This is a genomic window from Paraburkholderia sp. A3BS-1L (genome assembly GCF_051125215.1).
Taxonomy (GTDB): Bacteria; Pseudomonadota; Gammaproteobacteria; order Burkholderiales; family Burkholderiaceae; genus Paraburkholderia.
The window spans coordinates 3,025,878-3,140,203 of sequence record NZ_CP120442.1 but is presented as its reverse complement, the minus strand read 5'-3'; the positions used below and the strand labels follow the sequence as shown (position 1 = coordinate 3,140,203).

The 114,326-nt window shown below is 64.6% G+C and carries 96 protein-coding genes, 6 tRNA genes, 3 rRNA genes, 2 pseudogenes and 1 riboswitch (2 of these 108 cut by a window edge); of the genes and pseudogenes, 71 read left to right on the top strand and 36 right to left on the bottom strand.

All coding sequences use genetic code 11. The features are described from left to right. From fliL to fliF, 7 genes are all read right to left on the bottom strand, one after another. Positions 1–442: the 5' portion of a flagellar basal body-associated protein FliL gene (gene fliL, locus P5W99_RS14385; protein ID WP_421025002.1), read on the bottom strand. It extends 65 nt beyond the left edge of the window; only the first 442 of its 507 coding nucleotides appear in the window; the start codon lies at positions 440–442; the stop codon falls past the left edge of the window. Positions 443–739: 297 nt separating this feature from the next. Beyond that, positions 740–2,308, bottom strand: coding sequence for a flagellar hook-length control protein FliK (locus tag P5W99_RS14380; protein WP_421025001.1), 1,569 nt, complete (start codon positions 2,306–2,308; stop codon positions 740–742). An 82-nt stretch (positions 2,309–2,390) separates the two neighbouring features. After that, positions 2,391–2,840, bottom strand: coding sequence for a flagellar export protein FliJ (gene fliJ / locus P5W99_RS14375; protein WP_421025000.1), 450 nt, complete (start codon positions 2,838–2,840; stop codon positions 2,391–2,393). Next, the gene (gene fliI, locus P5W99_RS14370; RefSeq protein ID WP_421025287.1) at positions 2,837–4,627 is read right to left on the bottom strand and encodes a flagellar protein export ATPase FliI; all 1,791 of its coding nucleotides are present in this window, start codon (positions 4,625–4,627) and stop codon (positions 2,837–2,839) included. The genes fliJ and fliI overlap by 4 nt, the downstream gene beginning before the upstream one ends. Before the next feature lie 5 nt (positions 4,628–4,632). Then, positions 4,633–5,334 (bottom strand): flagellar assembly protein FliH, encoded by a 702-nt coding sequence (fliH, locus tag P5W99_RS14365; protein WP_421024999.1) that lies wholly within the window; start codon positions 5,332–5,334, stop codon positions 4,633–4,635. Further along, positions 5,327–6,322: a flagellar motor switch protein FliG gene (gene fliG / locus P5W99_RS14360; protein WP_421024998.1), complete on the bottom strand. Its 996-nt coding sequence runs from the start codon at positions 6,320–6,322 to the stop codon at positions 5,327–5,329. The genes fliH and fliG overlap by 8 nt, the downstream gene beginning before the upstream one ends. Further along, positions 6,312–8,114: a flagellar basal-body MS-ring/collar protein FliF gene (gene fliF, locus P5W99_RS14355; RefSeq protein ID WP_421024997.1), complete on the bottom strand. Its 1,803-nt coding sequence runs from the start codon at positions 8,112–8,114 to the stop codon at positions 6,312–6,314. The genes fliG and fliF overlap by 11 nt, the downstream gene beginning before the upstream one ends. A 301-nt stretch (positions 8,115–8,415) precedes the next feature. Here fliF and fliE point away from each other — a divergent pair, with 301 nt between their 5' ends. The 5 genes and pseudogenes from fliE to P5W99_RS14330 all read left to right on the top strand — a co-directional run. Then, on the top strand, positions 8,416–8,751 hold the full coding sequence (fliE, locus tag P5W99_RS14350; RefSeq protein ID WP_035532191.1) for a flagellar hook-basal body complex protein FliE: 336 nt from the start codon (positions 8,416–8,418) through the stop codon (positions 8,749–8,751). A 172-nt stretch (positions 8,752–8,923) separates the two neighbouring features. Beyond that, positions 8,924–9,370 (top strand): flagellar export chaperone FliS, encoded by a 447-nt coding sequence (gene fliS, locus P5W99_RS14345; protein ID WP_421024996.1) that lies wholly within the window; start codon positions 8,924–8,926, stop codon positions 9,368–9,370. Next, positions 9,367–9,699 carry a flagellar protein FliT gene (locus P5W99_RS14340; protein ID WP_421024995.1) on the top strand — a complete coding sequence of 111 codons (333 nt, stop codon included), beginning with the start codon at positions 9,367–9,369 and terminating at the stop codon, positions 9,697–9,699. Before fliS ends, P5W99_RS14340 begins: the two co-directional genes overlap by 4 nt. A gap of 186 nt (positions 9,700–9,885) precedes the next feature. Next, a complete protein-coding gene (locus P5W99_RS14335) occupies positions 9,886–11,502 on the top strand; it encodes a flagellar hook-length control protein FliK (protein ID WP_421024994.1) in 1,617 nt (538 codons plus the stop codon). Further along, positions 11,499–11,786: pseudogene (locus P5W99_RS14330) on the top strand (EscU/YscU/HrcU family type III secretion system export apparatus switch protein); the annotation flags it as partial. The gene P5W99_RS14335 and the pseudogene P5W99_RS14330, both read left to right, overlap by 4 nt. Positions 11,787–11,981: 195 nt before the next feature. Here the strand turns inward: P5W99_RS14330 and P5W99_RS14325 are convergent. Then, a complete protein-coding gene (locus tag P5W99_RS14325) occupies positions 11,982–13,472 on the bottom strand; it encodes a coniferyl aldehyde dehydrogenase (RefSeq protein ID WP_421024992.1) in 1,491 nt (496 codons plus the stop codon). A 212-nt stretch (positions 13,473–13,684) separates the two neighbouring features. On the opposite strand from P5W99_RS14325, the gene P5W99_RS14320 reads away from it, so the two are divergent. Then, positions 13,685–15,322: a GMC family oxidoreductase gene (locus P5W99_RS14320; protein ID WP_421024991.1), complete on the top strand. Its 1,638-nt coding sequence runs from the start codon at positions 13,685–13,687 to the stop codon at positions 15,320–15,322. A 235-nt stretch (positions 15,323–15,557) separates the two neighbouring features. After that, positions 15,558–17,300, top strand: coding sequence for an OmpA family protein (locus P5W99_RS14315; protein ID WP_421024990.1), 1,743 nt, complete (start codon positions 15,558–15,560; stop codon positions 17,298–17,300). Positions 17,301–17,420: 120 nt separating this feature from the next. Here the strand turns inward: P5W99_RS14315 and P5W99_RS14310 are convergent, their stop codons facing one another. Beyond that, positions 17,421–18,371: a LysR family transcriptional regulator gene (locus P5W99_RS14310; protein WP_421024989.1), complete on the bottom strand. Its 951-nt coding sequence runs from the start codon at positions 18,369–18,371 to the stop codon at positions 17,421–17,423. A 141-nt stretch (positions 18,372–18,512) separates the two neighbouring features. Between P5W99_RS14310 and P5W99_RS14305 the strand changes: the two genes are divergently transcribed. From P5W99_RS14305 to P5W99_RS14245, 13 genes are all read left to right on the top strand, one after another. Then, positions 18,513–18,968, top strand: a complete 456-nt coding sequence (locus P5W99_RS14305; RefSeq protein WP_434661232.1) for a CidA/LrgA family protein — start codon at positions 18,513–18,515, stop codon at positions 18,966–18,968. A 60-nt stretch (positions 18,969–19,028) separates the two neighbouring features. Further along, positions 19,029–19,751: an LrgB family protein gene (locus P5W99_RS14300; protein ID WP_421024987.1), complete on the top strand. Its 723-nt coding sequence runs from the start codon at positions 19,029–19,031 to the stop codon at positions 19,749–19,751. A 187-nt stretch (positions 19,752–19,938) separates the two neighbouring features. Then, the gene (locus P5W99_RS14295) at positions 19,939–20,709 is read left to right on the top strand and encodes a glycosyltransferase family 2 protein (protein ID WP_421024986.1); all 771 of its coding nucleotides are present in this window, start codon (positions 19,939–19,941) and stop codon (positions 20,707–20,709) included. Between the two features lie 96 nt (positions 20,710–20,805). Next, a riboswitch (S-adenosyl-L-homocysteine riboswitch) is annotated at positions 20,806–20,914 on the top strand. Between the two features lie 33 nt (positions 20,915–20,947). Next, a complete protein-coding gene (gene ahcY / locus P5W99_RS14290; RefSeq protein WP_421024985.1) occupies positions 20,948–22,366 on the top strand; it encodes an adenosylhomocysteinase in 1,419 nt (472 codons plus the stop codon). Between the two features lie 118 nt (positions 22,367–22,484). After that, complete coding sequence (locus P5W99_RS14285; RefSeq protein WP_421024984.1) at positions 22,485–22,838, top strand: phage holin family protein; 354 nt, start codon at positions 22,485–22,487, stop codon at positions 22,836–22,838. A gap of 53 nt (positions 22,839–22,891) precedes the next feature. Further along, positions 22,892–23,722, top strand: coding sequence for a methylenetetrahydrofolate reductase [NAD(P)H] (metF, locus tag P5W99_RS14280; protein WP_421024983.1), 831 nt, complete (start codon positions 22,892–22,894; stop codon positions 23,720–23,722). Between the two features lie 223 nt (positions 23,723–23,945). Next, positions 23,946–26,156 carry a tetratricopeptide repeat protein gene (locus tag P5W99_RS14275; RefSeq protein ID WP_434661229.1) on the top strand — a complete coding sequence of 737 codons (2,211 nt, stop codon included), beginning with the start codon at positions 23,946–23,948 and terminating at the stop codon, positions 26,154–26,156. A 335-nt stretch (positions 26,157–26,491) separates the two neighbouring features. After that, a complete protein-coding gene (locus P5W99_RS14270) occupies positions 26,492–28,126 on the top strand; it encodes an ABC transporter substrate-binding protein (protein WP_421024981.1) in 1,635 nt (544 codons plus the stop codon). 128 nt (positions 28,127–28,254) lie between these two features. After that, the gene (locus tag P5W99_RS14265; protein WP_421024980.1) at positions 28,255–29,268 is read left to right on the top strand and encodes an ABC transporter permease subunit; all 1,014 of its coding nucleotides are present in this window, start codon (positions 28,255–28,257) and stop codon (positions 29,266–29,268) included. A 54-nt stretch (positions 29,269–29,322) separates the two neighbouring features. Continuing rightward, complete coding sequence (locus P5W99_RS14260; RefSeq protein ID WP_421025286.1) at positions 29,323–30,240, top strand: ABC transporter permease subunit; 918 nt, start codon at positions 29,323–29,325, stop codon at positions 30,238–30,240. 83 nt (positions 30,241–30,323) lie between these two features. Further along, the gene (locus P5W99_RS14255) at positions 30,324–31,334 is read left to right on the top strand and encodes an ABC transporter ATP-binding protein (RefSeq protein ID WP_421024979.1); all 1,011 of its coding nucleotides are present in this window, start codon (positions 30,324–30,326) and stop codon (positions 31,332–31,334) included. Further along, positions 31,331–32,356 (top strand): peptide ABC transporter ATP-binding protein, encoded by a 1,026-nt coding sequence (locus tag P5W99_RS14250; protein ID WP_421024978.1) that lies wholly within the window; start codon positions 31,331–31,333, stop codon positions 32,354–32,356. Before P5W99_RS14255 ends, P5W99_RS14250 begins: the two co-directional genes overlap by 4 nt. Then, positions 32,334–33,608, top strand: coding sequence for a TraB/GumN family protein (locus P5W99_RS14245; RefSeq protein ID WP_421024977.1), 1,275 nt, complete (start codon positions 32,334–32,336; stop codon positions 33,606–33,608). Before P5W99_RS14250 ends, P5W99_RS14245 begins: the two co-directional genes overlap by 23 nt. Here the strand turns inward: P5W99_RS14245 and P5W99_RS14240 are convergent. After that, on the bottom strand, positions 33,589–35,700 hold the full coding sequence (locus tag P5W99_RS14240; protein ID WP_421024976.1) for a tetratricopeptide repeat protein: 2,112 nt from the start codon (positions 35,698–35,700) through the stop codon (positions 33,589–33,591). The genes P5W99_RS14245 and P5W99_RS14240 overlap by 20 nt on opposite strands. 241 nt (positions 35,701–35,941) lie before the next feature. On the opposite strand from P5W99_RS14240, the gene P5W99_RS14235 reads away from it, so the two are divergent. Then, positions 35,942–36,775 carry a glycosyltransferase family 2 protein gene (locus tag P5W99_RS14235; RefSeq protein WP_421024975.1) on the top strand — a complete coding sequence of 278 codons (834 nt, stop codon included), beginning with the start codon at positions 35,942–35,944 and terminating at the stop codon, positions 36,773–36,775. Here the strand turns inward: P5W99_RS14235 and P5W99_RS14230 are convergent. The 5 genes from P5W99_RS14230 to pxpB form a co-directional block, all read right to left on the bottom strand. After that, a complete protein-coding gene (locus tag P5W99_RS14230; RefSeq protein WP_421024974.1) occupies positions 36,772–37,725 on the bottom strand; it encodes a DUF979 domain-containing protein in 954 nt (317 codons plus the stop codon). The genes P5W99_RS14235 and P5W99_RS14230 overlap by 4 nt on opposite strands. Next, a complete protein-coding gene (locus P5W99_RS14225) occupies positions 37,722–38,465 on the bottom strand; it encodes a DUF969 domain-containing protein (protein WP_421024973.1) in 744 nt (247 codons plus the stop codon). The genes P5W99_RS14230 and P5W99_RS14225 overlap by 4 nt, the downstream gene beginning before the upstream one ends. A 179-nt stretch (positions 38,466–38,644) precedes the next feature. Next, on the bottom strand, positions 38,645–39,400 hold the full coding sequence (pxpA, locus tag P5W99_RS14220) for a 5-oxoprolinase subunit PxpA (RefSeq protein WP_421024972.1): 756 nt from the start codon (positions 39,398–39,400) through the stop codon (positions 38,645–38,647). 82 nt (positions 39,401–39,482) lie between these two features. Continuing rightward, positions 39,483–40,562 (bottom strand): biotin-dependent carboxyltransferase family protein, encoded by a 1,080-nt coding sequence (locus P5W99_RS14215; protein ID WP_421024971.1) that lies wholly within the window; start codon positions 40,560–40,562, stop codon positions 39,483–39,485. Then, positions 40,559–41,251 (bottom strand): 5-oxoprolinase subunit PxpB, encoded by a 693-nt coding sequence (gene pxpB / locus P5W99_RS14210; protein WP_421024970.1) that lies wholly within the window; start codon positions 41,249–41,251, stop codon positions 40,559–40,561. Before pxpB ends, P5W99_RS14215 begins: the two co-directional genes overlap by 4 nt. A 175-nt stretch (positions 41,252–41,426) precedes the next feature. Here pxpB and P5W99_RS14205 point away from each other — a divergent pair, with 175 nt between their 5' ends. Further along, positions 41,427–41,939, top strand: a complete 513-nt coding sequence (locus P5W99_RS14205; RefSeq protein ID WP_421024969.1) for a winged helix DNA-binding protein — start codon at positions 41,427–41,429, stop codon at positions 41,937–41,939. A 60-nt stretch (positions 41,940–41,999) separates the two neighbouring features. On the opposite strand, the gene P5W99_RS14200 is transcribed toward P5W99_RS14205, so the two are convergent. Next, positions 42,000–42,614 carry a 5-formyltetrahydrofolate cyclo-ligase gene (locus P5W99_RS14200; RefSeq protein ID WP_421024968.1) on the bottom strand — a complete coding sequence of 205 codons (615 nt, stop codon included), beginning with the start codon at positions 42,612–42,614 and terminating at the stop codon, positions 42,000–42,002. Between the two features lie 20 nt (positions 42,615–42,634). Between P5W99_RS14200 and P5W99_RS14195 the strand changes: the two genes are divergently transcribed. From P5W99_RS14195 to P5W99_RS14180, 4 genes are all read left to right on the top strand, one after another. Then, positions 42,635–44,614 carry a transglycosylase SLT domain-containing protein gene (locus tag P5W99_RS14195; protein ID WP_434661224.1) on the top strand — a complete coding sequence of 660 codons (1,980 nt, stop codon included), beginning with the start codon at positions 42,635–42,637 and terminating at the stop codon, positions 44,612–44,614. Positions 44,615–44,708: 94 nt separating this feature from the next. Further along, the gene (locus P5W99_RS14190; protein WP_421024966.1) at positions 44,709–45,665 is read left to right on the top strand and encodes a complex I NDUFA9 subunit family protein; all 957 of its coding nucleotides are present in this window, start codon (positions 44,709–44,711) and stop codon (positions 45,663–45,665) included. Between the two features lie 117 nt (positions 45,666–45,782). Next, a complete protein-coding gene (locus P5W99_RS14185; protein ID WP_421024965.1) occupies positions 45,783–46,430 on the top strand; it encodes a glutathione S-transferase family protein in 648 nt (215 codons plus the stop codon). Further along, positions 46,427–47,683, top strand: a complete 1,257-nt coding sequence (locus P5W99_RS14180; RefSeq protein ID WP_421024964.1) for a multifunctional CCA addition/repair protein — start codon at positions 46,427–46,429, stop codon at positions 47,681–47,683. Before P5W99_RS14185 ends, P5W99_RS14180 begins: the two co-directional genes overlap by 4 nt. 65 nt (positions 47,684–47,748) lie before the next feature. On the opposite strand, the gene P5W99_RS14175 is transcribed toward P5W99_RS14180, so the two are convergent. Together P5W99_RS14175 and P5W99_RS14170 are read right to left on the bottom strand one after the other, a co-directional pair. Next, complete coding sequence (locus P5W99_RS14175; protein WP_035534054.1) at positions 47,749–47,943, bottom strand: DUF2905 domain-containing protein; 195 nt, start codon at positions 47,941–47,943, stop codon at positions 47,749–47,751. A 6-nt stretch (positions 47,944–47,949) separates the two neighbouring features. Beyond that, positions 47,950–49,176: a class I SAM-dependent methyltransferase gene (locus P5W99_RS14170; protein WP_421024963.1), complete on the bottom strand. Its 1,227-nt coding sequence runs from the start codon at positions 49,174–49,176 to the stop codon at positions 47,950–47,952. A 169-nt stretch (positions 49,177–49,345) separates the two neighbouring features. Here P5W99_RS14170 and P5W99_RS14165 point away from each other — a divergent pair, with 169 nt between their 5' ends. The 6 genes from P5W99_RS14165 to P5W99_RS14140 all read left to right on the top strand — a co-directional run bounded on the left by P5W99_RS14165 (position 49,346) and on the right by P5W99_RS14140 (position 56,252). Continuing rightward, positions 49,346–50,125 carry an SDR family oxidoreductase gene (locus P5W99_RS14165; RefSeq protein ID WP_421024962.1) on the top strand — a complete coding sequence of 260 codons (780 nt, stop codon included), beginning with the start codon at positions 49,346–49,348 and terminating at the stop codon, positions 50,123–50,125. Positions 50,126–50,380: 255 nt separating this feature from the next. Then, positions 50,381–50,776: a dihydroneopterin aldolase gene (locus P5W99_RS14160; protein WP_035534057.1), complete on the top strand. Its 396-nt coding sequence runs from the start codon at positions 50,381–50,383 to the stop codon at positions 50,774–50,776. A 3-nt stretch (positions 50,777–50,779) separates the two neighbouring features. Further along, positions 50,780–51,766 (top strand): tRNA 2-thiocytidine(32) synthetase TtcA, encoded by a 987-nt coding sequence (ttcA, locus tag P5W99_RS14155; RefSeq protein WP_421024961.1) that lies wholly within the window; start codon positions 50,780–50,782, stop codon positions 51,764–51,766. Positions 51,767–51,971: 205 nt separating this feature from the next. After that, entirely contained in the window at positions 51,972–53,345 is a 1,374-nt protein-coding gene (gene glmU / locus P5W99_RS14150; RefSeq protein ID WP_421024960.1) for a bifunctional UDP-N-acetylglucosamine diphosphorylase/glucosamine-1-phosphate N-acetyltransferase GlmU, read from the top strand. An 80-nt stretch (positions 53,346–53,425) separates the two neighbouring features. Next, complete coding sequence (gene glmS / locus P5W99_RS14145) at positions 53,426–55,243, top strand: glutamine--fructose-6-phosphate transaminase (isomerizing) (RefSeq protein WP_421023242.1); 1,818 nt, start codon at positions 53,426–53,428, stop codon at positions 55,241–55,243. 238 nt (positions 55,244–55,481) lie between these two features. Beyond that, positions 55,482–56,252, top strand: a complete 771-nt coding sequence (locus P5W99_RS14140) for a L,D-transpeptidase family protein (protein WP_434661220.1) — start codon at positions 55,482–55,484, stop codon at positions 56,250–56,252. A gap of 9 nt (positions 56,253–56,261) precedes the next feature. Here the strand turns inward: P5W99_RS14140 and P5W99_RS14135 are convergent, their stop codons facing one another. Then, positions 56,262–56,543, bottom strand: coding sequence for a hypothetical protein (locus P5W99_RS14135; protein WP_421024958.1), 282 nt, complete (start codon positions 56,541–56,543; stop codon positions 56,262–56,264). Positions 56,544–56,768: 225 nt separating this feature from the next. Here P5W99_RS14135 and P5W99_RS14130 point away from each other — a divergent pair, with 225 nt between their 5' ends. Then, entirely contained in the window at positions 56,769–57,551 is a 783-nt protein-coding gene (locus tag P5W99_RS14130; RefSeq protein ID WP_421024957.1) for an SIR2 family NAD-dependent protein deacylase, read from the top strand. Between the two features lie 91 nt (positions 57,552–57,642). Next, positions 57,643–58,119 carry a CinA family protein gene (locus tag P5W99_RS14125; RefSeq protein ID WP_434661217.1) on the top strand — a complete coding sequence of 159 codons (477 nt, stop codon included), beginning with the start codon at positions 57,643–57,645 and terminating at the stop codon, positions 58,117–58,119. Between the two features lie 441 nt (positions 58,120–58,560). Here P5W99_RS14125 and P5W99_RS14120 read toward each other — a convergent pair whose 3' ends face one another. Further along, the gene (locus tag P5W99_RS14120) at positions 58,561–59,478 is read right to left on the bottom strand and encodes a DMT family transporter (protein WP_421025285.1); all 918 of its coding nucleotides are present in this window, start codon (positions 59,476–59,478) and stop codon (positions 58,561–58,563) included. A 315-nt stretch (positions 59,479–59,793) separates the two neighbouring features. On the opposite strand from P5W99_RS14120, the gene P5W99_RS14115 reads away from it, so the two are divergent. Then, on the top strand, positions 59,794–60,021 hold the full coding sequence (locus P5W99_RS14115) for a hypothetical protein (RefSeq protein ID WP_421025284.1): 228 nt from the start codon (positions 59,794–59,796) through the stop codon (positions 60,019–60,021). Between the two features lie 110 nt (positions 60,022–60,131). On the opposite strand, the gene P5W99_RS14110 is transcribed toward P5W99_RS14115, so the two are convergent. Further along, positions 60,132–60,413 (bottom strand): hypothetical protein, encoded by a 282-nt coding sequence (locus P5W99_RS14110; protein ID WP_421024955.1) that lies wholly within the window; start codon positions 60,411–60,413, stop codon positions 60,132–60,134. Between the two features lie 75 nt (positions 60,414–60,488). Further along, positions 60,489–61,271 (bottom strand): Mut7-C RNAse domain-containing protein, encoded by a 783-nt coding sequence (locus P5W99_RS14105; protein ID WP_421024954.1) that lies wholly within the window; start codon positions 61,269–61,271, stop codon positions 60,489–60,491. Positions 61,272–61,386: 115 nt separating this feature from the next. Between P5W99_RS14105 and P5W99_RS14100 the strand changes: the two genes are divergently transcribed. Both P5W99_RS14100 and P5W99_RS14095 read left to right on the top strand, forming a co-directional pair. Beyond that, the gene (locus P5W99_RS14100; protein ID WP_434661215.1) at positions 61,387–62,259 is read left to right on the top strand and encodes an NAD(P)-dependent oxidoreductase; all 873 of its coding nucleotides are present in this window, start codon (positions 61,387–61,389) and stop codon (positions 62,257–62,259) included. 177 nt (positions 62,260–62,436) lie between these two features. After that, positions 62,437–62,805: a response regulator gene (locus P5W99_RS14095; protein WP_421024952.1), complete on the top strand. Its 369-nt coding sequence runs from the start codon at positions 62,437–62,439 to the stop codon at positions 62,803–62,805. A gap of 355 nt (positions 62,806–63,160) precedes the next feature. On the opposite strand, the gene argC is transcribed toward P5W99_RS14095, so the two are convergent. The 3 genes and pseudogenes from argC to P5W99_RS14080 form a co-directional block, all read right to left on the bottom strand. Continuing rightward, positions 63,161–64,108: an N-acetyl-gamma-glutamyl-phosphate reductase gene (gene argC, locus P5W99_RS14090; protein ID WP_421024951.1), complete on the bottom strand. Its 948-nt coding sequence runs from the start codon at positions 64,106–64,108 to the stop codon at positions 63,161–63,163. A gap of 157 nt (positions 64,109–64,265) precedes the next feature. After that, positions 64,266–64,847, bottom strand: a pseudogene (locus P5W99_RS14085) (flavodoxin family protein). 124 nt (positions 64,848–64,971) lie between these two features. Continuing rightward, positions 64,972–65,574, bottom strand: a complete 603-nt coding sequence (locus P5W99_RS14080; RefSeq protein WP_421024949.1) for a YbhB/YbcL family Raf kinase inhibitor-like protein — start codon at positions 65,572–65,574, stop codon at positions 64,972–64,974. A gap of 267 nt (positions 65,575–65,841) precedes the next feature. Here P5W99_RS14080 and P5W99_RS14075 point away from each other — a divergent pair, with 267 nt between their 5' ends. After that, entirely contained in the window at positions 65,842–66,540 is a 699-nt protein-coding gene (locus P5W99_RS14075; protein ID WP_421024948.1) for a response regulator, read from the top strand. Positions 66,541–66,663: 123 nt separating this feature from the next. On the opposite strand, the gene P5W99_RS14070 is transcribed toward P5W99_RS14075, so the two are convergent. Beyond that, complete coding sequence (locus P5W99_RS14070; RefSeq protein ID WP_421024947.1) at positions 66,664–67,350, bottom strand: orotate phosphoribosyltransferase; 687 nt, start codon at positions 67,348–67,350, stop codon at positions 66,664–66,666. A gap of 550 nt (positions 67,351–67,900) precedes the next feature. Between P5W99_RS14070 and P5W99_RS14065 the strand changes: the two genes are divergently transcribed. Both P5W99_RS14065 and P5W99_RS14060 read left to right on the top strand, forming a co-directional pair. Further along, complete coding sequence (locus tag P5W99_RS14065; RefSeq protein ID WP_434662603.1) at positions 67,901–69,079, top strand: MFS transporter; 1,179 nt, start codon at positions 67,901–67,903, stop codon at positions 69,077–69,079. Between the two features lie 393 nt (positions 69,080–69,472). Further along, entirely contained in the window at positions 69,473–71,755 is a 2,283-nt protein-coding gene (locus tag P5W99_RS14060) for an NADP-dependent malic enzyme (protein ID WP_421024946.1), read from the top strand. Between the two features lie 136 nt (positions 71,756–71,891). Here P5W99_RS14060 and P5W99_RS14055 read toward each other — a convergent pair whose 3' ends face one another. Further along, positions 71,892–75,491: an indolepyruvate ferredoxin oxidoreductase family protein gene (locus P5W99_RS14055; RefSeq protein WP_421024945.1), complete on the bottom strand. Its 3,600-nt coding sequence runs from the start codon at positions 75,489–75,491 to the stop codon at positions 71,892–71,894. 429 nt (positions 75,492–75,920) lie between these two features. On the opposite strand from P5W99_RS14055, the gene P5W99_RS14050 reads away from it, so the two are divergent. After that, positions 75,921–76,115, top strand: a complete 195-nt coding sequence (locus P5W99_RS14050; RefSeq protein ID WP_434661211.1) for a hypothetical protein — start codon at positions 75,921–75,923, stop codon at positions 76,113–76,115. A 144-nt stretch (positions 76,116–76,259) separates the two neighbouring features. Here the strand turns inward: P5W99_RS14050 and hppD are convergent, their stop codons facing one another. After that, positions 76,260–77,357, bottom strand: a complete 1,098-nt coding sequence (gene hppD, locus P5W99_RS14045; RefSeq protein WP_421024943.1) for a 4-hydroxyphenylpyruvate dioxygenase — start codon at positions 77,355–77,357, stop codon at positions 76,260–76,262. 143 nt (positions 77,358–77,500) lie between these two features. Here hppD and P5W99_RS14040 point away from each other — a divergent pair, with 143 nt between their 5' ends. Then, complete coding sequence (locus P5W99_RS14040; RefSeq protein WP_421024942.1) at positions 77,501–77,995, top strand: Lrp/AsnC family transcriptional regulator; 495 nt, start codon at positions 77,501–77,503, stop codon at positions 77,993–77,995. Positions 77,996–78,082: 87 nt separating this feature from the next. Here P5W99_RS14040 and P5W99_RS14035 read toward each other — a convergent pair whose 3' ends face one another. The 8 genes from P5W99_RS14035 to paaA all read right to left on the bottom strand — a co-directional run bounded on the left by P5W99_RS14035 (position 78,083) and on the right by paaA (position 84,530). Continuing rightward, the gene (locus tag P5W99_RS14035) at positions 78,083–78,748 is read right to left on the bottom strand and encodes a GNAT family N-acetyltransferase (RefSeq protein WP_421024941.1); all 666 of its coding nucleotides are present in this window, start codon (positions 78,746–78,748) and stop codon (positions 78,083–78,085) included. 251 nt (positions 78,749–78,999) lie between these two features. Beyond that, positions 79,000–79,602, bottom strand: coding sequence for a TetR/AcrR family transcriptional regulator (locus P5W99_RS14030; RefSeq protein WP_421024940.1), 603 nt, complete (start codon positions 79,600–79,602; stop codon positions 79,000–79,002). A 6-nt stretch (positions 79,603–79,608) separates the two neighbouring features. Further along, entirely contained in the window at positions 79,609–80,520 is a 912-nt protein-coding gene (locus P5W99_RS14025; RefSeq protein WP_421024939.1) for a DUF1835 domain-containing protein, read from the bottom strand. 226 nt (positions 80,521–80,746) lie between these two features. After that, a complete protein-coding gene (gene paaE, locus P5W99_RS14020) occupies positions 80,747–81,835 on the bottom strand; it encodes a 1,2-phenylacetyl-CoA epoxidase subunit PaaE (protein WP_421024938.1) in 1,089 nt (362 codons plus the stop codon). A 1-nt stretch (position 81,836) separates the two neighbouring features. Further along, positions 81,837–82,364: a 1,2-phenylacetyl-CoA epoxidase subunit PaaD gene (paaD, locus tag P5W99_RS14015; RefSeq protein ID WP_421024937.1), complete on the bottom strand. Its 528-nt coding sequence runs from the start codon at positions 82,362–82,364 to the stop codon at positions 81,837–81,839. Positions 82,365–82,400: 36 nt separating this feature from the next. Further along, complete coding sequence (gene paaC, locus P5W99_RS14010; RefSeq protein ID WP_421024936.1) at positions 82,401–83,207, bottom strand: 1,2-phenylacetyl-CoA epoxidase subunit PaaC; 807 nt, start codon at positions 83,205–83,207, stop codon at positions 82,401–82,403. 10 nt (positions 83,208–83,217) lie between these two features. Beyond that, on the bottom strand, positions 83,218–83,502 hold the full coding sequence (gene paaB, locus P5W99_RS14005; RefSeq protein ID WP_134747545.1) for a 1,2-phenylacetyl-CoA epoxidase subunit PaaB: 285 nt from the start codon (positions 83,500–83,502) through the stop codon (positions 83,218–83,220). 29 nt (positions 83,503–83,531) lie between these two features. Further along, the gene (paaA, locus tag P5W99_RS14000) at positions 83,532–84,530 is read right to left on the bottom strand and encodes a 1,2-phenylacetyl-CoA epoxidase subunit PaaA (protein WP_421024935.1); all 999 of its coding nucleotides are present in this window, start codon (positions 84,528–84,530) and stop codon (positions 83,532–83,534) included. 274 nt (positions 84,531–84,804) lie between these two features. On the opposite strand from paaA, the gene P5W99_RS13995 reads away from it, so the two are divergent. The 29 genes from P5W99_RS13995 to fusA form a co-directional block, all read left to right on the top strand. Then, a complete protein-coding gene (locus tag P5W99_RS13995; RefSeq protein ID WP_421024934.1) occupies positions 84,805–86,064 on the top strand; it encodes an SGNH/GDSL hydrolase family protein in 1,260 nt (419 codons plus the stop codon). Positions 86,065–86,517: 453 nt separating this feature from the next. Then, positions 86,518–88,050 (top strand): 16S ribosomal RNA (locus P5W99_RS13990). 65 nt (positions 88,051–88,115) lie between these two features. Further along, a tRNA-Ile gene (locus P5W99_RS13985) sits at positions 88,116–88,192 on the top strand. A gap of 49 nt (positions 88,193–88,241) precedes the next feature. Beyond that, a tRNA-Ala gene (locus P5W99_RS13980) sits at positions 88,242–88,317 on the top strand. Positions 88,318–88,609: 292 nt separating this feature from the next. Next, positions 88,610–91,489, top strand: a 23S ribosomal RNA gene (locus P5W99_RS13975). 169 nt (positions 91,490–91,658) lie between these two features. Next, positions 91,659–91,772: ribosomal RNA gene (gene rrf / locus P5W99_RS13970) — 5S ribosomal RNA — on the top strand. Together the 16S, 23S and 5S rRNA genes with 5 tRNA genes alongside form the textbook arrangement of a ribosomal RNA operon. 141 nt (positions 91,773–91,913) lie before the next feature. Continuing rightward, positions 91,914–91,999 (top strand) — tRNA-Tyr (locus tag P5W99_RS13965). Between the two features lie 51 nt (positions 92,000–92,050). Next, positions 92,051–92,124, top strand: a tRNA-Gly gene (locus P5W99_RS13960). Positions 92,125–92,156: 32 nt separating this feature from the next. Next, positions 92,157–92,231, top strand: a tRNA-Thr gene (locus P5W99_RS13955). A gap of 109 nt (positions 92,232–92,340) precedes the next feature. After that, on the top strand, positions 92,341–93,531 hold the full coding sequence (tuf, locus tag P5W99_RS13950) for an elongation factor Tu (RefSeq protein WP_129563002.1): 1,191 nt from the start codon (positions 92,341–92,343) through the stop codon (positions 93,529–93,531). Between the two features lie 70 nt (positions 93,532–93,601). Continuing rightward, positions 93,602–93,677: transfer RNA gene (locus tag P5W99_RS13945), tRNA-Trp, on the top strand. Between the two features lie 37 nt (positions 93,678–93,714). Beyond that, positions 93,715–94,095 (top strand): preprotein translocase subunit SecE, encoded by a 381-nt coding sequence (secE, locus tag P5W99_RS13940; protein ID WP_183733352.1) that lies wholly within the window; start codon positions 93,715–93,717, stop codon positions 94,093–94,095. A 1-nt stretch (position 94,096) separates the two neighbouring features. After that, positions 94,097–94,654, top strand: coding sequence for a transcription termination/antitermination protein NusG (gene nusG, locus P5W99_RS13935; protein ID WP_027821101.1), 558 nt, complete (start codon positions 94,097–94,099; stop codon positions 94,652–94,654). A gap of 189 nt (positions 94,655–94,843) precedes the next feature. Continuing rightward, positions 94,844–95,275 (top strand): 50S ribosomal protein L11, encoded by a 432-nt coding sequence (rplK, locus tag P5W99_RS13930; RefSeq protein WP_027821100.1) that lies wholly within the window; start codon positions 94,844–94,846, stop codon positions 95,273–95,275. After that, positions 95,276–95,971: a 50S ribosomal protein L1 gene (gene rplA / locus P5W99_RS13925; RefSeq protein ID WP_129563025.1), complete on the top strand. Its 696-nt coding sequence runs from the start codon at positions 95,276–95,278 to the stop codon at positions 95,969–95,971. Between the two features lie 342 nt (positions 95,972–96,313). After that, entirely contained in the window at positions 96,314–96,811 is a 498-nt protein-coding gene (rplJ, locus tag P5W99_RS13920) for a 50S ribosomal protein L10 (RefSeq protein WP_421024933.1), read from the top strand. Between the two features lie 75 nt (positions 96,812–96,886). Beyond that, a complete protein-coding gene (rplL, locus tag P5W99_RS13915) occupies positions 96,887–97,261 on the top strand; it encodes a 50S ribosomal protein L7/L12 (RefSeq protein WP_027821097.1) in 375 nt (124 codons plus the stop codon). A 363-nt stretch (positions 97,262–97,624) separates the two neighbouring features. Beyond that, positions 97,625–101,731: a DNA-directed RNA polymerase subunit beta gene (gene rpoB / locus P5W99_RS13910; protein ID WP_421024932.1), complete on the top strand. Its 4,107-nt coding sequence runs from the start codon at positions 97,625–97,627 to the stop codon at positions 101,729–101,731. Positions 101,732–101,752: 21 nt separating this feature from the next. Next, positions 101,753–106,003: a DNA-directed RNA polymerase subunit beta' gene (gene rpoC / locus P5W99_RS13905; protein ID WP_421024931.1), complete on the top strand. Its 4,251-nt coding sequence runs from the start codon at positions 101,753–101,755 to the stop codon at positions 106,001–106,003. A 241-nt stretch (positions 106,004–106,244) separates the two neighbouring features. Next, positions 106,245–106,520, top strand: coding sequence for a hypothetical protein (locus tag P5W99_RS13900; RefSeq protein ID WP_421024930.1), 276 nt, complete (start codon positions 106,245–106,247; stop codon positions 106,518–106,520). Between the two features lie 579 nt (positions 106,521–107,099). After that, a complete protein-coding gene (gene acpS / locus P5W99_RS13895; protein ID WP_434661203.1) occupies positions 107,100–107,465 on the top strand; it encodes a holo-ACP synthase in 366 nt (121 codons plus the stop codon). A 17-nt stretch (positions 107,466–107,482) separates the two neighbouring features. Beyond that, positions 107,483–108,238 carry a 3-oxoacyl-ACP reductase FabG gene (gene fabG / locus P5W99_RS13890; RefSeq protein ID WP_434661202.1) on the top strand — a complete coding sequence of 252 codons (756 nt, stop codon included), beginning with the start codon at positions 107,483–107,485 and terminating at the stop codon, positions 108,236–108,238. Between the two features lie 15 nt (positions 108,239–108,253). After that, positions 108,254–108,850: a hypothetical protein gene (locus P5W99_RS13885; RefSeq protein WP_434661200.1), complete on the top strand. Its 597-nt coding sequence runs from the start codon at positions 108,254–108,256 to the stop codon at positions 108,848–108,850. Positions 108,851–108,863: 13 nt separating this feature from the next. Then, positions 108,864–109,169, top strand: coding sequence for an acyl carrier protein (locus tag P5W99_RS13880; protein WP_434661198.1), 306 nt, complete (start codon positions 108,864–108,866; stop codon positions 109,167–109,169). A 42-nt stretch (positions 109,170–109,211) separates the two neighbouring features. Continuing rightward, complete coding sequence (locus P5W99_RS13875; RefSeq protein ID WP_421024925.1) at positions 109,212–110,039, top strand: hypothetical protein; 828 nt, start codon at positions 109,212–109,214, stop codon at positions 110,037–110,039. Positions 110,040–110,185: 146 nt separating this feature from the next. Next, positions 110,186–112,033: a DNA helicase RecQ gene (gene recQ / locus P5W99_RS13870; RefSeq protein ID WP_421024924.1), complete on the top strand. Its 1,848-nt coding sequence runs from the start codon at positions 110,186–110,188 to the stop codon at positions 112,031–112,033. A gap of 278 nt (positions 112,034–112,311) precedes the next feature. Further along, positions 112,312–112,692, top strand: coding sequence for a 30S ribosomal protein S12 (rpsL, locus tag P5W99_RS13865; protein ID WP_027797953.1), 381 nt, complete (start codon positions 112,312–112,314; stop codon positions 112,690–112,692). 185 nt (positions 112,693–112,877) lie between these two features. After that, positions 112,878–113,348 (top strand): 30S ribosomal protein S7, encoded by a 471-nt coding sequence (gene rpsG / locus P5W99_RS13860; protein WP_006053291.1) that lies wholly within the window; start codon positions 112,878–112,880, stop codon positions 113,346–113,348. A gap of 146 nt (positions 113,349–113,494) precedes the next feature. Continuing rightward, positions 113,495–114,326 carry the 5' portion of an elongation factor G gene (fusA, locus tag P5W99_RS13855; RefSeq protein WP_421024923.1) on the top strand. It continues 1,271 nt past the right edge of the window, so 832 of the gene's 2,103 nt are visible here — the first part of the coding sequence; the start codon lies at positions 113,495–113,497; the stop codon falls past the right edge of the window.

Sequence of the window (114,326 nt, the reverse complement as noted above, 5' to 3'; positions counted from 1 at the left end):
ACGGCTGGGCGATGAGCGCGGCGAGCTCGGTCGCGAGCGCGCGCTTGCCGTCGAGCGGCGCGAGATCGGCCGGGTGCTTGTTCGAGAGCGCGAGCAGCAGGCGGCTGCGGATCTCGGGCATGTGCGCGACGAGCGCGTCCTGGGTCGCCTGGCTGTCGAGCTTGAGCGTGAGGCCGATGCGCAGGTAGTGCGTCTCGCCGTCGTCGGATTGCAGGTTGACGGTCATCGGCTCGAGCGCGTAGTAGACGGGCACGGCGGGCGGCGGGGGCGCGCTCGCGGCTGCCGGGGCGCTCGCCGCGTGGCGCGACATGAAGAACCAGACGCCGCCGCCCGCCGCGCCGGCGGCAAGCACTGCGATGAGCACGATGAGAAGGATGCGCTTCAGCGGTCCGGGTTGCGCGCCCTGGGGCGCGGCTTGCTGGGTTGCGGTCGTGGTCGCCATGTCGGTCGTGAGCCTGGGTGAGTCGTGATCGTGCTGATCATGCTGTTGTCGGGGCCGGGTGGCGCTTCGTTGCCGATCGCCATGATCGCCATGGCGCGCGCGCATTCATCCCGGCAGCCTGCATTGTTCCGGCTTTTGCGCTGCGGCGATGGGAGGAATAGACGGGGGATTTGCGGCTATCTCGTGGCTTTGTTGCGCGAGCGTGGCCTGGTGGGACGAGGCGTGGGGGTGCCGAGGCGCCGACGCATCGACGCCTCTCTCTGCACCGCTTTTGCTGCTTGCGACTGCGGGAATGTCTCAGGCAAACGTGTCGATCAAGCCCACGCTGCGCTGCGTGACCGTGGCGGCGGCGCTGGTTGCGCCGTCCGCGCCGCCGGCCGCGCCGATGCCCGCCACGCCAGCCGAACCCGACGCACGCGCGCCGCGCGAGCCCGATCCGCTGCCGCCGTCCTGTTGCGCCTGCTGGTTCATCTGGCGCGAGAAGCCGTCACTCACGCTCGCGCTGCCGAGGCCGATGCCGTTCTGCTGCATCTGTTCGCGCAGCTTCGGCAGCGCGGCCTCCACGGCCTCGCGCACCTGCTGATGCTGCGACACGAAGAGCGCGTGCGCATGGTTGTCGGCGACTTGCAGCACGACCTGCAATGGCCCGAGGTCCTTGGGATTGAGCGTGAGCTCCGCCGATTGCTGGTGGGCGTTCGAGAGGAACACCACCTTCTGGTTGAGCGCGTCCTCCCAGCCCGGCGTGCCCACCTGCGGGGCCAGCGTGGCGGAAGCCGCCGCCGCTGCGGCGGGGTTGGCGCTCGCGCTCTGGGCGGCCTGCGCCGCCTGGGCCTGAGCCGCGGCGGCTGCGGCCGCCTGGGTGGCGGCGAGGGCGTCGGTCGCGCTGCTCGATACCACGGGTTGCTGCGCGGACGTTGCCTGCTGCTGCGCCGTTGCGGCCAGCGTGGCATTGGCGTTTTGCGCGGCTGCGTCCTGCGGCGCGGCGGCCACGGACTTGGCGGCGGTGTCGGCGGCGTTTTTGTCGTCGAGGCCGGCGCCCAGGGTTTTGGCCTTCGCCTGCGTGCTCATGTGCGCCGCAAAGCTGCCAGCTATCGTCGAATTGGCCGGGGTCGTGGCGGCGCCCTCGGTTGCGCCCGCAACCTGCGTGTTCAGCCTGGCCGCGCCGCCGCGCAGCGTCGCGAGCGCGGCGTGCAGCGCGTCGCTGACCGATTTCGGGTCGCTGCTGGCGGTACTCGTGCCGTCGCCCGCCGCGCCGCCCGTGATGCTTGCACCGTTCGCGTCGGTGCTCGTGCCCGCGGCTCCGGCGGCCGTCGAGGCGACGCTCGCGAGCGCGGCCTCGGCGGCCTGCGCGGTGGCATCGCCGTTGCTCAGCGCCTGCTGCGCCGTCTGCATGGCCTGTTGGGCTTGCTGCGCCTGAATCTGTGCCGCAGCGGCCTGCGAGCCGGCGGCTTCGGCCTGCTTCTGGCGCACGAGGGCGTTGTCGGCGCGGTGATCGACGCTCGGTGCGTGCGCAGCGCCGTTACCGGCCTGCTGCGCGGGCTGGGACGCTTGCGCGGATGACGTGGGCGGCGCGGATTGAGCAGACTGCGTCGTTGCGCTCGCGCCGCCGTGAGCGGTCGAAGCCGTGGACGCCGCGCCCGCCGAAGCGTGCGCCCCTTGCTGAGGCGAACTGGCCTGGACAACCGGGCGTGGCGCGCCGCCCCGCGCGTTCTGCGCGGCAATGCTTTGCTGGAGCGTTTGCGCGAAGCCCCGGCTCGCGAGGTCGGAAGCGCTCGCGGCGGCGCCATTGCCGGCGCTGCTCGGCGCGCCCGTGGCCGCATCCACGGCGGCGCCGAGCAACGAACTGACTGCGGATAGAAGCGACATGCTGCTTGCTCTCTTGAACGTGATCCGGACGCGCCGGCGTCACTAGTAAATCACCAATAAGTCACTAAACAGGTCACCAATTTCACGAATGCGCGTTGCGCATGCGCAGCGCGCGGGCGGCGTGCTCGTCGGCGTCGCGCTGTTCGCGGCGGGCGTCCTTGCGCGCCTGGACCTCCTCGTGGCGCGATTGCAGCACCTCGTACGAGCCGAGCTTCTGCTTGCTGCGCTGCCAGTCGGGCTTGGCCGCCTCCACGCGCTGCGTGGCCTGCTCGAGCAGGCGGCGCTGCTGGTCGATGGCGGTGTCGAGCGTGTCGATGAACGCCTGGAAGTTGCGCACATTGCCGGCGGCCATGCCCGCGCGCGCCGACTCGGTGAAGCGCGCGTGATACTCGTCGCGGTAATCGATCAGCGACTTCAGCTGCTTTTCGATTTCCACGCGCTCGCGCTGCACGCGCCCGAGCTTTTGCGTTGCGGTGTCGACATCGTCCTGCGCGAGCCCGATGAGTGTTTGCAGTGCGGTCTGCTTCGTCATGTCCTGGCTCCCTGGCCGTTGCCCTGTGCATTGCCTGAAGTGTTGCCAATCAGCGCGCCGAGCATCTCGACGCTTTGTTCGTAGTTCGCGGTTTCGCGAAAGCCCTGCTGAAGAAACGCCTCGATGCGCGGATACAGCGCGATGGCGCGGTCGAGCACGGCGTCGCGCCCGCTCACGTAAGCGCCCACGTTGATGAGATCGCGGTTGCGCTGGTAGCGCGAGAGCATCTGCTTGAATGCGCGCGTGCGGTTCAGATGCGGCTCGTCGATGAGCGCGGTCATCGCGCGGCTGATCGACGCCTCGATGTCGATGGCCGGATAGTGGCCCGCCTCCGCGAGCGTGCGCGAGAGCACGATGTGGCCGTCGAGAATCGCGCGCGCGGAGTCGGCGATCGGGTCCTGCTGGTCGTCGCCTTCGGTGAGCACGGTGTAGAACGCGGTGATCGAGCCGCCGCCTTCGGGGCCGTTGCCGGTGCGCTCGACGAGCGCGGGCAGCTTCGCGAACACCGAAGGCGGATAGCCCTTGGTCGCGGGCGGCTCGCCGATCGCGAGCGCGATCTCGCGCTGCGCCATCGCGTAGCGCGTGAGCGAATCCATCAGCAGCAGCACGTGCTTGCCCTGGTCGCGGAAGTATTCGGCGAGCGTGGTCGTGTACGCGGCGGCCTGCATGCGCAGGAGCGGCGAGACGTCGGCGGGCGCGGCCACCACGACCGAGCGCGCGAGGCCGTCCTCGCCGAGAATCTGCTCGATGAATTCCTTCACTTCGCGGCCGCGCTCGCCAATCAGGCCGATCACGATCACTTCCGCGCTGGTGGCGCGCGCCATGGTGCCGAGCAGCACCGACTTGCCGACGCCCGAGCCGGCAAAGAGGCCCATGCGCTGGCCGCGCCCGACCGTGAGCAGCGCGTTGATCGCGCGCACGCCCACGTCGAGCACCTTGTGGATCGGCTCGCGGTTCAGCGGGTTGATGACGGGCGCGGTGAGCGGCGCATCGGCTTCGGCATTCAATGCGCCCAGGCCGTCGAGCGGGCGGCCCGAGGCGTCGAGCACGCGCCCGAGCAGCCCCCAGCCCACCGGCAGGCGCTTGGCCCCCGACATCGGGTCGGCAATCGGCGCGCTCTCGAGCGGCCAGACGCGCGCGCCGGGCAACAGGCCCGCCACTTCCGTGGTGGGCATGAGAAAGAGCTTGTCGCCCGCGAAGCCCACCACCTCGGCCTCGGCCATCGGCAGCGAACTGCCCGGCGGCAGTTCGATCATGACTTCGGCGCCCACGGCGAGGCGCAGCCCCACGGCTTCGAGCACGAGGCCCGCCGCGCGCGTGAGGCGGCCGCAGCCGCGCAGCGGCAAGGCCAGTGCGTTGCGCGCGCGCACGCTCGCGAGATGGGCGTTCCAGGCGGCCAGGTGGAGGTTGGCCGGGTCGTAGCTGGGCGGCGGGGTGCAGGCCGCGCGCTGGTCGGCGGCTGGTTCACGCGGGCCGCTTTGGCTCGCCGATGGATTGTCGTGGCCGGCATCGGCGCCGTTCCACGCTGGGCTGGAGGCATCGGCTGCATTGTCTGCATCGGCAGCATTGGTCGCGTTGGCGATGGCTGCCTCGACGGCGTCGAGCGTCGCGGCCGCTTGAGCGGCTGCATCGGCGCCATGCTGGCTTGCTTGCGCGCCGTCGTCCACCAGCACGCCGCGCACTTGCGCCGGGTCATGCGCGCCGGGCCCGAACGATGCGAGCGCAAGCTCCTGCTCGAGCGGCGTGAGGCCGCCCGTGTGGATCGTCTGGTGCGGGCTGGGATTCATCGTGCTCACCACGGCCGCGCCTTGCCGAGCGCCAGCGCCACACGCTCCCAGCGCGTGCCGATGGCCGCATCCGCTTCGCCGCTCGCCGCCTGCGCGCGGCAGCCGCCGCGCTCGAGCGCGGCATCGGTGCGCACGGACCAGCCGCGCGCCTGCAGTTCTTCCATCAGATACGCCTCCACCACCGGCAGATCGGCGGGACTCACCACGAGTTGCGGCGAGCCCGTGAGCTGCGGCTCGTGCGCGAGCACCTCGCGCGCCGCGGCGACGAGCGCGGTCGGGTCGTGCTGCACGTGCTGGCGCACCACCTGCTGCGCGATGTCGAGCGCGAGCTCGACGAGCGTGTCGGCCACGCCCGCTTCGGCCGTTTGCAGCGCCTCGGCAAAGCGTTGCGCGAGCTGCGCCAGTTGCCGCGCCTGGACGCGCGCTTCTTCGCGCCCCTGCTCGAAGCCCTGCTTGTGGCCCTGTTCGTAGCCGGCCTGATAGCCGAGCGCCTGGCCCGCCACGTGACCCGACTTCAGGCCTTCCTGATGGGCGTTCTCGCGAATGCGCAGCAATTGCGCCTCGAAAGCGGCGGTTTCGTCGGGCGTGGGCGGCGGCGGAGGCGGGGGCGGCGGGTCGAACGACGCCATCTCCCAGCGCTGGTACGCCGAGGGCGCGCGCCGCTGCTGCCGCGTGCCCGTTTGCGTTTGCGTTGCTTCGTCAGACATACGCGTCTTCCGCCTTTCCGCCGATCACGATCTGACCGCTTTCGGCAAGGTTGCGAACGATCTGAAGGATACGCCGTTGCTGTGCTTCGACCTCCGAAACACGTACAGGGCCGCGCGCGTCGAGGTCCTCGGCGAGCAGTTCGGCGGCGCGCTGCGACATGTTCGAGAGGAACTTGGTGCGCAGCGCGGGCGGCGCGCCCTTGAGCGAGATGATGAGCGACTCCGACTCCACTTCCTTGAGCAGCAACTGGATCGCGCGGTCTTCGAGATCGAGCAGGTTCTCGAAAACAAACATCTGGTCGATGATCTTCTGGGCCAGCTCGGCGTCGTACTGGCGCACGTTTTCGATCACGCCTTCCTCGTGCTGGCTCGTCATGAAGTTGAGGATCTCGGCGGCCGTGCGGATGCCGCCCATCGGGCTGCGCTTCAGGTTGTCGCTGCCCGAGAGCAGGCCCGTGAGCACGTCGTCGAGCTCGCGCAGCGCCTGCGGCTGGATACCGTCGAGCGTCGCGATGCGCAGCAGCACGTCGTTGCGCAGGCGCTCGCTGAAGCACGAGGCGATCTCCGAGGCCTGGTCGCGGTCCAGATGCACGAGGATCGTGGCGATGATCTGCGGATGCTCGTTCTTGATGAGCTCGGCGACCGACCCCGAATCCATCCACTTGAGACCTTCGATGCCGCTCGTGTCGCCGCCTTGCAGGATGCGGTCGATCACGGCGCCGGCCTTGTCCTCGCCGAGCGCCTTGGTGAGCACGCTGCGGATGTAGTCGTTCGAGTCGAGCGAAAGCGCGCTGTGCTGCTCGGCTTCCTTCACGAACTCCTGCAGCACGGCGTCGATCTCTTCGCGCTTGACGTTCTTGAGCGCGGCCATGGCGGCGCCGATCTTCTGCACCTCGCGCGGGCCGAGGAACTTGAAGACCTGCGCGGCCTCTTCCTCGCCGATCGACATGAGCAGCAGTGCGCTCTTGGTGGCTCCTTCAGCGTTCATCGTTCACCCAGTTCTTGACCACGGTTGCGACGATCTTCGGATCCTGGCGCGCAATGCTGCGCGCGAATTCGAGGTTGCGTTCGAACTTGTGCTTGTCGTTTTCGAGCGCGAGCAGGGCGGGATCCGCTTCGGCGTCTGCCGCGCCTTCGAGCTTGTCCGCGCTGGGCAGGCCGTCGAGCAGCATCGGCTCGTCCATGCCCGCGAGCGCGGGCAGGGCGGCGGCCGGCGCGGGCGGCGGGAAGGCCCGGCGCAGCGCCGGCTTGACCATCACGAAGTAGAGGAACAGCGCCACCACGCCGATGCCAAGCCAGGTCGCGACTTGCTTCGCGAGCGCGAGCATGTCGGGCTGGCGCCACCACGGCAGGTTCGCGTTCGGATCGACTTCGGTCTGGAAGGCGGTGTTCACCACGTTCACCGAGTCGCCGCGCTTCGCGTCGTAGCCCATCGAGTCCTTCACGAGCTGCTCGACCTGAGCGAGCTTTTGCGCGTCGAGCGGCTGCAGCGTGGCGTGCCCCTTCGCGTCCACCTTCTGCTGATAGTTCACAACCACCGCCACCGAGAGCCGCTTGATGCTGCCCGGCGCCTGGCTGAAGTGGCGCACGGTCTTGTCGAGCTCGTAGTTCGTGGTGGTGTCGCGATGATCCGAGACCGGCGTGGCGCTGGGCGCGCCGTTCGCACCCGCCGCGGGTGCGGTGATGGGCGCGGAAGCGGGCTGCGGCGGCGTGTTCGAGAGCGCGCCCGGCACGCCGCCGGCGCTCGACTGCTGCGAATCGGTGGCGATGCTCTGCTGCTGGCTGCGGATCGCGGCTTGCTGCGGGCTGCCGTTGGGCGCGTAGTTTTCCGAAGTCTGCTCGAGCTTCGAGAAGTCGAGGTCGGCGCTCACCTGCGAGCGCGCATTGCCGGCGCCGAAGAGGGGCGCGAGGATCGCGTCGATGCGCGCCTGGGTGTCGTGCTCGACCTGGCGCACGTACTTGAGCTGCGAGGCGTCGAGGCCGGCGCTCGCGGCGCTCTGCGTGAGCAGGTTGCCGTCCTGGTCGGCCACGGTCACATTGCGCACCGGCAGATCGGGCACGGCCGAGGCGACCATGTGCGTGATGGCGGCCACCTGGCCTTCATCGAGCACGCGGCCGGGGTACAGGTTGACGAGCACCGAGGCCGTGGGCGCTTCGCGCTCGCGCACGAACACCGAGGGCTTCGGAATCGCCAGATGCACGCGCGCGGACTTCACGCTCTGGATCGATTGAATCGTTTGCTCGAGCTCGCCTTCGAGGGCGCGCTGGTAGTTCACCTGCTCGGCGAACTGGCTGATGCCGAACTTCTGGTTGTCCATCAGCTCGAAGCCCACCGAGCCGCTCTTGGGCAGGCCCTGCTGGGCGAGACGCAGGCGCATTTCGCCCACCTGCTCGGACGGCACGAGAATCGCGCCGCCGCCTTCCGAGAGCTTGTACGGCACGTTGGCGGCTTGCAGCGCCGTAATGATCGCGCCGCCGTCGCGGTCCGAGAGATTGCTGTAGAGCACCTTGTAGTCGGGCGCGCGCGACCACAGGATCAGGCCCGCGACCACGGCGACGAGCACCGCCACCGCCACGATGAGCGGCGCGCGCGGGTTGCCGCGCACATTGCGCAGCGAAGAAAGCGAACCGAGGCGCTGCGCCAGGCCGCCGCCCAGGTCCTCCCCGAGCCCGCCTGCCGCGCCCGCCGCGCCGGCCGCGGCCACGCCCGGAGCGGCGCCGCTGGTGGCGAGGCCCACCCGGGCATCGGGGTTGATCAACGAGTTGGCAGACGAATCCATGCGACGGGTTTCTCCGGGAGGCTGGCTGTTCCCGCTTGCGCGGCATGCGCGCGGCGGAAACTTTCACGACAGCGATTATCCGCACCCGCCGGCAAGCCGATTGCGCGAATAGAGCCGGGTTTTCCCCCTAGTTTCGAGGCTGCCGGAAATGGCGAATTGCTATGCTCCTTCCCAGATTCGGCGCGCTGTATGCCATCCGCGTACAACTCGCAGGTGAGCTGCACGTCACCTGCATGGGCGCCGGATTCGCCGGGCGGCGGCATCCGCCCTCGCACGATCCCTCTTTATTCGTGGAGCAAACATGACCGTGCCAGTCAACCCACTCACGTCGGCCCTTGCGCAGATGCAGTCCATGGCCGCCCAGGCGGCAAGCGATACTAGCGCCGCCGACGTCGGCTCGGGCGCGGCCACCGCGGGCGGCTTCGCCGCGGCGCTCAAGTCGTCCATCGACAAGATCAGCGCCGATCAGCAAAAGGCCGTGGGCGAGTCCCAGGCGTTCGAGCTCGGGGCCGGCAACGTTTCGCTCAACGACGTCATGGTCGACATGCAGAAGGCCAATGTCGGCTTCCAGTTCGGCCTGCAGGTGCGCAACAAGCTCGTTGCGGCCTACACGGACATCATGCAGATCCAGGTCTAGCGGCCAGCCAGGGGTGAGTGACTGGCCGCCGGTGTCGCGCCTGCGTACTTTCAAAGACATTAAAGCTTCTCCCGCGCCGTTCCGATAACACGGCTATACCCGGCACGCGCCACGCAAGGCAAAGGGCCGGATGCACCGTATCCATAGCCGAACGTTCGAAGGAGAAGCGCCGATGTTTTCCCCTGCACAGTCTGGAGCCAACGCTTATGCACGCGTGGGTGTCGAAACAGGGGTCATGGGCGCGAGTCCGCACAAGCTGATCGCGCTCCTGTACGAAGGCGCGCGCAAGGCGATTGCGCAAGCCCGCATGCATCTGCAAATGGGCAATGTGGGCCCGCGCGGCGAGGCGATTGGCAAGGCCATCCGGATTGTCGAAAGCGGGCTTCAGCTGGCGTTGAACGTCGAGGCGGGCGGAGAAGTCGCGCAGCGCCTGAACGCACTTTACGGTTACATGACGCGACGCCTGCTCGAAGCGAACATTCAACAGAGCGAATCCATGCTGGTCGAAGTCGACGGCCTGCTGGCGACGCTCGAGGAAGCCTGGTTGGGGATTGCGCCGGAAGTGGAGCGGATGGCGAGAGAGTCGTCCGCGCCCGTGCCCGGTTCATTGACGAGATGAATTCGAAAGCAGACTACTTTGCCCGCTACGAGGCGATTGCGGCGGTCTCGGAGCAGATGCTCCATGCCGCGCGCGGCGCAAGCTGGAACGAGCTGATCAGCCTTCAGGAGGAGTACCGGCGCCTGGTGGACGCGCTCAGGAACGCCGATTTCGGCATCCGGCTCACCGCCGCCGAGCGCACGCGCAAGTACGAACTGATCCGGCAGATCCTCGCCGATGACGCCGCGATCCGCGACCTTGCGAGCCCGTGCATGGCGCGCCTGGCGGCGCTCTTTCAGGGCACCGCGCAGCCGTCGCGGGTGTTGCAGGAGCTGTACGGCGCGCCCTAGGGCCGGGTCGCGCGAGGCCTCCGATGCCGTCGGGGCGCCTGTGCGCGGCGAACCAAAGCCGATTGGCGCGAAGCAGCACGCACGGCACAAGCACGAGCCGACACGCTCGCGCACGAATATTGACAGCGCCGCGTCGCCGCATGGGACGCGCGGCGCACAACCTGGCCCGTGCGGGCCACGCTCCGCATGAACGGAATCGATACGAGCGCTGCGGCGCTGCTCGCGAGCCGCATAGGCGCACTGGGCGCGGCGGGCTCCCAGGGCAGCGCGGGCGCCGCGCAGGCAGGCGTTTCCGCGCTCACCGGCGGCGCGGCCGCGCTGGCCGATCCGCGCAACGCCGGCTCGCCGCAGGCATCGGCGCAAACGGTGCTTTCCGCCGTCGCGCTCGCGCTTGACGCGATCATCCGCTCGGGCGGCGAGGCCACGCCCGCCGTGGTCGGGCGTGCGCCGATCTGGGCCGATCCGGCGGCTGCCGGCCAGGCGATGGCGGCAGACACTGGCTCGCTGCCGCTGCCGGGCCTCGCGAATCCCACTGCCCAGACGGGGGCCACGGACCCGGCACAAGCCCAAGTCCAGGCGCTGGAGGCCGCGCTGCTTGCCGACCTGGAGGCCTCGACGGCTGAGGCGGCGCAGGCTGGACTGCCAGGCAGCGCGCAAGACGCCGAAGGTGCTGCCGGTGCGAGTAGTGCTGCGGCTGCGAATGCAGCTGAAAGTGGCGGCATGAGCGCCGGCACGGGCGGCGCCCAAGGCGCCGCGCCGTCCTCGCCGCCGCAGGGCGCACAAGGCACGCAGGGCGCGCAAGCGGCCCAGCGCGCCGCACCCGCCATGCAATCCGGCCCGGTTGCCGCGCTGGCGGCCACGCTTGCGCAGACGGTGGCGTCGAGCGGGCTCTTCTACGAATCGCATCTCGCCCAATGGCTGCGCGGCCAGCGCACGCCCGGAGAGCTCGCCGATGAACCGCAGAACCGCCTGACCGGCGGCAGCGCGCAGTTGCCGCTCGAGTTTGCGGTCGACCGGAATCTCGCCGCCGACGACATCGCCGACGTGCTGTGGACCGATCTGCCCAGCGCCACCCAGCAAGGCGCGCGGGCGGGCAGCACGGCCAACGCCGGGGGGACAGCGGCCTCAAGCGCGCGCGGCGAAGCCAATGCCGCTGGGCTCGCCGAGGAAGGGGAGCGCGCCGGCGGCAGCACGGTAGCCGCGCTCGCCGATGCGCTGCTGCCCGCCGCCCGCACGCTCGCCGGGGCCGGCGCGGGAGTGGGCGTGCACGGCGCGTTGCTGCCGCTCGTGCGTCAACAACTCGACTTGCTCGCGACCGGGGAATTTCGCTGGACCGGCGAGGCATGGCCGGGCGTGCGGCTCGACTGGAGCATCCAGCCGGACGACGACGAGCGCCACGCCCGGCAAGATCCGCGCGCGGGGCGCGCTGCCGACGAAGACGAAACGCCATGGCGCACGCGTCTCACGCTGGCACTGCCGGCGCTGGGCACCGTCGACGCGGAGCTTGCGCTCACGGGCTCGACGCTCGCGGTGCGCGTGCAGGCGAGCCCGGGCGGCGCGCAGCGCCTCAGCGCGCACAGCGAGGCGCTGCGCGGGCGGCTCGAAGCGCTGGGGCTCGCGCTCGCGGGGCTGTCGATCCGCGAGATCGGCGGCATGAACGGCATGGGTGGCGCAGCAGGCGTGGACGGCATGTGGGCCGCCGGTGCGTATGCGCGTGCCGCTGAGGCCACGCATGCGGCATCGCCGGCGCACGCGGCCGATGCGCCGCACGCCACGGACTCGACAGATTGGGAGCTCGGATGAGCCGCACGCATCGCAGAAGCGCCGCCGCACTCGCCTACGACGACCCGGTCGCGCGTGACGGCGCGCCGCGCGTGGTCGCGAAAGGCTACGGGCTCGTGGCCGAGATGATCGTACAGCGCGCGAAGGAAGCGGGACTCTACGTGCACGAAGCGCCGGAGATGGTCTCGCTGCTGATGCAGGTGGATCTGGATTCGCAGATCCCGCCGCAGCTTTATCAGGCCGTGGCGGAACTGCTTGCGTGGCTGCATGGGCTCGAGGCGGCGGAAAGCGAGGCGCAACACGCTGCGCAAACGGAACAGGCGGCACAAGCGACCCAAGCGACCCAAGCGACCCAAGCGACCCAAGCGACCCAAGCGGCGACCCAGACGGCGTCGCGATCGCGGCTGCCGGACGCCAAGTCGCTCGCGGGCAACCCGTTGCGCCTGCCCGCGCTGCCGCGCTAGCGGTGTTTGCGGCATGCGCCCCGCCAGGACTTCAAGCTAGAACTTCAACATCGCCTTGATCAGCAACCCAAACCGCTTGCCGTAAGGCGGCGCGATTAGCCGCCGCGCGTTCAGCCGCGCCTGCGTGAACACGGGCTTCATCTGCGAGAACGTGGCGAAGCCCTCGTAGCCGTGATACGCGCCCATGCCGCTCGGGCCGACGCCGCCGAACGGCAGCCCCTCGGCCGCGATATGCATGAGCGTCTCATTCACCGACATGCCGCCCGCCACGGTCTCGCGCGTCACGCGCTCGACGGTGCGCACATCGTCGGCGTAGAGGTAGAGCGCGAGCGGCCGCGGGCGCGCATTCACGTAGTGGATCGCTGCGTCGAGCGAGTCGTAAGGCACGAGCGGCAACAGCGGCCCGAAGATCTCCTCCTGCATCAGCTGCGTGTGCTCGCCCGCGCCCGTCACGATCACGGGCGCGAAACGCCGCGTGGCGGCGTCGCGCGGACCGAGTTCATGCAGTTGCGCGCCTTCGGCGCGCGCTTCGTCGGCGAGGCGTTCGAGCCGCTCGTAGTGGCGCGCCGAGATGATCGACGTGTAGTCGCGGTTGTTCGCGAAGTCGGGGTAGAGCTCGCCAAAGCGCGTGCGTGCCCGGGCGATGAAGGCGTCCTCGCTGCCGCGCGGCAGCAGCACGTAGTCGGGCGCGATGCAGGTTTGCCCCGCGTTCAGCGTCTTGCCGAGCAGCAGGCTGTCGACGGCATAGTCGAAGCGCGCGTGCTCGCCGATCAGCACGGGCGACTTGCCGCCCAGCTCCAGCGTGACCGGCGTGAGGTTCGCGGCGGCCGCGCGCATCACTTCGTGGCCCACGCGCGTCGAGCCCGTGAACAGCAAGTGGTCGAACGGCAGCGACGTGAACGCCGCGCCCACGGCGGCGTCGCCGTTCACGACCGCCACATGGTCGCGCGCAAAGGTCTGGCTCATCAGCTCTTCGAACAGCGCCGAGGTGCGCGGCGTAAGCTCCGGCATCTTGATCATCGCGCGGTTGCCCGCCGCGAGCGCGCACACGAGCGGGCTCGCGCCGAGCAGCAGCGGATAGTTCCACGGCACGACGATGCCCGCCACCCCGAGCGGCTGCGGCACCACGCGTGCGCGGCCCGGCGCGAGCCATTTGCCGACGCTGCGGCGCTGCGGGCGCATCCAGCGCGCACCGTGCTTGAGCGCGGCGTCGATTTCCTGCTTGAGCACCATGAACTCGGCCAGCGCGACCTCGGCTTTCGAGCGCTGGCCGAAGTCCGTGTTCATCGCCTCGGCCAGCGCGTCCTGGTGGGCGAACAGCACGTCGCGCAGCGCCCGCAGGTTGCGCGCACGCTCGCTCCACGCCGGAAACGGCGCGCGCAGATACGCCGCGCGCTGCGCGGCGAGCAAGGCATGCAGCGATTCACGCGGATTGTCGCCCGCGGAACCCGGCGTGCCGCGGCTGAGCTCGCCACCGCTGTCGTTGCCGTCGTGACGCGCGAGTGCTGCGGGCAAATCCTGTTTCATGGTCGGTCCTGGTGGAAGGGCACTGCGGCCTTTCATGGTAGTCGCGCGCGTGCTGCCTGCACGCTCCGACGATTAGAGGAAAGGTTCTGACATAAAAGCTGACCCAATCCGACAACGCTTCCTACAATGCGCGAAAAAGCGAAATCGAACGAGCGTGCATCGAGCGTGCTTTCTGCGCGTTTTGCATGCCACGCCGCATCCAGGGAGGAGGCATGCAATACGACTACGTCATCGTAGGCGGCGGCTCGGGCGGCGCAGCGCTGGCCGGGCGGCTGGCGGCGCATTGTCCCGAGGCGAGCATCGCGCTCGTCGAAGCGGGGCCGCACACGGCGCGCAACCCGTTCGTCAACATGCCGATGGGCGTTGCGGCGCTGGTGCCGCGGCGCTCGAAGAACAACTACGCCTACGAGACCGTGCCCCAGCCGGGTCTGGCGGGCCGTCGCGGCTATCAGCCGCGCGGACGCGGCTTCGGCGGCTCCAGCGCCATCAACGCGATGATCTACACGCGCGGCCATCCGCTCGATTACGACGAATGGGCCCAGTTGGGCTGCGCGGGGTGGGCGTGGGACGACGTGCTGCCGTACTTCCTGCGCGCCGAGGACAATGCGCGCGGCGCGAGCGCCTGGCACGGCGCGGGCGGCCCGCTCGCGGTGTCCGATCTGCGCGAGCGCAATCCGGTGGCGGAGCGCTTCGTGCAGGCTGCGCGCGAGGCCGGCTTTCCCGCCAACGACGACTTCAACGGCGCCCAGCAGGAGGGCGTGGGCTTCTACCAGGTGACGCAGCGCGGCGGCGAGCGCTGCACGGTGGCGCGCGCCTATTTGTATGACACACAGGGCAGGCACCCGAATCTCCATCTGATCGCCGATGCCATCGCGCTGCGCGTCAGGTTCGATGGCACGCGCGCAAGCGGCGTCGAAGTGGCGCGCGGCGCACGCACCGAAACGCTCGAAGCGCGCGCCGAGGTGATTCTCGCGGCGGGCGCGTTCAATTCGCCGCAGCTGCTGATGTGTTCGGGCATCGGCCCGGGAGAGCCACTGCGCGCGCAGGGCATCGCGGTGCGCCACGACGCGCCCGAGGTGGGCCGCAACCTGATCGACCATATCGACTTCACGTTCAACAAGCGCGTGCATTCGAGCGAGACCGTGGGTTATTCGCTGCGCGGCCTCGCACGAATGGTGCCCGGGCTCGTGCGCTACTCGCGCGGGCGGCGCGGCATGTTCACGACCAACGTGGCGGAGGCGGGCGGCTTCCTGAAGAGCCGCCCGGAGCTCGAGCGGCCCGATTTGCAACTGCACTTTTGCACCGCGCTCGTCGACGACCATAGCCGCCGCCTGCACTGGGGCCACGGCTACTCGCTGCATGTGTGCGTGCTGCGCCCGGTGAGCCGCGGCACGGTCACGCTCGCGAGCGCCGATGCGCGCGTCGCGCCCGTGATCGATCCGCGCTTTTTCTCCGATGCGCGCGATCTCGATCTGCTGGTGCAAGGCGCGCGTCTCGCGCGGCGCATTCTCGACGCGCCCGCGCTCGCGCAAATGGGCGGCCGCGAGCTTTATACGCATGCGCATCAGAGCGACGCCGAACTGCGTGCGGCCATCGCGGCGCACGCCGACACGATCTATCACCCCGTCGCCACCTGCCGCATGGGCGGCGACGCGCGCTCGGTCGTCGATGCGCAGTTGCGCGTGCGCGGCGTGACGCATTTGCGCATCGCCGACGCCTCGATCATGCCGACGCTGATCGGCGGCAACACCAACGCGCCGACGGTGATGATCGGCGAGCGCGCCGCCGATTTCATCGCCGCGAGCCGGCGCGCCGACACGACAACGCACAGCCCAACCGTCATCGCCTGACTGCTGGCTTCCGGCTCTCCTGCACGTTTGCGAGCGGGTACGCGGCTCATCGGAACGAGGCGCAATGCGCCTCGTTTCGGCCTCGCCTTGACGAAGCCCCGCGCAATCGAAAGGTTTTCGTCAAAGAGTGTGCGGGGCACGGGTTCGCCCCATTTTCGAGATTTCGGACTCCCTATAATCGCCCCCGACTTGGGCGTGTCAGCTGGCGCGTCCGCGAACTGGAGAACCCGCCTCGATGAGCATCAACGTCTTTCAACTGCTGGAAACGGTTCTGAGCGACGATGTCGTGCGCACACTCGCTGGCCGCTTCGGCCTCGCGCCCGATCTCACGCGCAAGGTTGCGAGCGCCGCCGCTCCGGCCATCGTCGCCGCGATCATGCAGCGCGGCAGCACGGCCGAAGGCGCGCGCGGCCTCTTTTCCACCATCATGTCGCCGGACGTCAACGCGCAGATCGGCAAGCAACTGCCCGACCTGCTCGCGAGCACCTCGGGCGTGAGCCTGCTCGAAACCGCGGGCCGCGAGCTGATCCAGAAGGCCGCGGGCGTCAATGTCGGCGCGCTCGCCGACGCCGTGGCCGTGCAAACCGGCGCGGCGCAGTCGACGGTCTTCTCGCTGACCGGCGTGGTCGGCGCGGCGATCATGGGCATTCTGAAGCATCACTTCACGGCCTCGCAGGGCGTGGTCGGACAATTGCCCACGCTGCTCGGCCATCAACTCTCGTCGGTCAACGCGAGCCTCACCGACCGTCTCGCGCAAGCCGTGGGCCTCGGCTCGGCGGCGGCCTTCGCGGATTCGATCATCGCGCGTCTGAAAGACGTTTCGGCGCACCTGAGCCATCCGGAGCCGGTCGTGCGGCCGGTTCCGGCTGCCGTGCCGCCGCAGACGGTCGTGCACCCCGAGCCGCAGGCCAAGCCCGGCGCGCGCGGACATTCGTGGCTGTGGTGGCTGTTGGCCGCGATCGCCGTGATCATCGCGTTCTTCGCGCTGCGCTCGTGCCAGCGCGACAACGCCGAGGACACCACCCAGACCGGAGCGACCCAGGCCGCTTCGGACGTCGCGCCGGCGGCGGAAGCCGCATCGGACGCGAGCGCCGCTGTCGTGACGGGTGCGGCTTCGCAGGCATCGGATGCCGCCGCGGCCGCTGCCGGGGCAACTTCGTCGGCGAGCGAGGCCGCCCCTGCGCCCACGCAGGATTCGCACCTCTCGTTCACGGTCGACAAGGCCGGCGTGCCGACCATCACCGCGACCGTGGGCACGCAGGAAGAGAAAACCCAGCTCATCGACGCGCTCACGAAGCAGCTCGGCGAAGGCAAGTTCAACGCCAACGTGACCGTCGATGCCGCAACGAAGCCTGCCGCGTGGCTTGCGCATCTCGACGGCCTGCTGCCGCTGTTCGCGCTGCCCGGCGCCGAAGTGAAGATCGACGGCTCGCACGTCGAGCTGAGCGGCGCGGCGGCGGACGCCAAACTGGGCTGGCTCGACAAGCTCAAGGCGCTGTTCGGCACCGGCTTCGACATCGGCGTGTTCAACGTGCAGAAGGCCGTGGCCGACGCCACGCAGTCATTCCGCGACGCGGTGAAGGGGCTGTTCGGTCCGGATGCCTCGTGTGCTTCGGCCGACGTCGTGAAGGTGCTCAACCTGCAAGTGGTGAACTTCGCAACCGGCAGCACGATCATCCCGGCAACGGCTGGCGAGGATCTGCGCCAGTCGGCCAAGGTGCTCAACGCATGCGCGAAGGAAGGCAAGCCGGTCAAGCTCGAAGTGGCGGGCTATTCGGATAACGTCGGCGACAAGGCGGGCAATCTCGCGCTCTCCAAACGGCGCGCGCAGGCCGTGCGCACCTGGCTGGTCGCGCAAGGCGTGAATGCCTCGACGCTCACGGCCGAGGGTTACGGCGAGGCCCATCCCATCGACAGCAACGACACCGAGAGCGGACGTTTTCGCAACCGCCGCATCGAGTTCGTGGCACAGCAGTAGGCGGTAAGGCGTAAGCAGCACGCAGTAAGCGCAAAGCGCGTTACGCGGCGCGCAGTGCGGGGAGACCACCCATAAGAAAACGCGTAAAGAGCCATCCGGCGCGAGCCGGATGGCTCTTTTTCACGGGCGTGCCTCGTCGGCGGGTTTTTCCAGGCCGGGCGGACGCACGAAGTCGTCGAGGAACGTCGATGGCTTGCCGTATTCCTCGCGCGCAACGCCCAGCCACGCGCGCGCGGCATGCGAAAGATAGCCGTTGCGCTTCCAGCCGATGGCCATGTCCCATGCGATCTGCGGGTCGGTGACGGGCAGGCAGGTGAAGCGCGCCGCGTCGAGGCGGCGCACATAAGGCGCAGGCAGCAGCGCGATGCCCACGCCGGCGAGCACGAGCGCCGCCATCAGGTCCCAGTGGCCGCTGCGGCCCACGATTTGCGGCGTGAAGCCCGCCGTGCGGCAGGCGGCGAGCACGACATCGTTCAGCGCGAGGCTCTCGCCGTAGAACACGAACGGCTCGCGGGCGAGGTCGGCGAGCGGCACGCCCGGCGCGCCGTCCCAGCGCGAGCCGCGCGGCGCGACCAGCCACAGGAGTTCGTGCGACATCGGCAGCACGTCGATCTGGTCGGGGTCGACCGGCAGCAGCACACCCCCCAGTTCGAGCTCCCCCGAGATGAGCGCGGCCTCGATTGCGCGCGAGCCTTGTTCGAACAGCTTGAGTTCGATCTTCGGATAACGCTGGCGGAACGCGGCAATGGCGGGCGTGAACAGCGACCCGCCCATCGGCGGAATGCCGATGGTGAGTTCGCCGCGCCCGAGCGTGCCCAGATCGGCGAGTTCGGCTTGCAGGCGCGCTTGCGCGGCGAGCACGTCCTGGCCGCGCTGATAGACGATGCGTCCGGCGTCGGTGAGCACCATCTGGCGCGCGTCGCGCAGCAGCAGCGGGGTGCCGGTCTCGTCCTCCAGCGTCTTCACCATCTTGCTGATGGTGGGCTGGGTCACGTGCAATTGTTCGGCGGCGATCGTGAAGCTCTGCTGCCGCACGACTTCGATGAAATAACGAAGCGCGCGCAATTCCATGGTCTTGCCTCCTCATGTCTGCCGGTGCACGTCAGCGTATCGCATTCCATTATGGAATGTATTCAATAATGTTAAGTCATTTTATTTATGCGGTTGAGAGTCATATACTGACTTCCATTGCACTGTCACTTAGGGTTTGCCATGATCGCACCGAACACTTCTGCACGGACCGCGCCGACGGGCGGACTCGTACGTACCGGCCGGATTGCTGCGCAGGCGGCGCTGCTCTGCGGGGTCTGGGTCGCCGCCGATGCGCTCGTGCGCGCGGCGCACTTGCCCGTGCCGGGCGGGGTGGTGGGTCTGGTGCTGCTGCTCGCGCTGCTCTTTTGCGGCGGCGTGACGCCGCGCTGGGTGAAGGCGGGCGCGGACTGGCTGCTCTCGGACATGCTGCTGTTCTTCATCCCCGCCGCCGTGGCGGCGGTGCAATACGGCGGCCTCTTTCGCGCCGACGGCTGGCGCCTCGCGCTCGTGGTGATCGGCGGCACGCTGATGGTGATGGTGGCCGTGGCTTTCGCGGTGGAACAGGCCGCGCGGCTGGAGCGCCGCCTCGCGCTGCGCCGCGTGCATCACGCGCGCCAGACCCGGCACGCGGCCTGAGCGTCCGCACAGGCGTCTGCATGAGCGTCTTGATGTCCCACCAGCAAGGATGACCCCGTCATGACCCAGTTCTACACATCCCTGTTCGCCGACGATGCCTCGCGGCTGATCGCCGCCGGCTGCTTCATCGTCACGGTCGTGCTCTATTTCGCCTCGAAGGCGCTGTACGCGCGCTTTCGCACGCCGTGGCTCACGCCGGTCGTCGCGGTGCCGGCCGTGCTCGCGGCGATCGTGCTGCTGCTCCATATTCCGTATCCGGTCTACTTCCAGGACACGCGCTGGCTCATGTGGCTGCTCGGCCCGGCCACCGTGGCGTTCGCCGTGCCGATCCACGAATACCGCGCTCTGCTCAAGCGTCACTGGATCTCGCTGGCCGTGGGCGTGACGGTGGGCATCGCAGTGGGCGTGGGCGGCTCGCTCGCGCTCGCCAAGCTGCTGCACCTGTCGCCCGAATTGCAGCGCAGCCTGATGACGCGCTCGGTTTCCACGCCGTTCGCGCTCGCGGTCTCCGACAAGATTCACGCGCCGCGCGACCTCACCGCGCTCTTCGTGATCGCAACCGGCGTGTGCGGGATGTTGTTCGGCGAACTGGTGCTCGGCCTCGTGCCGCTGCGCACGCGGCTCGCGCGCGGCGCACTGTTCGGCGCGGCGGCGCACGGCGTGGGCACCGCGAAGGCGCGCGAACTGGGCAGCGAGGAAGGCGTGGTGTCGAGCCTTACGATGATGATCGCGGGCGTGGTGATGGTGCTGCTCGCGCCGGCGCTCGGCTTCCTGCCGGTTTAGGCGCGCCGCCTTTTCCCCGGTGCAGGGGGGAGAGGGACCTGGGCGGACCGCGGCGTGGCGGCCGCCCAGCATTCGCGATTTCGCGACCCGCCTATGATCCGGGGTATTGCCGTAAATTGCTGCGAATCGCCGCGGATCATGCGGCTCATTGCCGCCTAAAGCCGATAGCCTAAAGCCGCCGCCGCCCATGTCCCCGATTTCGATCATCATCCCGTGCTTCGACGGCGCCGCCACGCTGGCGCGCGCGCTCGAGAGCTGCCGCGAGCAACCGGAGGCCACTCATATTTTCGTCGTCGACGACGGCTCGACCGACGCTTCCGCCTCCATCGCCCGCGCGCATGCCCTGCGCGACCCGCGCGTGCACCTACTGCAGACGGCGAGCAACGGCGGCGCGGCGCGTGCGCGCAACTGGGCGGCGCTGCACACGGCCACGCCGCTCCTCGCGTTTCTCGACGCCGACGACGAATACCTGCCCGGCGCGCTCGCCGCCGCCCATGCGCATCTGGAGCAGCATCCGCGCGAAGCGGCGATCCGGCTCGACATCGACTATGTGGGCTTTCCCGCGCGGCTGACGACCCATCCGGACTTCGAGAAGTACGCGGACGTGCTCAGCAACACGGTGCCGAGCAGCCTCGTGATCCGCCGCAGCGCCTTTCTCGCGCTGGGCGGCTTCCCGATGGACGAGTTCTTCCGCCGGCACGGCGGCGAAGACGGCGCGTTCTCGTGGGCGCTTCGCGAGATTTTCGGGCAGCGCCGCTTCACGGGCCACAAGCAGGTGCGCATGCATTACCACGACGGCATTCATGCGGAGCGCTTCCTGAACATCCAGATGGGCTTCGCCCAGGCGGCCCCGGCCGCGACAGCCGAAACGGTGCGCTGCTCGCAGGCCTTTCTCGACGCGGCGCTCGCGAGCGTCCGGCAGATGCGCGCACTGGATCTCGCCCACTCCGCTGGCTGAATCCGCTGATTCCACGCGCGGCGTGCTGGGGTGCTAAACGCCTGGTCACGCGCGAGCCATCCAATTGGCCGTCTCGTTTTGCTACAATCACGCCTCGCCTTCGAGGAGCGTTGCGACGGATTTTCTGTGATCCGCCAGGCTCGAAGGTGCTCAATCCGGTTGGCTCCTCGAGGAGCAATCGCACTGAAAACGGCGCTCACGTCTTTAATTTCTAGTCACTTTTAGAAAGGAGGGCGTGATGAACGCCGCAGTTCCGCACAATCAAGCCAACGATTTCGTCGTCGCCGATATGGCGCTTGCCGGCTGGGGCCGCAAGGAACTCGACATCGCCGAAACCGAAATGCCCGGTCTCGTGCAAATCCGCGAAGAGTACAAGGCGCAGCAGCCGCTCAAGGGCGCGCGCATCGCCGGTTCGCTGCACATGACGATCCAGACCGGCGTGCTGATCGAGACCCTGAAGGCGCTCGGCGCCGAAGTGCGCTGGGCCTCGTGCAACATCTTCTCGACCCAGGACCACGCCGCCGCCGCCATCGCCAACGGCGGCACGCCCGTGTTCGCGTTCAAGGGCGAATCGCTCGACGAATACTGGGAGTTCTCGCACCGCATTTTCGAATGGCCGAACGGCGAGTTCGCCAACATGATCCTCGACGACGGCGGCGACGCCACGCTGCTGCTGATCCTCGGCTCCAAGGCTGAAAAGGACCGCTCGGTCATCGCCAAGCCCACCAATGAAGAGGAAGTGGCGCTCTACAAGTCGATCGCCGCGCACCTCGACATCGACCCGACGTGGTACTCGAAGCGCCTTTCGCAGATCAAGGGCGTGACCGAAGAAACCACGACCGGCGTGCACCGCCTGTACCAGATGGAGAAGGAAGGCCGTCTGCCGTTCCCGGCGATCAACGTGAACGACTCGGTCACCAAGTCGAAGTTCGACAACCTGTACGGCTGCCGCGAGTCGCTCGTGGATGGCATCAAGCGCGCCACCGACGTGATGATCGCGGGCAAGATCGCGGTCGTGGCCGGCTACGGCGACGTGGGCAAGGGCTGCGCGCAATCGCTGCGCGGCCTGGGCGCCACGGTGTGGGTCACGGAAATCGATCCGATCTGCGCACTGCAGGCGGCGATGGAAGGCTACCGCGTCGTGACGATGGAATACGCCGCCGACAAGGCCGACATCTTCGTGACGGCCACCGGCAACTACCATGTGATCGGCCATGACCACATGAAGGCGATGCGCCACAACGCGATCGTCTGCAATATCGGTCACTTCGACTCGGAAATCGATGTCGCTTCCACGCGCCAGTACCAGTGGGACAACATCAAGCCGCAGGTCGACCACATCATCTTCCCGGACGGCAAGCGCGTGATCCTGCTGGCCGAAGGCCGCCTCGTGAACCTCGGCTGCGCCACGGGCCACCCGTCGTTCGTGATGTCGAACTCGTTCACGAACCAGACGCTCGCGCAGATCGAACTGTTCACGCAGGGCGAGAAGTACGAGAACAAGGTTTATGTGCTGCCCAAGCACCTCGACGAAAAGGTCGCGCGCCTGCACCTCGCGCGCATCGGCGCGAACCTCTCCGTGCTGTCCGACGATCAGGCCGCGTATATCGGTGTCGACAAGAACGGTCCGTTCAAGCCGAACCACTATCGTTACTAAGCGATACAAAGCGGGTTGTGGCTTTAAGCCCGCTTTAAGCGCCCCGATCGAAGCTGTGTCAACGCCCGTGCGCCATGCCACGGGCGGCACACATCACAACGACGCAAAAGGAGTTCCCATGACCGTGCTGCTGACCTGGGTGATCAACGCGCTCGCGCTCCTGATCATCACCTGGCTCGTTCCGTCGATCCACGTGCGCAGCTTCGGCACCGCGCTGATCATCGCGCTCGTGCTCGGCCTCATCAACGCTATCCTGCGTCCGGTGCTCATCATCCTCACGCTGCCCGTGACCGTCCTCACGCTCGGCCTGTTCATTCTCGTGGTGAATGCGCTGTGCTTCTGGCTCGCGGCGTCGCTGCTCAAGGGCTTCGAGGTGTCGGGCTTCTGGTCGGCGTTCTTCGGCTCGATCCTCTACAGCATCGTCTCCTGGCTGCTCTCGGCGCTGATTTTCGGCAACCGCAGCCTCGGCTGATGCATGCACGGGCCGCAGCCTCGCGCTGCGGCTCGCTTAACACCCAAGCGATCATGAAACCGATCGAACTCTCATTCGAATTTTTTCCGCCGAAGACCCCGGACGGCATCGAAAAGCTGCGCGCCACGCGCGCGCAACTGCTCACGCTCAAGCCGCGCTTCGTCTCGGTCACCTTCGGCGCGGGCGGCTCCACGCAGCAAGGCACGCTCGACACCATCGTCGAGATCGCCAAGGAAGGCGTCGATGCGGCACCGCACCTTTCGTGCATCGGCTCGTCGAAGGACAGCCTGCGCGAGATCCTGCGCCAGTACCGCTCGCACGGCATCCGCCACATCGTGGCGCTGCGCGGCGACCTGCCTTCGGGCATGGGCGCAGTGGGCGAGCTGCGCTATGCGTCGGAGCTCGTGGCGTTCATCCGCGAGGAAACCGGCGACGCGTTTCACATCGAAGTGGCCGGCTATCCCGAGTACCACCCGCAGTCGCGCTCGCCGCGCCACGACCTCGAGGCGTTCGCGAAGAAGGTGAAGGCCGGCGCGGACTCGGCCATCACGCAGTACTTCTTCAACGGCGACGCGTACTTCCGCTTCGTGGAAGACGCGAAGAAGCTCGGCGTGGACGTGCCCATCGTGCCCGGCATCATGCCGATCACGAACTACACGCAGCTCATGCGCTTCTCGGAAATGTGCGGCGCGGAAGTGCCGCGCTGGGTGGCGCGTCGCCTCGAGAGTTTCGGCGACGACCGCGAGTCGATCCGCGCGTTCGGCCTCGACGTGGTGACGGACCTGTGCCGTCGTCTGGTCGAAGGCGGCGCGCCGGGGCTGCACTTCTACACGCTCAATGCGGCGGGCGCGACCAAGGCGATCTGCGAACGGCTCGATTTGTGAGCGCATGAGGCGTCCTTCAGTTCTGGCCTGCCGCCTGCGTGCGGCGCCATGCAAACCGCGCGGCATCCTTTACCGGGTGCTGCGCGGTTTTTTTATGTGCAGCCGTGCCGGCTAGCGCTCGTGATCTGCGTCAAAGGCCGTGGATGGCGCGGTGCCGATAATCGAGGGTTTTTACCCGCGTGATCACGCCATGGCATGCGTCGTGCGCGGCAGGCCTTTGCGCATGACGACTTCCATTCCCGAAACCCCTTCGCAAGCCGGCACTTTCGCCGATGCGCTCGCCGCGTGGCGTGCCGGCGCGCTGGACGAGGCACGCGCGCGCTGCGGGCGGCTGATCGCGGCCAATGCGCGCGATGGCGACGCCTTGCATCTCGCCGGCATCCTCGAAACGGCGCGCGACCGGCTCGCGGCGCGCGCGCTGATCGAGCGCGCGCTCGCGGTGCGCGAAGACCCCTACTTTCTCGTGAGCCTCGGGCTCACCCATGACGCGGCCACCGAAGCGCAAGGCGCATTCGCGGCGCTCGAACGCGCGCTCGCGCTCAAGCCCGATTTTTCGATCGCGCTGAACAACCTCGCGAACCTCCATGTGAGCCAGGGCGACTTCCCGCGCGCGCTCGCAGCCTTCGAGCGTGCACTCGCGCTCGCTCCCGACAACGCAGGGGCGCACTACAACTACGGCAGCACCCTGTTGGCGAGCGGCGAAGCAGCACGCGCGGAGGCGCCGCTGCGCCGCGCGGTCGCGCTGGACCCGGGGTCCGTGAACGCGTGGAACAATCTCGCAAACGTCCTGATCGCGCTCAGGCGCACGGGCGAGGCGCAGGCAGTGCTCGAGCACGCCCGCACGCTCACGCCCGAATCGTCCAATGTGCTCACGAATCTCGGCTGCCTGCTGCGGGCCTGCGGCCGCGAGGCCGAGGCCCAGGTGGTATTGGAGCGCGCGCTCGAACTCGCGCCCGACGACGCGTCGGCGTGGAACAACCTCGGCAATGTGTTCGTGGATCTTTCGCGCATCGACGACGCACATGCGTGCTTCACGCGCGCCCTCGAACTGAAGCCGGCTTTCGCCAACGCGTGGAGCAATCTGGGCAACGCGCACAAGTACGCGGGCGCGATCGAGGCGGCGCTCGCGTGCTATCGCGAAGCGCTCGCACGCGAGCCCGGCAACATCGGCGCGCACAGCAACGCCGTCTATGGGCTGATGTTCGCGACCGAGGACGGCCGCGCGATCCGCGCCGCTGCCGAGCAGCTCTCGCGGCAGCACGAAGCGGCCTTGCTCGCGCAACCAGTTGCGCATGCGACCACGCCCGATGCGGGACGGCGGCTGCGCATCGGCTATGTCTCGCCGGACTTTCGCAACCACTGCCAGATGCTGTTCACGACGCCGCTGTTCCAGCATCACGATCACGCGGCGTTCGAGATCGTCTGCTATTCGAGCGTCACGCAACCCGACGAGGTGACGGCGCGCCTCGCCGCCCACGCAGATCGCTGGCGCGACGTGCGCGAGCTCGACAATGCGCGGCTCGCGCAGCAGATTCACGACGATCGCATCGACATCCTCGTGGACCTGACGATGCACATGAACGGCGCGCGCCGTCTCATGTTCGCGCGGCGGCCCGCGCCGGTGCAGGTGGCGTGGCTCGCTTACCCGGGCACCACGGGCAGCGCGGCCATCGGCTGGCGGCTCACCGATCCGTGGCTCGACCCGCCCGGTGCGCCGGGCGTGGACGATCAGTACACCGAGCGCTCGCTGCGCCTGCCCGACTCGTTCTGGTGCTACGACGCGCTCGCGCCCGGCATCGAGGTCAATGGCTTGCCGATGCTGGCCAAGGGGCACGACGGCGCCATCACGTTCGGCTGCCTGAACACCCCCTGCAAGCTCACCGACGCCACCTTCGCGCTCTGGTCGGGCGTGTTCGCGGCGCTGCCCACGGCGCGGCTCGTGCTGATGGCGCCGCCCGGCGCCGCGCGCGAGCGGCTCCTGGCGCGCCTCGCGGCCCATGGCGTCGATGCGGCGCGCGTGCGCTTCGTGGGCTTTCAGCCGCGTGAGGACTATCTGCTCACCTGGGCGCAAGTCGATCTCGCGCTCGACACGTTTCCCTACAACGGCCATACCACGAGCCTCGATGCGCTCTGGATGGGCGTGCCCGTGCCCACGCGCGTGGGCCGCTCGGCGGCGGCCCGCGCGGGCCTTTCGCTGCTCGCCAACCTGGGGCTGGCGCAGTTGGCCGCGCATACCGATGCCGCCTATGTCGAACTCGTGGTCGCGCTCGCGCGCGATCCGGCACGCCTCGCCGCGCTGCGCGCGAGCCTGCGCCCGCGCATGGCGGCCTCGCCGCTGATGGACGGAGAACGCTTCGCGCGCAACATGGAAGCCGCGTACCGCCTCATGTGGCGCGACTGGTGCGCTCGCGCGCAGGCGGTGAACGACGGTTGATACTGCCGCCGAAAGCCAGTCGAAGCCGAACCTGGACAGCGCGCCAGCGCCAGCATCCGCGCCGGCGGCCAGGGAAACTGCAAGCGAAATGACGGCGCGCTATCGTGCTTCAGCGGACCGGCGCGGGCACAAGTGGGACACAGGCGGGACACAAGCGGGAGATGAGAAGAACATGAGCGGCCACGGCCTGCGGATTGCCCGGGAAGCCGCCCGCAGCAAGCCTGTCAACCAGGCATTTCCTGCGTGATGGTCATTTTGGCCGGCTTGTGAGCGCAGGCGGTGCTCAAGTAAGATCGCGCTACGCTGGCTCAGGCCGGCACCGAACTGGAGGAAACATGAAAGAAAACAATCTGTTGCGTGCCGCGCGAATGACGTCGCTCGTGGCGCTCGCAGCGGCATCGATTGCGGGGGCCACCGTCGCGCACGCCGCGGGCAGCATCCCGAACAAGACGCTCGTGTACTGCTCGGAAGGCAGCCCCGCTGGCTTCGACTCCGCCCAATACACGACGGGCGTCGACTTCACCGCGGCCACGTTCACCGTCTACAACCGCCTCGTCGAGTTCGAGCGCGGCGGCACCAAGGTCGAACCGGGTCTCGCACAATCGTGGGATGTTTCCCCTGATGGCAAGACCTACACGTTCCATCTGCGCCATGGCGTGAAGTTCCAGACCACGGCGTACTTCAAGCCCACGCGCGAATTCAACGCCGACGACGTCGTGTTCACGTTCGACCGCATGCTCAACACGAACAACGCGTTCCGCAAGGCGTACCCGGTGTCGTTCCCGTACTTCACCGACATGGGCCTGGATAAACTCATCGCGAAGGTCGAGAAGGTCGACCCGTACACGGTGAAGTTCACGCTCAACGAACCGAACGCGCCGTTCATCCAGAACATGGCGATGGAGTTCGCCTCGATTCTCTCGGCTGAATACGCGGATCAACTGATGAAGGCCGGCAAGGCCGCCGACATCAATCAGTACCCGGTCGGCACGGGGCCGTTCATCTTCAAGAGCTATACGAAGGACGCGACCATCCGTTTCGATGGCAATCCTGACTATTGGAAGCCGGGCGCGGTGAAGCTCTCGAAGCTGATCTTCTCGATCACGCCCGATGCGAGCGTGCGCGTGCAGAAGTTGAAGCGCGACGAATGCCAGGTGATGAGCTATCCGCGTCCCGCCGACATCGCGCCGCTGAAGGCCGACCCGAACATCGCGATGCCTTCGCAGCCGGGCTTCAACCTCGGCTACCTGTCGTACAACGTCGAGCACAAGCCGATGGACAAGCTCGAAGTGCGTCAGGCGCTCGACATGGCGATCAACAAGAAGGCGATCATCGAGTCGGTGTATCAAGGCGCGGGCCAGGCCGCGACCAACCCGATGCCGCCCACGCAATGGTCCTACGACAAGACGCTGAAGGCGCAGCCGTACGATCCGGCGAAGGCCAAGGCGCTGCTCGCGAAGGCCGGCTTGTCCAACGGCTTCGAGATGACGCTCTGGGCCATGCCCGTGCAGCGCGCCTACAACCCGAATGCACGCCTGATGGCCGAGATGATCCAGGCCGACTGGGCCAAGATCGGCGTGAAGGCGAAGATCGTCACGTACGAGTGGGGCGAGTACATCAAGCGCGCGCACGCGGGCGAGGACGACTCGATGCTGATCGGCTGGACGGGCGACAACGGCGACCCCGACAACTGGCTCGGCACGCTGCTCGGCTGCGAGGCCGTGAACGGCAACAACTTCAGCAAGTGGTGCTACAAGCCGTTCGACGAGCTGGTCCAGAAGGGCCGCCAGAGCTCGGCGCAGGCGGTGCGCACGAATCTCTACATTCAGGCGCAGCAGATCTTCGCGCAGCAACTGCCGTTCTCGCCGATCGCCCACTCGACCGTCTATCAGCCGGTCAGCAAGAAGGTGACCGACATGCGCATCGAGCCGCTCGGCTATGCGCGCTTCGACGGCGTCGGCATGCAGTAACGTCTATCGGGTAGTTTTTCGCGCAGCCTTCACACACACGGAAGGCCCGCGAAAATGGTCCGGCGACCGGGGTCACGAGCCCCTGTCGCCGGTTGCGTTTCATTTCAGGCTTTAAGGGGGAACGTCACATGTTCCGCTTCGTATTGCGCCGCATCGGCATGGTGATACCCACCTTCATCGGTATTACGCTGCTTGCGTTCGCGCTCATCCACCTGATTCCGGGCGACCCCATCGAAGTGATGATGGGCGAGCGCGGCGTCGATCCCCAAATGCACGCCGAGGCCATGCACCGCCTCGGGCTCGACGAGCCGCTGCCGATGCAGTACGTGCACTATGTGTGGCGCGCGCTGCACGGCAACCTCGGCACGTCGATCATCACCAACACCAGTGTGATGGGCGAGTTCCTCGCGCGCTTTCCGGCCACCGTCGAACTTTCGCTGTGCGCGCTCATCTTCGCGCTCGCCATGGGCCTGCCCGCCGGCGTGTTCGCGGCCCTGAGGCGCGGCACCGTCGTTGATCACGGCGTGATGGGCACCGCGCTCACCGGCTATTCGATGCCGATCTTCTGGTGGGGCCTCATTCTCATCATGGTGTTTTCGTCGAAGCTCGGCTGGACGCCGGTGTCGGGACGCATCGCCGTCGAATACGACATTCCGCACGTCACCGGCTTCATGCTGATCGATTCGCTGCTGCCAGGCACCGACGAAGGCGCGTTCAAGTCGGTGCTCTCGCATCTGATCCTGCCCGCCATCGTGCTCGGCACGATTCCGCTGGCCGTGGTCGCGCGCATGACGCGCTCGTCCATGCTCGAAGTGCTGCGCGAGGACTACATCCGCACCGCGCGCGCCAAGGGCCTCTCGCCCGTGCGCGTGATCGTCGTGCACGCGCTGCGCAACGCGCTGATTCCCGTGGTGACCGTGATCGGTTTGCAGGTCGGCACGCTGCTGGCCGGGGCGGTGCTCACCGAGACGCTGTTCTCGTGGCCCGGCATCGGCAAATGGCTGATCGACGCGATCAGCCGGCGCGACTACCCGGTGGTGCAGGGCGGCATTCTCATGATCGCGACGCTCGTGATCGTCGTGAACCTGTTCGTCGATTTGCTGTACGGCGTGCTCAATCCGCGCATTCGACATACGAGGTAATCACGCCATGACGATGCAAACCCTTCAATCCATTCATCGAACCGTGGAGGCATGATGGCTGACATTCAGAACAGCGTGCCCCGCGCCGTCACGCCGCCCTCGGGCCGCGCGCTCGTGCTGCGCGAATTCTGGGCGAACTTCTCGCGCAACAAGGGCGCCGTGGGCGCCGGCATCATCGTGCTCGCGCTGATCGTCATCGCGGTCCTCGCGCCGCTGATCGCGCCGCACAGCCCCGTCGAGCAGTACCGCGATTTCGTGAAGATCCCGCCCGCCTGGCTCGACGGCGGCAACTGGAAGTTCATTCTGGGCACCGACGAAGCGGGCCGCGACATCCTCTCGCGCCTGATGTACGGTGCGCGGCTCTCGCTGTGGATCGGCTGCGTCTCGGTGATGCTCGCGCTGATTCCGGGCGTCGTGCTCGGGCTCGTGGCCGCGTTCTTCGAGAAGTGGGCCGACACGCCGATCATGCGTCTGATGGACGTGCTGCTCGCGCTGCCTTCGCTGCTGCTCGCGGTGGCGGTGGTCGCGATCATCGGCCCGGGCCTCACGAACACCATGTTCGCGATCGCCATCGTCGCGCTGCCCGGTTATGTGCGTCTGACACGCGGCTCGGCGCTCGGCGAACTGCACAAGGAGTACGTGACCGCCTCGCGCGTGGCCGGCGCCGGCACGCTGCGGCTGATGTTCTCGCAGGTGCTGCCCAACTGCACCGCGCCGCTGATCGTGCAGGCGACGCTCGGCTTCAGCTCGGCGATTCTCGATGCTGCGGCGCTGGGCTTTCTCGGCCTCGGCGTGCAGCCGCCCGCTGCGGAGTGGGGCGCGATGCTCGCTTCGGCGCGCGACTATATCGACAGCGCCTGGTGGATCGTCACGATGCCCGGCCTTTCCATCCTGATCTCGGTGCTCGCGATCAATCTGCTCGGCGACGGGCTGCGCGATGCACTCGATCCCAAGCTCAAGCGGATGGCCTGAATGAAAACGACCCCCACGCTCCTTACAGTCGCTGCCCCCCGCGGGGGCGTCAGTCCTCTTGGGGCGGCCCGGCGAGGACTGACATGACGAAAGAACTACTGAACATCCGCAATCTGGCGGTGAACTTCAACGGCTTGCCCGCCGTCGACCGCGTGAATCTCTCGGTGGCGCCGGGCGAAGTGCTCGGCATCGTCGGCGAATCGGGCTCGGGCAAGAGCGTGACGATGATGGCGCTGATGGGCCTCATCGATGCGCCCGGCAAGGTGAGCGCCGACTCCATCACCTTCGATGGCCGCGACCTGCTCAACGCCACCGGCAAGGAGCGCCGCCGCATCGTGGGCAAGGACATCGCCATGGTGTTCCAGGACGCGCTCACGAGCCTGAATCCGAGCTACACGGTCGGCTATCAGATCAAGGAAGTGCTCAAGCTGCATGAGGGCCTGCGCGGTTCCGCGCTCCATGCGCGCGCCTTGGAATTGCTCGACCAGGTGGGCATTCCCGACGCGAAGAACCGCATCGACAACTTCCCGCACCAGATGTCGGGCGGCATGAACCAGCGCGTGATGATCGCGATGGCCGTGGCCTGCAACCCGAAGCTCCTGATCGCCGACGAGCCCACCACGGCGCTCGACGTGACCATCCAGGCGCAGATCATGGCGCTGCTCGTGCAGTTGCAGAAGGAGCGCGGCATGGCGCTCGTGCTGATCTCGCACGATCTGGCCGTGGTCTCCGAAGTCGCGCAGCGCGTGGCCGTGATGTACGCGGGCGAGATCATCGAGACCAACCGCGTGCCCGATATCTTCGCCAAGCCGCACCATCCGTACACGGAGGCGCTGCTCGCCGCGATCCCCGAGCACAACAAGGGGGCCATGCGTCTGGCCGCGCTGCCCGGCATGGTGCCCGGCCGCGACGACCGGCCGGGCGGATGCCTGTTCGCGCCGCGCTGCAAGTACGTGGTGGACGGCTGCATGAAGGCGCGGCCGGCGCTCGATCCAGTCGCCGATCGCGCCGACCAGAGCGCCGGCTACGCGCAGGTGCGCTGCATCAAGCCGCTGAACGTGGCCCTGACTCAATCCAACGGAGGCGCGCGATGAACGCAGTCCGGCAATCCGCGGCTCGCGAGGATGACAAAGTACTCGTCGCGGACAACCTCAAGAAGCACTACAGCGTGAAGCGCGGCATGTTCGGCACGGGCACCGTGAAGGCGCTCAATGGCGTGTCGTTCTCGCTCACGCGCGGGCGCACGCTCGCGGTGGTGGGCGAGTCGGGCTGCGGCAAGTCCACGCTCGCGCGCCAGCTCACGATGATCGAGCCGCCCACCTCGGGCAAGCTGACCATCGACGGCGAGGACGTCGCGCACGCGAGCCACGAGAAGATCGCCGCGCTGCGCCGCCGCGTGCAGATGGTGTTCCAGAACCCGTTCGCCTCGCTCAATCCGCGCAAGACCGTCGAGCAGACGCTCGGCGAGCCGCTCGCGATCAACACCAAGCTCACGGCGAGCGAGCGCGCCGACCGCATCGCGCACATGATGCGCATCGTGGGCCTGCGGCCCGAGCATGCGAAGCGCTATCCGCACATGTTCTCGGGCGGCCAGCGTCAGCGTGTCGCCATTGCGCGCGCGATGATCCTCGACCCGCAGATCGTGGTGGCCGACGAGCCGGTGTCCGCGCTCGACGTGTCGATCCAGGCGCAGATCCTCAATCTGTTCATGGATCTGCAGGAGCAGTTCCGCACCAGCTACGTGTTCATTTCGCACAACCTGGCCGTGGTCGAGCATATCGCCGACGACGTGATGGTGATGTACCTGGGCGGCGTGGCCGAGCTTGGCGACAAGCACACGGTGATCGGGCGGCCGCGCCATCCGTACACGCGCTCGCTGCTTTCGGCGACGCCCGCGATCTTCGAAGCGGACCGGCGCGTGAAGATCAAGCTGGAGGGCGAGCTGCCTTCGCCGCTGAACCCGCCTTCGGGCTGCACTTTCCATCAGCGTTGTCCGTATGCGGTCGAACGGTGCCGCAAGGAAGTGCCGGTTTTACGCGAAGTGGATGGGCGTCAGGTATCCTGCCATCGTGCTGAGGAGGTGGGGGAAGAAGATGGGCGGCCCATGCCGGCCTGAAGTAACGGCGGCGCGCCGGTTTGCGCGCCGCAAGCCAAAGGGCGGCCGTCGCGCCGCATCGACGATGCAAAACCGGGGCCGCCTGCGGGCGGGCGGCGCGCTTTCACGGGGGCTTGCGCGAGCAATTGCAGCTGCGTTCGCCGCTGCGTTCGCGCGGGCGCGCTCATGGCTGCGCGCGGCGCTGGCAACGGCGCTTGCGCTGGCCGTTGCGCTCGGGCCGTCGCTCGACCGGCCGCTGCGCGCGTTCCTGCCCAGCGCGTATGCGGCCGCCACCGTCGCCAATGTCCCCGGCGTGCATCCTGCCGTTCCCGCGCCAGGCCAGCCTTCGGGCGGCGGCCTGCCGGGCTTCCACTCGCCGCCGCCCATGCCGAGCTACGCATCGGGTACGACGGCGGGCGGTCCGGTGCGCACGCAGCCGGCACGCATGCCGTTCTATGTCGCCACGCGCGGCACCACCACCATTTATCTGCTCGGCACGCTGCACGTGGGCGACCCCGCCGACTATCCGCCGAACCAGCCGTTCCGTGCGCCGATCCTCGCGGCGCTCAACGCCTCGCCCACGCTTGCGCTCGAACTTTCGCCCGATGACCTGCTCGTCTCGCAGGACGACGTCTCGAAATATGGCGTGTGCCGCAAGCCCTGCCTGCAACAACTGCTGCCCGATCCGCTCTGGGCGAAGCTCGCGGCGCGCTTGCGCGGCAATCCCGAGGCGCTCGCCGAGATCCGCAAGATGAAGCCGTGGCTCGCCTCGCTGCTGGTGGAAACCTACGATTCGCTGAGCGCGGGTTTGCAGACCGAGTACGGTACCGAGGCGCAGCTGCAGAACGTGTACCTGCGCCTGAAGGGGCGGCGCGTGGTTGGGCTGGAAACGCTGGCTGAGCAGATGCGCGCGTTCACTCACCTCACGCTTGCGCAGCAGCGCGAGATGCTCGCGCAGGATCTCGCGCAAACGCCCGCGCAAAACGTCGCAGACGTGCAGACGCTGTTGCGGCTGTGGCGCCTCGGCGACGCCGACGCAATCGCGGCCTGGGATGCCGCCCACACCGAAAAGCTCGCGCACGACCCGCGCGTGGCGGCGTCGGTGGATAACCGCATCGTCTACGAGCGCAACCGCCGCTTCGTCGCGCGCATGCAACTGTATACCGCGCCCAACAAGCCGCTCTTCGTGGCAGTCGGCGCGCTGCACCTGGGCGGACGCAACGGCGTGCTCCAGTTGCTGCGGCAGCGCGGCTTCACCGTTGATCCGGGCTGAGGTCCAGCTCTTCGTTGATGGGCAACCCGGTTGCCTTGCGCGCTTTCTGCGCGGACTTGCGCGCGCCTGCGCTGCTTGCGCCGCTTTTGCCGCTTGCGCCACTGGTGCCTGTCACGCGCCCGGGTTTTTCGGCGAGCGCCTCGCGCAGTTCTTCGAGCGCCGGTTGCCAGTTACCCACTTCGCGCTGGCGGAACAGCCGCGCCGTGGGGTACCACGGCGAGTCCGCGCGCTTTTCGAGCCAGCGCCATTCGCCGTTCGCGGGCACGAGGATCCAGACCGGCTTGCCAAGCGCGCCGGCCAGATGCGCGACCGAGGTATCCACGGCAATCACGAGATCGAGATTCATGATGAGCGCGGCCGTGTCTCCGAAGTCGCGCAGATCGTCGCTGAAGTCATGGACCGGTGCGCCGCCGGCCAGCGCCGCAAGCTGCGCGCGGGCCGCTTCGCCCTTTTGCAGCGAGAACCAGCTGATTTTCTCCAGCGTGAAGAGCGGCTGGAATGCCGCCAGCGCCACCGAGCGGTTGTGGTCGTTATAGAAGCCGGGATTGCCGCCCCAGACGAGGCCGATGTTGCGGTAGCCAGCGGGCTTGCGCAAGCGGCCGGGCGTGCTTGCCGCGCCGGTCGCATGGGTCGCATTAGTCGCACCGGTTGGTTTGGCGACTGCTTCTAGCGCGGCCAGCGGGGCCGGGGGCGGGGCTTTGCCGGCCTGGCGCGCGAGGTCCGCGAGCATCGCGGCCTGCACGCGCGGCTTCCACGCCTGAATGTCGACGTCGCGTGCAAAGAGATAGGGCACCGTGGCCGGAACCGTGTGGAGTTCGGTGCCGCACGCGGACGGGGCACTCATCACGTATAGCCAGTAGTCGTAGTCGCCTGCGGGCGTGCCGGTCCAGGCGCGGTGCACGCCCGGCACCGACTGCGCGAGCAACTGCAGGGTCTGCGGCACGCAGACGTCCACGCTTGCGCCGCGCGCGGCAAGCACGCTCGCGTAGCGCACGAACTGGATCTGGTCGCCGAAGCCCTGCTCGTGCACGAGCAAGAGGCGCTTGCCGTCGAGCGGCTCGCCTTGCCACTCGGCGATGCCTTCGATGTCGAACGGCGCGTAATCGCAGGCGCGCCAGCGCCGAGCATACTCGGCCCAGCCTTCGCGATACTCGCCGCGCTTGAGCTTGAGCCAGACGAGGTTCTGGCGCGCGTCGGCGTTTTGCGGGTCGATCTCGATCGCGCGCTGGTAGTAGGGCGCTTCCTCGTCGTTGCGCCCTTGCGCGCCCAGCGAAGCGCCGAGGCACACGAGATTCGCCGCGTTCGGCTCCAGCTCCACGGCCCTGCGATAGCACGTTTCCGCGGCCCGATAGTCGCCGGTCTGGCCGAGCGTGGTGCCGAGATTCACCCAGGCGGCCGCGTAGCCGGGCGCCAGCTCGACGGCCTGGCGGTAGTGAACGATGGCGGCAGCGTCGTCGCCGAGTGCGCGCTGCGCGTTGCCGAGGTTGAAGTGAATGGCGGCGTCGGCGGGCGCGAGCGCAAGCGCTTCGCGATAGCAGGCGAGCGCCTCCTCGCCGCGCGCGAGCTTCGCGAGCACGCTGCCCAGGTTCACCTGCGCGTTCACGGACTCCGGCGCCAGCGCGAGCGCCGCACGGCAGTGGCGCTCGGCTCCCGCGAGGTCGCCCGCTTCGCGCAGCGCGAGCCCGAGGTTGTTGTGCGCATCGGCGAATCCGGGTACGAGGCGCAGCGCCTCGCGCAGGTTGTGCGCCGCTTCCTCGTGCTGGCCGAGCGAGAGCGCGGCGAGTCCGCGATTGCTCCAGCAGACCGCGTCGTTGGGCGCGTGCGCGAGCGCGCGATCCATGAGCGCGAGTGCGCCACGATGGTCGCCGAGCTGGTGGCGCGCCACGCCCCAGTAATGCAAGGCGTCGGCATGGGTCGAATCGCGCTCGACCAGCGCGCGATAGATCGCTTGTGCTTCGTCAAGACGCCCCGCGCCGTGGGCTGCGAGTGCGGCGGCAAGGCGCGCACCGGAATCGGCATGTTCGGCGTGTTCGTCAGGCGGGGAGGAATCAGCGGAAGCGGAGGAACCGTCGGCGTTCGAAGTCATGGGCATGTGAGGCCGATCCGGCGCGCGGGCGATGGGCGCGCATCTGACTGGAATTGGAGAGAACCGTACAAAGTAGGGATCTGGCCCTGCCGCTTCGATAAGAAAATTCCGAAAGCGCTGCGGCCGGTGACGAAACACCCTGTGCGGCCCACGAGGCGAACACGGCTTTAGTGGGAATTCGATTTCGGTTCACATGAGGCGGCCCTACCATCCAGCTTTTCAGCTTTTGTCTGGCCAGGAGCGCAACATGACGAATTCACCGAAGGCCAGGACCGACGCGCCTGGCAAGCCTGGTGTGCCGATGGCACCTGTCGTTAGCGTCATCACGCCCACCGGGGGGCGCGAGGCCATGCTGCCGCATGCTTACCAGTCGTTCGCGCGTCAGGATCTGGCGGCCTGCGAATGGATCGTGGTAGACGACAGCGAGCGGCCCAGCGCATTCATGCAGAATCTCGGCGACGCGCGCGTGGTGTATCGCCACGTGCCGCAGCGCATGAGCGTCGGTGCCAAGCGCAATCTCGCGGTGGCGCTCGCACGCGCCGAAGTCATCGCCCATTTCGATGACTGCGAATACTACGCCCCCGACTATCTGCGCGTCATGTGCGCGCAGTTGAGCGAGCGCCGCGCCGATTTCGTCAAGCTCAGCGCATTCTTTCTGTATAGCCGCGTGTACGACCAGCTCGCCTGGTGGGACTTGCTGCACAAGAACGGGCTGCATTTTCACTGGAGCCCGCGACCGATGACGGCGCTCAACTTTCCCGCCGACCACCGGGCGTTCGCCGACAACCATTCCGGCTACGGCTTCAGCTACGTCTACACGAAGCGCCTGTGGGCCGCCGGCCCGTTCGAGTCGGGTTCGTCCAATGAGGACGGCGAGTTTCTGCATGCCGCGCTCGGACGCGGCGCGAACCTCGCGCACTTTGCCGACGACATCGGCTTGTGCCTGCACGTCCTTCACGCGCACAGCGCCACGGCGGGCTTTCCGCAGTACCTCCTGCCCGAAGCGCTCGTGACGCGGCATTTCCCGCACCTTGCGCAGTTCGTCGAGACGCTGCGCAAAGCGCCGCCCGGACCCGCCTAGAACCCGAGCACGTACAGCAGCACGATATTGGCCGCCAGAATGCCGAGCCCCGTGGGCACCTGCACGCGGATCACCGCGTTCTTGTCGGGCAACTCCAGCAGCGCGGCGGGCACGATGTTGAAGTTCGCGGCCATGGGCGTCATGAGCGTGCCGCAGTAGCCCGAGAACATGCCGATGGCCGCCATCATCGCCGGGTTCACGTGGAAGGCGCCCACCAGCACGGGCACGCCCACGCCGCCCGTCATTACCGGGAATGCCGCGAAGCCGTTGCCCATGATCACGGTGAAGAGCGCCATACCGATGCAGTAGACCGCCACGGCCACGAAGCGCAGGTCCATGTTGATGTACGACGTAGTCACATGCGCGACCGCCTTGCCCACGCCCGCGTCCGAGAACACGAGACCGAGCATGCCGAGCATTTGCGGCAGCACGGCGGCCCACGAGAGCGCGTCGACGAGACGGCGCGTCTCCTGCATCGATTGGCCGACGCTGTCGCGCGTGATGATGCAGGCGATCACGAGCGCGAGCACGCAGCCAATGCCGAAGCCGATCAGCGTGACGTTTTTCGGATCGATGAGCGGCGTGGCCCCCACCACGAGATGGCTGGCCGCGAAGGTGAGCACGACGGTGACAGCGGGAATGGTGAGCGCGGGCACGAAGAGCTTGTTGCCGAGGCGCTTCGCGCTCGCGAGCCGCGTTTCGAGGGGGAGCACCTTCGGCTTGCCGCCGGTCACGCCGCCGAAGCCGGCGATCACCGCCATGGCGAGTGCGAGCGCGCCCACGAGTTCGGCGGGAAGGTGGTCGCCGACGAGAAAGATCAGCGCATAGAGGATCCAGAAGCCGCCTGCGGTGAGGCGGCGCGGATGCTCGCGGTCGAGCACGATCATGCCGCCGACGATCAGCAGCACAATGCCGAGCAGCCAGTAGAGCCAGTTGAGGGTGATGGTCATGCCTCGTCTCCTTGCTGCCGGCTCGTGGCGTCGCGCTGCGCGCCGCGCCGGGTGCCGCCCAACTCGCGCTCGAGCTTGCGGTCGAGCAGCCACAGCCGCGCGCCGTGAATCAGGAACGCGCAGATCGCAGTGGGAATGCCCCAGAACGCGACGTGGATCGGCTCGACCGCGACGCCCGCTTCCTTGAGCAGCGTGACCATCAGCACGATCGCGCCGAACGCCACGAAAATGTCCTCGCCGAAGAAGAGGCCCACGTTGTCGGTCGCGGCGGACCAGGCGCGCAGCTTGTAGCGCACCGTGTCGGGAAGCTTGCCGAAGCGATTTTCGGAGGCGCCTTCGGCCATCGGCGCGATCAGCGGACGCACCATCTGCGGATGCCCGCCGAGCCCCGTGAGCCCGACTGCGGCGGTGATCTCGCGCACGAACAGGTAGACGATCAACAGACGCCCGGCCGTCGCGGCCTTGATGTTGCCGATCCAGATTTGCGCGCGCTCGCGCAGGCCGTGGCGCTCCGAAAGCCCGATCACGGCGAGCGGCAGCAGGATGATGAGCGGCAGGTTGCGGGTCTTGATGAAGCCAGTGCCGATGGCCGCGAGGATCTTGCCGGGCGGGAACCCGGCGCCGAAGCCGGTGACGATGGCCGCCGCCGCGACGATCAGCATCGGATTGAAGCGCAATACAAAGCCGACGATGATGACGGCCACTCCGATGAGCGGCCATAAATTGACAGTGCTCTGCATCTCTTTGTCTCCAGTTTTTGTGCGTCGTTATTGCCGCGACCCGCTGCGTCATGTGCAGCGAGTCGCGGTGATGAAACGCCGTGCGACGCGTGTAGCGCGGCGCGGCGCTCTGACTGCCCGGCTCTTGTCGGCCCTGTTCTTGCTTCGGTAATGCTTGAATCCGTTTACCTGCAGTGCGCTCAGGCCTCGGCGACGCCCGCCGCGCGCACGCCGATGCCGGCGTCATCGAGCGCCGCCCGGATGCGCCGCGCGAACGCGAGCGCATGCGGCCCGTCGCCGTGCAGGCAGATGGTCTGGGCGTTGAGCGGCACCCACGCGCCGTCCACGGACTGCACGCGCTGCTCGCGGATCATCGCGAGCGTGCGCGCGAGCACGGCGTCTTCGTCGTCGAGCAGCGCGCCCGGTTCGCTGCGCGGCACGAGCGAGCCATCGGCGCGGTAGCCGCGGTCGGCGAACACTTCTTCCACGGCCACGAGGCCCGCTTCGCGCACGGCGGCGACGAGCCCGCTGCCCGCGAGCGCGAACACCGTCACCGATGGATCGAAGTCGTGCACGGCCGAGACGATCGCGTCGGCGATCTTCGGGTCGCGCGCGGCCTGGTTGTAGAGCGCGCCGTGCGGTTTCATGTGCGCGATGCGGCCGCCTTCCGCCTGGGCGATTGCCGAGAGCGCGCCCAGCTGGTAGAGCACGCCCGCGTAGATTTCCTCGGCGGGCAGGTTCATCTCTTTGCGGCCGAAGTTCTCGGGGTCGTTGAAGCTCGGGTGCGCGCCGATCGACACGCCTTTGTCCACCGCCCAGCGCACGCATTCGCGCATGGCGTTGGCGCCGCCCGCGTGCCAGCCGCACGCGATGTTGGCCGAGCTCACGAGGTCGAGCAGCGCCTCGTCGGAGCCGCAGCCTTCGCCGAGATCGGCGTTCAGATCGATGGTCGTCATGGTGATTCTCTCCGTATTGCTGCGCGCCCTGTGTCGCTGCGCGTCTTGCTTCAATGCCGTGTCGCGGCTGTCGCGGTCCGCGTCATGCGCCTGAGCCCTGTGCGGACGCCGCCCGCATGCGGCGGCTCGCGTGGCGCTCGTCCTGCATGGCGATCGCGGTATCGATCTGCCGCAGATAGGCGCGTTCCTCCTCGAGCGCGCGGCGCGCGATGGCCGGCGTCGTCTCGATGAAGCGCACGCCCGTCGTGAGCCGCACCTGGGCGAGCTTCCACAGATCGGCGCGGATTACGGCGCCGATCTTCGGATAGCCGCCCGTGGTCTGCGCATCGCTCATCAGCACGATGGGCTGACCGTTCGGCGGCACCTGGATCGTGCCCGGCAGCACCGCGTGCGAGAGCAGGTCGGCGGGCGTTTCGCGCGCGAGCGGCGTGCCTTCGAGCCGATAACCCATGCGGTTGCTGTTAGGCGTGACTTGCCATTCGTCGGACCAGAAGGCGCGCTGCGCCTCGGGCGTGAAGCTGTCGTACTCGGGACCGTGCAGCACGCGCACGGGGACGGCCCACAGCATGCCGTCCGGATGGCGGCCGCGCCTCGGCGGCACTTCGTCCGGGTACGCGAAGCCGCATTGCGACGGCGCTTTCACGCCGAACGGCGGCGCGCCCGCGGCAAGCGAGGCGCGCTCGCCGCCCGCCGCGAACGAGGCTCCCGTGGCGAGGCGGTCGCCGTCCTTGAGCGCGCGGCCCGCGAGCCCGCCGAACCCGGCGGCGAGGTCGGTGCTGCGCGAGCCGAGCATCGGCAGCACGTCGATGCCGCCCGCGACGCACACATAGGCGCGCATGCCGCGCTTCGCGCCATTGAGCACGAGCGTTTCGCCGGCCGCGACCGGCAGGCTCCACCACGACCATACCGGCTTGCCGTCGAGCGTCGCGCCAAAGTCGGTGCCGGTGATGGCCACGCGCGTCGCGCGCGCAAAGCGCAGCGCCACCGGGCCGAAGGTGATTTCGAGCCCCGCCGCGTCGTGCCGGTTGCCGACGAGGCGGTTGCCCACTTCGAGCGCGAGCGTATCGAGCGCGCCGCCGGTGGCGACGCCGAGATGCCGGTAGCCCGGCCGGCCGAGATCCTGAACCGTGGTGAGCAGACCTGCGCGCAGCACTTCGATCATGCGTGGGTCTCCTCGGGGATGGCTTCGTTGATGCTCTCGATGGCGAAGCGCACGCGGTCGCCCGGCATGAGCAGCGTGGGCGGATTGCGCGCGGGATCGAAGAGGGTGAGCGCGGTGCGGCCGATCAGCTGCCAGCCGCCGGGCGCCTGCGCCGGATAGATGCCGGTCTGCTCGCCGCCAATGCCGACTGACCCGGTGGGGACGGCGAGCCGCGGCGCACGCCTGCGCGGCGTGTGAAGCGCGGCGTCGAGTCCGCCGAGATAGGCGAAGCCCGGTTGAAAGCCGAGGAAGAACACGGTGTAGATGCCTGCCGCATGACGCGCGGCGACGTCGGCAGGCGCGAGCCCGGTGTGCTGCGCGACCGCGCCGAGATCGGGGCCCGCGGCGCCGCCGTAGCTCACCGGGATCTCGACTTCGCGGCCCTCGAAGGCGGCTTCGGGCGCGCCCTCGGCGTCGTGCCATGCCGTTTCCAGCGCGGCGGCGAGTGCGTTGGCGCGGGTGGAAAGCGCATCGAAGGTGATCGTCAGATTGTTCATGCCGGGCACCACTTCGCGCACGGCGTCCCAGCCGCGCACCTGCGCGGCCACGGCCCAGATGCGGCGCTGGACCTCCAGCGTGGCGGGCGGCGAGGCCTCGCAGACGAGCGCCTCGTCGCCGAGGAAGTAAATACGGGGAACAGGATGGCTCATCGTCTCAAGCGGTTGCAGGCGGTTCAGGCTCCGGCGTCGTGGCCGGCGTCCGATTTTGTCAGGATACATTCTCGACAATTTATCGATAAATTATCAATAAGCGTTTCTGCCAGGCGCGACGCGCGCGCGACATCACTACACTGGCGGCACACCGTTTCGACCACAGGGTTGAGTCATGTCGCGTCAGCCGACCAAGATCGTTTCGTCCGAGCATCTCGTCTCCGAGGCGAGCGCAGAGCTCTCCGAGCTCGAGTACGCGCTCATCATGGCAAGCAATGCATTCAATCGCTGGATGGTGCGCTGCATGTCGGCGGCCGGCGCGAAGGACATGACGCCGGTCGAGGTCTCGCTGCTCCATCACGTGGGTCATCGCGAGCGCCGCAAGAAGCTCGCCGATATTTGCTTCGTGCTCAATATCGAGGATACGCACGTCGCCACTTACGCGCTCAAGAAGCTGGTCGCGCGCGGTCTCGTCGAGAGCGAGAAAAGCGGCAAGGAAGTGTTCTTTTCGGTGACGCCGGCGGGGCGCGATCTATGCATGCGCTATCGCGACGTGCGCGAGAGCTGCCTGATCGCCACGCTCAAGGAAAGCGGCCTCACCAATGAGCAGATCGGCGACGCGGCGCAGTTGATGCGCAATGCGTCCGGACTTTACGACACGGCGGCGCGCGCCGCGGCGTCGCTTTGAGCACGTGCCGCGGCACGACGCGCAACGCATGCACAACGCATGCACAACTCGACACGCAGCTCAGCGCGCCGCGAGACGCCCCACGAGATGCGCGCCGGCTTCGGTGACCACGGCGTCGAGCGGCAGATCGTGCGCGCCGCGCTCGGGCACGCCGTCGTCGATGCGGCACGCTTCATACGCGATGCCCACCGTGAGCGGCAACGCCGCGCCGGGCCAGGCAGCGAGCGTGCGGTCGTAATAGCCGCCGCCGTACCCGAGCCGGTAGCCGTCGCGGTCGAACCCCATGCAGGGCACGAGCAGCAGATCGGGCAGCGCCGCCTCGGCGGACTCCGGTTCGGGAATGCCGTGATGACCCTCGCGCATCGGCGCGCCCGGGGACCAGAAATAGAACTGCAGCGGCGCGTAGCGCTCGGCAATGACGGGCAGCGCGGCGCGACGCGACGCGTCGGCGGCGAGCCACGAGGCAATCCATTCCCGTGCATCGAACTCGCCCGGCAACGGCCAGTAAAAGCCGATCGAACGCGGCGCGAGACGGCCGACGAGGGCATCGAGATGCGCGCTCAGCGCCGCGTTGGCCAGCGCGTCGGCAGACGCCTCAAGACGGGCTGTGCGAAGTCGTAAACGCCACGCCTTTTTGGATGGGGCCGCAGGGTTGCATGCTATGCTTGGGTTCACCTCGCGCTCCAGAAATAACGATGTCCAAACGCTTTGTCCGAGTATATCGCGCGGCCGGTCTTGCACTGGCAGCCGTGGCACTCGTCGCGTGCAGCACGGCCTCTGCCGTGCGGCCGGTTGCCCTCGCTCCGGGCGCTGAGCTTTCAAGCGACGACCAAATCTTCATCCAGCTTCGCGAGGCCGCGCGCAATAACGATGCCGCGCGCGCCGCGCAGCTCGCCGCGACGATTCCGGATTATCCTGCGCCGTCGTACCTCGAATACTTCCAGTTGAAGCCACAACTGTTCGATTCGCAGGGCCATGCGCGCGTGGACGCGCCCGACGCGGCGGTGCTGTCGTTCCTGCAGCGCCACGACGGCGAGGCCATCGCCGACCGTCTGCGCAACGACTATCTGACCGTGCTCGGCGCGCGCCACGACTGGGCGAACTTCGACCAGCAGTATGCGCGCTTCGTGCTCAACGACGACACGCAGGTGAAGTGCTACGCGCTGGAGTCGCGTGCGGCGCGCGGCGAAAACGTCGCCAGCGATGCACGCGCGCTGCTGGTCGAGCCGCGCTATTACGGCGACGGCTGCGTCGACCTCATCACGGCGCTCGCCATCAAAGGCCAGTTCACCAGCGACGATGTCTGGCAGCAGATCCGCCTCGCCTACGAACAGAACCAGACCTCGACGGGCGCGAAGCTGCTCGACGGCCTCGCGCAGCGCCCCGACCCTACCGCGTTCAGCCAGGCGGTCAGCACGCCGCCGCTCACACTCGCGCGCGGCGTGAGCGCCGATCCGCAATCGCATCAGCTCGCGCTGCTCGCGGTCACCCTGATGGCGCGCAACGACCCCGCCATGGCGGCCGCTACTTTCGCGCAGGTCGCGCCTTCGCTCACCTCGCCCGAGCGTGCAATCGGCTGGGGCACGATCGGCTATCAGGGCGCGCTCAAGCGCATGCCGGCCGCGCTCGACTGGTATCGCCTATCGGCCAACGCGCCGCTCTCGAATCCCGCCTACGAATGGCGCACGCGCGCCGCGCTGCTCGGCGGCGACTGGACCATGGTCCGCTGGTCGATCGAGCAGATGCCCGCGGCATTGCGCTCGCAACCCGCATGGGTCTACTGGCACGCGCGCGCGCTCAAGCAGGCCGGCGAGACGAATCAGGCAAACCAGGAGTTCGCGTCGATCTCGGCAGGCTATAACTTCTACGGCCAGCTTGCGACCGAGGAACTGGGTCAGAAGATCACCATCCCGCCGAAGACCTCGGTCAGCGACGCCGACATCGCCCAGGTTGCGCAGACGCCGGGCTTCGCGCTCGCGCAACGCTTTTACGCGCTGAACCTGCGGCTCGAAGGCAATCGCGAATGGAACTGGCCGCTGCGCGGCATGAGCGATCGCCAGTTGCTGGCCGTCGCCGAATACGCGAAGCGCATCCGGTTGCTCGATCGCACCGTCAACACGGCCGACCGCACGCAGACCGAGCACGACTTCTCGCTGCGCTATCTCGCGCCGTTCCGCGACGTGGTGGAGCGCGACGCGCAAAGCAATGGCCTCGACGTCGAATGGGCCTATGGGCTGATTCGCCAGGAGTCGCGCTTCATTCTCAATGCGAAGTCGGGCGTGGGCGCGAGCGGCCTCATGCAGATCATGCCGGCCACGGCGCAGATGGTGGCCAAGAAGATCGGCCTCGGCCCGCTCTCGCGCGACCAGCTCAACGATCTGGACACCAATATCCTGCTCGGAACGAACTATTTGTCGATGATCTACAATCAGTTCGACGGTTCCGCCGTGCTCGCCACCGCGGGCTACAACGCCGGACCGGGCCGCCCGCGCCAGTGGCGCGCAAACATGCCCCGCGGCGTCGAGGGCGCAATCTTCGCGGAAACCATTCCGTTCCAGGAAACCCGCGATTACGTGAAAAACGTGTTGTCGAACACGGTCTACTACGCGGCGCTGTTCGAGGGCCGTCCGCAATCGCTGAAGACGCGTCTCGGCTTTATCTCGCCGCTGCAGTAAACGTCGCGCGGCACGGCTTTTGCGAGCCTCGCCGCCGCACGAACCCCGGCGCCTCGCGCCGGTGCGCGCACGAGAGTGCGCGAGGAGGTCGAGGATGAGACATCAAGCCATCGCGGTCATCGGCGGTTCGGGATTCATCGGCAGCCATCTCGTCAATGCGCTCGTCGAGGCAGGCAAGGATGTGCGCGTGGCCACCCGGCGGCGCGCCAATGCCAGCCATCTCACCGTGCTTCCCATCGACGTGGTCGAAGCCGACGTGAGCGATCCGGTCGCGCTCGCGGGCTTCGTCGAAAATGCCGATGCCGTCATCAATCTCATCGGCACGCTCAACGGCGGCCACGGCACGCCCTACGGCCCGGGCTTCGCGAAGCTGCATGTCGAACTGCCCACGAAGATCGTCGCCGCCTGCGAGAGCAAGGGCGTGCACCGCTTGATCCACGTGAGTGCGATTGGCGCGGATCCGCGCGGGCCGAGCATGTATCTGCGCTCGAAAGGCGACGGCGAAAAAGCCGTGCACGCGGCCACCGCGCTTGCCACGACGATCCTGCGCCCGTCCGTGGTGTTCGGTCCGGACGACACGTTCCTCAATCGCTTCGCCGTGCTGCAAAAGCTTTTCCCGGTGATCCCGCTCGGCATGCCCGATGCGAAGTTCCAGCCCGTCTATGTGGGCGACGTGTCGAAAGCGATCGTCAACGTACTCGATCTCGACGCCGCGAGCGGGCACACTTATGAACTCGGCGGTCCGACGGTCTACACGCTAGAGCAACTGGTGCAGTACTGCGGCGAAGTCGTGGGCCGTCACGCGCGCATCGTGCGCTTGCCCAATGCGTTCGCGCGCTTGCAGGCGCTTTCGTTCGAGATGGCGCCCGGCGTGCCGGTGCTCACGCGCGATAATCTCGATTCGATGAAAGTCGACAGCGTGCTCGCCGGGCCGCTCGCACCCGAACTGGGCGTGGAGCCCGCGAGCATCGAGACGATCGCGCCGCTCTATCTCGCCGACGCCTCGCTGCGCTCGCGCCTGAACCTCTTTCGCACGAGCGCGCATCGATAGCGTCCGAAGCCGCACGAACGAACGCAATACGCAACACCTGCGCCACGCATCACGAAGCCGGGCACGGCGCGTGGCGCGTCCAACCTTGACTCTTTATTCAACGGTAAAACGGTCCATATGAAACTCGTCATTGGAGACAAGAACTACTCGTCGTGGTCGATGCGTCCCTGGGTGCTGATGACGCATTTCGGCATTCCGTTCGAAGAGGTGCTGATCGAACTCGGCGAACCCGAAACCAAAGCGTCGATTCTGGCGTTTTCGGCGTCGGGCAAGGTGCCTTGCCTCGTCACCGACGAGGGTTTCGCCGTGTGGGACACGCTTGCCATCGCCGAAACGCTCGCGGAGCGCTTTCCCCAGCACGCGCTGTGGCCGCGCGACGCCAACGCGCGTGCGCGCGCCCGCAGCGTGAGCGCCGAGATGCATTCGAGCTTCACGGACTTGCGCTCGACCATGCCGATGGCGATCCGCACATCGAATCCGGGCGCGGGTGCTACGCCCGGCACGCTCGCGGACATCGCGCGCATCGACGCGCTGTGGAACGCCTGTCTCGACGCCAGCGGCGGCTCGTTCCTGTTCGGTGAATTCAGTATCGCCGATGCGATGTACGCGCCCGTTGTGATGCGCTTCAACAGCTACGCCCCCGCGCTCTCGCCCAAAGCGGCCGCCTATGCGGCGCGCGTGAGCGCCGAGCCCGCCGTTGCGGCATGGATCGAAGCCGCGCGCAAGGAAACCCACCGTATCGAGCACGACGAACCCGACGCATGAAGATTTACGTGGTAGGCGGCGCGATCCGCGACGACATGCTGGGCCTGCCCGTGCGCGACCGCGACTACGTGGTCGTGGGCGCGACACCCGAGCAGATGGCGGCGCAGGGCTATCGCCCAGTGGGCAAGGACTTTCCGGTGTTCCTGCATCCGCAGACGCAGGAGGAGTACGCGCTCGCGCGCACTGAGCGCAAGACGGCCGCGGGCTATCACGGCTTCCAGTTCTTCTATGCGCCCGACGTCACGCTCGAGGAAGATCTCGCGCGGCGCGACCTCACCATCAATGCGATGGCGCGCGAGGTTCAGCCCGGCGGCGTGCTGACCGGGCGCGTGGTCGATCCATTTGGCGGTGCGAACGATTTGCGCGCGCGGGTATTCCGTCATGTGAGCGACGCGTTTCTCGAAGACCCGGTGCGCATCCTGCGCATCGCGCGCTTCGCGGCGCGCTTCGCCGACTTCACGGTCGCGCCCGAGACCATGGCGCTCATGCAGTCGATGGTGGCCTCGGGCGAAGTCGATGCGCTCGTGCCCGAGCGCGTCTGGCAGGAAGTCTCGCGCGGGCTCATGGAAAACAAGCCCTCGCGCATGTTCGCGGTGCTGCGCGAATGCGGCGCGCTCGCGCGCGTGCTGCCCGAGGTGGACAGCCTCTTCGGCGTGCCGCAGCGCGCCGACTATCACCCCGAAGTCGATACCGGCATCCACGTGATGATGGTGATCGATCATGCCGCTGCGCAGGGCTATGTGCTGACGGTGCGCTTCGCGGCGCTCACGCACGATCTCGGCAAGGCGACCACGCCCGAAGACATGCTGCCGCGCCACATCGGCCACGAAGGGCGCAGCGTCGATCTGTTGAAGCCGCTCTGCGACCGGCTGCGCGTGCCCAACGAATGCCGCGACCTCGCGCTGCTCGTCGCGCGCGAGCACGGCAACGTGCATCGCGTGATGGACATGGGCGCGGCCGCGCTCGTGCGCATGCTCGAGCGCAGCGACGCGCTGCGCAAGCCCGCGCGCTTTGCCGAGGCGCTGCAGGCCTGCGAGGCCGATTTGCGCGGGCGCCTGAACTGGGAGAACGCGCCATATCCGCAGGCGGAGCGGCTGCGCGTGGCGCTTGCCGCGGCGCGCAGCGTGGACGCGGGCGCGATCGCGCGGGCGATTACCGAGGCGGGCGCGGACAAAAACGCCGCGGAGAAGATCAAGGAAGCGGTGCACCGCGCGCGCGTTGGCGCGGTGGAGGAGGCGCTGAAGACTGGCTGACGCAGCGCGTCGTGGCGGTGTTCGAAACGGCGCACCTGTGCGCCGTTTTTCCGTTCAGCGCGTGCTCAAAGCGCACGCACGATAAACGAAAGCGCCATCGAAAGCACGAGCGTCGACATGAACGGCAGCGGATATTCGCGGCCGAAGATGCGCAGCGTGACATCGCCGGGCAGCCGGCCAATGCCGAGCTTCCTGAGCCACGGCTGGGCGCTGGAGAGAATCGCCACGGCGATGAAGGTGGTGATGAACCAGCGGATCATGAGCGCTCAGAGTGTGTGGCTGCGGTCGCCGCGCGCGAATGCGGCGATGGTCGCGTCGATGCCGCGCGAGAACGCGATCACCTTGAAGAGCTCGCCCATCTCCGCTTCCGAGACGAGCTTCTGCACCGCGTTCGCGGCTGGCAGAAAGCGCGCGGCGTCGCGCGGATCGATCTCGCCGAGCACTTCGGTGATGCCCGCGTTCATCAGAAAACGCGCCTGCGAGGTGTAGCCGAGCAGGTCCGCGCCCGCTTCGACGCCGGCTTGCGCGATGCCGCTGAATTCCACGTGCGCCGTGATGTCCTGCAAGCCGGGGTAGAGGAACGGGTCGCCGTGCGCGCGGTGGCGGTAGTGGCACATCAGCGTGCCTTGCACGCGCTGCGCATGGTAGTACTCGCCATGCGGAAAACCGTAGTCGATGAAGAACGCCGCGCCGCGCGCGAGCATCGTGCAGATCGTGCGCGTGAAGGCCAGCGCAGCCTCGTGCGTTTCCGTCACGTAGTCTTCGCTGCCGTCGATCTGCGCCAGCACGCTGCCGGGTACGCTCTGCGCCCAGCCCGCATCGAGCCCGCTCATGGCCGGGCGGTCCGAGAACTGGAGCGCGCCGCCGCCGTTCGCCTCCATGTTCACGCTCACGCCGCGCTCGTGCCACACGGCGTCCTTGCGCGCGAAGAGGCGCACCGGCATTGCGTCGAGCACTTCGTTGCCGATCACCACGCCTTCGAAGCGCGCGGGCAGCGCGTCGAGCCATTGCACGCGCGAAGCCAGATGCGGCGCAAGCTCGGCGATGGTCTCGCGCTGGCGCTCGCGCAACTCGCCCGAGAGGTCGACGATGGCATACGAATCAAATGCGACACCTAGCGCTTCGAGCGCGAGCATCACGCCCGCCGCGAGCCGCCCCGTGCCCGCGCCGAACTCCATCAGCGCATGCGTGCCGCTGGCCGCGAGCGCTTCGCCCACGGCGCGCGCGAGCGTGGCTGCGAACAGCGGCGACATTTCGGGCGCGGTCACGAAGTCGCTGCCGTCGTCGGCCAGCAGGCCGAACTTGCGCGAGCCGCCGCTGTAATAGCCGAGCCCCGGCGCGTAAAGCGCGCGCTCCATGTAGCGGTCGAACGGCAGCCAGCCGCCCGCTGCGGCAATTTCCGCGCGCACGGTTGCGGCGAGCGCCTCGGACTGTGCGAGCGCGATCGGCTCGGGAACAGGTAAACTAGCGGGTTCGTGAGCTTTCGGATTCATCCCGGCATTGTAAATGAGCGAAACATCGGGCATCCGCCGGTCTGGCGGGGATTCGGGGGGCCCAACAAAGGGGGGCCAGCCAAAGGGCGCCTTTTCATCCGACCCCGCATCGAGCGCGAGCCAGCCGCCGGGATCGTCTCCGCATTCTGGCGCAGCCGCTGCCGCGCGTGTGATCCTCGTGACGGGCGGCGCGCGCCGCATCGGCCGCGCATTTTCGCTGGGCTTTGCCGAACGCGGATGGGACGTGGCGGTGCATTACGGCGGCTCGCGGGCCGAGGCCGATGACGTCGTCGCGCAGATCCGCGCCATGGGCCGCCGCGCGGTCGCGCTGCATGCCGATCTGGCGGACGAGGCCCAGGTGGCGCGCCTCGTGCCGGATTGCGCCGCGGCGCTCGGCCTGCCCGCGTGCGTGCTGAACAACGCGTCGCGCTTCGAGGAAGACACGGCGCGCGATGCCGGCTACGCGAGGCTGCAGCATCTCATGGCGATCAACGTGGGTGCGCCGCTGGTGCTGGCGCGCACGCTGTGGGCGGCGACGCCCGAAGCCGCGCTGCAGGACGAATCGTTGCGCACCTGCGTGATCAACGTGCTGGACCAGAAGCTGTACAACATGAATCCCGACTACCTGTCGTACACGCTGTCCAAGGCCGCCCTGCAGAACGCCACCGTCGCGCTGGCCCAGGCGCTCGCGCCGAAGATGCGCGTAGTGGGTCTCGCGCCGGGCCTCACGCTGCAATCGGGCGACCAGACGCCGGAGAGCTTCGCCGCCGCGCACAAGGTCACGCCGCTCGGGCGCGCGTCGCGCCCCGGCGATCTCGTGGAGGCCGCGCTGTATCTCGCCCAGGCCTCGGGCGTGACCGGCACGACGCTGGTGGTCGATGGCGGCCAGCATCTCGTGCCGCTGCCGCGCGATGTAATGTTTTTGACTGGCGAACAGGCGCAGGGCTGAGGTGCACCTGTTCGGGCGGCGAACCGCGCTGCGGGCGCGTTTCGCGATCGACGCCCAACAATGCAACTAAATGCATAAACCGCGATGGCTGCGAAAACATTCCATCGCGGCCCGGATTCCGCAACGCACCTGCGATGCAATCGCACGAAGGCTTTGCAACCCTGGCTTTGTAAGCCTGTAACCCGTTTGACCCGTGTGGCGCGCAGCGCCCGCGCACGTGCAAGAACATGCACGCTTTTATCGACTGGAACGAACATGTCCGCTGTACTCCTGCATCCCCGGCTTGCCGATTGCCGCCGGCTTTTCTTGCGCAACTACGAAGTGCACATCAACATCGGCGTGCATGACTTCGAAAAACGCGGTGAACAGCGCGTCATCATCAACGTCGACCTGTTCGTTCCGCTTTCGTCGACCACGCCGCGCGAAGACAAGCTGCGCGAAGTCGTCGATTACGACTTCATGCGCGCGACCGTTGCTGCACGCGTGGGCCAGGGCCATATCCATCTGCAGGAGACCCTCTGCGACGACCTCGCCGCCGCGCTGCTCTCGCACGAGCAGGTGCGCGCCGTGTGCGTGTCGACCCAGAAACCCGACGTGTACCCGGACTGCGACGCGGTGGGCGTCGAGGTCTTTCGCATCAAGGAGGACTGATTCATGAACGCCCCCGAAACGCCGATTATCGATACATCGGCTGACGCTTCCGCCGAGGAAAGCGGCCGCCGCGCGCTCACGCGCCGCGAGCAGAAGGAAGCCTACGAGAACAACAAGCTGTTCAAGCGCATCGTGCGCCAGGTCGGCCAGGCGATCGGCGACTACAACATGATCGAGAACGGCGACAAGGTGATGGTGTGCCTGTCCGGCGGCAAGGACAGCTATGCGCTGCTCGATGTCCTGATGCGCCTGCGCGAGCGCGCGCCGATCGACTTCGAGATCGTCGCGGTGAACCTCGACCAGAAACAGCCCGGCTTTCCCGAGCACGTGCTGCCCGAATATCTCGACAAGGTGGGCGTGCCGTACCACATCGAGAATCAGGACACCTACAGCATCGTCAAGCGCCTCGTGCCCGAGGGCAAGACCACCTGCTCGCTGTGCTCGCGCCTGCGCCGGGGCATTCTGTACCGCGTGGCGGGCGAGCTCGGCGCGACCAAGATCGCGCTCGGCCACCATCGCGACGACATCCTCCAGACGCTGCTGCTGAACCTGTTCTACGGCGGCAAGCTCAAGGGCATGCCGCCCAAGCTGCAGTCCGACGACGGCAAGAACATCGTGATCCGGCCGCTCGCCTACGTGAAGGAAACCGATCTCGAAAAGTACGCCGAACTGCGCGAATTCCCGATCATTCCGTGCAACCTGTGCGGCAGCCAGCCCAACCTCAAGCGCGCGGAAATGAAAGCGCTGATTCGCGAGTGGGACAAGCGCTTCCCGGGCCGCGTCGAGAACATGTTCAATGCGCTCGGCAATGTCGTGCCTTCGCACCTGATGGACGCTTCGCTGTTCGGCTTCAAGGACCTGCGCGCGACGGGCGTGGCCGATCCGGCAGGCGATATCGCGTTCGACGAAGAGCCGTGCTCGACCGATTCGTCCGAGATGCCCGGCAGCGGCGGCGCGACCCTCAAGTTCACGCCGCTCGACGAACTCTGAAGCCTGGCGCGGGCGCGCAGCATCCGCGCCGATCGCGGAATCGATTCGACCCCAAGGCGGCCCGGCAGGGCCGTCTTTTTTTGCGTCTGTTGCGCAGGTGTAAAAGAGTGTTCGATGGTGCGGCAAAGGCCCGCCGGCAGGCGGCGTTGGGGATACCCCCCATGCTAAAATCGACCGCTTCTTCCCTCTCAAAGTCACCGATGCAATGAACATCGTGATCCTCGCGGCAGGCATGGGCAAACGCATGCACTCCGCACTGCCGAAAGTACTCCATCCTCTCGCAGGCAAGCCGCTTCTCTCGCACGTCATCGACACCGCCCGCAGCCTTGCGCCCACGCGCCTCGTGGTCGTAATCGGCCATGGCGGCGAGGCCGTGCGCGCGGCCGTGTCCGCGCCCGACGTGCAGTTCGCCGTGCAGGAGCAGCAGCACGGCACCGGCCATGCGCTCGCGCAGGCGCTACCGCTGCTCGACGCCAATCAGCCCACGCTCGTGCTCTACGGCGACGTGCCGCTCACGCGCACCTCCACGCTCAAGCGCCTGACCGACGCCGCGGCCAAGGCGGGCGACAAGGCGGGCTACGGCATCCTCACCGTGACCCTCGACGATCCCACCGGCTACGGGCGCATCGTGCGCGGCGCGACCGGCGAGGTGCTGCGCATCGTCGAGCAGAAGGATGCGAACGACGACGAGCGCCTCATCGACGAGATCAACACCGGCATCGTCGTGACGCCCACCGCGCCGCTGGCGGGCTGGCTCGCGTCGCTCGGCAACGACAACGCGCAGGGCGAGTACTACCTCACCGACGTCGTGGAAGCGGCCATTGCCGCCGGCCATCCGGTCGTGACCGCGCAGCCCGAGGCCGAATGGGAAACGCTCGGCGTGAACAGCAAGCAGCAGCTCGCCGAACTCGAGCGCGTGTACCAGCGCAACGCCGCCGACGCATTGCTGGGGGCCGGCGTCACGCTCGCGGACCCAGCGCGCTTCGACCTGCGCGGCTCGATCAGCTGCGGGCGCGACGTGTTCATCGATGTGAACTGCGTGTTCGAGGGCGCGGTCACGCTCGCCGACAACGTGCGCATCGGCCCGAACTGCGTGATCCGCGATGCCGTGATTGGCGCGGGCACGCGCGTGGATGCCTATACGCATATCGAGAGCGCCACGGTGGGCGCGCAGGCCGTGCTTGGGCCCTACGCGCGCCTGCGTCCGGGCGCACAGCTCGCCGACGAGGTGCACGTGGGCAACTTCGTCGAGGTGAAGAACGCGAACATCGGCCTGGGCTCGAAGGCCAATCACCTGAGCTACGTGGGCGACGCCGACGTGGGCGCAGGCGTGAACATCGGCGCGGGTACCATCACCTGCAATTACGACGGCGCGAACAAGCACCGTACCGTGCTTGAAGACCATGTGTTCGTGGGCTCCGATACGCAGCTCGTCGCGCCGGTGCGCGTGGGCCGCGGCGTGACCATCGCGGCCGGCACGACCGTCTGGAAGGACGTGCCCGCAGACACGCTCGTGCTCAACGAAAAAACCCAGATCGCGAAAACCGGCTACGTTCGGCCGGTGAAGAACAAGCGCTGATAGACAACTGAACGGCGGAACATCGCGGGCGCAGTGACTCCATCGGGCGCCCCGTCTCTCATTGCAAAGGATCGAACTCCATGTGCGGCATCGTCGGCGCAGTTGCGCTTCGTAATATCGTCCCCGTTCTCATCGAAGGCCTGCGGCGGCTCGAATACCGCGGCTACGACTCGTGCGGCGTGGCCATCGTCACGGCCGCAGGCCCGCAGCGCATGCGCAGCGTCGCGCGCGTGGCCGAGCTCGACGACCAGGTGCGCGAAGCGCGCTTCGAAGGCGTCACGGGCATTGCGCACACGCGCTGGGCCACGCACGGCGCACCCACGGTGAACAACGCGCACCCGATCTTCTCGCGCAACACGCTCGCAATCGTGCACAACGGCATCATCGAGAACTACGAGTCGCTGCGCGAGACGCTGCGCGGCAAGGGCTACGAGTTCGTCTCGCAGACCGACACCGAAGTCATCGCGCACCTCATTCACAGCCTCTACAAGGGCGATCTGTTCGCCGCCGTGCGCGAGGCGGTGCAGCAGCTCGCGGGCGCCTATGCGATCGGCGTGGTGCACAAGGACCAGCCGCACACCGTGGTGGGCGCGCGCGCGGGCTCGCCGCTCGTGGTGGGCCATGGCGAGGGCGGCAACTTCATCGCCTCGGACGCGCTCGCGATCGCGGGCAGCGCGACGAGCATCAGCTATCTGGAAGAAGGCGATGTGTGCGAGATCACGCTCGAGGGCGTGCGCATCGTCGACCGCGCGGGCAAGCCCGCCGAGCGCGCGGCGCGCGACGTGCAGGCCTATAGCGGCGCGGTCGAGCTGGGCCCGTATCGCCACTACATGCAAAAGGAGATCTTCGAGCAGCCGCGCGCGATCTCCGACACGATTCCCGCCGATGCCGCCTTCGATCCCGTGCAGTTCGGCGAAAACGCGGGCGAGGTGTTCAGGGGCATCGACAGCATCCTGATTCTCGCGTGCGGCACGAGCTACTATGCGGGCCTGACCGCGAAGTACTGGCTCGAGTCAGTCGCGAAGATCCGTACCGAAGTGGAGATCGCAAGCGAGTACCGCTACCGCGAGTCGGTGCCCAATCCGCGCGCGCTGGTGGTGACGATCTCGCAGTCGGGCGAAACCGCGGACACGCTCGCGGCGCTCAAGCACGCGCAGTCGCTGGGCATGGAGCACACGCTGGCGGTCTGCAATGTAGCGACGAGCGCGATGGTGCGCCTCACGGAGCTCAAGTTCCTCACGCATGCGGGGCGCGAGATTGGCGTGGCGTCGACGAAAGCGTTCACGACGCAGCTGGTGGGCCTGTTCGTTCTCGCAGTGACGCTGGGCAAGCTGCGCGGCCACGTGAATGCTCAGCAGGAGGATGCGTACCTGAAGGCGCTGCGCCACCTGCCGGCGGCTCTCAATGGCGTGCTGGCGCTGGAGCCGCAGATCATCGCGTGGTCGCAGGAGTTCGCGCGCAAGGAAAACGCGCTGTTCCTCGGGCGCGGGCTGCATTACCCGATCGCGCTCGAAGGCGCGCTCAAGCTCAAGGAGATCTCGTATATCCACGCCGAGGCGTATCCGGCCGGCGAGTTGAAGCACGGGCCGCTCGCGCTGGTGACGGAGGCGATGCCGGTCGTGACGGTGGCGCCGAACGACGCGCTGCTGGAGAAGCTCAAGTCGAACATGCAGGAAGTGCGCGCGCGCGGCGGCCATCTGTACGTGTTCGCCGACGCGGATACGCATATCGCCAGCGAAGACGGCATCCACGTGATCCGCATGCCGGAACACTACGGTCTGCTCTCGCCGATCCTGCACGTGGTGCCGCTGCAACTGCTCGCGTATCACACGGCCTGCACGCGCGGCACGGATGTGGACAAGCCGCGCAATCTCGCGAAGTCGGTGACGGTGGAATAAGCGCGTGGAATGAGCGGTGACGTGTCGCTGACACGTCCATCACGAGGCCGGATGCTCAACGAGTGTCCGGCCTTTTTTTACGTGCGGCGATTTGAGATCCCGCTTCACATTTGACGGAAGGCGTCAGTGCGTCACCTGAAGTCTTTCAAGACAGTAATCTTCGCGTCGCGTCGCGTAGAATCGCTCGGGGTCCTGAGAGTCCTGGTAATGGACCCGTGAATGATTGCGGAGAACGGTGGTGAAATCACGCGTAGGGGTGAAGCGCCTGATCGGATATGGATCCGTGCTGATTGCCGGCATGGGTATCGTCATAGCGGCCACGGTATCGGGCGAGGGCCGTCAGGATGACGTCGATGCAGCCATCGACACGACTCGCACCCTGGCTACGGCAAAGCCCGTACCTGTGGCGCGGGCTGTCGCGGAGGCGACCGTGGCCCCGCCGAGCGCCGCCGCATCTTCCATGACCATGCCGGACGCGATCCGTGCCATCCAGAATGCGGCCACGACGAAGTGGACCGCCAATGGAACTCAGGAGCCCCACGCAGGCGAAACTTCGCCGGCGCTGCCCGACGGATTCTCTTTCGATACCGCAGCTACCCCGGCCTCCGCCCCAAGGATCTGCACCACGGCAAAGCGGATCATCTGCGCCGACAAGACCACCTATGTGGCTACGGCCTATATCAACGGGGCGCCGCAGTTTTCTTTCCCCTTCCGCCCCGGCGATGGGCGAGGCGGCAGCTTCGCCACCGGGGACGGCCATGGGCGAATCGACTGGAAATCGCGCCATCACGTCTCCAGTCTTTATGGCACCCCCATGCCCTATGCGATGTTTATCGCTTGGGACAAGGATTCGCGCAGAGGCCAGGTATTTCACCTCTCCTATGATTTCCAGCGCGAGGGTTATGACGGCTTTAGCCACGGCTGCATGGGCGTCGGCTCCGAGGCCGTGATGCAACGGATGTGGGAAACCTTCAAACCGGGCGACAAAGTCTACACATACCGCAGTTGATGCAGCGGCTTAATTGTCGTCGTCTTCGCGATGGTGCTTGTACCAGCCGCGATGACGGCCGTGGTCGCGCCAGCGGTGGTCCCAGTCGTCATCTTCGCTGTAACCATAGCCGTAGCCATAGGCGGGCGCAGCGTAGGCCACAGGGGCCTGCTCGTAGACCACCTCCGGCGGCGCCGCGTAGACCGGCGCCGGGACGCCCAGCATCACGCTCAGGTCGGTATGCGCCGACGCCTCGCCGCACGCCGCCGCCAGTGCCACGCCGAGAGCGGAAAGAATCAGTGCGCGTTTCATGGTGCTTCCTCGTCTTTTGTATCGTGTGTCCGGGCGCAGCGAGGCGCCCGCGGATGCCCGGATACTAGACACTGGAATCGCTCCAAGGTGAAACGGCATGCGCTCTGCTGTAACCGTCTGTAAAAAAACCGGTTGTGCCCCGTTTGCTCCCACCGGTCCCGCCGCCTCCTGACGAAAGCCCGAATGCACGGTCATAATGGCTCCGATCGAATTCAGGAGATGAAAGTGGCCGATTTTGAGCAAGTCCGGCAACGACCGGGTCAGCAACGCGCGCAGCAGGCGCGCTTGCCTCGCCTGTATGTGTTCTCGGGCGCGGGGCTCTCGGCGGAAAGCGGCATTTCGACGTTCCGCACCGGCGACGGTATCTGGACGCATGCGAGCATCGACGAGGTCTGCAATTACCACACGTGGCGCCGCAACCGGCCCGCGGTATTTCGCTTCTACAACCAGCGCATCGCCGAATGCTCGGGCGCGCGCCCGAACGAAGCCCACCGCCTGCTCGCGCAGTGGCAAAACACGTGGGGCACCGAGCGCGTGCATCTCGTCACGCAGAACATCGACGACATGCTCGAGCAGGCCGGCGCGCGCCAGATCACGCATCTGCACGGCGACATGATCTCGCTGCTCTGCACCGACTGCGACTACCGCTTTCCGAGCGTCGGGGCGAAGCTCGATCCGGGCGCGGCCTGTCCGTCGTGCGGCCAGGTGGACAGCGTGAAGCCGGGCGTCGTGTTCTTCAACGAGGCCGCGCCCGAATATCAGACGCTCTGGCGCATTCAGCAGGCCATGACCGACGACGATCTGTTCATCGCCGTTGGCACGGCGTTCGAAGTCATTCCGCCCGAGCGGCTGCTGCCGCCCACGCGCTACGGCTGTTACGCGCGCAATATGCTCGTCGACCCCGCGCCGCAGCGCACCGAGTTTTTCGGCGTGGTCGAGCAGGAGCCTGCGACTGTCGGCTTGAGCAAGCTCGAACCCGCCATCGAGCAGATGATGGAAGGCAGCTGACGCAGCCGCGATCTGGATCGCCACGAGGGCGTGCTGGCTGAACGGCTGCACGCCCTTTTTGTTGCTTGCACTTACGAAGGTTCCACGAACCATGAACATATCGAAGCAGATCGTCGGTTATCTGCGTTCGCGCTCGCTCGTGCTCGCGAGCATCGAAACCGGCACCGCCGGAGCCATCACGGGCATGCTCGCCGATGCGGCAGGCGCTGTCGGGTGCCTGGATATCGGCGTCGTCGCGCATACGCACGCGGCTTTGGCGGGGTTGCCCGGCGCAGCGGGCAGGGCGAAGCCCGATGAGCCGCTTGCCCGTGCGCTGGCCGAAGCGTTGCTCGCGCAACGCGCCGGACATGCGAATGTTGTACTTGCAAGCATTGGATGGCCGGCGCCGGAGCAGGAGGGCAGGGCGAGCGTTGCGCATTGCTTTGCATGGGCGTGCATGCAGGGGGACCAGGTGGTGTCCGCGAGCGAGACCGTGCTCTTTTCGGGGCGTCGCCCGGAGCTCCGGCGTTCTGTTGCGCGTCGTGCGTTGCTGGGACTGCCGCGCTTTGTCGAGGCGTATGCATGCTGAGGCCGCATCTGACGGCGCGCGTTATTCAATAAGAGTTATGAATTTATATATGTATACGTAGTAATAGTTAACAAGCCCTGGCATTTCCTGTGGATAACGCGGTATTTCTTATTCGGTTCAATTCGATGCAATCCGGACAGGCATGCGGACAATTTCTGTATGCATTTCGAACTGCGCGGATAACTTTTTGGCCTTTGATGAACAGCCGGGAGTTATCAAGAAGTGATCCACAGATCATTCGCCAGGTCATCCCCAGCTTGTCCAGAGCCTGGAGTGGATAACCTGGGGGGCGACGTGATATCCACACCATCGTTGAAGGCAAAAAAAACGCCGCCCGAAGGCGACGCTGTTTGGCGATGAAGATTCGCAGGCCAGTGCGGGAAACCGCATTAATCCGATGAATCGAGCAGACGAAACCGGCGTACGCTTTTTAGCACGTACTCACGCGGATTCGGTCGCTTGGGGCTCGCGCGCATCGACGCGTTCGCGCGCGGTTGGCAGCAACTGGCAGGCAAGCAGCCCTGCGAGCATCAGCGCGCAACCCACGAGCGCGCGAGTGCTAAGCGTCTCGCCAAGCGCGATCCAGCCCGCGAGCGCCGCGAACACGCCTTCCATGCTGAAGATCACCGCGGCGTGCGAGGGCGCCGCGTCGCGTTGCGCGACTACCTGGATCGTGTAGCCCACGCCCACGGAGAGCGCGCCGCCATAGAGAATGGCGGGCGCCGCGCGGACGATGCCGGCGAAATGCATGGGCTCGATCGCCACGCCGATGACGAGACAAACCAGCCCGCAGACGACGAACTGCACGATCGAGAGCAAGAGCGGGTCATGGCGCGGCGCGTAATGGCCCACGAGCATCACCTGAATGGAGATGACGAGCGCGCAGCCGAGCTGATACCAGTCGCCGTACATGATCGAAAAATGCTCGTTGATGCTCAGCAGATAGAGTCCGGCCGTCGCGAGAGCCGCGCCGATCCATGTGCCGGGGCCGGTGCGATGACGCAGCAGCACGCCCAGCATGGGCACGATGACGACATAGAGCGAGCTGATGAACCCGGCATTGGCGATCTTCGTATAGCGCAAGCCGATTTGCTGCGACGAGATGGCCACGGCGAGCACGAGCCCGAGCACCGCACCGGAGCGCAGCAGCGCGGTATCGATTCGGGGCTTGTAAACGTGGTCGGCCTGGTCGAGTCCCTGGCGCATGTGCTGCAGCCGGTACATCACGACGACAAATGCCGATACGACACCGGCCCCGAGCAGGAACCGCAGGCCGGTGAAGAGGAATGGGCCGATGGTATCGAGGCTCAGTCGTTGGGCGACGAACGCGGAGCCCCAAATCATGGCGGCGGCCAACATCAGAAGATTGGCGCGCAGGTGGTGACTGGCGGGATTCAAGCGGGATTTCAAGCGGGGAATTCTCGATTCTGGTGTGACTCTGCCATGGAGGCAGATCCGCAAGGTGAACATCCGTGCGAAACCTCGATCGTATCCGAATTGAAAGCAAAATGTCTCACCGAAAATACACTGGTCCAATTACGGATGACAAACGGCCTACGCTGCGTGATACTGCTTCGCGCGAATCGCCCGCCCAGATCGGCCAGCGGGCCGTTTCGCCGTATTGCAATGCTCAATTCACAACGTGCCGGTCATACCAGGTTTGGGGAACAACAGATGAAAAAGATTCTCGCCTCGCTCATCGCAGCATCCGTCGCACTGATTTCGGCTCAGGCTTTTGCTCAGGAAGCATCGGGTGCCGCTGCAGCAGCACCCGCAGCCAGCGCTCCGGCCAAGGCCAAGACCAAGAAGCAACACAAGACGCTCAAGCACCACGGCAAGCGCGCTCCGGTTGAGGAAGCTGCTTCGGCCGCCGGCACGAGCGGCAAGGGCACGGCGAACTAAAGCATTCGTCGGGCCGCGCGGCAACGGGCGCGGCAGATGGAAAGAAAAAAGCCAGGGCACGTGCCCTGGCTTTTTTGTCCCCGTTTGGGGTGCTTTATATGGCGCTTATTTCACGCGTCATGCGCGAGCCCGGCTTCGAGCAATTCCGTCAAAAGACCGGTCATGCCCTGCGGATGGCTTTGTGCGCGAACTTTCAGCTTTTCCACCAGATCGGCGTTGAGCTTGCACGCAAACGGCACGAGGCCGGCGGCCTGATCGAGCTTGCGCTGCTCGCGGCGGTCGAGCGCCGCTGGCGCCGAGTCCTTGCCGAAGCGGTCGGGGCCGGCTTTGTGAGTCGATTGCATCAGTTTGAGCGCCTTGTTTTTTTCAAGGTCGAATTTCTTCATGGCCATGGGTTCGGCTCCGAGTTTGGGCAGTGGCGCGCATTGTACGCAAACGCCCGCGCGCGTCCATCGCGGCGGGGCGCATCAAGGTGCCGCGCTGCCGTTGTGATTGCCGTTGCCGACGTTGGTGTTGTCACGCACCTCGTCGATCAGCGCACGCATGCGCTGCCAGTGCGAACCCTCCCAGAATACCCGCTCGCAGACGTCGCAAGTGACGAAGCGCGTATGCCGCTCGAACACGCCGGCGGGCACGCGCGAGCGCACCTCGGCGCGCGCGATGTGGCGCAGCGGGGCGTTGCATGCGAGGCAGAGCCGGAACGGCCGCACGCTCGCAGCGAGATCGAGCCGCTCGAAGAGTTCGTGGAGCTGCGCGCGCGGCTTGAGCGCGCGCACGTAGCAGCCGTGCGTGATGCTGCGCCGCTTGAGCAGCTCGCGGTCGCGTGTAAGGACGATGCGGTGTTCGGTCAGGGCGAGCGATTCGATGGCGTCGTCGGCGAAATGGTTGTCGTAAAGCGTGTCGAATCCCACTAGCCGCAATAGCTGCGCGAGGCCGCCCAGATGGGCGTCGGCGATGAAGCGCAGCTCCCGCAGCGGGCTTGCGCGCACGCGCAGCAAGGGCCGGATGTCGAGCGCCTCGAACTTCGGATAGACGGCCACGCGGTCGCCATCCGCGAGCGGATGATCGAATCCCACCGATTCGCCGTTCACGAGGATCAGTTCCACTTCGGTGTGCGGCACTCCGAGCGCCTCGATCATGTGCTTCGCCGTGGCATCGCGCGCGCACGCGCAGCTGAACGCGCGCCGGCGCAGCGGCCGCGCGAGAAAATCGTTCAGCTCCTCGTAGAAGCGGAAAGTGGCGGTGACCATGGCGCCAGTATCGCACCGGCGCGTGCGCCGGGTGGTGCCCGGATGTGCTGCAAGATGCACTGCGGCGGCGGGCGTACTGTGTTCTACTCGCGTTTTTCACCACGAGGAGCAGGCGATGGATATCGGCTTTATCGGCCTTGGAGAAATGGGGGCCGTGATGGTCGCGAACTTGCTGAAGGCCGGGCACACGGTGCGCGTCTGGAACCGCACGCCGGCGAAGGCGCAGGCGCTGGCCGACGCGGGCGCGCGCGTGGTCGCGTCCCCGGCCGAGGCGTTCGGCGGCGACGCCGTGATGTCCATGCTCGCCGACGACGCGGCGCTGCGCGAAGTGTTTGACGCCGCGCTGCTCGCGCACGCGCCTCGCGGTCTCGTGCACGTGAACATGGCGACGATTTCGGTCGCGCTTGCCGAGACGCTCGCGCGCGAGCACGCGGAATTGGGCCTTCACTATGTAGCGGCACCCGTGCTCGGCCGGCCCGACGTCGCCGCGGCAGCGAAGTTGACGATCATCGCGGCGGGCGCCGCCGAAGCCATCGACCGCGTGCAACCGCTCTTCGACGCCATCGGCCAGAAGACCTGGCGCATCGGCGCGCTGCCGCAACAGGCGAACGTGATGAAGCTGGCCGCGAACTTCATGCTGGCGGCGGCAGTGGAGGCGCTCGGCGAGGCGGCGGCGCTGCTGGGCGGCCACGGCGTGGCGATGCGCGATTTCCTCGACGTGGTCACGGGCGGGCCGTTTCCGGGACCCGTTTACGCGGGCTATGGCGGCATGATCGCGGAGGGTCGCTACGAGCCGGCGCAGTTCAAGGCGCGCCTCGGCCTGAAGGATGTGCGGCTCGCGCTGGAGGCCGCCGACGCGGTCGCGACGCCGCTGCCCGTCGCGAGCGTGCTGCGCGACAGTTTGCTCGATGCCGTTGCACACGGCGACGGAGAAAGCGATTTCGCGGTGCTCGGCAAGGTTGCGGCGCGCCGGGCGGGGCGTGCTTGATCGGCGCGGTCAAAATCCTCGGGGCTCGCGCGCTGACGCACACAGCGAGGACCGGCGCGGGGGGATAATGTGGGACGAATAAGGCGCTTGGACAAGGGTTGACGGCAAGGCTCCGCGCCACGCGAGCGTACGGGGAACGATGCAAATCAGTGGAACCAGTGGGAATGGAGACGGCGGATGGAGACGCGCATCCTGATCGCCGATCATGACGAGAAGTCGCTGGCAGGGCTCGGCACGTTGCTGGCCGACCTGCACTACGCGACCGCCATGGCGAAAACACTCGACGCCGCCGCCGAAGCCGCTGCGCGTTTCGTGCCGGACGTGGCGATCGTCGCGCTGTCGCTCGCACCCGATGGCGAGCCGGCCGCTCTCGTGCAGCGTCTGCGGGAAGCCTGCGGTGCGCGTGCGCCGCTTTTGATCGCGCTGAGCGGCTGGGGCGAGTCGCGCCACCGCGACGAAGCGCTTGCTGCCGGCTTCGACGTGCATCTGGTGCGCCCGGTGGGACTCGACCAGTTGACGTTCATTCTCTCGATGGTTTCCCAGTAGCGGCTGCCGGGGTTTCTCACGGACATCCCGGACCGCTCCTGCAGGCCGTGGGCACGCCGCGCGGACCTGTGGATTCCTATCCGGGTAATCCTGATCGTCATTTTTGTTGTTTATTAGCAACGTTCAGGGTCCATACTACTTTACATGTTGCATCGCACCAAGTAGTTCGATATACTTGTTTCTGTCTCCTCCATGTCTCCTCTGATATGGATTCAGCCCGCCAACCATGGCGGGCTTTTTTTTTTGCCTGTGCATTTCGCACAACGCCTGCACAAACAAAAAGACCCGGCATTTCGCAGTGCCGGGTCTTTTGCTGTTATCCGCCGCCGGGGATGCTGGATGGCTTGCCGCAGCCTCAGCCCTTCAGCCCGGTGTCCTCGGCCGCGCCGATCGCAAGGTTCATGCACTGAATCGCCGCGCCCGAAGCGCCCTTGCCCAGATTGTCCAGACGCGCGACGGTGACGAACTGCTCGTCGTTGCCGAACACGAACAGGTCGACGCGGTTGGTGTCGTTATTCGCCTGGACATCGAGCGCGCCCGAGTCCAGATTGGCCTCGGCGTCGAACGGCATCACGCGCACGAATTTTTCGCCGCGGTAGTACTCGGCGTAGAGCGCCAGCACGTCTTCGGGCTTGGCGCGGCGCGCGAGTTGCTGCGGCGAATAATAGGTCGTGACCGCGAGTCCCTTGTAGAACGGGCCCACGATCGGCGTGAACACGGGCGCGCTTGTCAGGCCGCCGTGAAACGCCATTTCCGGCAGATGCTTGTGCGTGAGGCCGAGCGCGTAGGGGCGCGGGCTCATGAGCTTCGCGTTGCCGCCGGCTTCGTACTCCGCGATCATCTTCTTGCCGCCGCCGCTGTAACCGGTGAGCGAGTAGGCGTGCGCCGCGAAATCGGGTGCCACGAGCCCAGCCTCGACGAGCGGGCGCATGGCCAGCACGAATGCCGACGCGTGGCAGCCCGGCACGGCGATGCGCCTGGCGCTGCGTACGCGCTCGCGCTGCGCGCGGGTCAGCTCGGGCAGGCCGTAGGCCCAGTCGGCATGGGTGCGGAAGGCCGTGCTCGCGTCGATGAGCACCGTGCGCTCGTTTTCGACCAGCGACGCCGACTCGCGCGAGGCGACGTCGGGCAGGCACAGGAAGGTCACGTCGGACGCGTTGATGAGGCGGCGGCGTTCCTCGACGTCCTTGCGCTTTGCCTCGTCGATCCGCAGGATCTCGACGTCGGCGCGCTGCGACAGGTATTCGAAAATCTTCAGGCCGGTCGTGCCTTCCTGTCCGTCGACAAAAACTTTCGTGCTCATCTCGGTCTCTCTGAAACTCGGGGATTGCGGGCGCTACCCGCCGCGCCAGCGAGGGTAGCCGCGCGGCGCTCACTCATGCGGCGCCGGAACGGTATTTTAAGACCGTTGGCCGCCCGACGTGCGGCGGCCGCCGGAAAAAAATCGGGAGGAACCCGTATCAAGCCGTGGCGGCCCGCCCGGCCAGCCAGCGGGCCGTAACGGCGGCGATGCGCGCGCCGAACGCCCGGGCGGTTTCGAGATCGCCGGCGGGCGGCGCTTCATCGGGCGAGGCGTCGGCGGGCGATTGCGCGAGCAGGCCCGTGAATCCCCCCACGAAGTTCAGGTCGTTGCGGGTGGCCGCCTTCGTGTTCGAGGGCATCATGCCGGTGCCCGACCAGATCATGCTGTGCTGCATCGCGAGCGTCACGAAATACTGGATGGTGGAGAACTTGTCGCCGTTCATCGTGGCGGAGTTCGTGAAGCCCGCAGCGATCTTGTCCTTCCATTTTTGCGTGAATCAGGCTTTAGAGCTTGCGTCGGCGAACTTCTTGAAGTCGGCGGACGGCCCGCCCATATAGGTCGGCGCGCCGAACACGATGGCGTCGGCGGCGTCGAGCTCGGCCCAGCCGGCATCGTCGATCTCGGCGACCGCGAGCAGCTTCGCATCTGCGCCCGCGCTTTGCAGCCCGGCGAACACGGCCTCGGCAAGTTTTTTTGTGTGGCCGTAGCCGCTGTGATACGCAATGACGATTCGAGACATGTACGACTCCAGCAGAAAGGTTGAACGACGAAAGGGGCGCTGGGGTTGCGCCGGGACTTCACGTGACATTCTGGTCGCTGCGATTCGTCCGGACTACGCACAAACCGTGCGACAGGCGTATATTTCAGCGCCCATACATAACAGTTATCCGCGCGCTGCCGAGCGCGGCGCCGTGAATCTGGTGATCGAACGCCATCGCGGGCCCGTCTGCGGAGAGCGCGAGTTTGTCGACCCCAAGTGCGTAGACGGTCACGATATAGCGGTGCGGCTTGCCCGGCGGCGGGCACGGGCCGCCGTAGCCGGTGCTGCCGAAGTCGTTGCGCGCCTCGAGCGCGCCGAGCTTTGTTATGGTGCCCGAGGCGCTGGCGTTTTCGGCCAGCGCATTCACGCGCGCCGGAATGTTGGCGACGGCCCAGTGCCACCATCCGCGGCCCGGCGCATCGGGATCGAAAACCGTGACCGCATAGCTGCGCGTGCCTGCCGGCGGATTGCGCCACGCCAATTGCGGCGACCGATTCGCGCCCGTGCAGCCGTTGTCGTTGAACACCTGCGGCGCGGCAACCCGTCCGCCGTCGCGAAAGTCCGCACTGCTGAGCGCAAACGTGCCTTGCGCGTGTGCATTCGCGCATGCCAGCGCGACGAGAGTAAGGCCTGCGCCGATGGCGCGCAAAGACCTGGCGGACAGCAACGGGGAACATGCGCGTGCATGGGTGCATGGAGCTAGCATGGAAGCAGTTCTCCTGTATGTTGGTTAAAGACGCATGACACACTGCCGACGGGGTGTTTAGAATTGTGTGCCACACTGAACTTCGTTCAATAATAAGGCGTTAAGCTAACGCGTTTTGGCCGTCTGAAGGTCGCGCGCGCGCGAAAATCGGCTATAGTCGCCTGCTTTCCTGCCCACGCAAAAGACGATGTTTCGGCAACGAGCGGTTTCTCGGGCAACTGGCCGACCACAAAGAAAGATGACCAGGACGGTCTCCACGGAGGGGTAATGCAGCAGCCAATCAGGGTCGTAGTCGCGGACGATCATCCGGTGATCTTGTTCGGCGCCGAGCATGCGCTACTTAAGTTCCCGGGTATTCAGATCGTCGGCCGTGCCCGTCAGTCCACCGAACTGATCAAGGCGCTGCAGACCACGCCATGCGACGTGCTCGTCACGGACCTCGCCATGCCGGGCGGCCAGTACGGCGACGGCCTGCCGCTCATCGGCTATTTGCGCCGCAATTTCCCGAATATTCCCATCGTCGTCCTGACGATGCTCGAAAACGCGGCGCTCCTGAAGCGGCTGGGCGAACTCGGCGTGATCGCGGTGGTTCACAAGTCCGACGACCTGAGCCATATCGGACTCGCCGTGCAGCATGTGAGCCGTAATCTCGAATACATGAGCCCGCAGGTGAAGGTGGCGCTCGAATCATTGCGCATCAACAGCGGCGGCAAGAACGAGGAAGTCATCCTGTCGAAGCGGGAACTCGAAGTGGTGCGGCTTTTTGTTTCGGGCATGACGATCAAGGAAATTTCCGAGAAGCTCAATCGCAGCATCAAAACGATCAGCACTCAGAAGAACACGGCCATGCGCAAGCTCGGGCTCGATCGCGACTCGGAACTGTTTCAGTACGCACAGAGCAACGGCCTGCTCAATCTTTCATCGCATGCGCCTGACGACGGCGTGACTGGCGAAGCCGCGTCCTGAGCGCGCGCCGCCGCATGATGTTTTGCGCGGCGCATGAAAAAAGCCCATCTGCCTTTCGACAGATGGCTTTTTTGTTTGTGAGCGGTGCGCGCGGCGGACGAGTCGCGCGCACCGCTCGCAGACTTATTGCGGCGCCGAGGTCGCGCCGCCATGCGCCGCCGACCATTCGGCGGGAGCGTGGAGGAATTTCTCGACTTCGTCGAGCGTCTTCGTTTCGAAGTAGCCCGATTCCTTGGCGACGCGCAGCACGTCCCACCACGTGGCGAGCGCGTGCAGGTCGACGTCGATGTCTTTCAGGACCGAGACGCTTTCCTTGAAAATGTTGTAGTGGAACAGCACGAAGCAGTGGTTCACCTGCGCGCCGGCGGTGCGCAGCGCGTTGATGAAGTTGATCTTGCTGCGGCTGTCGGTGGTCAGGTCCTCGACCAGCAGCACGCGCTGGCCTTCGGTGAGCAGACCTTCGATTTGCGCGTTGCGGCCAAAGCCCTTCGGCTTCTTGCGCACGTACTGCATCGGCACCATCAGGCGGTCCGAGAGCCACGCCGCGAACGGAATGCCCGCGGTTTCGCCGCCGGCCACGGCGTCGATCTGCTCGTAGCCGACGTCGCGCAGAATGGTGGCCTCAGCCATTTCCATCAAGCCGCGGCGCACGCGCGGATACGAGATCAGCCTGCGGCAGTCGATATAGACCGGGCTCGCCCAGCCGGAAGTGAAGATGAAGGGTTTTTCGGCGTTGAAGTGCACGGCCTTCACTTCGAGCAGCATTTTCGCGGTTGCGTCCGAGATCGTCTGGCGATCGTAGCCTGTCATGGGCGAATCCTTGGATAGATGAATGCGGAGGAGGGCGGGCGCTGGGCCCGGTGGCGCTGGCACGGCGAGTCTGCGCGGCATGCAGCGGAACTCGCGATGCACGGCCCGGATGGCGTCGATCGTCAGAGGTTTGGCTTCTGGCGACTCGCTCGCTCCGGACGGCTTTTCTTGCGCGCGTAGGCGGGTATTTTACCCGACTTGACCTTCGCCGACGAGTCGCGCTGACAGCGCACGCCGGCTTTATAGGGTGGGATGGGGTGCGCCCGGGGAGTGCGCCGGCCACGTCGCTCTGGTTGTGGCTGCGCGGGCACGCCAGTAAACTCACGCCGGTTTTCGTCTGGCCCGCGCCTTGCAAAGGATTGTCCGAATGACTGCCGCCTCCCGTCCTGAACCGAATCCCGGACCCCCTTCCGGGTCGTCGGAACTCTCGCCCGCCGATACCGCCATCGCGCCCGCCGCCGTCCCGCATACAGCAGGCGAAGCCCTGCATGCGGCGCCCGTGGGCGGCCACGCCGTGCGCGCGCTGATTGCCTCGGTGCTCGGCTACGCCATGGACGGTTTCGACTTGCTGATGCTCGGCTTCATGCTGCCCGCCATCAGCGCCGATCTGCATCTCTCGGGCGCGCAGGCCGGCTCGCTCGTCACATGGACGCTGGTGGGCGCAGTGGTGGGCGGCATCGTGTTCGGGCTGCTTTCTGACCGCTTCGGGCGCGTGCGCGTGCTGACCTGGACGATTCTGGTGTTCGCCGTCTTCACCGGGCTGTGCGCGCTTTCGCGCGGCTATGCCGATTTGCTGGTCTACCGGACGATCGCCGGCATCGGGCTCGGCGGCGAGTTCGGCATCGGCATGGCGCTGGTTGCCGAGGCCTGGCCCGACCGGCTGCGCGCGCGAGCGTCGTCGTATGTCGGGCTGGGCTGGCAGGTGGGCGTGCTCGCCGCGGCGCTACTCACGCCGTGGCTCTTGCCGCTGATCGGCTGGCGCGGCATGTTTGCGATCGGCCTGTTACCCGCCGTGGTGTCGTTCGTCGTGCGCCGGAGCGTGGAAGAACCCGAGTTGTTCGTGGCCCATCGGGCGCGTGTTGAGCGGATGCAGGCCCAGGCGCCTGCACGCGAGCGCGGCGCATGGCTGCGCGCGCTCCGGCTGCTGGTCGCCGACGCCCGCACGGCGCGCGCGAGTCTTGGCGTGACGGTGCTCTGCTCGGTGCAGAACTTTGGCTACTACGGGCTCATGATCTGGCTGCCCGCCTATCTTTCGAAGTCCTTTGGCTATTCGCTCACGAAGTCCGGCCTCTGGACCGCTGCGACCGTCGCGGGCATGGCGCTCGGAATCTGGCTTTTCGGCGTGGCGGCCGACCGCTTCGGGCGCCGGCCCACGTTCCTGTTCTATCAGGTGGGAGCGGTGGCGATGGTGTACGTCTACACCCATCTGAGCACGCCGTTCGCGCTGCTGATCGGCGGGGCGGCCATGGGCGTGTTTGTGAACGGCATGATCGGCGGCTATGGCGCGCTCATTTCGGAGCTCTATCCGACGGCCGCGCGCGCCACCGCCCAGAACGTCCTGTTCAACATCGGCCGGGCGGTGGGCGGCTTCGGGCCGCTGGCGGTCGGCGCGATGGCGGCCCGCTACTCATTCACGGCGGCGCTCGGCATGCTCGCGGCGATTTACGTGCTGGACATTCTCGCGACGCTTTTCCTGATTCCCGAACGGCGCGGCGCAGCGCTCGAATAAGCGCTGAAGTTCGCGAAGACGGTATATCGAGATGGGGCGCGATGTCACTCGAGTGTCTTGATGGCGTGCGTATGGGGCTTGATGCGAGGTCTGATGCGGGGCCCGATGCAACCTGATGCCGGGCGATGTGTCGCAAGCGTGACAGTGACTCCAGCGCGCTACAAATTCCCGGTATCAGTCTTTGCCCCGACTCGCTGCGAACATGGTGGGGTGTACACTATTCCCCCGCCATTTCGCCCGCGCCGTTTCGCCTATGGTCCGGGTCTGCCGCCGCCGCGTTGTTTGTTGCATGTGCGCAGGACCTGCCATCGCCGAGAGCCTGAGCGTCGCGCGATCCGGCGGGCCTACGAACATAAAATTTCACTCGTCTCTCACGTCCTGGCAGGCCCGAAAATGGATGAACAACTGAAGCAAAGCGCGCTCGCGTATCACCAGAATCCGAAGCCCGGCAAGATTTCGGTCACGCCTACCAAACCGCTCTCCAACCAGCTCGATCTCTCGCTCGCGTATTCGCCGGGCGTGGCCGCGGCTTGCGAGGCGATCCACGCCGATCCCCTCGATGCGCAGAAGTACACGTCGCGCGCCAACCTCGTCGGCGTCGTGACCAACGGCACGGCCGTGCTCGGTCTCGGCAACATCGGCCCGCTTGCGGCCAAGCCCGTGATGGAAGGCAAGGGCTGCCTGTTCAAGAAGTTCGCCGGCATCGACGTGTTCGACATCGAGCTCGACGAGAACGATCCGGACAAGCTCGTCGAAGCCATCGCCATGCTCGAGCCCACGCTCGGCGGCATCAACCTCGAGGACATCAAGGCGCCCGAGTGCTTCTACATCGAGCAGAAGCTGCGCGAGCGCATGAAGATCCCCGTCTTCCACGACGACCAGCATGGCACGGCCATCATCGCTTCGGCAGCCATCCTCAACGGCCTGAAGGTCGTGGGCAAGGAACTGGGCAGCGTGAAGCTCGTGTGCTCGGGCGCGGGCGCGGCGGCCATCGCCTGTCTGGATCTGCTCGTGAAGCTGGGTCTGAAGAAAGAGAACATCCTCGTTGCCGACTCGAAGGGCGTGATCTACGAAGGCCGCGGCAATCTCGATCCGTCCAAGGCGCGTTACGCCGCCAACACGCAAGCGCGCACGCTCGGCGACGCCACCAAGGGCGCCGACGTGTTCCTCGGCTGCTCGGGCGCGGGCGTGCTCAAGCCCGAGATGGTCAAGGAAATGGGCGACAAGCCGCTGATCCTGGCACTCGCGAACCCGGAGCCGGAAATCCGCCCGGAAGAAGCGAAGAAGGTGCGTCCGGACGCGATCATCGCCACGGGCCGTTCGGACTATCCGAACCAGGTCAACAACGTGCTGTGCTTCCCGTTCATCTTCCGCGGCGCGCTCGACGTGGGCGCGACCACCATCACGGAAGAGATGAAGCTCGCATGCGTGCGCGCGATCGCGGAACTCGCCGAGGAAACCGACCAGGGCGACGAAGTGGCCAAGGCCTATGAAGGCCACACGCTCGAATTCGGTCCGGAATATCTGATTCCGAAGCCCTTCGATCCGCGCCTCATCATCAAGATCGCGCCGGCAGTTGCACAGGCCGCGATGGAGTCGGGCGTGGCCACGCGCCCGATCGCCGACATGGACGCCTACCGCGAGCAGCTCGGCGCGACCGTCTACCGCTCGGGCATGGTGATGCGTCCGGTGTTTGCGGCGGCCAAGGCCAACTGCGCGCGCATCGTGTTCGCCGAGGGCGAGGACGAGCGCGTGCTGCGCGCCGCGCAGTTCGTGCTCACCGAAAAGATTGCGAAGCCCATCATCGTGGGCCGTCCTTCGGTGGTCGAGATGCGCCTGAAGAAGATGGGCTCGAAGCTGCGCCCGGGCACCGACTTCGAGATCGTCGATCCCGAAGACGATCCGCGCTTCCAGAAGAGCTGGCAGGCGTACCACGAGCTTGGTGCGCGCCATGGCATCACGCCCGACGTCGCGAAAGCGTCGATGCGCAAGTTCAACACGCTGATCGGCGCGATCCTCGTGCATCTGGGCGACGCGGACGGCATGATCTGCGGTCTGATGAACAGCTTCGACTATCACCTCAAGTACATCGAGCAGGTGCTGGGCAAGGCGGCCGACGCCGACAACTATGCAGCGATGAATCTGCTGATGCTGCCGGGCCGGAACCTCTTCATCAGCGACACCTACGTGAACGAGGTGCCGAGCGCCGAGCAACTCGCCGACATGACGATCCTGGCTGCGCGCGAGATCGAGAAGTTCGGCATTACGCCGAAGGTGGCGCTGCTGTCGAGCTCGAACTTCGGCAGCGTGCGTTCGTCGACCTCGCAGCGCATGCAGGCCGCGCGCGAGCTGATCGCGCAACGCGCGCCGCAACTCGAAGTCGATGGGGAAATGCACGGCGATGCGGCGCTCTCCGAACTGATCCGCAAGCAGTCGTTCCCGGGCACCACGCTCTCGGGCGAGGCGAACCTGCTGATCATGCCGAACGTGGAAGCGGCGAACATCGCGTACAACCTGCTGAAGGTGGTGGGCGGCGAAGGCGTGACGGTGGGCCCGTTCCTGCTGGGCGCGTCCAAGCCCGTGCACATTCTCACGCCGGCGGCGACGGTGCGACGCATCATCAACATGACGGCCGTGGCTTCTGCGAATGCCGCGGTGAACAAGGCCGCGCGCTAAGCGGGGTTTTGCGGGTTAGCCGAGGCTGGCGGCGTGCTGTCGGCCTCGTGCGATGAGAAGGGCGCTTCGCTTTTGGCGGAGCGCCCTTCGTTTTTTACGGCTTTGAATTTGCGATCAAGCCACGATCAAGCCACGATCAAGCCGCGTGGCGCGCTGTCCCGTTCTCCGGCGAACGCCACTTCGCGAGCAGCGTTGCCCACTTCGCGCGCGTGGCCTTGAGGTTGTTCTCCTTCACGTGGCCGTAGCCGCGAATCGCGTCGGGCAGATTCGCCAGTTCGATCGCGAGCGGGAGGTTCACCTCGCTCAACCCGCCGATGATTTCGCGCACGAGCGCTTCGTACTCGCCGATCAGTGCGCGCTCGTGGCGGCGCTCCTCGGTGCGGCCGAACGGATCGAGCGCCGTGCCGCGCAAGAACTTGAGCTTCGCGAGCACGCGCAGGGCCGTGAACATGCGCGGGCCGTACTGCTTCTTCACCAGATGGCCCTTTCCGTCGTGCTTCGCGAACGACGGCGGCGCGAGATGGAAGTTGAGCTTCCAGTCGCCCTCGAAGCTCGCCTTGAGTTTCTCGACGAACGCCGGATCGGCGTAAAGGCGCGCGACCTCGTACTCGTCCTTGTACGCCATCAGCTTGTGCAGGTTTTTCGCGACGGATTCGGTCAGCGGTTGCTCGTTCGGGCCGGCATCGGCGCGTTCGAGCTTCGCTTCGGCGCGGCGCACCTCGTCGACGAACGCCAGATAGCGCTGCGCATAGGCCTCGTTCTGATACGCGGCGAGATAGCGCGCGCGCTTTTCGATGAGCGTGTCGAGCGACCTGGGCGTGTGCAGCGAAACGATTTTCGCACCGCCGGCATCGGCGCCCGGCGCGGGCGATTTCACGAGCCGGTCCACGGCCTCGCGGTCGTGCGCGACGCGCCGGCCCCATTCGAACGCGGCGAGATTCTTTTCGACCTGCACCGCATTCAACTCGATCGCGCGCGTGAGCGACTCGTGCATGAGCGGCAGCCAGCCGCGCTGCCACGCGTAGCCAAGCACGAACGGGTTGGTGTAGATCGCATCGCCGAGCAGGGCGAGCGCATAGCGGTTCGCATCGACGGTGGCGACGTTGTCGGCGCCGGCCGCCGCACGCACGTCGGCTTCGGTGCTGGAGCCCGGGAATCGCCACTGCGGGTTCTTGATGAACTCGGCGGTGGGCGTGGGTGCGCTGTTGAGCACGACGTGCGTCTGACCTTCCTGCATGCGCGAAACGCAGTCGTCGCTGGCCGTCACGATGGCGTCGCAGCCGATCACGAGCCCCGCCTCGCCCATGGCGATGCGCGTCGCGTGGATGTCCGCGGGGCGGTTGGCGATCTGCACGTGGCTCATCACCGCGCCGCCCTTTTGCGCGAGGCCGGTGACGTCGAGCACGGTTACGCCCTTTGCTTCGAGGTGCGCGGCCATGCCGAGCAGCGCGCCGATCGTCACCACGCCGGTGCCGCCCACCCCCGTCACGAGCACGCCATAGGGCTGGCCGATCGCGGGCACCTCGGGCCTCGGCACGGGCGGCATCGCGTCGCTCACCACGGTGTTCGATTTCGGCTTGCGCAACTGGCCGCCTTCGACCGTGACAAAGCTCGGGCAGAAGCCCTTCACGCACGAGAAGTCCTTGTTGCAGGTGGACTGGTTGATCTTGCGCTTGGTGCCGTATTCGGTGTCGAGCGGCTCGACGCTCAAGCAATTCGATTGCACGGAGCAATCGCCACAGCCTTCGCAGACCGCTTCGTTGATGACGACGCGTTTCGCCGGATCGGGATACGTGCCGCGTTTGCGGCGGCGGCGCTTCTCGGTTGCGCAGGTCTGGTCGTAGATCAGGATGGTGGTGCCGGCAATCTCGCGCAGCTCGCGCTGGATCGCGTCGAGCTGATCGCGATGGTGGATCGTCACGCCTGGTGCGAGTGTGGTGACGCCCTGATACTTCTCGGGCTCGTCGGTCACGATCACGATCTTCGCCGCGCCTTCGGAGGCGAGCTGATGTGTGATCTGCGGCACGGTGAGCACGCCGTCCACGGGTTGGCCGCCCGTCATGGCGACCGCGTCGTTGTAGAGGATCTTGTAGGTGATGTTTGCCTTCGAGGCGATCGCCGCGCGGATCGCGAGCAGGCCCGAGTGGAAGTAGGTGCCGTCGCCGAGGTTCGCGAACACATGCTTGTCGTTCGTGAACGGCGCCTGGCCGACCCACGCCACGCCTTCGCCGCCCATCTGGCTGAAGGTGCTCGTGCTGCGGTCCATCCACACGGTCATGTAGTGGCAGCCGATGCCGGCCATCGCGCGCGAGCCTTCGGGCACATTGGTCGACGTGTTGTGCGGGCAGCCCGAGCAGAACCACGGCTTGCGCTCGACCTGCACGCGCGGCTTCGCGAGCGCTTTTTCCTTCGCTTCGATCACCGCGATGCGCGACGCGATGCGCGCGCGCACGTCGGAGGGCAGATCGAGCTTGTCGAGGCGCGTGGCGATAGCCTTGGCGATGATCGCGGGCGACAGCTCGTAGTGCGCGGGCAGCAGCCAGTTGCCCATCGGCACCGACCATTCGCCGCCGGCGCCATCCTTTTCGTCGAACTTGCCGTACACGCGCGGACGCTGCGCGTCCGGCCAGTTGTACAACTCTTCCTTGATCGCGTACTCGAGAATCTGGCGCTTTTCCTCGACCACGAGAATCTCTTCGAGCCCGCGCGCGAACGCATGCGCGCCCTGGGCTTCGAGCGGCCACACGCAGCCCACCTTGTAGAGCCGGATGCCGATGCGCGAGCAGGTTTCATCGTCGAGGCCGAGGTCGGTGAGCGCCTGGCGCACGTCGAGATAGGCCTTGCCGCCGGTAATGATGCCAAAGCGCGCGTGCGGCGAATCGATCTCGATGCGATCGAGCTTGTTGGCCCGCACGTAGGCGAGGCCCGCGTACCACTTGTAGTCGAGCAGCCGCGCCTCCTGCACGAGCGGCGGATCGGGCCAGCGGATGTTCAGGCCGCCCTCGGGCATCGCGAAGTCTTCGGGCAGGACGATGCGGGTGCGATGCGGATCGATCTCCACCGATGCCGACGATTCGACCACGTCGGTCACGCACTTCATCGCGACCCAGAGACCCGAGTAGCGGCTCATTGCCCAGCCGTGCAGCCCGAAGTCGAGATACTCCTGCACGTTCGAGGGGAACAGCACCGGCAGTCCGCAGGCCTTGAAGATGTGTTCGGACTGGTGCGCGAGCGTGGACGACTTGGCGGCATGGTCGTCGCCGGCGAGCACGAGCACGCCGCCGTGGGGCGACGAGCCGGCGGAATTGCCGTGCTTGAAGACGTCGCCGCAGCGGTCGACGCCGGGGCCCTTGCCGTACCACATGGAAAACACGCCGTCGTATTTCGCCGATGGGTACAGGTTCACCTGCTGCGAACCCCATACGGCGGTCGCGGCGAGGTCTTCATTGACGCCGGGTTGAAATACGATTTGATGGGCGGCGAGATGCTGCTTCGCCTTCCAGAGCGACTGATCGAGACCGCCCAGGGGCGAGCCGCGATAGCCTGAAATGAACCCCGCGGTATTGAGACCGGCGGCCTTGTCGCGTTCCTGCTGCAGCATCGGCAGACGGACCAGCGCCTGGATGCCGCTCATGTACGCGCGGCCGCGTTCGAGGGTGTATTTGTCGTCGAGCGTGACGGAAGCGAGTGCGGCTTCGAGCGAAGCGCGCTGACCGGCTTCTAGCGGGGCATTCATTATGTGTCTTCCTCCATCGAACCAATCCGTTCAATCCGTTGTGGGATCGCCAGAACTTCGGGGGACCTTGGCGTCTTGTGGACGCGTTGGCCGAGGCTCGCCATCGTGGCTTCTTTTGAGCGATGGTAGCACTCGGGCAAACCCGCCGCCCCCACGGGAAACCCTGCATGAATCGTGCGCGTCACCGGGCTCTGTCGGGCCGAATTCAGTGGCCGGGTAAGGACGCTGAAAGGCCTGAAGGGGCCGTGTAACAAAGGATGCGTCGGAGTTGGGCGCGAGGTAACGGCATGTAAAAGTTGCACCGCAGCGGGCGATTCTTGAATATCCTCTCTCACTCCCTCATTTGTGCAAACCGCGACGCGCCCGAGAAATTCAGGGTGCGAACGTGCCATTGCGCAGTGAAAGGTTGTTTCAAAATAGGAGTACCGCATGAACAATCGACATATCCAGACCTTCCTGATGGTCTCGGCCGCGTTCTTCGCCATGAGCGCGCCCCTGCATTCGAACGCCAGCACGAAAAGCGGCGCGAATGCATCGACGTCGTGCGCGCAGTACACGCTGTGTGCAAAGGCTGACTCGAACACCACGCCGGCTGTGAAGGTCGGGCCGAGCGTCAAACGTTGATCCCGATGCCGCGCTGATCCGCGCAGCATTCCATTCATCCGAATCCGTTGCGGGGTGTGCGGCGGCGGATTCCAAAACTAAAAAGGGCGAAGATCATGCGATCTTCGCCCTTTTTGCATACTGAAGCGTGGAATTTCGTCAGGCTCAGGCCTTGTCTTTCACCACGCCGCGGCGGATCTGGTCGAGTTCGATCGATTCGAACAGCGCCTTGAAGTTGCCCTCGCCGAAGCCCTGATTCCCCTTGCGCTGAATGATCTCGAAGAAGATCGGCCCAATCTGGTTCTCGGTGAAAATCTGCAGCAGCAGGTCTTCAGGCATCCCGTCGATCAGGATCTTGCGCTTCTTGAGTTCGTCCAGCGGCTCGCCGTGATTCGGAATGCGGCGGTCCACAAGTTCGTAATAGGTATCGATCGTATCGAGCAGCGCGATCTGCGAGGCGCGCAGGCCATCCACCGTACGGTAGATGTCATTGGTGCCGAGCGCGATGTGCTGGATGCCTTCGCCGTGGTACGCGTCGAGATATTCCTGGATCTGGCCGGCCGTCTCGCCGCCTTCCTCATTGATCGGAATGCGGATCTTGCCGCAGGGCGAGGTCATTGCCTTCGACTTCACGCCCGTCACCTTGCCTTCGATGTCGAAGTAACGGATTTCGCGGAAGTTGAAGAGGCGCTCGTAGAACTCCGCCCATTCGTTCATGCGGCCGCGATGCACGTTGTGCGTGAGGTGGTCGATGTAGGTGAGGCCATGTCCCGTCGGGTTTTGCTCGGCGCCCGGAATCGGCTCGAAGTCGACGTCATAGATGCTGATGTCGCCGATGCTGCCCGGCGCCGCGCCGTTCTTGCCGCGCCAGCGGTCGACGAAATAGATCAGCGAGTCGCCGATGCCCTTGATCGCCGGGATGTTCAGCTCCATCGGGCCGGTCTTGTTGTCGAAGCCCCAGGCGCCCAGTTCGAGCGCGTGCTTGTACGCCTTGGCGGCGTCTTGCACGCGGAACGCAATCGCGCAGATCGACGGGCCATGCAGGCGCGCGAAACGCTGTGCGAACGAATCCGGCTCGCCGTTGACGATGAAGTTGATGTCGCCCTGGCGGTAAAGCGTCACGTCCTTGTGCCGATGGCGCGCAACGGCGGTGAAGCCCATGCGTTCGAACAACTTGCCGAGCGCCTTGGGATCCGGCGCGGTGTATTCGATGAACTCGAAGCCGTCGGTGCCGACGGGGTTCTCCCAATGAGGGACTTGCATGGCTGTCTCCTTGCCGATCGCGGAATGGTGATTTCGTGCGGCAAAGTGTAGCTGTCCAGATTGGGCAAAAGCTTGCGAGTTGAGTCTGTCAGCCAGTGATTTGCGCTATAAACTGCCATTATCGATACATGAGATGGCAGAAAATGGCGAGCATTGAATTAGACGCGATCGACCGGCGGATTCTGGCGATTCTTCAGGAGAATGGTCGGCTCTCGAATCAGGAAATTGCCGAGCGTGTGAATCTCTCTCCAAGCCCATGCTTGCGGCGTATTCGGCGGCTCGAGGAGATCGGCGTGATACGGAGTTATGTGGCGTTGCTCGACGCGCAGAAGCTCGGGCTCGACCTGCTGGCCTACGTGAACGTGCGGCTGGAAAAGCGCGGGCCCACAGCGGCGGGGCGTGAAGGTGTCACCCACGCGGAGCTCTTTCGGGCGGCGGTGCAGACCTGGCCGGAAGTGGTGGCGTGCCACGCAATGACGGGCGACATGGATTTCCTGCTGCGCGTACAGGTTGAGGACATGGCGCATTTCTCTCGCTTCGTGCAGGACCAGTTGCTGCATCACTCGTCCGTGATCGACGTGAAGTCGAGCTTCTCGCTTCAGACTTTCAAGGAGACGACGGCGTTGCCGATCCTTTGAGCCTTTGCGCGCCGATTCCACCCCGCAGATGGTGAAAAAGCGGCCGAAGCCGCTTTTTCCGATCTACTTCACCCAACGGGGCAGGAGTCACGCCGCAACCGCTTGCGGGAGGATCGTCTCGATCAGTCTGGACGCCTGGCGAGCCTGGCGCTTGAGCGCGTAGTCGAACACCGCCGCTTGCTCTTGAAGCATTTCCGCGATGATGCTGCTCTGATCGGCGGGTTTGAGCGAGAGGTACGCATCGGCTTCGCCGTAGGCGTACTCGATCTTCATGCCTGACTTCTTCGCGATATGCATCATGGTCGAGTTGCGCGACAGACAGTGCATATAGAGCGTCGTGACGTGCGTGTTGCGGCTGCGAATAGCGGCGCGCTCGAACAGCTTCGTGCCGATGCCCTGGCCGCGCGCCGATTCGAGCACGGAGACGCCGAACTCGGCCGTGCGGCCGTTGCCGTCTGCAGGCAGATAGGCCAGATGGCCGACGCCCATGAGTTGCAGCTGATGGTCGAACACGCCAAAGACGGTATCGCGGGTGAAGTCCATCGAGCGGACGTAGTTTTCGATCACGTGGTCCGGTGCTGCCTGGCCGAAGCGCAGGAGGCGGTCCTCGGTGTCGAGCGCGAGGAAGTGGGTCAGCAAGCGCTCGCGATCGGCGGAGGTGAGGACGCGCACCATGGCCGGCGAATGACCGGACGACAGCGAGCGGCCGGACGGCAGGATGGGCTCGTTGGTTGGGGTCGGATGCTGGGTCATGATGGGTTCTCCTTAGAATGCGAGGTGCAGCGCATGCATGATGCGATGCAAAACGGATTCTAGCGGAAACCCTGGGTGCGATCTAGGGAAAACCCGTATTTTTGGTCTGAGGGTTGCGTCTAATTTTTCTGAATTCAGTCGTAATCTATTGATTTTTAACGGATATTATTTTTGGATAATTTGACGAATCAACGATTGTGTCGGCATGTCTTGTTGCGTTGCATCAATCCGATCTAAAAAACCGCGGCTGGTCAGGCGGCCTTCAGACCGTGGTCGATCATCTCAATGACCTGCTCCGCGAAGTCCCGGTAGCCCATGCGTCCGCCCGGCTTGAGCCAGGTGAACGTCCAGTTGATCATGCCGAACACCATCATGGTCAGCGAGGTCTGGTTCTCTGTAGTGACGTGGTCCGGATAGGCGCGCGCGAGCTGGCGTGTGAACGCGGCGACCACGTCGCGCTGGCGGTTCAGGACGATCTCGCGCTGTGCGTCGACGAGATACTTCACGTCGTTGAGCAGCGCCACATGGCGGCTGTGCGAGGTCTCGTATTCGGCGAGGAATGCGCGGATCAGCTCGGCGAACGTCTCGCGCTCGTCCAGGCCCCGCCGCTGGCTGGCGCCTTCGACCTCCGCGATGATCAACATCAGTCGCTTCGTGTAGCGGTCGAGCAGATCGAAGAGGATGGCTTCCTTGCTCTCGTAATAGTGATAGAGGCGCGCTTTCGAGGTCCCGCTCGCCGCTGCGAGATCGGACATCGATGTGCTCGGGTAGCTCGTCTGTGCGAACTTGGCTGCCGCGAGCTCGAGAATCTGGTCGCGTTGCGTTTCGTGGTCGGGCGCTCGGGTGCGTGCCATGGGAGTTCAGCGGGAAAGGAAAAGATGGACTGCGGTGTAAGAGAGCGAGGGGTGCGCGGCGCGCGAGTGGTGGGCGGCAGCGTCGGCGCCGGCTTCAGCGACGCCTGGGCATGCGGCGCACATGTCGTCGCGCAGACGCAATTCGCCTGCTGCGGCCAGTTCGCGCAGGCGCCATAGCACCAGCGGCTCGCCAACCTTGAAGCCCGCGCCGCGGCGCGCGAGCGCTGCGCCGAGCGTGTCGCATGCGAGCCAAGGGGCGCCAGCTGCGCCAGGCATGGCATGCGCATCCTCAAGGGTGGCCGCGCCAAGGATCTCGAGGATTCGGGCATCCAGATCGGCCCACGTGCCGCTCGTGAACGTATTGTTGCGCCACCGGCGCGTTTCGCCGTTGGCGAATTTCGCTTCCTGCCACTCGAGCGCGAGCCGGGTGATGCGCAGCACCGAAATCGGCGCGGCGTCCGGAAGATGCGCAAGGAGGCGTGCGGCAGCGGCGCTGGGCGGCCCGCTCAGGTCGTCGGCTGCGAGGCGCACCTCGTTCAGCCGCTGCGGCGCGGTGCGCAGCCGGTAGCAGATGCGCCGCAGCGCGAGTTGGTCGGCGGCGTCGGGCGTGTGCCAGATCACCACGTGAGAATCGGCGGCCTCCAGGGCCGCAAGCGCCACGCAGTCGTCCTGCACGAGCGTCTCGCGCATACCGCCAAGGCGCTGCCAGAACGCCGCGCGCTGTGCGGCACCCGGGTCGCCGGCCTCGTCGATGTCGCGCAGCGGCCCGACCGTCAGGTCGTCGGCCAGTGCGATCACGTGCCCGGCCGTGCCCGCTGCGGGGGCGGCTTCGCTGCCGCGCGAAGCTTCATGGGCCAGGAGGGCCTGGCGCAGCGCAGCCGCTGCCGGCTCGCCGTGGATGAGGTGGATCGTGGTCATCGACAACTCGTTGCGCTCGGGGCGAACGCCGAAGGCGCCCGAAAGCGCGCCAAAGACAAAAGGGCCGCCCGCGAGTGTGCAGCGTTGCGCTGCAACACCGGCGGGCGGCCCCTAGTGTAAGCGGATCGCCTGAGGGCCGAAAGCGTGGCGTTAATCTAAGGCTTATTCGCCAATCCTGATGACGCTGGACCGTGTGGCGGGGCGCGAACAGGCCCCGCCGCTTTCATCAACGCTCGTCGAAGCTCACCACCACGCGCTCGCTGACCGGATGGCACTGGCAGGTGAGCACGAACCCATCCCGGACTTCCTGCTCTTCGAGCGTGTAGTTCTTGTCCATCTTCACTTCGCCGTCCAGCACCTTCGCGCGGCAGGTGCAGCACACGCCGCCCTTGCAAGCGTAGGGCAGCGCGAGCCCCGCCTTCAGGCCGACATCGAGCAGGCTCACGCCCTCGTAGGGCAGACGCAGCTTGCGCTTCTTGCCATCGATGACGATCTCCAGGTCGGCGGCCGGTGTGCTTTCGGTGATCTCGACCGCCGGCACGCCCGCTTGCGGCAGAGGCGAGCCGAAGCGCTCGACATGCACCTTCTGCTGCGGCACGCCCGCCGCCTTGAGCGCGGCTTCGGCGGCGTCCATCATCGGCGCCGGGCCGCAGATGAACGCCTCGTCGATTTCGTCGGCCGGCAGCAGCGTCGCCAGGAACTCCGCGCATTTGGCCTGATCGAGCACGCCGTTGAAGAGCTCGACGTCCTGGATGTCGTCGGAAAGCACGTGATAAAGCCGGAAGCGGTCCATGTAACGGTTCTTCAGGTCCTCCAGCTCTTCGGCGAACATGATCTGGTCGACGCTGCGATTGCCGTACACCAGCGAAAACGCGCTGCGCGGCTCCGTTTCCAGCGTTGTCTTGATGATAGCGAGCACCGGCGTGATGCCCGAGCCACCCGAGAACGCCACATAGTGCTTGCCGTGCTCGGCGTTCAGGTGCGTGAAGAAGCGGCCATCGGGCGTCATCACGTCGATTTCGTGGCCCGGCGCAAGCTGCTCGAACGCGAAGTTCGAGAAGCGGCCGCCGCGCACGCGCTTAATGCCGATGCGCAGCTCGCCGTCGCGGTCGTAGTCGGTCACGCCGACGCAGATCGAGTACGAGCGGCGCGTTTCCTCGCCTTCGATGTGGGTCTTGAGCGTGACGAACTGCCCCTGGGTGAAGCGATACGCGTCGCGCAGCTCCGGTGGGACTTCGAAAGCGACAGAGACCGCGTCCGCGGTTTCGGGCCGCACTTCGCGGATGCGCAGCGAATGGAATTGCGGAGTGGCCATATCAGTACGGTTTGAAGTAGTCGAAGGGTTCGCGGCAGTCGATGCAGCGGTACAGCGCCTTGCACGCGGTCGAGCCGAATTGCGCGAGGCGCTCGGTATGGTGCGAGCCGCAGTGCGGGCAGGCGGGCGCGGGCAGCGGCTTCGGCATGAACGTGATCGGCTGCTCGCCGGCGGCCGCGCCGCTGCCGCAGTTACCCGTGGGCGGCGCGATGCCGTAGGCGCGCAGCTTCTCGCGCGCTGCGTCGGTGATCCAGTCGGTGGTCCATGCCGGCGTAAGGGTGGTCGCGATGCGGTACGGCGCGAGCTTTGCGATATCGAGCGCGTGCGCGACGTCTTCGGCGATCTGCGACATCGCCGGGCAGCCCGAATACGTGGGCGTGATGACCACTTCGATCTGGCCGTCGGCGGCGCGGCGCACGTCGCGCAGGATGCCCAGTTCGCGGATCGACACGACCGGGATCTCCGGATCTGGCACCGATTCCAGCACTTCCCAGGCGCGTTCGAGCGCGTGATCTGCTGTCGCTTGCATCGTGACTTCCTCTTCAGGCGTGGGTGCGAGAGCGGCTTACCAGCGCGCGTCGGGATGCTGGCGCGCGAGGCTCTGCATCTCGGCGAGCACGTAGCCCATGTGTTCCGAGTGCTCGCCGAGCTTGCCAGTCGTGATGTGCTTCACAGGCGCGGGCATGGTGAGCGTCGCCTCTTCGAGCGCGGCTTCCACATCGGCGCGCCACGCGGCTTCGAACTGCGCCGTGAGCGGCGCGATGCCGGCTTCGGCGACAGCCGTTTCCACGGCGTCGGTGCTGAAGAACTCGCGCGTGTACGGCATCAGCCAGTCGAGCGCGGCCTGGGCGCGGCCGTGCGACTCCTCCGTGCCGTCGCCAAAGCGGATCAGCCACTCGCGCGCATGATGGACGTGGTAGCGCGTTTCCTTGATCGAGCGCTCGGCGATCGCGGCCAGCTGCGGGTCGGCGGAGCGCAGCAGCGCGGTCCACAGATGGGCCATCAGCGAGGCGTAGAGGAAGTTGCGCACGATCGTCACAGCGTAATCGTTGGACGAATGCGTGGTGCCGACGAGCGGTCCGAAGTGCGGCAGTTCTGCGAGCGTGTAATTCGCGAATTCGCGCTCGGCGCGGAAGTAGGCGTAATCGTCCTCGGTGCGTTCGCGGCCGTTGAGCGTCTTTTCGAGCGTGGCGGCGTGCGTGTAGAGCATGCGTGCCTGGCCGATCAGGTCGAGACTCATGTTGGCGAGCGCGATGTCTTCTTCGAGAATCGGACCGTGGCCGCACCATTCCGTGTTGCGCTGACCGAGGATCAGTGCCGTATCGGCGAGGCGCAGCACATATGCCAGATGTTCTTGCGTGGGCGTCGTCATGTTGGCGCTCTTACATGTGGTTGACTTCGTCAGGCAGCGTGTAGAAGGTCGGGTGGCGATAGATCTTGTCGCCGGCCGGCTCGAAGAGTTCGGCCTTCTCGCCCGGATCCGAAGCCGTGATCGCCGACGACGGCACCACCCAGATACTCACGCCTTCCTGACGACGCGTGTAGACGTCGCGCGCCATGCGCAGCGCCATCGACGCGTCGCTGGCGTGCAGGCTGCCGCAGTGCTTGTGGTCGAGGCCCTGTTTGCTGCGCACGAACACTTCCCAGATTGGCCATTCCTTGTTCATCGTGGATCTCCTTGCTTCCTGTGTATGGGTTATGCGGCGTGCTTTTCGGCGCGTTGACGCTGCTTTTCGGCGTGGGCGAGGGCGGCTTCGCGTACCCACGCGCCTTCGTTGTGCGCTTTGACGCGTGTGCCGAGACGCTCGCGATTGCACGGACCGTCGCCGTTCACGACGCGCCAGAATTCCTCCCAGTCGATCGTGCCGTAATCGTAGTGGCCGCGTGCCTCGTTCCATTTCAGATCGGGGTCGGGCAGCGTGACGCCGAGCACCTTGGCCTGCTCGACCGTGGCATCGACGAACTTCTGGCGCAGATCGTCGTTGGAGATGCGCTTGATCCCCCATTTGGCGGACTGGTTGCTGTGGACCGAATCGGCGTCGCTCGGGCCGAACATCATCAGCACCGGCCACCACCAGCGGTTCACCGCCTGCTGGACCAGCTCGCGCTGCGCTTCGGTGCCTTGCATCATGGCGAGCAGGGCGTCGAAGCCCTGGCGCTGGTGGAACGACTCTTCCTTGCAGATGCGGATCATCGCGCGTGCATATGGGCCGTAGGTGCAGCGGCACAGCGGGATCTGGTTCATGATCGCGGCGCCGTCGACGAGCCAGCCGATTACGCCGACATCGGCCCACGTGGGCGTCGGGTAATTGAAGATGCTCGAATACTTGGCCTTGCCGGCGTGGAGCGCATCGACCAACTGGTCGCGCGAAACGCCGAGCGTTTCCGCCGCGCTATAGAGATAGAGGCCGTGGCCCGCTTCGTCTTGCACTTTGGCGAGCAGGATGGCCTTGCGCTTGAGGCTCGGCGCGCGCGAGATCCAGTTGCCTTCCGGCAGCATGCCGACCACTTCCGAGTGCGCGTGCTGCGAAATCTGGCGCACGAGCGTCTTGCGATAGGCTTCGGGCATCCAGTCCTGCGGCTCGATCTTGCCGTCCGCGGCCATGATGGCGTCGAATTGCGCCTGCTCTGGCGAGGCCGCGTCCGCATCGAGCGGGGCGACATTGCCGGGAATGTCGAGGGATTGCGTGTACATGAAGACGCTCTCGTCGGTGTTGGGTATGGCGCAGTATAAACCAACCGACCGGTCGGTAAATCAATTTTTTGCGCTTTGTCAAAAGGAGCCCGGGTCTCGAGTGAACGTCGGATGCTCCGCTACTGAGTTTTAGCGGATGGAAGGCCGGGCCAGGCGAATTTAGCGCGTGGCTTGCGCTGCCGTCGGGCACTGCTTTTGTCGGGAGGATGGAAGGTCGCGGGCCGGGCTATGCGGCACAATGAGCGCTTTGCCCGTTACTCCCCCTCGCTCCCGGATGAAGATTTCCCTCGTCACCACCGCGGCTGGTTCCGCGCTGCTCGCCGCACTCGCCTGTTCCACGCCCCTTTTTGCCGAACAGCCTTCTGGCGCCCCATGGGTGACGAGCTGGGCGACGCCGCTTCAGGCCATTCCGCAACGCGATGCGCTGCCGCCGCTCTATCGTGCGCCGGACGTTGCTGGCCGGACAGTCAGGCAGATCGTCTATCCGACGCTCGGTGGCGAGGTGGCTCGCGTGCATATCAGCAATCTCTATGGACGCACGCCGCTGGTGATTGAGGCAATGGCGATTGCGCCTTCTGCCGGGGGCGCGGCAGTCGGCGAGGCCGGAACGGTGCGAGTGACGTTTGGCGGGCGGACGTCGGTGTCATTGCCGCCCGGCGCCGATCTCGATAGCGATCCGGTTCGAATTGGCCTGAAGCGCGGCGCGCCGTATGCGGTCAGCACCTACATGGGAGCGCAGCAGAAGATGGTCGCCTGGCATCGGGTAGCAAATCAGTTGAATTATGTGTCCCGGCCCGGCGACCACGTGGCTGATCCGTCTATTGGCGCGTTCACGCAGCGCTTCACGCAATACGCGTGGGTAACGGGGCTGGCGGTCGAGGCGCCGGGGGCGTTGACGATTGCCGCGATCGGCGACTCCATCACCGACGGCATGCGATCCTCGCTCAATGAAAACCGGCGTTGGCCCGATGCGCTGGCGCGCCGTCTCGCTCGCGAGCAGGGCGCCAATTTGGCCGTGATCGACATGGGGATCAGCGGCAACCGTCTATTGAGCGACTCGCCGTGCTATGGCGAGGCACTCGAGCGCCGCTTCGGGCGCGACGCGCTGCGTCCGGGCGTGAGGACGGCTGTCCTGCTAATCGGCATCAACGACATCAACTTCCAGGCGATGCCGGCGCGTTCTGGCCTCGACTGCGATTCTCCGCATACGCACGTGAATGCCGATGATCTGATCGCCGGGTATCGGCGTGTGATTGCGGCGGCGCACGCGCGTGGCGTACGCATTCTCGGCGCGACGCTCACGCCCGCAGCACTGCCGCCGGAGCGCGAAGCGATCCGTGCGAAAGTGAACGAGTGGATCCGCACGAGTCATGCATTCGACGGCGTGGTGGACTTCGATGCGGCGCTGCGCAACCCGGCTGATCCGCTGCGCCTGCGCAGCGAATACGACAGCGGCGACCATATACACCCGAGCGACGCGGGCTACGCCGCGATGGCGAATGCCGTGTCACTGGCCGCGCTGGTCGGGAAGTGAGAAATTTACCCGGAGGGGCTTGCGCATCGGTTTCGCTAGCGCTAAGATTCGCCCCCTTCGCCCGCTGAAGTCCGGCAGCGAAGCCTGCCGCGAGAAACGGCGGGGCGTGAAGTCATCAGTTTTTAAACGGCGACGTTAAAAAAGATGTTGACGAAACGCGAAAGAGTCTGCATAATCTCGTTTCTCTGCTGCTGACGCAGCAACGCAGAAAGCGCCGGGTGGTTTGAAGTAGTTCCGGTGTCTTGTGCGACGCGATCTTTAAAAATTTACAGCCGATAAGTGTGGGCGCTTGATGGGTTTCGTGACCTGGTGATTCTTTCGGGGATGACCGGGAGTAGCGAAAGTATCAAGAGTCTCACACAAAAGTAAGTCAGGTTTTTGAATTTATTCAGAACCTGTCAGCTTTGAGTGAGCGACCTGTCTCGAGAGGGACAGAAAACAGTAACAGGTATTGAACTGAAGAGTTTGATCCTGGCTCAGATTGAACGCTGGCGGCATGCCTTACACATGCAAGTCGAACGGCAGCACGGGTGCTTGCACCTGGTGGCGAGTGGCGAACGGGTGAGTAATACATCGGAACATGTCCAGTAGTGGGGGATAGCCCGGCGAAAGCCGGATTAATACCGCATACGATCTTAGGATGAAAGCGGGGGATCGCAAGACCTCGCGCTATTGGGGTGGCCGATGGCGGATTAGCTAGTTGGTGGGGTAAAGGCTCACCAAGGCGACGATCCGTAGCTGGTCTGAGAGGACGACCAGCCACACTGGGACTGAGACACGGCCCAGACTCCTACGGGAGGCAGCAGTGGGGAATTTTGGACAATGGGCGCAAGCCTGATCCAGCAATGCCGCGTGTGTGAAGAAGGCCTTCGGGTTGTAAAGCACTTTTGTCCGGAAAGAAAACCTCTGGGTTAATACCCCGGGGGGATGACGGTACCGGAAGAATAAGCACCGGCTAACTACGTGCCAGCAGCCGCGGTAATACGTAGGGTGCAAGCGTTAATCGGAATTACTGGGCGTAAAGCGTGCGCAGGCGGTGATGCAAGACCGATGTGAAATCCCCGGGCTTAACCTGGGAACTGCATTGGTGACTGCATCGCTAGAGTATGGCAGAGGGGGGTAGAATTCCACGTGTAGCAGTGAAATGCGTAGAGATGTGGAGGAATACCGATGGCGAAGGCAGCCCCCTGGGCCAATACTGACGCTCATGCACGAAAGCGTGGGGAGCAAACAGGATTAGATACCCTGGTAGTCCACGCCCTAAACGATGTCAACTGGTTGTCGGGCCTTCATTGGCTTGGTAACGTAGCTAACGCGTGAAGTTGACCGCCTGGGGAGTACGGTCGCAAGATTAAAACTCAAAGGAATTGACGGGGACCCGCACAAGCGGTGGATGATGTGGATTAATTCGATGCAACGCGAAAAACCTTACCTACCCTTGACATGGACGGAATCCTGGTGAGAGCCGGGAGTGCCCGAAAGGGAGCCGTCACACAGGTGCTGCATGGCTGTCGTCAGCTCGTGTCGTGAGATGTTGGGTTAAGTCCCGCAACGAGCGCAACCCTTGTCCCCAGTTGCTACGCAAGAGCACTCCGGGGAGACTGCCGGTGACAAACCGGAGGAAGGTGGGGATGACGTCAAGTCCTCATGGCCCTTATGGGTAGGGCTTCACACGTCATACAATGGTCGGAACAGAGGGTTGCCAAGCCGCGAGGTGGAGCCAATCCCAGAAAACCGATCGTAGTCCGGATCGCAGTCTGCAACTCGACTGCGTGAAGCTGGAATCGCTAGTAATCGCGGATCAGCATGCCGCGGTGAATACGTTCCCGGGTCTTGTACACACCGCCCGTCACACCATGGGAGTGGGTTTTGCCAGAAGTGGCTAGTCTAACCGCAAGGAGGACGGTCACCACGGCAGGATTCATGACTGGGGTGAAGTCGTAACAAGGTAGCCGTATCGGAAGGTGCGGCTGGATCACCTCCTTTCCAGAGCTCATTGCGAAGTTCATTGAAGCGCTCACACTTGTCGGCTGTAGAAAAGACAGACTCAGGGGTCTGTAGCTCAGTCGGTTAGAGCACCGTCTTGATAAGGCGGGGGTCGATGGTTCGAATCCATCCAGACCCACCAATTTGTCTGCGCGGTGGCTGACTGGTAACCCCCTTGAGTATGCATGACTGGGGGATTAGCTCAGCTGGGAGAGCACCTGCTTTGCAAGCAGGGGGTCGTCGGTTCGATCCCGTCATCCTCCACCAATCCCTAATGCACAGCATCCTGCAGGAGCAGTTAAATGCAGGGAGTTTTGCATTGGCGATTGAGCCAGTCAGAGCGGTATGTGAAAACGTATCGGCTGTCGTTCTTTAACAATCAGGAAGAAGTAGTAAAGAGATTTATCTGAAACACACTTAGAGATGGGTGTGGAGTAGGTGAATCAGGGTTGTGATTGTATCGATGTATTTTTAAGTTCCTCGAAAGAGGGCTTTGGAATACGGCACAACGCGAAAACTCAGCCTGTAGCGAGTGAGTCGAGAGACGCACCCGTTATAGGGTCAAGCGAACAAGTGCATGTGGTGGATGCCTTGGCGATCACAGGCGATGAAGGACGCGGTAGCCTGCGAAAAGCTCCGGGGAGCTGGCAAACAAGCTTTGATCCGGAGATGTCCGAATGGGGAAACCCACTCCGAATGGAGTATCCGTGACTGAATACATAGGTCACGTGAAGCGAACGCGGCGAACTGAAACATCTAAGTAGCCGCAGGAAAAGAAATCAACCGAGATTCCCAGAGTAGTGGCGAGCGAAATGGGATCAGCCTGCATTCTTTATCTGTACCGTTAGTCGAACGCTCTGGAAAGTGCGGCCATAGCAGGTGATAGCCCTGTAGACGAAAACGGAATGGAAGAACTAGGGATGCGACAAGTAGGGCGGGACACGTGAAATCCTGTCTGAAGATGGGGGGACCATCCTCCAAGGCTAAATACTCGTGATCGACCGATAGTGAACCAGTACCGTGAGGGAAAGGCGAAAAGAACCCCGGGAGGGGAGTGAAACAGATCCTGAAACCGCATGCATACAAACAGTCGGAGCCTCGCAAGGGGTGACGGCGTACCTTTTGTATAATGGGTCAGCGACTTACATTCAGTGGCAAGCTTAACCGAATAGGGCAGGCGTAGCGAAAGCGAGTCCGAACAGGGCGATTAGTCGCTGGGTGTAGACCCGAAACCAGGTGATCTATCCATGGCCAGGTTGAAGGCACGGTAACACGTGCTGGAGGACCGAACCCACTAACGTTGAAAAGTTAGGGGATGAGCTGTGGATAGGGGTGAAAGGCTAAACAAACCTGGAAATAGCTGGTTCTCTCCGAAAACTATTTAGGTAGTGCCTCGTGTATCACCTTCGGGGGTAGAGCACTGTCATGGTTGATGGGTCCATTGCGGATTACGTCGCCATAGCAAACTCCGAATACCGAAGAGTGCAATCACGGGAGACAGACATCGGGTGCTAACGTCCGGTGTCAAGAGGGAAACAACCCAGACCGCCAGCTAAGGTCCCCAAATATGGCTAAGTGGGAAACGAAGTGGGAAGGCTAAAACAGTCAGGAGGTTGGCTTAGAAGCAGCCACCCTTTAAAGAAAGCGTAATAGCTCACTGATCGAGTCGTCCTGCGCGGAAGATGTAACGGGGCTAAGCCATATACCGAAGCTGCGGATGCACATTTATGTGCATGGTAGGAGAGCGTTCTGTAAGCCTGCGAAGGTGCACTGGAAAGTGTGCTGGAGGTATCAGAAGTGCGAATGCTGACATGAGTAGCGATAAAGGGGGTGAAAGGCCCCCTCGCCGTAAGCCCAAGGTTTCCTACGCAACGTTCATCGGCGTAGGGTGAGTCGGCCCCTAAGGCGAGGCAGAAATGCGTAGCTGATGGGAAGCAGGTCAATATTCCTGCACTAGTGTTGAATGCGATGGGGGGACGGATCGCGGAAGGTTGTCCGGGTGTTGGAAGTCCCGGTCGCTGCATTGGAGAAGGCGCTTTGGCAAATCCGGGCGCGTAATTCAAGGGTGTGGCGCGAGCTTCTTCGGAAGCGAAGCAACTGGAAGGGGTTCCAGGAAAAGCCTCTAAGCTTCAGTTCAACATTAACCGTACCGCAAACCGACACAGGTGGGCGAGATGAGTATTCTAAGGCGCTTGAGAGAACTCGGGAGAAGGAACTCGGCAAATTGGTACCGTAACTTCGGGATAAGGTACGCCCTGGTAGCTTGAGGAGCCTGCGCTCCGAGGGTGAAGGGGTTGCAATAAACTGGTGGCTGCGACTGTTTAATAAAAACACAGCACTCTGCAAACACGAAAGTGGACGTATAGGGTGTGACGCCTGCCCGGTGCCGGAAGATTAAATGATGGGGTGCAAGCTCTTGATTGAAGTCCCGGTAAACGGCGGCCGTAACTATAACGGTCCTAAGGTAGCGAAATTCCTTGTCGGGTAAGTTCCGACCTGCACGAATGGCGTAACGATGGCCACACTGTCTCCTCCCGAGACTCAGCGAAGTTGAAGTGTTTGTGATGATGCAATCTCCCCGCGGCTAGACGGAAAGACCCCATGAACCTTTACTGTAGCTTTGCATTGGACTTTGAACCGGTTTGTGTAGGATAGGTGGGAGGCTGTGAAGTGTGGACGCCAGTCTGCATGGAGCCGTCCTTGAAATACCACCCTGATCTGTTTGAGGTTCTAACCTTGGCCCGTGATCCGGGTCGGGGACAGTGCATGGTAGGCAGTTTGACTGGGGCGGTCTCCTCCCAAAGTGTAACGGAGGAGTACGAAGGTACGCTAGGTACGGTCGGAAATCGTGCTGATAGTGCAATGGCATAAGCGTGCTTGACTGCGAGACTGACAAGTCGAGCAGGTGCGAAAGCAGGTCATAGTGATCCGGTGGTTCTGTATGGAAGGGCCATCGCTCAACGGATAAAAGGTACTCTGGGGATAACAGGCTGATACCGCCCAAGAGTTCATATCGACGGCGGTGTTTGGCACCTCGATGTCGGCTCATCTCATCCTGGGGCTGTAGCCGGTCCCAAGGGTATGGCTGTTCGCCATTTAAAGAGGTACGTGAGCTGGGTTTAAAACGTCGTGAGACAGTTTGGTCCCTATCTGCCGTGGGCGCTGGAAGTTTGAGGGGGCCTGCTCCTAGTACGAGAGGACCGGAGTGGACGAACCTCTGGTGTACCGGTTGTCACGCCAGTGGCATTGCCGGGTAGCTATGTTCGGAAGAGATAACCGCTGAAAGCATCTAAGCGGGAAACTCGCCTCAAGATGAGACTTCCCCGGGGACTTGATCCCCTTGAAGGGTCGTTCGAGACCAGGACGTTGATAGGTCAGGTGTGGAAGCGCAGTAATGCGTTAAGCTAACTGATACTAATTGCCCGTAAGGCTTGATCCTATAACAGGTGTGTCTTCCTCCCGGTGTGGAGTGAAGGACGCGCAGGTTGAGAGATCGGTGTTGTGCCGGAAACAACACAACCCCAAGAAACAGCACCTCTTTACGCTTCTTCCCGATTGGCTGTGGCGCCAGGTTCACCCAAACCCGTGCGACGCAGCAACCCGTCATGCCTGATGACCATAGCGAGCTGGTCCCACCCCTTCCCATCCCGAACAGGACCGTGAAACAGCTCCACGCCGATGATAGTGCGGATTGCCCGTGTGAAAGTAGGTAATCGTCAGGCTCCTTATTGCGAAACCCCGGCCCTAAAAAGCCGGGGTTTTTGCTTTTCCGCTCTCCCTATAAGTGAGAGCGTTGTGGGTTCAGCGCCGAATAAAGTGCTTGACACGGTTCGGATGTTCCCCCACAATCATCAGTTCTCTACGGAGGGGTGCCCGAGTGGCTAAAGGGGGCAGACTGTAAATCTGTTGGCTTACGCCTACGTTGGTTCGAATCCAACCTCCTCCACCAGAATTCAGTTGTAGTTAGTGTCGGGAATTGACGAAGAGTCGGCAAATCCTTGCGGGTGTAGCTCAATGGTAGAGCAGAAGCCTTCCAAGCTTACGACGAGGGTTCGATTCCCTTCACCCGCTCCAGCGAAGTATTAAGCGGTTTTAGAGCAGTTTTCGCCCATGTGGCTCAGTGGTAGAGCACTCCCTTGGTAAGGGAGAGGTCGGCAGTTCGATCCTGCCCATGGGCACCAGCCGGTATCTAGCAGGCCTCCAGAGGCCTCGCATCGAGCAGGCAGCAGCAACCAGTGATTGTTTGCGCGCCCCGCGCAACGTACGGAAAAATCCTCTTAGGAGTCGAAAATGGCCAAGGGTAAGTTTGAGCGGACCAAGCCGCACGTGAACGTGGGCACGATCGGTCACGTTGACCACGGCAAGACCACGCTGACGGCAGCGATCACGACGGTTCTGACCAAGAAGTTCGGCGGTGAGGCCAAGGCGTACGACCAGATCGACGCAGCACCGGAAGAAAAGGCACGTGGTATTACCATCAACACCGCGCACGTCGAGTACGAAACGGCTAACCGCCACTACGCACACGTCGACTGCCCGGGCCACGCTGACTACGTGAAGAACATGATCACGGGCGCGGCACAGATGGACGGCGCAATCCTGGTGTGCTCGGCCGCTGACGGCCCGATGCCGCAAACGCGTGAGCACATCCTGCTCGCCCGTCAGGTTGGCGTGCCTTACATCATCGTGTTCCTGAACAAGTGCGACATGGTCGACGACGCCGAGCTGCTCGAGCTCGTCGAAATGGAAGTGCGCGAACTCCTGTCGAAGTACGACTTCCCGGGCGACGACACACCGATCATCAAGGGTTCGGCCAAGCTGGCGCTCGAAGGCGACACGGGCGAGCTGGGTGAAGTGGCGATCATGAACCTGGCCGACGCACTGGACACGTACATCCCGACGCCGGAGCGTGCGGTTGACGGCGCGTTCCTGATGCCGGTGGAAGACGTGTTCTCGATCTCGGGTCGCGGCACGGTGGTGACGGGTCGCGTCGAGCGCGGCATCGTCAAGGTCGGCGAGGAAATCGAAATCGTCGGTATCAAGCCGACGGTGAAGACGACCTGCACGGGCGTGGAAATGTTCCGCAAGCTGCTCGACCAGGGCCAGGCAGGCGACAACGTCGGTATCCTGCTGCGCGGCACGAAGCGTGAAGACGTGGAGCGTGGCCAGGTTCTGGCCAAGCCGGGTTCGATCACGCCGCACACGCACTTCACGGCTGAAGTGTACGTGCTGAGCAAGGATGAAGGCGGCCGCCACACGCCGTTCTTCAACAACTACCGTCCGCAGTTCTACTTCCGTACGACGGACGTGACGGGCTCGATCGAGCTGCCGAAGGACAAGGAAATGGTCATGCCGGGCGACAACGTGTCGATCACGGTGAAGCTGATCGCTCCGATCGCGATGGAAGAAGGTCTGCGCTTCGCAATCCGCGAAGGCGGCCGTACCGTCGGCGCCGGCGTGGTTGCCAAGATCATCGAGTAAGTTTCTGCCAGTCTCGTTGATCGATTAAGTGGTTTCGGGGTTGGCGATGCGGCCAACCCCAAAATGGTTTAGGGGTATAGCTCAACTGGCAGAGCGTCGGTCTCCAAAACCGAAGGTTGGGGGTTCGATTCCCTCTGCCCCTGCCAACTTCTCGCGCTTCGGCGCGTTGTGCTTTAAGGTGTTATGGCGAATCCTTCCGTCGAAACTGTTAATACTTCCAGCGACAAGCTGATGCTTGTGGTAGGTGTATTGTTGGTTGTGGCCGGGTTCGTAGGGTTCTACTGGCTCGGTAGCCAGGAATGGTATGTCCGCGGTGCAGCGCTCGCAGTGGGCGTGATCGCGGGGGTGGTAGTCGGTCTTCTCTCCGCGCCCGGCAAGAGCTTCATCGCGTTTGCCAAAGACTCGTACAAGGAAGTTCGCAAGGTCGTCTGGCCGACTCGCAAAGAGGCCACGCAAACGACTTTGGTGGTCTTCGGTTTTGTGCTGGTAATGGCCATCTTCCTCTGGGTTTGCGATAAATCCATTGAGTGGGTGATTTTCTCGGCGATTCTGGGTTGGAAATGATATGAGCGATACACCGGCATCCCCGAGCGGAAAGCGTTGGTATGTGGTGCACGCCTACTCCGGCATGGAGAAGAGCGTGCAACGTGCGCTTCAGGAGCGCATTGATCGGGCCGGCATGCAGGACAAGTTTGGTCAGATCCTCGTTCCGACTGAAGAAGTGGTCGAGGTGAAGGGTGGTCACAAATCAGTGACCGAGCGTCGTTTCTTCCCGGGCTATGTCCTGGTTGAAATGGAAATGACGGACGAAACGTGGCACCTCGTGAAAAACACGGCAAAGGTGACCGGTTTTGTCGGCGGGGCGCGCAATCGCCCGAGTCCGATTTCGCCGCGCGAAGTCGAAAAGATCATGTCGCAGATGCAGGAAGGCGTTGAGAAGCCGCGCCCCAAGACCCTGTTCGAAGTCGGCGAGATGGTCCGCGTGAAGGAAGGTCCTTTCACGGACTTCAACGGCAGCGTCGAAGAAGTCAATTACGAAAAATCGCGCGTCCGGGTCTCCGTCACAATTTTTGGTCGCGCCACACCAGTCGAACTCGAATTCGGCCAAGTCGAAAAGCTGTAAATCGAACACGACGGATCGCATCCCTGATGCGGTCCGTTTTTCCGCGCTTACGGTCCGCGTTATGGCCGTAGAGGAGCGCCAGTAGTCCAGCGCAGCGGTTGTGTGCGGTAGTTGGCACAGCGAAGATTGCGGCGAAAGCGCGCTATCACTCACCTGAACGCTCACGCGTTCCAATGAGGTTTTTTCAACATGGCAAAGAAAATCATTGGCTTTATCAAGCTGCAGATTCCTGCAGGTAAAGCCAACCCGTCGCCGCCGGTCGGTCCGGCACTGGGCCAGCGCGGCCTGAACATCATGGAGTTCTGCAAGGCGTTCAACGCGCAGACTCAAGCGATGGAACCGGGTCTGCCGATTCCGGTCGTCATCACGGCATTTGCGGACAAGAGCTTCACGTTCGTCCTGAAGACGCCGCCGGCTACGGTCCTGATCAAGAAGGCAGCGAAGGTCGACAAGGGTTCGGCCAAGCCGCACACCGACAAGGTCGCTACGATCACGCGCGCGCAAGCCGAAGAAATCGCCAAGACCAAGATGCCGGACCTCACGGCAGCCGATATGGATGCAGCGGTCCGCACGATCGCTGGTAGCGCCCGCTCGATGGGCATCGTCGTGGAGGGCGTGTAAATGGCTAAGGTTTCGAAGCGTCAAAAGGCACTCGCAGCCAAGATCGACCGCCAGAAGCAGTACCCGATCGGCGACGCACTGTCGCTCGTGAAGGAATGCGCTACGGCGAAGTTCGACGAGTCGATCGACGTTGCAGTTCAGCTCGGCATCGATGCGAAGAAGTCGGACCAGGTCGTTCGCGGTTCGGTCGTGCTGCCCGCAGGTACGGGTAAGTCGGTTCGCGTCGCTGTGTTCGCACAAGGCGAAAAGGCTGAGCAAGCCAAGGCTGCCGGTGCAGAGATCGTCGGCATGGAAGACCTCGCCGAGCAGATCAAGGGCGGCAACCTGAATTTCGACATCGTGATCGCTTCGCCGGACACGATGCGCGTCGTCGGTACGCTCGGTCAGATCCTCGGCCCGCGCGGCCTGATGCCGAACCCGAAGGTCGGCACCGTGACGCCGGACGTCGCTACCGCGGTCAAGAACGCGAAGGCAGGTCAGGTGCAATTCCGTGTCGACAAGGCCGGTATCATTCACGCGACCATCGGCCGTGCATCGTTCGAGCCGACCGCGCTGCGCAGCAACCTGGACGCGCTCCTCGAAGCGCTGACCAAGGCGAAGCCGGCAACGAGCAAGGGTGTGTACCTGCGCAAGATCGCTGTCTCGAGCACGATGGGCGTCGGCGTTCGCGTCGATCAGTCGTCGCTGGCAGCCTGATTGCCGCAATAAGCGTCGCAACAGTTTTGCCGCGCTGAGGTCTGGAACGAAGTTTGCTGCGGATCGCAGCGCGGATTTAAAGGGCTTTGGGCGGTTGTGAGGTGGCAGTTTGCATCGCACGACCGGTTGTCAAAGACCGTTGGTGGAGGCGCAGTCGTTGGGTGCTTCCTTAATGCAGGCCAACGCAGATGGCGAACCCGAAAAAGTTTTGAAGTGTTGATGTGAGCAGGGCAGGCGGCAACGCCTGACGATGCAAGCTGATTTACTCCGGACTGGTCGGTCGCCGTTGTTGAATGCGGCACTTGGCGCGAGAGCGTTGGGTGTCGAATCTGGAGGTTAACCGTGCCACTGAACAAAGAAGGTAAGCAGGCCGTCGTGGCTGAAGTCTCCGCGCAAGTCGCGAAGGCTCAGACCATGGTGCTGGCCGAGTATCGTGGAATCGCGGTTGGCGATCTGACCAAGCTGCGCGCGAAAGCGCGTGAGCAGCAGGTGTACCTGCGCGTGTTGAAGAACACGCTGGCGCGTCGCGCTGTCGAAGGTACCCCGTTTGCTCCGCTGGCAGAGCAGATGACTGGCCCCCTGATCTACGGCATCTCGGAAGATGCAATTGCTGCTGCGAAGGTCGTCAACGACTTCGCAAAGAGCAATGACAAGTTGGTCATCAAGGCTGGTTCCTACGAAGGCAATGTGATGGACGTGGCAGGCGTGCAAGCGCTGGCCAACATCCCGAGCCGCGAAGAACTGCTCTCGAAGCTGCTGTTCGTTATGCAAGCTCCTGTCTCCGGCTTCGCGCGTGCTCTCGCCGCGCTGGCAGAGAAGAAGCAAGCAGAAGCTGCCTGATTTCAGGCAGTCGAACAAGCAAGAGCGAGCGAAGATCGCTAGCTGTTTCCGAATTCAAATCTGGAGTAATTTCAAATGGCAATCGCAAAAGAAGACATCCTCGAAGCCGTTGGCTCGATGTCGGTTCTCGAACTGAACGAACTGGTCAAGGCATTCGAAGAGAAGTTTGGCGTGTCGGCAGCTGCTGTGGCAGTCGCTGGCCCGGCAGGAGGCGGCGCTGCTGCTGCTGCTGAAGAGCAGACCGAATTCACGGTCAACCTGCTCGAAGCTGGCGCAAACAAGGTTTCGGTCATTAAGGCCGTTCGTGAACTGACGGGTCTCGGCCTGAAGGAAGCGAAGGACCTGGTCGACGGCGCACCGAAGCCCGTGAAGGAAGCGGTGCCCAAGGCTGCTGCTGAAGAAGCGAAGAAGAAGCTGGAAGAAGCCGGCGCGAAGGCTGAAATCAAGTAAGTTTCAGCGCGCTGTGCGAAGGCTGGCGGTTTTTACACCGCCGGCCTTTTTGTGCTTTGTGGGAACTGCGTTTTTGTGCTCGATTTTTGAGAACTGGAGGCAGGATGCGGGACCTAGAAGCCAAAGAAAAACGTCTTTCGCCGGGTGAAAACCTCAAGGCGCACGACGCTTCTCTTTGTCTTCTGAAGCGACTGCAGAAGGCAAGTTTGGTCGGGCAGCGGGCAAGTTATGACAAGCCGGTATCCGCTGCCGTCAGCCAGCGGTTGGTAGAGGCCAACCACCAAGCTTCCAGGGCTCGCGCAGCCATCGGGTCTCAGTCGGTGAACACTCGGGTCGTCCTACCCGCCGTGATTCGGAGATCGTATGCAATATTCCTTCACCGAGAAGAAGCGTATTCGCAAGAGTTTCGCGAAACGCCCCATCGTTCACCAAGTTCCTTTCCTGCTGGCTACCCAGCTTGAATCATTCAGCACGTTTCTGCAAGCAGAAACGGCGACCGCACAACGCAAACCGGAAGGTCTGCAGGCTGCGTTTTCGTCTGTTTTTCCCATTGTTTCCCATAACGGCTTTGCTCGTCTAGAGTTCGTGAGCTACATGCTCTCGCCGCCGGCATTCAACATCAAGGAATGCCAGCAGCGGGGCCTCACGTACTGTTCGGCGCTGCGTGCCAAGGTGCGTCTCGTTCTGCTCGACAAGGAATCGCCGAGCAAGCCAGTCGTGAAGGAAGTGAAGGAGCAGGAAGTGTACATGGGCGAAATTCCGCTCATGACGCCGACGGGCTCGTTCGTCATCAACGGCACCGAGCGTGTCATCGTCTCGCAGCTGCACCGCTCGCCTGGCGTGTTCTTCGAGCACGACAAGGGCAAGACGCACAGCTCGGGCAAGCTGCTGTTCTCGGCACGTATCATTCCTTATCGCGGTTCGTGGCTCGATTTCGAGTTCGACCCGAAGGACGTGCTGTACTTCCGCGTCGACCGTCGCCGCAAGATGCCGGTCACGATCCTGCTGAAGGCCATCGGCCTCACGCCGGAACAGATCCTCGCGAACTTCTTCGTGTTCGACAACTTCTCGCTGATGCCGGAAGGCGCGCAGATGGAGTTCGTGCCGGAGCGTCTGCGTGGTGAAGTCGCGCGCTTCGACATTAGCGATCGCGAAGGCAAGGTCATTGTCCAGAAGGACAAGCGGATCAACGCGAAGCACATCCGCGACCTCGAAAACGCGAAGACCACGTTTATTTCGGTTCCCGAAGATTATCTGCTCGGCCGCGTGCTCGCGAAGAACGTTGTCGACGGCGACACGGGCGAAGTCATCGCGAACGCGAACGACGAAGTCACAGAAAGCGTGCTCGACAAGCTGCGCGAAGCGAAGATCAAGGACATCCAGACGCTCTACACGAACGATCTGGATCAGGGGCCGTACATCTCGTCGACGCTGCGTATCGACGAAACCGCCGACAAGATGGCTGCGCGCATCGCGATCTACCGCATGATGCGTCCGGGCGAGCCGCCGACCGAAGAAGCGGTCGAGGCGCTGTTCAACCGCCTGTTCTACAGCGAAGAAGCGTACGACCTCTCGAAGGTGGGTCGTATGAAGTTCAACCGCCGCGTCGGCCGTGACGAAATCGTCGGTCCGATGACGCTGCAGGACGACGACATCCTCGCGACCATCAAGATCCTCGTCGAGCTGCGCAACGGCAAGGGCGAAGTGGACGACATCGACCACTTGGGCAACCGTCGCGTGCGTTGCGTGGGCGAACTCGCGGAGAACCAGTTCCGCGCGGGTCTCGTGCGCGTCGAGCGCGCAGTGAAGGAACGCCTCGGCCAGGCCGAAAGCGAAAACCTGATGCCGCACGACCTGATCAACTCGAAGCCGATTTCGTCGGCGATTCGGGAGTTCTTCGGCTCGTCGCAGCTGTCGCAGTTCATGGACCAGACCAACCCGCTTTCGGAAATCACGCACAAGCGTCGTGTTTCCGCACTGGGCCCGGGCGGTCTGACGCGTGAGCGCGCAGGCTTCGAAGTCCGCGACGTGCACCCGACCCACTACGGCCGCGTGTGTCCGATTGAGACGCCGGAAGGTCCGAACATTGGTCTGATCAACTCGCTCGCTCTGTACGCGCACCTGAACGAATACGGCTTCCTCGAAACGCCGTATCGCAAGGTGCAGGACGGCAAGGTGACCGACCAGATCGACTATCTGTCGGCGATCGAAGAAGGCCGTTACGTGATCGCTCAGGCGAACGCGGCGGTGGCCGACGACGGCACGCTGACCGACGAACTCGTCTCGTCGCGTGAAGCGGGCGAAACGCTGATGGTCACGCCGGACCGCATCCAGTACATGGACGTGGCGCCGTCGCAGATCGTCTCGGTGGCTGCATCGCTGATCCCGTTCCTCGAGCACGACGACGCGAACCGTGCACTGATGGGCTCGAACATGCAGCGTCAGGCCGTGCCTTGCCTGCGTCCGGAAAAGCCGGTCGTCGGTACGGGTATCGAGCGCACCGTTGCGGTCGACTCGGGTACGACGGTTCAGGCGCTGCGTGGCGGCGTGGTCGACTACGTCGACGCAGGCCGTATCGTGATTCGCGTGAACGATGATGAAGCGGTCGCCGGTGAAGTCGGCGTGGACATCTACAACCTCATCAAGTACACGCGTTCGAACCAGAACACGAACATCAACCAGCGTCCGATCGTGAAGATGGGCGACAAGGTTGCGCGCGGCGACGTGCTGGCTGACGGCGCATCGACCGATCTGGGAGAGCTCGCGCTCGGCCAGAACATGCTGATCGCGTTCATGCCGTGGAACGGCTACAACTTCGAAGACTCGATCCTGATCTCGGAGAAGGTGGTTGCCGACGATCGCTACACGTCGATCCACATCGAAGAACTGAATGTCGTTGCTCGCGACACGAAGCTCGGACCGGAAGAAATCACGCGCGACATCTCGAACCTCGCGGAAGTGCAACTTGGCCGTCTCGACGAGTCGGGCATCGTGTACATCGGCGCGGAAGTCGAAGCGGGCGACGTGCTCGTGGGCAAGGTCACGCCGAAGGGCGAAACCCAGCTCACGCCGGAAGAAAAGCTGCTGCGCGCGATCTTCGGCGAGAAGGCTTCGGACGTGAAGGATACGTCGCTGCGCGTGCCCTCGGGCATGAGCGGCACGGTCATCGACGTGCAGGTGTTCACGCGCGAAGGCATCACGCGTGACAAGCGTGCGCAACAGATCATCGACGATGAACTGAAGCGCTATCGCCTCGACCTGAACGACCAGCTGCGCATCGTCGAAGGCGACGCGTTCCAGCGTCTCGCCCGCATGCTCGACGGCAAGGTCGCCAATGGCGGTCCGAAAAAGCTCGCGAAGGGCACGAAGATCGACCAGGCTTACCTGGAAGACCTCGACCACTACCACTGGTTCGACATCCGCCTCGCGGACGAAGAAGCAGCGGCGCAGCTCGAAGCCATCAAGAACTCGATCGAAGAAAAGCGTCACCAGTTCGATCTGGCGTTCGAAGAGAAGCGCAAGAAGCTCACGCAAGGCGACGAACTGCCGCCGGGCGTGCTGAAGATGGTCAAGGTGTACCTTGCGGTGAAGCGCCGTCTGCAGCCTGGCGACAAGATGGCAGGCCGTCACGGTAACAAGGGTGTGGTGTCGAAGATCGTCCCGATCGAAGACATGCCGTACATGGCCGATGGCCGTCCCGCAGACGTCGTGCTGAACCCGCTCGGCGTACCGTCACGGATGAACGTGGGTCAGGTTCTCGAAGTGCACCTCGGGTGGGCCGCGAAGGGTCTGGGCTGGCGTATTGGCGAAATGCTTGCGCGTCAGACGAAGATTGCAGAGCTGCGTGAGTTCCTCACGAAGATCTACAACGAGTCGGGCCACAAGGAAGACCTCGACAGCTTCAGCGACGACGAAATCCTCGAACTCGCGAAGAACCTGCGCGAAGGCGTACCGTTCGCAACGCCGGTGTTCGACGGTGCGACCGAAGAGGAAATGGGCAAGATGCTCGATCTGGCGTTCCCGGACGAAATCGCCCAAAACCTCGGCATGACGCCGTCGAAGAACCAGGTGCGTCTGTACGACGGCCGCACGGGCGAAATGTTCGAGCGCACGGTGACCGTGGGCTACATGCACTACCTGAAGCTGCACCATCTTGTCGACGACAAGATGCACGCGCGTTCGACGGGTCCGTACTCGCTCGTCACGCAGCAGCCGCTGGGTGGTAAGGCGCAATTCGGTGGTCAGCGCTTCGGTGAAATGGAAGTGTGGGCGCTCGAAGCGTATGGCGCTTCGTATGTGCTGCAGGAAATGTTGACGGTGAAGTCCGATGACGTGACGGGCCGGACGAAGGTGTACGAGAACCTCGTCAAGGGCGACCACGTGATCGACGCGGGCATGCCGGAATCCTTCAATGTGCTGGTGAAGGAAATCCGCTCGCTCGGCATCGACATCGACCTCGACCGCAACTAATCGGACTACGGAGAGAAGGCAATGAAAGCTCTGCTCGATCTATTCAAGCAAGTCCAACAAGAAGAAGTTTTTGACGCGATCAAGATCGGTCTGGCCTCGCCGGACAAGATCCGTTCGTGGTCGTTCGGCGAAGTGAAGAAGCCGGAAACCATCAACTACCGCACGTTCAAGCCGGAGCGGGATGGTCTGTTTTGCGCGAAGATCTTCGGGCCGATCAAGGACTACGAGTGCCTGTGCGGCAAGTACAAGCGCCTGAAGCACCGTGGCGTGATCTGCGAGAAGTGCGGCGTGGAAGTCACGCTGGCGAAGGTGCGCCGCGAACGCATGGGCCACATCGAGCTGGCCTCGCCGGTCGCGCACATCTGGTTCCTGAAGTCGCTGCCGTCGCGTCTGGGCATGGTGCTCGACATGACGCTGCGTGATATCGAGCGCGTGCTGTACTTCGAAGCGTACGTGGTGATCGAACCGGGCATGACGCCGCTGAAGGCGCGTCAGATCATGACCGAAGAGGATTACTACAACAAGGTCGAGGAATACGGCGACGAATTCCGTGCCGAAATGGGCGCGGAAGGCGTGCGTGAACTCCTGCGCGCGATCAACATCGACGAGCAGGTCGAAACGCTGCGCACCGAGCTGAAGAACACCGGCTCGGAAGCGAAGATCAAGAAGTACGCCAAGCGCCTGAAAGTGCTCGAGGCCTTCCAGCGTTCGGGCATCAAGCCCGAATGGATGGTGCTCGAAGTGCTGCCGGTGCTGCCGCCCGAACTGCGTCCGCTCGTGCCGCTGGACGGTGGCCGCTTCGCGACCTCGGACCTGAACGACCTGTATCGCCGCGTCATCAACCGTAACAACCGTCTGAAGCGTCTGCTCGAGCTGAAGGCGCCGGAGATCATCGTCCGCAACGAAAAGCGGATGCTCCAGGAAGCGGTTGACTCGCTGCTCGACAACGGCCGTCGCGGCAAGGCGATGACGGGCGCGAACAAGCGTCCGCTGAAGTCGCTCGCCGACATGATCAAGGGTAAGGGCGGCCGCTTCCGTCAGAACCTGCTGGGCAAGCGCGTGGACTACTCGGGCCGTTCGGTCATCGTGGTGGGTCCGACGCTCAAGCTGCACCAGTGCGGTCTGCCGAAGCTGATGGCGCTCGAACTCTTCAAGCCGTTCATCTTCAACAAGCTGGAAACGATGGGCGTCGCCACGACCATCAAGGCTGCGAAGAAGGAAGTCGAGAACCAGACGCCGGTGGTGTGGGACATTCTGGAAGAGGTGATCCGCGAACATCCGGTCATGCTCAACCGTGCGCCTACGCTGCACCGTCTTGGCATTCAGGCTTTCGAGCCGGTGCTGATCGAAGGTAAGGCAATCCAGCTGCACCCGCTCGTTTGCGCGGCGTTCAACGCCGACTTCGACGGTGACCAGATGGCCGTTCACGTTCCGCTGTCGCTCGAAGCGCAGATGGAAGCGCGCACGCTCATGCTCGCGTCGAACAACGTCCTGTTCCCGGCCAACGGCGATCCGTCGATCGTGCCGTCGCAGGATATCGTGCTGGGCCTGTACTATGCCACGCGTGAAGCGATCAACGGCAAGGGCGAAGGCATGACGTTCACGGGCGTGTCGGAAGTGCTCCGCGCGTACGAGAACAAGGAAGTCGAACTGGCCTCGCGCGTGAACGTGCGTATTACCGAAATGGTCCACAACGAGGACAAGTCGGAAGGCGCACCGGCATTTGTGCCGAAGATCTCGTTGTACGCGACCACGGTTGGCCGCGCGATCCTGTCGGAAATCCTGCCGCCGGGCCTGCCGTTCTCGGTGCTGAACAAGCCGCTGAAGAAGAAAGAAATTTCGCGTCTGATCAACACCGCATTCCGCAAGTGCGGTCTGCGCGAAACGGTGATCTTCGCCGACCAGCTGATGCAGTCGGGCTTCCGCCTGGCTACGCGCGCCGGTATTTCGATCTGCGTGGACGACATGCTCGTGCCGCCGCAGAAGGAAACCATCGTCGGCGAAGCCGCGAAGAAGGTGAAGGAGTACGACCGTCAGTACATGTCGGGTCTCGTCACCGCGCAGGAACGCTACAACAACGTGGTCGACATCTGGTCGAACACGTCGGAAGCGGTCGGCAAGGCGATGATGGAGCAGCTCGCGACCGAACCGGTCATCGACCGTGACGGCAAGGAAACGCGTCAGGAATCGTTCAACTCGATCTACATGATGGCCGACTCGGGCGCGCGGGGTTCCGCGACCCAGATTCGCCAGCTGGCGGGTATGCGCGGCCTGATGGCAAAGCCGGACGGCTCGATTATCGAAACGCCGATTACCGCGAACTTCCGCGAAGGTCTGAACGTGTTGCAGTACTTCATCTCGACCCACGGTGCACGTAAGGGTCTTGCTGATACGGCACTGAAGACCGCGAACTCGGGTTACCTGACGCGTCGTCTCGTCGACGTCACGCAGGATCTCGTGGTCGTCGAGGACGACTGCGGCACGTCGAACGGCGTGGCGATGAAGGCTCTCGTGGAAGGCGGTGAAGTCGTCGAAGCGCTGCGCGACCGTATTCTCGGCCGTGTGGCGGTGGCGGACGTCGTCAATCCGGAAACGCAGGAAACGATCTACGCTTCGGGCGACCTGCTCGACGAAGACGCGGTCGAAACGATCGAAAGCCTCGGCATCGACGAAGTGCGCGTGCGCACGCCGCTCACCTGCGAAACGCGCTATGGCCTGTGCGCCTCGTGCTACGGCCGCGACCTCGGCCGCGGCTCGCGCGTGAACGTCGGCGAAGCCGTCGGCGTGATCGCGGCACAGTCGATCGGCGAACCGGGCACGCAGCTCACGATGCGTACGTTCCACATCGGTGGTGCGGCATCGCGTGCGGCAGTGGCCTCGTCGGTGGAAGCCAAGTCGAACGGTACGCTGCGCTTCACGGCGACGATGCGTTACGTCACGAGCGCGAAGGGCGAGCAGATCGTCATCTCGCGTTCGGGCGAAGCCATCATCGCCGACGATCACGGCCGCGAGCGCGAGCGTCACAAGGTGCCGTACGGCGCGACGCTGCTGCAGCTCGACGGTGCCGCGATCAAGGCCGGCACGCAGCTCGCCACGTGGGATCCGCTCACGCGTCCGATCATCACCGAGTACGGCGGTACGGTGAAGTTCGAGAACGTCGAAGAAGGCGTGACCGTGGCCAAGCAGATCGACGACGTCACGGGTCTGTCGACCCTCGTCGTGATCGACGCGAAGCGCCGCGGTTCGCAAGCGGCGAAGAGCGTGCGTCCGCAGGTCAAGCTGATCGACGCGAACGGCGACGAAGTGAAGATCCCGGGCACGGAGCATTCGGTGCAGATCGGCTTCCAGGTCGGCGCGCTGATCACCGTGAAGGATGGTCAGCAGGTTCAGGTGGGTGAAGTGCTCGCACGTATCCCGACCGAAGCGCAGAAGACGCGTGACATTACCGGTGGTCTGCCGCGTGTGGCGGAACTGTTCGAAGCACGGTCGCCGAAGGACGCCGGTATCCTGGCGGAAGTCACGGGTACGACGTCGTTCGGTAAGGACACGAAGGGCAAGCAGCGTCTCGTCATCACGGACCTCGAGGGCAACCAGCACGAGTTCCTGATCGCGAAGGAAAAGCAGGTGCTGGTCCACGACGGTCAGGTCGTCAACAAGGGCGAAATGATCGTGGACGGCCCGGCCGATCCGCACGACATCCTGCGTCTGCAGGGTATCGAGGCGCTGTCGCGCTACATCGTGGACGAAGTGCAGGACGTGTACCGTCTGCAGGGCGTGAAGATCAACGACAAGCACATCGAAGTGATCGTGCGTCAGATGCTGCGCCGCGTGCAGATCACCGACAACGGCGATACGCGCTTCATCCCTGGCGAACAAGTCGAGCGTTCGGACATGCTCGACGAGAACGACAAGATGATCGCGGAAGACAAGCGTCCGGCAACGTACGAGAACGTGCTGCTCGGTATCACGAAGGCATCGCTCTCGACCGACTCGTTCATCTCGGCGGCGTCGTTCCAGGAAACGACCCGCGTGCTGACCGAAGCGGCGATCATGGGCAAGCGCGACGATCTGCGTGGCCTGAAGGAAAACGTGATCGTCGGCCGTCTGATTCCGGCTGGTACGGGCCTCGCGTTCCACAAGGCGCGCCGCGCGAAGGAATCGTCGGATCGCGAGCGTTTCGACCAGATTGCAGCGGAAGAAGCGTTCGAGTTCGGTACGCCGGAAACCCCGGCTGCAGAACAGCCGGAGCAGCCGCACACGACGGACGAGTAAGCTTCTGGCGAACATGTTTCGCCATTGGCTGAAACTGTCGGATGAAATCCGCCCGGTTCAACCGGGCGGATTTTTTTTGCCCGCTAGAACCGGGGCGCGACGCCCTATCATGTTTGCTGTCCCGTCACGCGGATTCCCGGCACGGACGGGCCACCCATGCTAATGTGGCGCCTCGCGCGGCCCGCGCGTCCGTGGGACGGGCTTTGTCGTGTAACTTTCACCCATTCCGGAGGCGTGAATCATGTGGGTTGTAGGCGTTGGTCTGATTTTGAATCTGGTGGCGTCGGTCGGCATCTTCTCGTATTTGCTGCACCACGTCGGCATCCAGCCTGCTGCAACTTTCTTTGCAATCTTCCTGGTCGTCTGGGCATTCATCATCATCGGATTCATCATGCAGGTCGCAGGAAAGGTGCGGACCGGCGCGCTGCTGATTTGCATTGGCTCGCTGGTTTTTGTGCCTGTGGGTTTTGTTGCGATTATTGGCAGCATTCGAGTCGCGCGCAGGCGCCCAGTCTGAGTACATAACTTGCTCTCGGTGTCGCGCTCGTGTGGCATCGAGTGATTATCCGAATCTGGCGCGTAGTAAATATATCGGCGTCCTTAATAAAAGAATGTTTGCTACAATATTTGCCGTCATTTATGACGTATCTTGTTTCTCTGAATATTAAATCAATTGATTCCGCCATCTTTTAATTATTCTCTTTATTCCCTCGTTACGGATTGATGGCAGAACTCGCTTTCTCCTGTCTGAATTACGTGCTCAGGTGTACGTTAATTTCTGCATTGGTGTGGAGACATCCGGGGTGAATTCCTAAGTAAGAGCGTGTTCTTTAGGGACAATTTTCTGTTGAGGAAAATCAAGTCACGAGACAAATCGCAGGAAATTTAAAACTCCTTATTTTCTTATAAGCATCTAACGACTAAAGTTGCGCAACGCTGTAGTTCACGCCAGATGAAGCGCGCATGCTTCCAGATGGCAGATTTTTGAGCATTGAGCCGGGAAGCGCCCTGCGATAAGAACGCGACAACGACCAAACAATGCTGGCGGTCACCGCAGCCTAAAATCAAATAAAGCGTACGGGGTATATCGTTAGATATGCGAATTGGTATAGACATCGTTGAAACGGGACGAATCGCGCAAGCGATCGAACGCAGCGGCGAAGCATTCGTCGGGCGTTTGATTTCTGCGCAGGAAATGCTTGAGCACGCCGATCCCGCTAACGTCGAGCGCCTCGCCGGAATTTGGGCTGCCAAGGAGGCTGCGGTGAAAGCACTCGGAACAGGCTTTCGCAATGGCATCACCTTTCACGATATAAAAATCCTTCACGATCCGCTTGGCAAGCCATATTTCGAATTTTCGGGCGAATTCGACAGGGTAATGCGGCTCGAAAATCTGAAGACATCAATTTTGACAATCTCGCATTGCAGATCACATGCAGTCGCGGCGGCTGTGCTCGATTAATAAACCTGCAAAAAATTATGGCCATTTATTCAGAACTTGAAGGTAAGACCGTGGTTGTAACGGGCGCCAGTGGTGACCTCGGTTTGGCGATTTGTCGCAAGTACCTCGCGCTCGGCAGCAATGTGATCGCGCTCTACAACAACACGAAGGCCAGTCTCGACGAACTCGCGGCCGAACCGGCAAGGGCAGGGCGATTGACCATCGCGAAATGCGATGTCGCAAACCGTGACGACGTCGAGCGCTTGCGCGGCGAGCTGGAGCAGCGCCTCGAAGCCATCGACGTTCTCGTCAATAACGCCGGCATCAACAAGGACAACCTGGTTTCCACGATGACGTTCGAGGAGTTCGACGAGGTGGTTCGCGTCAATCTCCATGGAACGTTCAACATGACCCAGGGGATGCTGAGGCTGATGAGGCACGCGACGCAAGCCAGCATCGTGAACGTGACGTCCGTTGCGGGGGTGACGGCGAGCTTCGGGCAGTCCAACTACAGTGCCGCCAAGGCGGGCATTTCCGGCTTCACGCGCTCGATTGCGAAAGAGCTCGCATCAAAGGGGATCCGGGTCAATGCCATTGCTCCTGGCATGATCGAATCCCAGATGGTCAAGAAGGTGCCGCGCCACATCGTCCGCACCATTTCCGATGCGATTCCATTGAACCGTTTCGGGCGTCCAGAAGAGATTGCCGAGGTGGTCGCATTTCTCAGTTCCAACGCCGCAAGCTACATCGTCGGGCAGACGCTGGTGGCCGACGGTGGCCTTGTAATGCGCTAATTTGCGGAAATTTTCATGTCTAAACTAGATCGTAGTCTGATTCCCGCGCAGCAGCTGTTTGAGATCGGCGTGTGGCGATCCCCGATATTCATGGTGGACCGTATTGCCGATATCGTGGTCGGCCCCAAGCCGAGCATCACTGCTGTCAAGCACGTCACCTTCAACGAGTCCTATATTGCCGGCCACTTTACCGACAATCCGGTCATGCCCGGCGTGATGATCGCGGAGATCTTTGGTCAGGCAGGCGAATACTGCGCCTTCTTCAACGACGTCTGCGCGGCATACGAGACGGAGACGGGGCGTGCCGCCAAGCGTTTCGAAGACGTTGCCGAAATAATTAGCACACCAGAAGGTAAGCGCATCATAAAAGAGCAAAAATCCCAGGTGATCGGGTTTCTGGCTGCGCAGAACGTCAAGTTCAGAAGGGTGGTCTATCCGGGTTACACGATCTATGCCGAGTGCCGGCTGGCGCTTACCGATACCCAGGGTTTCAATCATTTCAACGTGGAGGCGCGCGTCGGGCGCCACGTCGTTGTAGAGGGAACCACTATCAATTTCCGGACCTACCGGGACAAGCTCGGTAGCAATGTTGCTGCCGGAATCTCACGATAAAGAGCGAAAAGAAATGACCAATTCAACGATCCTGGACGATGTCGAGCGACGCAAGGCTGTGCTCGAAAAACTCAAGGCGGGGCTGATCCAGCGTCTCAATCTTCCGCAGACCGTCGAGCAGATCGACGACGACACGCCGCTGTTCGGCAGCGGCCTGCGTCTCGACTCGGTCGATGCAACCGAAGTGTTCGTGCTGCTCGACGAATCCTTTGGCATCCGCGTGTCGGAGGGCGACGAGCCTTCCTATCTGCGAAGCATCAATACGCTTGCGTCGTTCATTCTGGAGCGCAGCAAAAACGCACAAGCTAACGCAGCCTGACGAAAGTCCGATCCAAACTCGACACGAAGAGACGAGCAAGCTATGACGAGCCTGAAAGACATGCATATCAGCGACGGCGCAAAGATGGGCGTGCGCAATGGTGTTGAAATCCCGCTGAGTTATGGCGATACCGCGCGCGAAATCGCTGCCGCCCGCGGTTATTTGACGGACAACCTCATGCTGGGCGCGCAGGCGTCGGTCAGCAAGGGGCAGCGCTGGCGTCATTTGAACATGGCCAAGGCGGCGGCCATCCGCTCGTATGAGAACGTCGGCGATCCTTTTTCAATCGACCGGACCGGCGCGCGCACCGATATTGCCATTGGCCTGCGCTACACCGATTCCGAGCGTACGGAATACGGCATCGAGTACTACGGCCAGAGCCAGGGTTATAGCCGCAACGAATGGAAGAGCTACTTCGATACGGTCACGTTTATCAACGGCGGCTACGCGCCGTTCGTGGTGGCCTTTGCAATCTTGCTGGTGATTGTGTGCGCTTTCATGATTGGCTTTGCGTCCCGGTCAAGACGCGCCACGTTGACGGGTGAATTGTTGATGGGCAAGGCGGATGAGCGGTTCATTCAGCTCGCCGGGGCGACGAGCCGCTGGTTGGGCATGTCCGCAATCGGGCGCTATACGCTCTATCTCTTGTCGACGGTCATCTGGGCGGCGCTCGTGTGCGCGGCATTCGAGAAGTGGGCGCCGGGGGCGGGCTTCGTGCCGCTTTATTGTGTTGCACTCGTGCCGCTGATGATCATGTATGCCGGCGAGCGTTGCGTGTCGATGCATCGCGATCTGATCGAGGCTCGGGACGGCGAGCGTCGTGTGCTGTTGACGTTCAAGGACGTGAAACTGGCATTGCCCACGGATTAGCGTTGCCCGCGTGCGCAGCGGGCCGCGTCGGGCCGCGCGGCAGTCCGCCCCCACTGCCGTTTGGCCAATGTCGCGGAGATTGGCGGTCGGGGCGGGTAGGGGTTGGTAAAATGCGGCAACCCCGCCTCATCACGTGTGCCGCCTACATGTCCCGCTCCCTCGAAATTCTCAACGAAGTCTTCGGTTATCCCGCCTTTAGAGGGCAGCAAGCCGAGATCGTCGAGCATGTCGCGGCGGGCGGCGATTCCCTCGTGCTCATGCCCACGGGCGGCGGCAAGTCCCTCTGCTACCAGATCCCGGCACTCGTGCGCCACGAAGCGGGTCACGGCGCCGGCATCGTGGTGTCGCCGCTCATCGCGCTCATGCAGGACCAGGTGGCCGCGCTCACCGAAGTGGGCGTGCGCGCCGCGTATCTGAATTCCACGCTCACCGGCGCCGAGGCCGCCGCCACCGAGCGCGCGCTGCGCGAGGGCGACATCGATTTGCTCTATGTCGCTCCCGAGCGGCTCATGACGGCGCGCTTTCTCGATCTGCTCGAGCGCGCGCGCATCGGCCTCTTTGCCATCGACGAAGCGCACTGCGTGTCGCAGTGGGGGCACGACTTCCGGCCCGAGTACATTCAGCTCTCGATCCTGCACGAGCGTTTCCCCGACGTGCCGCGCATCGCGCTTACCGCCACCGCGGATGCGATCACGCGCGACGAGATTGTGCATCGTCTCGCGCTCGACGACGCCCGTATCTTCGTGTCGAGCTTCGACCGGCCGAATATCCGCTACCGCATCGTCGAGAAGGACAACGCGCGCACGCAGCTGCTCGACTTCATCCGTGCGGAGCACACACGGGCCGACGGCACGACCGATGCGGGCGTCGTCTACTGCCTCTCGCGCCGCAAGGTGGAAGAGACCGCGGAGTGGCTGAAGGGGCAGGGCGTGCGCGCCTTGCCGTACCACGCCGGCATGGAGTTCGAGGTACGCCAGAAGCACCAGGAACTCTTCCAGCGCGAGGAAGGCGTGGTCATGTGCGCAACCATTGCGTTCGGCATGGGCATCGACAAGCCGGACGTGCGTTTCGTCGCGCACCTCGACCTGCCCAAGAGCGTGGAAGGCTATTACCAGGAAACCGGCCGTGCGGGCCGCGACGGGCTGGCGGCCAATGCGTGGATGGCCTATGGTCTCGGCGACGTGGTGCAGCAACGCAAGATGATCGACGAGTCCGACGCCGACGATCAGCACAAGCGCGTCCAGACGGGCAAGCTCGATGCGCTGCTCGGCCTGTGCGAAACCGCCACGTGCCGGCGCGTGCGCCTGCTCGCGTACTTCGGCGAAGCGAGCAAGCCCTGCGGCAACTGCGACACCTGCATCGAGCCGCCGGCCACGTGGGACGCCACGCGCGAGGCGCAGATGGCGCTTTCGTGCGTATTTCGCGCGCAGCGCGCGAGCGGTTTCAACTTCGGCGCAGGCCATTTGATCGACATTCTGCGCGGCAACCGCAACGAGAAGATCATGCAGCGCGGGCACGAGAAAATTTCGACGTTCGGCATCGGCTCGGCGCTCTCGGAAGCCGAATGGCGCGCCATTTTTCGCCAGCTGGTGGCGTTCGGCTATCTCACCGTCGATCACGACGGTTTTGGCGCGCTCGTGCTCACGGAGGCAAGCAAGCCCGTGCTCAAGGGCGAGCAGCACGTCACGATGCGCCGCTATGTGAAGCCCACACGCACGCGCACCTCGTCGAGCCGCACCAGCGAGCGCGCTGATCCGACCCTTGGCATGAGTCAGCGCCAGCGCGCGCGCTGGGAGCGCCTGCGGTTGTGGCGCACCGATACCGCGAAGAGCGAGGGTGTGCCTGCCTACGTGATCTTTCACGACGCCACGCTGGCGGAGATCGCGCGCAACGGCCCCGAGTCGGTCGACGAGTTGCGTGATATTCCGGGCATCGGCGCGCGCAAGCTCGAACGCTTCGGCGAGGAGCTGGTCGAGGTCGTCGGCGACGATTGAGCGCGCTGGCGGGGCGGCGCGTTCGTGCTGTGTCACGTGATTGCCACATTCTCCGTCCCCCGAAATGTCGCAAGCCGTTGACTCGCTTGGTATTTTCGGAATATCATGCTGGGTTCCGGTTTCTGGGATGCTTGCGCGCGTCGGTTAGTTTGACTAATTCGTCGGCTGAGCAACGCATAAAGTGCCTGTCATTTTCAGGTTCTGGAGTTCGATACGCATGGTTTTCCGCTTTGCCCGGAAATAAATGCGTCGATTTTGTTCAATTTCAGGAATAAACAATGCCAACCATCAATCAACTGGTTCGCAAAGGCCGCGCTTCGGAAGCTACGAAGAGCAAGTCGCCGGCCCTGCAGGACTGCCCGCAGCGTCGCGGCGTGTGCACCCGTGTGTACACGACGACGCCGAAGAAGCCGAACTCGGCACTTCGTAAGGTCGCCAAGGTTCGTCTGACGAACGGCTTCGAAGTCATTTCGTACATCGGCGGTGAAGGCCACAACCTGCAGGAGCACTCGGTTGTGCTGATCCGCGGCGGCCGTGTGAAGGACTTGCCGGGTGTGCGCTACCACATGGTTCGCGGCTCGCTGGATACCCAGGGCGTCAAGGATCGTAAGCAGGCTCGTTCGAAGTACGGCGCAAAGCGCGCGAAGGCTGCGAAGTAAGAGTCAAGTGTCGTCGTGCTCGCGAGAGTGCCGGCGATAAAAGCGACAGGTGCCGGATTGGCCGGTGCTGTCGAGTAAGTGGTCACCCGACCAGGCTGGTAAGTCGTGAGATGAATCGGGTTAGTTGGTGGCCGCGGAGCGTTGGGTTCAATCCACGCTTCAACTGAAAAGTTAAAGGAAGAAACATGCCGCGTCGTCGCGAAGTCCCCAAGCGGGAAGTGTTGCCGGATCCGAAGTTCGGCAACGTTGATGTAGCCAAGTTCATGAACGTGCTGATGCTCTCCGGCAAGAAGTCGGTTGCCGAGCGTATCGTGTACGGCGCTTTCGAACAGATCCAGACCAAGGGTGGCAAGGACCCGCTGGAAGTGTTCACTGTTGCGCTCAACAACGTGAAGCCGGTGGTGGAAGTGAAGAGCCGCCGCGTTGGTGGTGCGAACTATCAGGTTCCGGTCGAAGTGCGCCCCTCGCGTCGTATGGCATTGGCGATGCGTTGGCTGCGTGAAGCCGCGAAGAAGCGTAGCGAGAAGTCGATGGCCCTGCGTCTGGCAGGTGAACTCTCCGAAGCGGCCGAAGGCCGTGGCGGCGCGATGAAGAAGCGCGACGAAGTTCACCGGATGGCAGAAGCGAACAAGGCGTTCTCGCACTTCCGCTTCTAAGAGAAAGCCCCTACCGGGGTTTGCTCAAAAAGCGGAAAAAATCCGGGCGGGTGCGCTTATCGAGCGCCTCGCCCGTTTGTGTTCAGACGCGTTGGGATCACCCGGTCGGGATCGATCCGGCGCGCACCTCCCCATAGAGGATCAAAGTGGCTCGCAAGACTCCTATCGAGCGCTACCGCAATATCGGTATTAGCGCTCACATCGACGCCGGCAAGACGACGACGACCGAGCGCATTCTGTTTTACACCGGCGTGAACCACAAGATTGGTGAAGTTCACGACGGCGCTGCGACCATGGACTGGATGGAGCAGGAGCAGGAGCGTGGCATCACGATTACCTCCGCTGCTACGACCGCGTTCTGGAAGGGCATGGGCGGTAACTACCCCGAGCACCGCATCAACATCATCGACACCCCGGGCCACGTCGACTTCACGATTGAAGTCGAGCGCTCGATGCGCGTGCTCGACGGCGCGTGCATGGTCTACTGCGCAGTGGGCGGCGTGCAGCCGCAGTCGGAAACGGTGTGGCGCCAGGCGAACAAGTACAAGGTGCCCCGTCTCGCGTTCGTCAACAAGATGGACCGTACCGGCGCGAACTTCTTCAAGGTCTACGACCAGCTGAAGAACCGCCTCAAGGCGAACCCGGTTCCGGTCGTGGTGCCGATCGGCGCGGAAGAAAACTTCAAGGGCGTCGTCGACCTCCTGAAGATGAAGGCGATCATTTGGGACGAGGCCTCGCAAGGCACGAAGTTCGACTACGTCGACATCCCGGCTGAACTCGTTGACACGTGCAACGAGTGGCGCGAAAAGATGATCGAATCGGCTGCTGAAGCCAGCGAAGAGCTGATGGAAAAGTACCTCGGCGGCGAAGAGCTGTCGGAAGCCGAAGTCGTCAAGGCACTGCGCGACCGTACGATCGCGTGCGAAATCCAGCCGATGCTGTGCGGCACCGCGTTCAAGAACAAGGGCGTGCAGCGCA

Excerpts from the sequence above, each read along its gene's own strand:
- P5W99_RS14285 (WP_421024984.1), top strand. The coding sequence starts at position 22,485 with ATGACCGTGCTGCTGACCTGGGTGATCAACGCGCTCGCGCTCCTGATC.
- glmU (WP_421024960.1), top strand. The coding sequence starts at position 51,972 with ATGAACATCGTGATCCTCGCGGCAGGCATGGGCAAACGCATGCACTCC.
- P5W99_RS14185 (WP_421024965.1), top strand. The coding sequence starts at position 45,783 with ATGAAACTCGTCATTGGAGACAAGAACTACTCGTCGTGGTCGATGCGT.
- P5W99_RS14245 (WP_421024977.1), top strand. The coding sequence starts at position 32,334 with ATGGGCGGCCCATGCCGGCCTGAAGTAACGGCGGCGCGCCGGTTTGCG.
- P5W99_RS14240 (WP_421024976.1), bottom strand. The coding sequence starts at position 35,700 with ATGCCCATGACTTCGAACGCCGACGGTTCCTCCGCTTCCGCTGATTCC.
- paaE (WP_421024938.1), bottom strand. The coding sequence starts at position 81,835 with ATGGCCACTCCGCAATTCCATTCGCTGCGCATCCGCGAAGTGCGGCCC.
- P5W99_RS14310 (WP_421024989.1), bottom strand. The coding sequence starts at position 18,371 with ATGGAATTGCGCGCGCTTCGTTATTTCATCGAAGTCGTGCGGCAGCAG.
- P5W99_RS14125 (WP_434661217.1), top strand. The coding sequence starts at position 57,643 with ATGAACATATCGAAGCAGATCGTCGGTTATCTGCGTTCGCGCTCGCTC.
- secE (WP_183733352.1), top strand. The coding sequence starts at position 93,715 with ATGGCGAATCCTTCCGTCGAAACTGTTAATACTTCCAGCGACAAGCTG.
- ahcY (WP_421024985.1), top strand. The coding sequence starts at position 20,948 with ATGAACGCCGCAGTTCCGCACAATCAAGCCAACGATTTCGTCGTCGCC.
- rplK (WP_027821100.1), top strand. The coding sequence starts at position 94,844 with ATGGCAAAGAAAATCATTGGCTTTATCAAGCTGCAGATTCCTGCAGGT.
- P5W99_RS14305 (WP_434661232.1), top strand. The coding sequence starts at position 18,513 with ATGATCGCACCGAACACTTCTGCACGGACCGCGCCGACGGGCGGACTC.
- ttcA (WP_421024961.1), top strand. The coding sequence starts at position 50,780 with ATGAACGCCCCCGAAACGCCGATTATCGATACATCGGCTGACGCTTCC.
- P5W99_RS14120 (WP_421025285.1), bottom strand. The coding sequence starts at position 59,478 with ATGTTGGCCGCCGCCATGATTTGGGGCTCCGCGTTCGTCGCCCAACGA.
- fliI (WP_421025287.1), bottom strand. The coding sequence starts at position 4,627 with ATGAATCCCAGCCCGCACCAGACGATCCACACGGGCGGCCTCACGCCG.
- P5W99_RS14065 (WP_434662603.1), top strand. The coding sequence starts at position 67,901 with ATGGACGGTTTCGACTTGCTGATGCTCGGCTTCATGCTGCCCGCCATC.
- paaB (WP_134747545.1), bottom strand. The coding sequence starts at position 83,502 with ATGAACAAGGAATGGCCAATCTGGGAAGTGTTCGTGCGCAGCAAACAG.
- P5W99_RS14070 (WP_421024947.1), bottom strand. The coding sequence starts at position 67,350 with ATGACAGGCTACGATCGCCAGACGATCTCGGACGCAACCGCGAAAATG.
- P5W99_RS14060 (WP_421024946.1), top strand. The coding sequence starts at position 69,473 with ATGGATGAACAACTGAAGCAAAGCGCGCTCGCGTATCACCAGAATCCG.
- P5W99_RS14115 (WP_421025284.1), top strand. The coding sequence starts at position 59,794 with ATGAAAAAGATTCTCGCCTCGCTCATCGCAGCATCCGTCGCACTGATT.
- P5W99_RS13875 (WP_421024925.1), top strand. The coding sequence starts at position 109,212 with ATGACGAGCCTGAAAGACATGCATATCAGCGACGGCGCAAAGATGGGC.
- recQ (WP_421024924.1), top strand. The coding sequence starts at position 110,186 with ATGTCCCGCTCCCTCGAAATTCTCAACGAAGTCTTCGGTTATCCCGCC.
- rplA (WP_129563025.1), top strand. The coding sequence starts at position 95,276 with ATGGCTAAGGTTTCGAAGCGTCAAAAGGCACTCGCAGCCAAGATCGAC.
- P5W99_RS13885 (WP_434661200.1), top strand. The coding sequence starts at position 108,254 with ATGTCTAAACTAGATCGTAGTCTGATTCCCGCGCAGCAGCTGTTTGAG.
- rpsG (WP_006053291.1), top strand. The coding sequence starts at position 112,878 with ATGCCGCGTCGTCGCGAAGTCCCCAAGCGGGAAGTGTTGCCGGATCCG.
- P5W99_RS14190 (WP_421024966.1), top strand. The coding sequence starts at position 44,709 with ATGAGACATCAAGCCATCGCGGTCATCGGCGGTTCGGGATTCATCGGC.
- fliH (WP_421024999.1), bottom strand. The coding sequence starts at position 5,334 with ATGTCTGACGAAGCAACGCAAACGCAAACGGGCACGCGGCAGCAGCGG.
- P5W99_RS13880 (WP_434661198.1), top strand. The coding sequence starts at position 108,864 with ATGACCAATTCAACGATCCTGGACGATGTCGAGCGACGCAAGGCTGTG.
- P5W99_RS14260 (WP_421025286.1), top strand. The coding sequence starts at position 29,323 with ATGGCTGACATTCAGAACAGCGTGCCCCGCGCCGTCACGCCGCCCTCG.
- P5W99_RS14105 (WP_421024954.1), bottom strand. The coding sequence starts at position 61,271 with ATGGTCACCGCCACTTTCCGCTTCTACGAGGAGCTGAACGATTTTCTC.
- P5W99_RS14250 (WP_421024978.1), top strand. The coding sequence starts at position 31,331 with ATGAACGCAGTCCGGCAATCCGCGGCTCGCGAGGATGACAAAGTACTC.
- P5W99_RS14080 (WP_421024949.1), bottom strand. The coding sequence starts at position 65,574 with ATGCTAGCTCCATGCACCCATGCACGCGCATGTTCCCCGTTGCTGTCC.
- P5W99_RS14135 (WP_421024958.1), bottom strand. The coding sequence starts at position 56,543 with ATGAAACGCGCACTGATTCTTTCCGCTCTCGGCGTGGCACTGGCGGCG.
- P5W99_RS14230 (WP_421024974.1), bottom strand. The coding sequence starts at position 37,725 with ATGACCATCACCCTCAACTGGCTCTACTGGCTGCTCGGCATTGTGCTG.
- P5W99_RS14325 (WP_421024992.1), bottom strand. The coding sequence starts at position 13,472 with ATGAAACAGGATTTGCCCGCAGCACTCGCGCGTCACGACGGCAACGAC.
- acpS (WP_434661203.1), top strand. The coding sequence starts at position 107,100 with ATGCGAATTGGTATAGACATCGTTGAAACGGGACGAATCGCGCAAGCG.
- P5W99_RS14300 (WP_421024987.1), top strand. The coding sequence starts at position 19,029 with ATGACCCAGTTCTACACATCCCTGTTCGCCGACGATGCCTCGCGGCTG.
- P5W99_RS14320 (WP_421024991.1), top strand. The coding sequence starts at position 13,685 with ATGCAATACGACTACGTCATCGTAGGCGGCGGCTCGGGCGGCGCAGCG.
- fliJ (WP_421025000.1), bottom strand. The coding sequence starts at position 2,840 with ATGACGAAGCAGACCGCACTGCAAACACTCATCGGGCTCGCGCAGGAC.
- tuf (WP_129563002.1), top strand. The coding sequence starts at position 92,341 with ATGGCCAAGGGTAAGTTTGAGCGGACCAAGCCGCACGTGAACGTGGGC.
- P5W99_RS14030 (WP_421024940.1), bottom strand. The coding sequence starts at position 79,602 with ATGGCACGCACCCGAGCGCCCGACCACGAAACGCAACGCGACCAGATT.
- P5W99_RS14255 (WP_421024979.1), top strand. The coding sequence starts at position 30,324 with ATGACGAAAGAACTACTGAACATCCGCAATCTGGCGGTGAACTTCAAC.
- fliS (WP_421024996.1), top strand. The coding sequence starts at position 8,924 with ATGTTTTCCCCTGCACAGTCTGGAGCCAACGCTTATGCACGCGTGGGT.
- pxpA (WP_421024972.1), bottom strand. The coding sequence starts at position 39,400 with ATGACGACCATCGATCTGAACGCCGATCTCGGCGAAGGCTGCGGCTCC.
- hppD (WP_421024943.1), bottom strand. The coding sequence starts at position 77,357 with ATGCAAGTCCCTCATTGGGAGAACCCCGTCGGCACCGACGGCTTCGAG.
- P5W99_RS14205 (WP_421024969.1), top strand. The coding sequence starts at position 41,427 with ATGTCGCGTCAGCCGACCAAGATCGTTTCGTCCGAGCATCTCGTCTCC.
- rplL (WP_027821097.1), top strand. The coding sequence starts at position 96,887 with ATGGCAATCGCAAAAGAAGACATCCTCGAAGCCGTTGGCTCGATGTCG.
- fabG (WP_434661202.1), top strand. The coding sequence starts at position 107,483 with ATGGCCATTTATTCAGAACTTGAAGGTAAGACCGTGGTTGTAACGGGC.
- rpoC (WP_421024931.1), top strand. The coding sequence starts at position 101,753 with ATGAAAGCTCTGCTCGATCTATTCAAGCAAGTCCAACAAGAAGAAGTT.
- paaA (WP_421024935.1), bottom strand. The coding sequence starts at position 84,530 with ATGTACACGCAATCCCTCGACATTCCCGGCAATGTCGCCCCGCTCGAT.
- P5W99_RS14040 (WP_421024942.1), top strand. The coding sequence starts at position 77,501 with ATGGCGAGCATTGAATTAGACGCGATCGACCGGCGGATTCTGGCGATT.
- argC (WP_421024951.1), bottom strand. The coding sequence starts at position 64,108 with ATGAGCACGAAAGTTTTTGTCGACGGACAGGAAGGCACGACCGGCCTG.
- fliE (WP_035532191.1), top strand. The coding sequence starts at position 8,416 with ATGACCGTGCCAGTCAACCCACTCACGTCGGCCCTTGCGCAGATGCAG.
- P5W99_RS14025 (WP_421024939.1), bottom strand. The coding sequence starts at position 80,520 with ATGACCACGATCCACCTCATCCACGGCGAGCCGGCAGCGGCTGCGCTG.
- paaD (WP_421024937.1), bottom strand. The coding sequence starts at position 82,364 with ATGCAAGCGACAGCAGATCACGCGCTCGAACGCGCCTGGGAAGTGCTG.
- P5W99_RS14170 (WP_421024963.1), bottom strand. The coding sequence starts at position 49,176 with ATGAATCCGAAAGCTCACGAACCCGCTAGTTTACCTGTTCCCGAGCCG.
- nusG (WP_027821101.1), top strand. The coding sequence starts at position 94,097 with ATGAGCGATACACCGGCATCCCCGAGCGGAAAGCGTTGGTATGTGGTG.
- P5W99_RS14215 (WP_421024971.1), bottom strand. The coding sequence starts at position 40,562 with ATGATCGAAGTGCTGCGCGCAGGTCTGCTCACCACGGTTCAGGATCTC.
- pxpB (WP_421024970.1), bottom strand. The coding sequence starts at position 41,251 with ATGAGCCATCCTGTTCCCCGTATTTACTTCCTCGGCGACGAGGCGCTC.
- P5W99_RS14265 (WP_421024980.1), top strand. The coding sequence starts at position 28,255 with ATGTTCCGCTTCGTATTGCGCCGCATCGGCATGGTGATACCCACCTTC.
- P5W99_RS14225 (WP_421024973.1), bottom strand. The coding sequence starts at position 38,465 with ATGCAGAGCACTGTCAATTTATGGCCGCTCATCGGAGTGGCCGTCATC.
- P5W99_RS14160 (WP_035534057.1), top strand. The coding sequence starts at position 50,381 with ATGTCCGCTGTACTCCTGCATCCCCGGCTTGCCGATTGCCGCCGGCTT.
- P5W99_RS14380 (WP_421025001.1), bottom strand. The coding sequence starts at position 2,308 with ATGTCGCTTCTATCCGCAGTCAGTTCGTTGCTCGGCGCCGCCGTGGAT.
- P5W99_RS14340 (WP_421024995.1), top strand. The coding sequence starts at position 9,367 with ATGAATTCGAAAGCAGACTACTTTGCCCGCTACGAGGCGATTGCGGCG.
- P5W99_RS14175 (WP_035534054.1), bottom strand. The coding sequence starts at position 47,943 with ATGATCCGCTGGTTCATCACCACCTTCATCGCCGTGGCGATTCTCTCC.
- rpsL (WP_027797953.1), top strand. The coding sequence starts at position 112,312 with ATGCCAACCATCAATCAACTGGTTCGCAAAGGCCGCGCTTCGGAAGCT.
- P5W99_RS14095 (WP_421024952.1), top strand. The coding sequence starts at position 62,437 with ATGGAGACGCGCATCCTGATCGCCGATCATGACGAGAAGTCGCTGGCA.
- P5W99_RS14195 (WP_434661224.1), top strand. The coding sequence starts at position 42,635 with ATGTCCAAACGCTTTGTCCGAGTATATCGCGCGGCCGGTCTTGCACTG.
- rpoB (WP_421024932.1), top strand. The coding sequence starts at position 97,625 with ATGCAATATTCCTTCACCGAGAAGAAGCGTATTCGCAAGAGTTTCGCG.
- P5W99_RS14055 (WP_421024945.1), bottom strand. The coding sequence starts at position 75,491 with ATGAATGCCCCGCTAGAAGCCGGTCAGCGCGCTTCGCTCGAAGCCGCA.
- P5W99_RS14235 (WP_421024975.1), top strand. The coding sequence starts at position 35,942 with ATGACGAATTCACCGAAGGCCAGGACCGACGCGCCTGGCAAGCCTGGT.
- P5W99_RS14270 (WP_421024981.1), top strand. The coding sequence starts at position 26,492 with ATGAAAGAAAACAATCTGTTGCGTGCCGCGCGAATGACGTCGCTCGTG.
- P5W99_RS14035 (WP_421024941.1), bottom strand. The coding sequence starts at position 78,748 with ATGACCCAGCATCCGACCCCAACCAACGAGCCCATCCTGCCGTCCGGC.
- paaC (WP_421024936.1), bottom strand. The coding sequence starts at position 83,207 with ATGACGACGCCCACGCAAGAACATCTGGCATATGTGCTGCGCCTCGCC.
- P5W99_RS14110 (WP_421024955.1), bottom strand. The coding sequence starts at position 60,413 with ATGGCCATGAAGAAATTCGACCTTGAAAAAAACAAGGCGCTCAAACTG.
- P5W99_RS13900 (WP_421024930.1), top strand. The coding sequence starts at position 106,245 with ATGTGGGTTGTAGGCGTTGGTCTGATTTTGAATCTGGTGGCGTCGGTC.
- P5W99_RS14050 (WP_434661211.1), top strand. The coding sequence starts at position 75,921 with ATGAACAATCGACATATCCAGACCTTCCTGATGGTCTCGGCCGCGTTC.
- P5W99_RS14335 (WP_421024994.1), top strand. The coding sequence starts at position 9,886 with ATGAACGGAATCGATACGAGCGCTGCGGCGCTGCTCGCGAGCCGCATA.
- P5W99_RS13995 (WP_421024934.1), top strand. The coding sequence starts at position 84,805 with ATGAAGATTTCCCTCGTCACCACCGCGGCTGGTTCCGCGCTGCTCGCC.
- glmS (WP_421023242.1), top strand. The coding sequence starts at position 53,426 with ATGTGCGGCATCGTCGGCGCAGTTGCGCTTCGTAATATCGTCCCCGTT.
- P5W99_RS14180 (WP_421024964.1), top strand. The coding sequence starts at position 46,427 with ATGAAGATTTACGTGGTAGGCGGCGCGATCCGCGACGACATGCTGGGC.
- fliF (WP_421024997.1), bottom strand. The coding sequence starts at position 8,114 with ATGGATTCGTCTGCCAACTCGTTGATCAACCCCGATGCCCGGGTGGGC.
- P5W99_RS14315 (WP_421024990.1), top strand. The coding sequence starts at position 15,558 with ATGAGCATCAACGTCTTTCAACTGCTGGAAACGGTTCTGAGCGACGAT.
- metF (WP_421024983.1), top strand. The coding sequence starts at position 22,892 with ATGAAACCGATCGAACTCTCATTCGAATTTTTTCCGCCGAAGACCCCG.
- P5W99_RS14100 (WP_434661215.1), top strand. The coding sequence starts at position 61,387 with ATGGATATCGGCTTTATCGGCCTTGGAGAAATGGGGGCCGTGATGGTC.
- fliG (WP_421024998.1), bottom strand. The coding sequence starts at position 6,322 with ATGAACGCTGAAGGAGCCACCAAGAGCGCACTGCTGCTCATGTCGATC.
- P5W99_RS14075 (WP_421024948.1), top strand. The coding sequence starts at position 65,842 with ATGCAGCAGCCAATCAGGGTCGTAGTCGCGGACGATCATCCGGTGATC.
- P5W99_RS14275 (WP_434661229.1), top strand. The coding sequence starts at position 23,946 with ATGACGACTTCCATTCCCGAAACCCCTTCGCAAGCCGGCACTTTCGCC.
- P5W99_RS14295 (WP_421024986.1), top strand. The coding sequence starts at position 19,939 with ATGTCCCCGATTTCGATCATCATCCCGTGCTTCGACGGCGCCGCCACG.